The sequence below is a fragment of the Maribacter polysiphoniae genome (genome assembly GCF_003148665.1).
GTDB classification, from domain to species: Bacteria; Bacteroidota; Bacteroidia; order Flavobacteriales; family Flavobacteriaceae; genus Maribacter_A; species Maribacter_A polysiphoniae.
In genome coordinates this window covers 461,371-576,713 of the sequence record NZ_QGGQ01000002.1, presented here as the reverse complement: position 1 = coordinate 576,713, position 115,343 = coordinate 461,371, and the positions used below count along the sequence as shown (strand labels likewise).

The 115,343-nt window shown below is 40.8% G+C and carries 91 protein-coding genes, 1 other RNA gene and 1 pseudogene (2 of these 93 only partly in view); 61 read left to right on the top strand and 32 right to left on the bottom strand.

The genetic code is table 11. The annotated features are described in order from the left end of the window. Positions 1–2,110 carry the 3' portion of a TonB-dependent receptor gene (locus LX92_RS06815; RefSeq protein WP_109649521.1) on the top strand. It extends 1,271 nt beyond the left edge of the window, so 2,110 of the gene's 3,381 nt are visible here — the last part of the coding sequence; its start codon lies beyond the left edge, outside the window; it ends in the stop codon at positions 2,108–2,110. A gap of 21 nt (positions 2,111–2,131) precedes the next feature. Further along, complete coding sequence (locus LX92_RS06810; protein WP_109649671.1) at positions 2,132–3,712, top strand: RagB/SusD family nutrient uptake outer membrane protein; 1,581 nt, start codon at positions 2,132–2,134, stop codon at positions 3,710–3,712. A gap of 70 nt (positions 3,713–3,782) precedes the next feature. On the opposite strand, the gene LX92_RS06805 is transcribed toward LX92_RS06810, so the two are convergent. After that, positions 3,783–3,971 (bottom strand): hypothetical protein, encoded by a 189-nt coding sequence (locus tag LX92_RS06805; RefSeq protein WP_109649520.1) that lies wholly within the window; start codon positions 3,969–3,971, stop codon positions 3,783–3,785. A 142-nt stretch (positions 3,972–4,113) separates the two neighbouring features. On the opposite strand from LX92_RS06805, the gene LX92_RS06800 reads away from it, so the two are divergent. The 4 genes from LX92_RS06800 to LX92_RS06785 all read left to right on the top strand — a co-directional run bounded on the left by LX92_RS06800 (position 4,114) and on the right by LX92_RS06785 (position 7,644). Beyond that, positions 4,114–5,844, top strand: coding sequence for an alpha/beta hydrolase-fold protein (locus LX92_RS06800; protein ID WP_109649519.1), 1,731 nt, complete (start codon positions 4,114–4,116; stop codon positions 5,842–5,844). Positions 5,845–5,847: 3 nt separating this feature from the next. Continuing rightward, complete coding sequence (locus tag LX92_RS06795; RefSeq protein ID WP_109649518.1) at positions 5,848–6,471, top strand: DUF2306 domain-containing protein; 624 nt, start codon at positions 5,848–5,850, stop codon at positions 6,469–6,471. Positions 6,472–6,675: 204 nt separating this feature from the next. Continuing rightward, positions 6,676–7,446 (top strand): alpha/beta hydrolase, encoded by a 771-nt coding sequence (locus LX92_RS06790; RefSeq protein WP_109649670.1) that lies wholly within the window; start codon positions 6,676–6,678, stop codon positions 7,444–7,446. Positions 7,447–7,455: 9 nt separating this feature from the next. After that, the gene (locus LX92_RS06785) at positions 7,456–7,644 is read left to right on the top strand and encodes a hypothetical protein (protein WP_109649517.1); all 189 of its coding nucleotides are present in this window, start codon (positions 7,456–7,458) and stop codon (positions 7,642–7,644) included. A gap of 68 nt (positions 7,645–7,712) precedes the next feature. Here the strand turns inward: LX92_RS06785 and LX92_RS06780 are convergent, their stop codons facing one another. The 4 genes from LX92_RS06780 to LX92_RS06765 all read right to left on the bottom strand — a co-directional run bounded on the left by LX92_RS06780 (position 7,713) and on the right by LX92_RS06765 (position 11,161). Next, positions 7,713–8,135: a VOC family protein gene (locus tag LX92_RS06780; RefSeq protein ID WP_109649516.1), complete on the bottom strand. Its 423-nt coding sequence runs from the start codon at positions 8,133–8,135 to the stop codon at positions 7,713–7,715. Between the two features lie 68 nt (positions 8,136–8,203). Further along, positions 8,204–9,043, bottom strand: coding sequence for an alpha/beta fold hydrolase (locus LX92_RS06775; RefSeq protein ID WP_109649515.1), 840 nt, complete (start codon positions 9,041–9,043; stop codon positions 8,204–8,206). Between the two features lie 54 nt (positions 9,044–9,097). Then, positions 9,098–9,652 (bottom strand): hypothetical protein, encoded by a 555-nt coding sequence (locus tag LX92_RS06770; RefSeq protein ID WP_109649514.1) that lies wholly within the window; start codon positions 9,650–9,652, stop codon positions 9,098–9,100. 3 nt (positions 9,653–9,655) lie between these two features. Beyond that, complete coding sequence (locus LX92_RS06765; RefSeq protein ID WP_109649669.1) at positions 9,656–11,161, bottom strand: helicase HerA-like domain-containing protein; 1,506 nt, start codon at positions 11,159–11,161, stop codon at positions 9,656–9,658. A gap of 74 nt (positions 11,162–11,235) precedes the next feature. Here LX92_RS06765 and LX92_RS06760 point away from each other — a divergent pair, with 74 nt between their 5' ends. Then, entirely contained in the window at positions 11,236–11,868 is a 633-nt protein-coding gene (locus LX92_RS06760) for a 7-carboxy-7-deazaguanine synthase QueE (protein ID WP_109649513.1), read from the top strand. A gap of 344 nt (positions 11,869–12,212) precedes the next feature. Here LX92_RS06760 and LX92_RS06755 read toward each other — a convergent pair whose 3' ends face one another. Both LX92_RS06755 and LX92_RS06750 read right to left on the bottom strand, forming a co-directional pair. Next, the gene (locus tag LX92_RS06755; protein ID WP_109649512.1) at positions 12,213–13,034 is read right to left on the bottom strand and encodes a hypothetical protein; all 822 of its coding nucleotides are present in this window, start codon (positions 13,032–13,034) and stop codon (positions 12,213–12,215) included. 43 nt (positions 13,035–13,077) lie between these two features. Further along, on the bottom strand, positions 13,078–13,815 hold the full coding sequence (locus LX92_RS06750) for a class I SAM-dependent methyltransferase (RefSeq protein WP_109649511.1): 738 nt from the start codon (positions 13,813–13,815) through the stop codon (positions 13,078–13,080). 57 nt (positions 13,816–13,872) lie between these two features. Between LX92_RS06750 and LX92_RS06745 the strand changes: the two genes are divergently transcribed. Then, positions 13,873–14,394 carry a DUF2059 domain-containing protein gene (locus tag LX92_RS06745; protein ID WP_109649510.1) on the top strand — a complete coding sequence of 174 codons (522 nt, stop codon included), beginning with the start codon at positions 13,873–13,875 and terminating at the stop codon, positions 14,392–14,394. Next, positions 14,387–14,878, top strand: coding sequence for a YkgJ family cysteine cluster protein (locus tag LX92_RS06740; RefSeq protein WP_109649509.1), 492 nt, complete (start codon positions 14,387–14,389; stop codon positions 14,876–14,878). The genes LX92_RS06745 and LX92_RS06740 overlap by 8 nt, the downstream gene beginning before the upstream one ends. Before the next feature lie 155 nt (positions 14,879–15,033). Here LX92_RS06740 and LX92_RS06735 read toward each other — a convergent pair whose 3' ends face one another. Together LX92_RS06735 and LX92_RS06730 are read right to left on the bottom strand one after the other, a co-directional pair. Continuing rightward, complete coding sequence (locus LX92_RS06735) at positions 15,034–16,164, bottom strand: hypothetical protein (protein WP_109649508.1); 1,131 nt, start codon at positions 16,162–16,164, stop codon at positions 15,034–15,036. Between the two features lie 142 nt (positions 16,165–16,306). Continuing rightward, entirely contained in the window at positions 16,307–17,545 is a 1,239-nt protein-coding gene (locus tag LX92_RS06730; protein WP_109649507.1) for an exo-beta-N-acetylmuramidase NamZ family protein, read from the bottom strand. Positions 17,546–17,548: 3 nt separating this feature from the next. On the opposite strand from LX92_RS06730, the gene LX92_RS06725 reads away from it, so the two are divergent. The 10 genes from LX92_RS06725 to LX92_RS22890 all read left to right on the top strand — a co-directional run bounded on the left by LX92_RS06725 (position 17,549) and on the right by LX92_RS22890 (position 26,771). Beyond that, positions 17,549–18,787, top strand: coding sequence for an ABC transporter permease (locus LX92_RS06725; RefSeq protein ID WP_109649506.1), 1,239 nt, complete (start codon positions 17,549–17,551; stop codon positions 18,785–18,787). Between the two features lie 42 nt (positions 18,788–18,829). Continuing rightward, entirely contained in the window at positions 18,830–19,003 is a 174-nt protein-coding gene (locus LX92_RS22380) for a hypothetical protein (RefSeq protein WP_170117799.1), read from the top strand. A 10-nt stretch (positions 19,004–19,013) separates the two neighbouring features. After that, positions 19,014–19,793, top strand: coding sequence for an aldose 1-epimerase (locus LX92_RS06715; protein ID WP_109649504.1), 780 nt, complete (start codon positions 19,014–19,016; stop codon positions 19,791–19,793). Between the two features lie 10 nt (positions 19,794–19,803). After that, positions 19,804–20,394: a DinB family protein gene (locus LX92_RS06710; RefSeq protein ID WP_109649503.1), complete on the top strand. Its 591-nt coding sequence runs from the start codon at positions 19,804–19,806 to the stop codon at positions 20,392–20,394. Positions 20,395–20,401: 7 nt separating this feature from the next. Continuing rightward, the gene (locus LX92_RS06705) at positions 20,402–20,860 is read left to right on the top strand and encodes a GNAT family N-acetyltransferase (RefSeq protein ID WP_109649502.1); all 459 of its coding nucleotides are present in this window, start codon (positions 20,402–20,404) and stop codon (positions 20,858–20,860) included. 122 nt (positions 20,861–20,982) lie between these two features. Next, positions 20,983–22,797 (top strand): hypothetical protein, encoded by a 1,815-nt coding sequence (locus LX92_RS06700; protein WP_223308268.1) that lies wholly within the window; start codon positions 20,983–20,985, stop codon positions 22,795–22,797. Between the two features lie 219 nt (positions 22,798–23,016). Continuing rightward, positions 23,017–24,741 (top strand): SulP family inorganic anion transporter, encoded by a 1,725-nt coding sequence (locus tag LX92_RS06695; protein WP_109649501.1) that lies wholly within the window; start codon positions 23,017–23,019, stop codon positions 24,739–24,741. A gap of 63 nt (positions 24,742–24,804) precedes the next feature. Continuing rightward, complete coding sequence (locus LX92_RS06690; RefSeq protein WP_109649500.1) at positions 24,805–26,214, top strand: MBL fold metallo-hydrolase; 1,410 nt, start codon at positions 24,805–24,807, stop codon at positions 26,212–26,214. Positions 26,215–26,324: 110 nt separating this feature from the next. Further along, positions 26,325–26,531, top strand: a complete 207-nt coding sequence (locus LX92_RS06685; protein ID WP_109649499.1) for a YgaP family membrane protein — start codon at positions 26,325–26,327, stop codon at positions 26,529–26,531. 108 nt (positions 26,532–26,639) lie between these two features. Beyond that, on the top strand, positions 26,640–26,771 hold the full coding sequence (locus tag LX92_RS22890; RefSeq protein WP_262509837.1) for a hypothetical protein: 132 nt from the start codon (positions 26,640–26,642) through the stop codon (positions 26,769–26,771). Between the two features lie 452 nt (positions 26,772–27,223). Here LX92_RS22890 and LX92_RS06675 read toward each other — a convergent pair whose 3' ends face one another. Next, positions 27,224–28,597, bottom strand: a complete 1,374-nt coding sequence (locus LX92_RS06675; RefSeq protein WP_109649497.1) for an exonuclease domain-containing protein — start codon at positions 28,595–28,597, stop codon at positions 27,224–27,226. A gap of 250 nt (positions 28,598–28,847) precedes the next feature. On the opposite strand from LX92_RS06675, the gene LX92_RS06670 reads away from it, so the two are divergent. The 12 genes from LX92_RS06670 (at position 28,848) to LX92_RS06610 (ending at position 44,870) form a co-directional block, all read left to right on the top strand. Continuing rightward, entirely contained in the window at positions 28,848–30,938 is a 2,091-nt protein-coding gene (locus tag LX92_RS06670) for an alpha-L-fucosidase (RefSeq protein WP_109649496.1), read from the top strand. A 370-nt stretch (positions 30,939–31,308) separates the two neighbouring features. Beyond that, positions 31,309–32,904, top strand: a complete 1,596-nt coding sequence (locus LX92_RS06660) for a fibronectin type III domain-containing protein (RefSeq protein WP_223308267.1) — start codon at positions 31,309–31,311, stop codon at positions 32,902–32,904. Further along, positions 32,901–33,986, top strand: coding sequence for an alkaline phosphatase family protein (locus LX92_RS06655; RefSeq protein ID WP_109649494.1), 1,086 nt, complete (start codon positions 32,901–32,903; stop codon positions 33,984–33,986). Before LX92_RS06660 ends, LX92_RS06655 begins: the two co-directional genes overlap by 4 nt. 495 nt (positions 33,987–34,481) lie before the next feature. Further along, a complete protein-coding gene (locus LX92_RS06650; RefSeq protein ID WP_109649493.1) occupies positions 34,482–34,892 on the top strand; it encodes a response regulator in 411 nt (136 codons plus the stop codon). Positions 34,893–35,158: 266 nt separating this feature from the next. Next, positions 35,159–37,039 (top strand): tetratricopeptide repeat-containing sensor histidine kinase, encoded by a 1,881-nt coding sequence (locus tag LX92_RS06645; protein ID WP_109649492.1) that lies wholly within the window; start codon positions 35,159–35,161, stop codon positions 37,037–37,039. 2 nt (positions 37,040–37,041) lie between these two features. Continuing rightward, the gene (locus LX92_RS06640) at positions 37,042–37,662 is read left to right on the top strand and encodes a response regulator transcription factor (protein WP_109649491.1); all 621 of its coding nucleotides are present in this window, start codon (positions 37,042–37,044) and stop codon (positions 37,660–37,662) included. A gap of 139 nt (positions 37,663–37,801) precedes the next feature. Next, positions 37,802–39,607 (top strand): hypothetical protein, encoded by a 1,806-nt coding sequence (locus LX92_RS06635; RefSeq protein ID WP_109649490.1) that lies wholly within the window; start codon positions 37,802–37,804, stop codon positions 39,605–39,607. Between the two features lie 33 nt (positions 39,608–39,640). Then, entirely contained in the window at positions 39,641–40,270 is a 630-nt protein-coding gene (locus tag LX92_RS06630) for a hypothetical protein (protein WP_109649489.1), read from the top strand. 27 nt (positions 40,271–40,297) lie between these two features. Beyond that, on the top strand, positions 40,298–40,861 hold the full coding sequence (locus tag LX92_RS06625; RefSeq protein ID WP_109649488.1) for an NADPH-dependent FMN reductase: 564 nt from the start codon (positions 40,298–40,300) through the stop codon (positions 40,859–40,861). Positions 40,862–40,956: 95 nt separating this feature from the next. Next, positions 40,957–41,628 (top strand): outer membrane beta-barrel protein, encoded by a 672-nt coding sequence (locus LX92_RS06620; RefSeq protein ID WP_109649487.1) that lies wholly within the window; start codon positions 40,957–40,959, stop codon positions 41,626–41,628. 4 nt (positions 41,629–41,632) lie between these two features. Beyond that, positions 41,633–43,579 carry a hypothetical protein gene (locus LX92_RS06615; protein WP_109649486.1) on the top strand — a complete coding sequence of 649 codons (1,947 nt, stop codon included), beginning with the start codon at positions 41,633–41,635 and terminating at the stop codon, positions 43,577–43,579. 100 nt (positions 43,580–43,679) lie between these two features. Further along, positions 43,680–44,870 (top strand): leucine-rich repeat domain-containing protein, encoded by a 1,191-nt coding sequence (locus LX92_RS06610; protein ID WP_109649485.1) that lies wholly within the window; start codon positions 43,680–43,682, stop codon positions 44,868–44,870. Positions 44,871–45,374: 504 nt separating this feature from the next. Here LX92_RS06610 and ssrA read toward each other — a convergent pair. Further along, positions 45,375–45,773, bottom strand: a transfer-messenger RNA (tmRNA) gene (ssrA, locus tag LX92_RS06605). A 504-nt stretch (positions 45,774–46,277) separates the two neighbouring features. Here ssrA and LX92_RS06595 point away from each other — a divergent pair. Next, the gene (locus LX92_RS06595; RefSeq protein ID WP_109649483.1) at positions 46,278–47,483 is read left to right on the top strand and encodes an NAD(P)-dependent oxidoreductase; all 1,206 of its coding nucleotides are present in this window, start codon (positions 46,278–46,280) and stop codon (positions 47,481–47,483) included. Between the two features lie 66 nt (positions 47,484–47,549). On the opposite strand, the pseudogene LX92_RS06590 reads toward LX92_RS06595, so the two are convergent. Continuing rightward, positions 47,550–47,642 (bottom strand): annotated as a pseudogene (locus LX92_RS06590) (inner membrane CreD family protein); the annotation flags it as partial. Between the two features lie 217 nt (positions 47,643–47,859). Between LX92_RS06590 and LX92_RS06585 the strand changes: the two are divergent. Then, entirely contained in the window at positions 47,860–48,327 is a 468-nt protein-coding gene (locus LX92_RS06585; protein WP_109649482.1) for a hypothetical protein, read from the top strand. Between the two features lie 202 nt (positions 48,328–48,529). Here the strand turns inward: LX92_RS06585 and LX92_RS06580 are convergent, their stop codons facing one another. From LX92_RS06580 to kdsA, 3 genes are all read right to left on the bottom strand, one after another. After that, the gene (locus tag LX92_RS06580) at positions 48,530–50,491 is read right to left on the bottom strand and encodes a DUF3857 domain-containing protein (RefSeq protein WP_109649481.1); all 1,962 of its coding nucleotides are present in this window, start codon (positions 50,489–50,491) and stop codon (positions 48,530–48,532) included. A 194-nt stretch (positions 50,492–50,685) separates the two neighbouring features. After that, positions 50,686–52,296, bottom strand: coding sequence for a sulfatase family protein (locus tag LX92_RS06575; RefSeq protein ID WP_109649480.1), 1,611 nt, complete (start codon positions 52,294–52,296; stop codon positions 50,686–50,688). Between the two features lie 39 nt (positions 52,297–52,335). Next, positions 52,336–53,157 carry a 3-deoxy-8-phosphooctulonate synthase gene (gene kdsA / locus LX92_RS06570; RefSeq protein WP_109649479.1) on the bottom strand — a complete coding sequence of 274 codons (822 nt, stop codon included), beginning with the start codon at positions 53,155–53,157 and terminating at the stop codon, positions 52,336–52,338. Between the two features lie 165 nt (positions 53,158–53,322). On the opposite strand from kdsA, the gene typA reads away from it, so the two are divergent. After that, on the top strand, positions 53,323–55,119 hold the full coding sequence (typA, locus tag LX92_RS06565; RefSeq protein WP_109649478.1) for a translational GTPase TypA: 1,797 nt from the start codon (positions 53,323–53,325) through the stop codon (positions 55,117–55,119). 122 nt (positions 55,120–55,241) lie between these two features. Further along, positions 55,242–56,147, top strand: coding sequence for a LolA-like protein (locus LX92_RS06560; RefSeq protein WP_109649666.1), 906 nt, complete (start codon positions 55,242–55,244; stop codon positions 56,145–56,147). A 33-nt stretch (positions 56,148–56,180) separates the two neighbouring features. On the opposite strand, the gene ppgK is transcribed toward LX92_RS06560, so the two are convergent. Both ppgK and LX92_RS06550 read right to left on the bottom strand, forming a co-directional pair. Continuing rightward, positions 56,181–56,942: a polyphosphate--glucose phosphotransferase gene (ppgK, locus tag LX92_RS06555; RefSeq protein ID WP_109649477.1), complete on the bottom strand. Its 762-nt coding sequence runs from the start codon at positions 56,940–56,942 to the stop codon at positions 56,181–56,183. A gap of 134 nt (positions 56,943–57,076) precedes the next feature. After that, positions 57,077–57,385 carry a hypothetical protein gene (locus LX92_RS06550; protein ID WP_109649476.1) on the bottom strand — a complete coding sequence of 103 codons (309 nt, stop codon included), beginning with the start codon at positions 57,383–57,385 and terminating at the stop codon, positions 57,077–57,079. A 467-nt stretch (positions 57,386–57,852) separates the two neighbouring features. Between LX92_RS06550 and LX92_RS06545 the strand changes: the two genes are divergently transcribed. Both LX92_RS06545 and LX92_RS06540 read left to right on the top strand, forming a co-directional pair. Continuing rightward, positions 57,853–60,768 carry a PEP/pyruvate-binding domain-containing protein gene (locus LX92_RS06545; protein ID WP_109649475.1) on the top strand — a complete coding sequence of 972 codons (2,916 nt, stop codon included), beginning with the start codon at positions 57,853–57,855 and terminating at the stop codon, positions 60,766–60,768. After that, positions 60,765–62,027: a serine hydrolase gene (locus LX92_RS06540; protein ID WP_109649474.1), complete on the top strand. Its 1,263-nt coding sequence runs from the start codon at positions 60,765–60,767 to the stop codon at positions 62,025–62,027. Before LX92_RS06545 ends, LX92_RS06540 begins: the two co-directional genes overlap by 4 nt. On the opposite strand, the gene LX92_RS06535 is transcribed toward LX92_RS06540, so the two are convergent. Next, positions 62,024–64,840 (bottom strand): MFS transporter, encoded by a 2,817-nt coding sequence (locus tag LX92_RS06535; protein WP_109649473.1) that lies wholly within the window; start codon positions 64,838–64,840, stop codon positions 62,024–62,026. The genes LX92_RS06540 and LX92_RS06535 overlap by 4 nt on opposite strands. A gap of 19 nt (positions 64,841–64,859) precedes the next feature. Continuing rightward, the gene (locus tag LX92_RS06530) at positions 64,860–65,777 is read right to left on the bottom strand and encodes a serine hydrolase (RefSeq protein ID WP_109649472.1); all 918 of its coding nucleotides are present in this window, start codon (positions 65,775–65,777) and stop codon (positions 64,860–64,862) included. 265 nt (positions 65,778–66,042) lie between these two features. Between LX92_RS06530 and LX92_RS06525 the strand changes: the two genes are divergently transcribed. The 5 genes from LX92_RS06525 to LX92_RS06505 are packed head-to-tail and all read left to right on the top strand — an operon-like array spanning position 66,043 to position 71,550. Next, positions 66,043–67,104 carry a pyridoxal-phosphate dependent enzyme gene (locus LX92_RS06525; RefSeq protein WP_109649471.1) on the top strand — a complete coding sequence of 354 codons (1,062 nt, stop codon included), beginning with the start codon at positions 66,043–66,045 and terminating at the stop codon, positions 67,102–67,104. A gap of 6 nt (positions 67,105–67,110) precedes the next feature. Next, positions 67,111–68,184 carry a DUF1611 domain-containing protein gene (locus tag LX92_RS06520; protein WP_109649470.1) on the top strand — a complete coding sequence of 358 codons (1,074 nt, stop codon included), beginning with the start codon at positions 67,111–67,113 and terminating at the stop codon, positions 68,182–68,184. Further along, positions 68,181–69,686 (top strand): hypothetical protein, encoded by a 1,506-nt coding sequence (locus LX92_RS06515; protein ID WP_109649469.1) that lies wholly within the window; start codon positions 68,181–68,183, stop codon positions 69,684–69,686. Before LX92_RS06520 ends, LX92_RS06515 begins: the two co-directional genes overlap by 4 nt. 2 nt (positions 69,687–69,688) lie before the next feature. Further along, a complete protein-coding gene (locus LX92_RS06510) occupies positions 69,689–70,489 on the top strand; it encodes a creatininase family protein (RefSeq protein WP_109649468.1) in 801 nt (266 codons plus the stop codon). Continuing rightward, a complete protein-coding gene (locus LX92_RS06505) occupies positions 70,489–71,550 on the top strand; it encodes a mandelate racemase/muconate lactonizing enzyme family protein (protein ID WP_109649467.1) in 1,062 nt (353 codons plus the stop codon). The genes LX92_RS06510 and LX92_RS06505 overlap by 1 nt, the downstream gene beginning before the upstream one ends. Positions 71,551–71,560: 10 nt before the next feature. Here the strand turns inward: LX92_RS06505 and LX92_RS06500 are convergent, their stop codons facing one another. Together LX92_RS06500 and LX92_RS06495 are read right to left on the bottom strand one after the other, a co-directional pair. Beyond that, positions 71,561–71,983, bottom strand: coding sequence for a hypothetical protein (locus LX92_RS06500; protein ID WP_190263520.1), 423 nt, complete (start codon positions 71,981–71,983; stop codon positions 71,561–71,563). 5 nt (positions 71,984–71,988) lie between these two features. Continuing rightward, the gene (locus tag LX92_RS06495; RefSeq protein ID WP_109649466.1) at positions 71,989–73,494 is read right to left on the bottom strand and encodes a ComEC/Rec2 family competence protein; all 1,506 of its coding nucleotides are present in this window, start codon (positions 73,492–73,494) and stop codon (positions 71,989–71,991) included. Between the two features lie 368 nt (positions 73,495–73,862). Between LX92_RS06495 and LX92_RS06490 the strand changes: the two genes are divergently transcribed. Continuing rightward, positions 73,863–75,050 carry an exo-beta-N-acetylmuramidase NamZ family protein gene (locus LX92_RS06490; RefSeq protein WP_109649665.1) on the top strand — a complete coding sequence of 396 codons (1,188 nt, stop codon included), beginning with the start codon at positions 73,863–73,865 and terminating at the stop codon, positions 75,048–75,050. Positions 75,051–75,091: 41 nt separating this feature from the next. On the opposite strand, the gene LX92_RS06485 is transcribed toward LX92_RS06490, so the two are convergent. Continuing rightward, a complete protein-coding gene (locus LX92_RS06485) occupies positions 75,092–75,775 on the bottom strand; it encodes a cell division ATP-binding protein FtsE (protein WP_109649465.1) in 684 nt (227 codons plus the stop codon). 235 nt (positions 75,776–76,010) lie between these two features. On the opposite strand from LX92_RS06485, the gene LX92_RS06480 reads away from it, so the two are divergent. From LX92_RS06480 to LX92_RS06415, 14 genes are all read left to right on the top strand, one after another. Beyond that, complete coding sequence (locus LX92_RS06480; RefSeq protein ID WP_109649464.1) at positions 76,011–79,034, top strand: tetratricopeptide repeat protein; 3,024 nt, start codon at positions 76,011–76,013, stop codon at positions 79,032–79,034. Positions 79,035–79,055: 21 nt separating this feature from the next. Then, positions 79,056–80,804: a TonB-dependent receptor gene (locus LX92_RS06475; protein ID WP_109649463.1), complete on the top strand. Its 1,749-nt coding sequence runs from the start codon at positions 79,056–79,058 to the stop codon at positions 80,802–80,804. A gap of 232 nt (positions 80,805–81,036) precedes the next feature. After that, positions 81,037–82,122, top strand: coding sequence for an OmpA family protein (locus tag LX92_RS06470; RefSeq protein ID WP_244915924.1), 1,086 nt, complete (start codon positions 81,037–81,039; stop codon positions 82,120–82,122). Positions 82,123–82,282: 160 nt separating this feature from the next. Beyond that, the gene (locus LX92_RS06465) at positions 82,283–83,839 is read left to right on the top strand and encodes a tetratricopeptide repeat protein (RefSeq protein ID WP_146197810.1); all 1,557 of its coding nucleotides are present in this window, start codon (positions 82,283–82,285) and stop codon (positions 83,837–83,839) included. 140 nt (positions 83,840–83,979) lie between these two features. Then, positions 83,980–85,665, top strand: a complete 1,686-nt coding sequence (locus LX92_RS06460; RefSeq protein ID WP_109649460.1) for an OmpA family protein — start codon at positions 83,980–83,982, stop codon at positions 85,663–85,665. 4 nt (positions 85,666–85,669) lie between these two features. Next, entirely contained in the window at positions 85,670–86,884 is a 1,215-nt protein-coding gene (locus LX92_RS06455) for a hypothetical protein (RefSeq protein ID WP_109649459.1), read from the top strand. A gap of 16 nt (positions 86,885–86,900) precedes the next feature. Further along, positions 86,901–87,782, top strand: coding sequence for a hypothetical protein (locus LX92_RS06450; protein ID WP_109649458.1), 882 nt, complete (start codon positions 86,901–86,903; stop codon positions 87,780–87,782). 224 nt (positions 87,783–88,006) lie between these two features. Further along, positions 88,007–89,311 carry an MFS transporter gene (locus LX92_RS06445; protein WP_109649457.1) on the top strand — a complete coding sequence of 435 codons (1,305 nt, stop codon included), beginning with the start codon at positions 88,007–88,009 and terminating at the stop codon, positions 89,309–89,311. 144 nt (positions 89,312–89,455) lie between these two features. Next, a complete protein-coding gene (locus LX92_RS06440; protein ID WP_109649456.1) occupies positions 89,456–89,647 on the top strand; it encodes a cold-shock protein in 192 nt (63 codons plus the stop codon). Positions 89,648–89,775: 128 nt separating this feature from the next. After that, a complete protein-coding gene (bla, locus tag LX92_RS06435) occupies positions 89,776–90,513 on the top strand; it encodes a subclass B1 metallo-beta-lactamase (RefSeq protein WP_109649455.1) in 738 nt (245 codons plus the stop codon). Next, positions 90,510–91,001: a GyrI-like domain-containing protein gene (locus LX92_RS06430; protein ID WP_223308266.1), complete on the top strand. Its 492-nt coding sequence runs from the start codon at positions 90,510–90,512 to the stop codon at positions 90,999–91,001. The genes bla and LX92_RS06430 overlap by 4 nt, the downstream gene beginning before the upstream one ends. 20 nt (positions 91,002–91,021) lie before the next feature. Continuing rightward, positions 91,022–94,285, top strand: a complete 3,264-nt coding sequence (locus LX92_RS06425; RefSeq protein ID WP_109649454.1) for a S41 family peptidase — start codon at positions 91,022–91,024, stop codon at positions 94,283–94,285. 13 nt (positions 94,286–94,298) lie between these two features. Next, entirely contained in the window at positions 94,299–95,060 is a 762-nt protein-coding gene (locus LX92_RS06420) for an NYN domain-containing protein (RefSeq protein ID WP_109649453.1), read from the top strand. A 190-nt stretch (positions 95,061–95,250) separates the two neighbouring features. Continuing rightward, positions 95,251–96,870, top strand: coding sequence for an amidohydrolase (locus LX92_RS06415; RefSeq protein ID WP_109649452.1), 1,620 nt, complete (start codon positions 95,251–95,253; stop codon positions 96,868–96,870). Between the two features lie 62 nt (positions 96,871–96,932). On the opposite strand, the gene LX92_RS06410 is transcribed toward LX92_RS06415, so the two are convergent. After that, entirely contained in the window at positions 96,933–97,472 is a 540-nt protein-coding gene (locus tag LX92_RS06410) for a DUF2911 domain-containing protein (RefSeq protein ID WP_109649451.1), read from the bottom strand. Between the two features lie 272 nt (positions 97,473–97,744). Between LX92_RS06410 and asnB the strand changes: the two genes are divergently transcribed. After that, a complete protein-coding gene (asnB, locus tag LX92_RS06405) occupies positions 97,745–99,409 on the top strand; it encodes an asparagine synthase B (RefSeq protein WP_109649450.1) in 1,665 nt (554 codons plus the stop codon). A gap of 332 nt (positions 99,410–99,741) precedes the next feature. On the opposite strand, the gene LX92_RS06400 is transcribed toward asnB, so the two are convergent. From LX92_RS06400 to LX92_RS06365, 8 genes are all read right to left on the bottom strand, one after another. Beyond that, positions 99,742–99,939, bottom strand: a complete 198-nt coding sequence (locus LX92_RS06400) for a hypothetical protein (RefSeq protein ID WP_146197809.1) — start codon at positions 99,937–99,939, stop codon at positions 99,742–99,744. A gap of 125 nt (positions 99,940–100,064) precedes the next feature. Next, positions 100,065–102,101, bottom strand: coding sequence for an IPT/TIG domain-containing protein (locus LX92_RS06395; RefSeq protein WP_109649448.1), 2,037 nt, complete (start codon positions 102,099–102,101; stop codon positions 100,065–100,067). A gap of 137 nt (positions 102,102–102,238) precedes the next feature. Further along, a complete protein-coding gene (locus tag LX92_RS06390; RefSeq protein WP_109649447.1) occupies positions 102,239–102,874 on the bottom strand; it encodes a response regulator in 636 nt (211 codons plus the stop codon). Beyond that, positions 102,871–104,820 carry a tetratricopeptide repeat-containing sensor histidine kinase gene (locus LX92_RS06385; protein WP_109649446.1) on the bottom strand — a complete coding sequence of 650 codons (1,950 nt, stop codon included), beginning with the start codon at positions 104,818–104,820 and terminating at the stop codon, positions 102,871–102,873. Before LX92_RS06385 ends, LX92_RS06390 begins: the two co-directional genes overlap by 4 nt. A gap of 52 nt (positions 104,821–104,872) precedes the next feature. Further along, positions 104,873–105,790, bottom strand: a complete 918-nt coding sequence (locus LX92_RS06380; RefSeq protein WP_109649445.1) for a hypothetical protein — start codon at positions 105,788–105,790, stop codon at positions 104,873–104,875. A gap of 7 nt (positions 105,791–105,797) precedes the next feature. Then, positions 105,798–107,384, bottom strand: coding sequence for a leucine-rich repeat domain-containing protein (locus tag LX92_RS06375; protein ID WP_109649444.1), 1,587 nt, complete (start codon positions 107,382–107,384; stop codon positions 105,798–105,800). A gap of 27 nt (positions 107,385–107,411) precedes the next feature. Continuing rightward, complete coding sequence (locus LX92_RS06370) at positions 107,412–109,340, bottom strand: leucine-rich repeat domain-containing protein (RefSeq protein WP_109649443.1); 1,929 nt, start codon at positions 109,338–109,340, stop codon at positions 107,412–107,414. A gap of 28 nt (positions 109,341–109,368) precedes the next feature. Next, positions 109,369–109,818 (bottom strand): lipocalin family protein, encoded by a 450-nt coding sequence (locus LX92_RS06365; protein WP_170117798.1) that lies wholly within the window; start codon positions 109,816–109,818, stop codon positions 109,369–109,371. A 267-nt stretch (positions 109,819–110,085) separates the two neighbouring features. On the opposite strand from LX92_RS06365, the gene gyrB reads away from it, so the two are divergent. Then, a complete protein-coding gene (gyrB, locus tag LX92_RS06360; RefSeq protein ID WP_109649441.1) occupies positions 110,086–112,026 on the top strand; it encodes a DNA topoisomerase (ATP-hydrolyzing) subunit B in 1,941 nt (646 codons plus the stop codon). Positions 112,027–112,098: 72 nt separating this feature from the next. Then, entirely contained in the window at positions 112,099–113,103 is a 1,005-nt protein-coding gene (locus LX92_RS06355; protein ID WP_109649440.1) for a DUF6588 family protein, read from the top strand. A gap of 720 nt (positions 113,104–113,823) precedes the next feature. On the opposite strand, the gene LX92_RS06350 is transcribed toward LX92_RS06355, so the two are convergent. Next, positions 113,824–114,198 (bottom strand): hypothetical protein, encoded by a 375-nt coding sequence (locus LX92_RS06350; protein WP_109649439.1) that lies wholly within the window; start codon positions 114,196–114,198, stop codon positions 113,824–113,826. Between the two features lie 251 nt (positions 114,199–114,449). Between LX92_RS06350 and mdh the strand changes: the two genes are divergently transcribed. Next, positions 114,450–115,343, top strand: the 5' portion of a protein-coding gene (gene mdh, locus LX92_RS06345) for a malate dehydrogenase (RefSeq protein ID WP_109649438.1). Its footprint extends 33 nt past the window's final position; the window shows 894 of its 927 coding nt (coding positions 1–894); it begins with the start codon at positions 114,450–114,452; its stop codon lies off the right edge, out of view.

Genomic DNA, 115,343 nt, shown 5'->3' with positions numbered 1-115,343 from the left:
TGCAATTTCAAATAACCATCAATTATCCATTCGAAGTGGTTCGGAAAAATCCTCTGTGGGCGCTTTCTTGAATTATTCAAATGTACAGGGAATCATGTTGAACAATGATTTGGAAAGAATTAGCGGAAAAATCGCCTATGATGTAACTCCCAAAGATTGGTTGTCGTTGGGAATAAACCTTTTAGTGAATGATGTAAAGGACACCGAATTTGAAGAAGGCGGTGGAGGTCAGGTGCCAAGACGTACTATGATTGAGATGCCACCCATCTTTCCTGTCAAATTTCCTGATGGGACCTATAGTAATAGTTTTATGATAGACGACGCCTATAACCTTGAGGCGATGGCAAACCCGGTCCATGTATTGGAAACCCAAGAAAGATTTTGGCATCGAAACCAGTTATTTGGTAATGTTTATGCCGAATTCACCATTTTACCTGATTTAAAATTCAGGACACAATTTGGTTTTGATAAACACATCAGGGAGAAAAAGGAATATTCTCCAAGGGATTTGATAAATATATCCGCACCCAATGGTTATGCCAGAATATACAATCAGAAATCAACGTATTGGCAACAAGAGAATTATTTGACCTATACGAAGGAAATGGATGATCATAGGATAAATGCCATGTTGGGGTTAAGCTGGCAAGAACAAGTGAGTGAGGATTCCAATATTTTTTCCCGTGGTTTTAGCGATGATTTCTTTAAATACAATAATATAGGTGCAGGTAGTGATCCAGACTCCCCATCTTCGGGATATAGCAAATGGTCTTTGAATTCCTACTTTTTAAGGGCAGGTTATACCTTTAAGAATAAATATATGGTAACCCTCACAGGTAGGTTGGATGGTTCATCAAGGTTTGGTGAAAACAATAAATATGGTTTTTTCCCATCTGTGGGTGGTGGTTGGATTCTTTCAGAAGAATCATTCCTTTCCGATGTTGAAGACCTTGATAATTTAAAACTAAGGGCAAGTTATGGTGTCACAGGGAATACTGAAATACCTGCATATAGTTCACTGGCCACAGTTTCTTCAGGTACCATATTGTTGAATGGTACTCGGGTGAGTTCAAGTCAAGTAAACCGATTGGCCAATCCTAATCTCGAATGGGAAAAAACAAGCCAGTTCGATATAGGTTTGGATTTAGCCGCTTTTAATCAAGGACTTCGGTTCGAATTTGACTATTACTATAAGAAAACAACAGATCTTTTATTGGACAGACCTGTTCCTTATAGTACAGGATTTGCCGCAGTAAGGGATAATATTGGGGCTGTGTCCAATAAAGGTATAGAGGCCATGGTTACTGCCAATATCTTTAGAAAACCTGACTTTAACTGGGAGACCTCATTCAATATAAACTTCAACAAGAACAAGATTGAAAGTTTGGGTGAAAATGATGAGGATATAGAGCCAGGTCCGTTTTGGGTTTCAGGAAGCCAAACTATTTTAAGGGTTGGTGAATCGTTGAGTTCGTATTGGGGTTATGAACGTCTAGGGACTTGGGGTACTGATGAAGCGGCAGAGGCTGCTTTGGTCGGCGCTGTGCCAGGTGAGGCAAAACGATCTGCCGAAAAGAAAATCCTTGGTAATGGGCTTCCAGATTTTACGGGAAGTTGGATCAATACCTTCCGTTACAAGAATTTTGATTTTACCGCAGACATACAGTTTGTCGGTGGTGTCGATATTCTTCAACAATTCTATCACTCAACGGAAGACCGTTCAGGAATTGCCAATGGCCTTGCCACGATATTGTATGATGGATGGACAGAGCAAAACCAGAATACCATGGTACAGGAAATCAGAAATCAGTCATATGCAGGTCAAAATAGTCAAATCGATAGTCATTGGGTAGTTGACGGTTCCTATATTCGAGGTAACCTCTTTACCTTGGGATATACATTCAACCAAAATGTTTTGGATGATTTAGGGCTCAATAAGCTCCGGGTTTACGCAAGTCTTGAAAACGCTTTTGTTATCGATTCCAAGGATTTTCAGGGTTATGATCCACAAGCCACTTCATGGGAAGGTAATCAATGGGGACAGAATATTTTCTTCTTCCAGTACCCTAAACCAACTACGTTCACCCTAGGTTGCAGCTTTACATTTTAAACTAACTTAAAGAAAATGATCATGAAAATAAAAATTAGCATTTTAGTTGTAATAACTGTCGCTTTTTTGGGCAGTTCCTGTTCGGACTTTTTAGATGAGGAGCCACGATCTGAGCTGAGTTCCAGTCAATTCTTCAAGGAGGCCGACCAGGCACGTAGTGCCGTAAATTCCCTGTATAGGACAGGTGCTCCAAGTATGACCGATGGAGGGGTTTATAGTGGGGTACCTACGATGTTGGGCGCTTATATGTCCGGATTCTTTTCCAATGAGTATGCAGGGCAAGAGCTTCATGTCAGCAATACACAACAATTGACCCTTAATGGGGATAATATTGGAGGGTATTTACAAGACCGATGGGGCGATTTATATCGAGGGATTTCCCGAGCAAACAATGCTATCAAATATATTCCGGAGACACCGGGGTTGACTGATTCCGAAAGGAACCAGTTAATGGCAGAGGCAAAGTTTTTTAGGGCCTATGCCTACTATTATTTGGTGCGTTTGTTTGGTCCCGTTCCATTAACTACAGAGCCCTATGATTCTTTAGAGGATCTATACCTGGAAAGGAGTTCCGTCGCTGAGGTATATGCGCAGATTGAAGCGGATTTAAGCGATGCCCTGTATAATGGGGAATTGCCCAATGTTGGTATGGTAGACAATGGAAAAAGGATTTCTTCAGGTACGGTAGCGACATTATTGGCAGAAGTTTACCTTACCATGAGTGGTAATCCGTTGAATGTGGACAGATATGGTGATGCCGCAAGTTTGGCCCAAAAAATTGTAAACGGTGACTATGGTAGTTTTAGTTTGGTACAACATGATATGATTGATGGTGAAGTGGATTTGGAAAATTCGGCCTACAATAAGATTCGTAGAAGTGATGCATCTGCCCAAGAGCATATTTATATCAAGGAATATGATCCTGCCATTTCTACTTCAGGCTTTCCTAGATATTCATATCCTACCGGACTTTCCCAAGACGTTTTGTATGATATCGTTAATGGTGCTTATCAACCTTCATCAACCTTTATGGATCTATATGACCCTGTGAATGATCTAAGGGCACAGGAAAAACAATATTTCCATACAGCACTTGAAGGTTCTGATAAAACATTTGAACCTACTCCATATATGTGGCATGATGATGAGGCTATTTTTGAAACAGCCAATTCTGGTAAGGACCAAGCCATGTTAACCTTTGCCGACGTGCTTTTGATCGGGGCAGAGGCAATAGCCCAATCCTCAGGTGTTACCGCGGAAGCCGTTGATTATTTGGCTCAAGTAAGGGCAAGGGCTTATTGGCAGAGCGATATTTCAACCATTGAGACGTCACTTTCAGGTCTTGGTGTAAATGAATTTGTGGAAGAAGTTTGGAAAGAAAGACATAGGGAACTTGTTTTCGAGTTTCAGAATTGGAATGATATTGTTCGTACAAGAAAATTTCCAGTAGCCAACACACCGGGTGAAATAACCTTTGTAGACGCAGTAGGTTTTGTTACCAGTCAAGACAAACAAATTGAACAAAAACATATGTTGTTGCCTTTGCCAGGTCCAGAACTTCAAAGGAATCCAAGTTTAGGAACCGATAATAACGGATATTGAAATCTGTCATTATATTCGATTATGTCCTAGTCTGCGATTGGGATTGACGTTAGTTTGAGTTAGTTTAGTTTTAGTTGTGAAAAGCGCTTTGGGTACCGACCGAAGCGCTTTTTTTTATGGTTTTTGGGGAATGGCCAAGTTGTGCCTGTATGCTATCATTTGGCGTAAGTACATCAAGGTCATTACTGTCATCATAGTCGCAACTGTTCATTGCAATGATGCCTGAAAGGATGAGTCCCACAAGTAAAATCTTTTTCATAAGGAGTAATTTTAGTAGGTATAATTACAAAGTTTGTGTTATTGCATAACGTAAGAATTGGCGAATTGTTACCCGTCTACGGTATGTAGGTTTGATTGATTGACGGTAAATCAGTACCTTTTGTTGAAAATCAACCTGAAACATGAAAAACCCGATTCCTTTATCCTTTCTTCTCCTCTTTTGCGTAATGGGATGTGAAAACGATCCTAAGAACAACTATCAAATTGCCGTTTCCTTTGATGAAGCCTTAAATGACCAAAAATTGGATGGTCGTTTGTTATTGATGCTTTCCAATAACGATGAAAAAGAGCCCCGTTTCCAAATCAATGACGGACTCGATACCCAATTGATTTTTGGAATGAACGTGGAAGGAATGTCAGCAGGGGAGAACATGGTTTTTGACGATGCTGTTTTTGGGTATCCTTATCCGAGTTTGGCTGAGGTGCCCCCTGGGGAGTACAATGTTCAGGCCCTGTTGCATGTGTATGAAACCTTTGATCTTTCGACGGGGCATACCGTTAAATTACCTATGGATAATGGTGAAGGCCAACAATGGAATAAGTCTCCCGGTAATCTGTATAGCAAGCCTTTTAAGATTACGGTGACGGAAAAAGGCATTCAGGATGTACGTGTAGTCATGGATGAGGTTATTCAGCCTATTGAGGAACCCGCTGATACCGAATGGGTCAAGCATATCAAGGTGAAATCGGAAAAACTATCTGAATTTTGGGGCAGGGATGTGTATTTGGGCGCCCATGTGTTGTTGCCCAAAGGTTTTGACGAACATTCAGAGGCCAAATATCCCTTAATGGTTTTCCATGGGCATTTCCCCTCCGATTTTGGTGGATTCAGTACCACACCACCCGATCCCAATATGAAGCCTGAATATTCAGCACGCTTTGATATGGAAGGTTATAATATAGTACAGGCCCAGGAATCCTATGATTTTTATAAACGATGGAACGAACCGGATTTTCCACGCTTTTTGATTGTTGAGATACAGCATCCGACACCCTATTATGATGATTCCTATGCCGTTAATTCGGCAAGTCAGGGTCCTTATGGTGATGCGATTACCTATGAGTTGATTCCGGAGATCGAAAGGCAATTCCGTGGAATGGGGGAAGGTTGGTCCCGTTTTTTATATGGAGGCTCTACGGGAGGTTGGGAAGCCTTGGCGGTACAGGTCAAATATCCGGACGAATATAATGGTTGTTTTGCGGCATGTCCCGACCCAATCGATTTTAGGGCCTATTGCCTAACCAATATCTATGAGGATGAAAACGCATACTATTACGACAGTGAGCACAAACAATTGGAAGTGCCATCACATCGCAACTACCTCGGACAAATTCAATCAACCTTGCGCCAAGGAAATCACTTGGAATTGGTCTTGGGGGATAAATCCAGATCGGGACAACAGTGGGATATATGGGAAGCTACCTATTCACCCCAAGGGGAAGACGGCTATCCGGTTCGCCTGTGGGATAAAATGTCTGGGACCATTGATCATAAGGTAGCGGAATATTGGAAAGAGAATTATGACCTGCGGCATATTTTGGAACGGGATTGGGATAAATTGGGCGAGCACCTCAAGGGGAAGATCCATATTTATTGTGGTGACATGGATAATTATTACCTCAATAATGCAGTGTATCTGATGGAGGATTTTTTGGAAAGTACTACGGAACCTTATTATGGGGGTGAAGTGGCCTATGGGGACAAGGCCGAACATTGCTGGAATGGTGACCCTGAACAGCCCAACGCCATAAGTCGCATGCGGTATAACACCATGTATGTCCCGAAAATAATGAAACGCATCGCTGAAAGCGCTCCCAAAGGTGCTGATTTGACTAGTTGGCGTTATAAATAGAAGATGAAAAATAAAACAAATATAGTCGCATGGGGAGTTTTCGTGGTTTTGGCCGTGAGTATTGGGTTGTATCCCATACTCTATTTTGTGGAAGGTAGGGAGTTTGGACTTTTGCCTTCCAAAGGTGATCGATTATTGAACAATGTTTTTTGGAATATCGGATTCTATGGGCATATAGTTTTCGGAGGGGTGGCACTGCTTATCGGATGGATGCAGTTTAGTGAAAAGATTAGGACAACCTATATAAGGTTGCACAGGAGTGTTGGAAAGCTCTATGTTATCTCCGTTTTGGTCAGTGGGGTATGTGGTGGTTACATTGCACTCCATGCAACGGGAGGCTGGATAAGTACCTTGGGTTTTATGGGGTTGGCAATTATTTGGTTGCTTACGACCTTAAATGCATATCGTGCCGTTCGAAATAAGGATATGGACCTGCACAAAGGGCTTATGATCTATAGTTATGCAGCGACCTTTGCTGCTGTTACCCTTCGCATTTGGTTGCCTCTTTTACATATTATTTTTGATGATTTTGTAGTAGCCTATCGGTTGGTGGCCTGGTTGTGTTGGGTGCCCAATATGGTATTCGCTTATTTTTGGATAAGAAGGCGCGGCTTGATTATCGGTTGAATGGCTTGATCAATTGGTTGTTTTGCGAATTGTTGGTCGTGTTTTTGACCTGCAATTTGACGACATTTCCTTACCTTGTATGCTCTTATTTTAAACATCAATACCATGTTAGGAATCAAAAAAATGCTAATGGCACCCTTTTTTATTTTGGTGGGTATCCTCTGTAGTAACGCGCAATCGGGGAAGGTATACGACAACCTTACCATGAACAGTAAAATCTTAAAAAGTGAACGTAAATATGCCGTTTATTTACCTCCAGACTATCAAACCTCGGAACGCAGTTATCCGGTGTTGTACTTATTGCATGGAGCTGGTGACGATCAAACGGGCTGGGTGCAGTTCGGGGAGGTATTGCGTATTGCCGATAAGGCCATAAAAGACGGTACGGCCACCCCTATGATTATTGTTATGCCCGATGCCAATACCGGTAAAAGGGGGTATTTTAACCAAGGTGCGGATTGGCGTTATGAGGATTTCTTTTTTGAGGAACTCATGCCTTACGTTGAAGGGAAATTTAGGATAAAGGGGGAGAAAAAATATCGTGCCGTGGCCGGACTTTCAATGGGCGGCGGTGGTTCTTTTATGTATGCCCTACATCATCCAGAACTGTTTTCCTCGGCTTGCCCATTGAGTGCTTATGTTGGTCCTTTGACCTTGGAAGATCAAAAAATGCGGTATGCCGCCATCTCAAAAGAATATACCGAAGAGGAAGTAGTGGATTATTACAACAAACATAATGCCTTGAACCTAATAGAACGTGTTTCTGTAGAGGATATGAAGTCAATTCGATGGTATATCGATTGTGGTGATGATGACTTCCTCTACGAAGGAAACAGTTTAATGCATATCGCGATGCGAAAGAAGGGGGTGCCACATGAGTATCGGGTAAGGGAAGGTCAGCATAATTGGACGTATTGGCGGGAATCCTTACCTGCGGTATTGGAGTTTGTGTCACAAGCATTCCATCAATATTAATTCAGCACTATGAACAAGAAAAGATTATTGGCACAAGTATTTGCGGCAATCTTGCTTTATGTGGTTATTTCATTGATTCTGGAAAAGGAATATTCCAACGAAATAATCTTTAGGGAAGTTTTGGAAGGTCTGGTCTTTGGCCTTTTATATGGAGTATTTATTTGGTTTAGGGAGAAATCCAAAAATAAGAAACAATGATTTCTTTGGGTATTTTATCCTAGGATAAATAAGGGGTAAGCGACTCAATTGTAATTGGTAAGACCCGGTTATTTGGCAAATAATTGTCCCATATCCTTAAAGGCCTTGAATTCCAATGCATTTCCGGCTGGATCTAAAAAGAACATGGTGGCCTGTTCCCCGGGAAGTCCCTTAAACCGTATATAGGGCTCAATAACAAATTCCACCCCTTTGGATTTTAATTCCTGGGCAAAGGTTTCAAAAGTATCCCACGGTAAAACCACACCATAATGGGGTACGGGTACATTTTTCCCGTCTACGGCATTCGTGTGTAATACCGCGTCGGATTTAGGTTTATAGTGAATGACCAATTGGTGGCCAAAAAGATTGAAATCGACCCAATGGTCACTACTGCGCCCTTCCTCGCAATTAAGGACCTCGCCATAAAATTTGCGGCATTCGGCTAAATTATGGACGGGGATGGCTATGTGGAAAGGTGTTATTTGTTGCATAAAGAAAAGCTTTGGTTTTAATGGGATTTCCTTTTAAGGATCATCCTAAGATTAAAACTACCTTTTTTCTAGGACTTTAAAAAATCCATGATCCTTAGGTTCACCTTATCCTGATGCATACTATGTCCTAAACCTTGGGTTACATACAGATCACTATTCTTCCATTGGGCATGCACTTTTTCCGAAGCGATGAAAGGTGCGATCGGGTCTTCCTTATCATGGATAACCAGTCCCTTTTTTGATAAATGGCCTTTAAATTTTGAAGTGGAAAAGTCACGGATTCCAAATCCGTAATTATCCTGAAGGTACTCATCCAAACCTTCAAATACCTTATCATTGAACCGCAGAAGTCTTTGATAATGGTTCATTATGTCTTCCAAATCGGAAGGGGCCCCAATGGTAATTAGCTTTTCTGTGATTGTATTTGGGTATTTCTCTTCGTGGTATAAGGTCGTCATGCCCCCCATGGAATGGCCTATGACGAACTTTGGTTTGTATTGGTCGATTACGGCTTGGGTACATTCGGTATACAAGGGTACATTCAATACTTTACCTGTGGAATATCCCTGGGCAGGTGCATCAAATGCAATGATATTATAATCCTCTTTTTTTAAATACGAAATCAGGTTTCTCCAACGAAAGACATTGCTTTCCCATCCATGAATAAGAAGTACGGTATCTTTACTGCCTTTCCATTGGTAGGTTTGCAGTTCAAGATCGTTTGTTTTGATCCTTTTGCCTTTTGCCTCTTCCAAAAAATCCACTTGCTCAGCACGCACCCTGCCTTTTCTGGGACTGCAGAATAAGATGAATGCTTTTTCTGCAGCTTTTCTTTTCGAGAAGTGGGACAGAAGGTTAAAATAGGCTCCAAAATAAATCGGGAGGTATTTATTCAGGGTTTTGCGCATGGGATATCTTGGGTGTTAGAAAAGGTAATCAACAGGGAATGACTGGATGGGAATCTATTCCCATGCAATCATCATATATTTGATTTTGGCTCCATCGGGTACTTGCACCGGGTCTATATTTGGACTCGACACATAACGTAGGCTTTCAGGCAATTGACTCTTGTCTATGGTGAAATAGACATCACTGTCTTTTACGAAAATGATGATATTGTTTAAAGAGGTCACGATTTTTTGAATCGTATATTTTTCCTTGATGTCCTTAAACGTACTGTTCAGGCCTATGCCTTTCTCCGTCTCGAATCGCGGGTCGTTGATCCGTACATTCTGGATTTTGGGAATACTGTCTAAACTTGGGGTTAGTGTCAATAAATGATTACCTCCCTTTTCATAGATTTTGATGCTCCTGGCCCCTAAGCCCGAAGCCAACTTCATGGTGTCCTTGACGATGGAATCCTGGTAGTAGATAAGATCCAAATCACGGATTAAACTAATTCTTTCAAGTTTGCCAACACTGTGGTTGGTAATCAGGAAGCTTGTGTCTTTTTCTTTTTGGCATTGCACAACTACGGCAAGGACACAGATGCCAATTACTATAGATAACTTTTTCATTTATTAACGCATAACCTTTTTCAACACCCCTAAGACTCCACGGATAAAAGTGGCACTGGTCAAAACCTTTATGACAGGGTTCTGTCGTGTGCTCCTTCTTGTGGATGTTCTTCTGCTTGTTGGTTTTTCTCGTTCCTTTTCTGCCTCTTTTTCGGCTTTCTCTATTTTTTCATTCAGTATTTCATAGGCGCTTTCCCGATCGATTTCCTCGTTGTATTTGCCAACCAAGTCCGAATTTTTAATGACCGAATCCAACTCGCTATCGGTAAGTATATCCATTCTACTCATTGGGGCCCGAAGCAATGTGGCGGCCAATGGGGTGGGACGTCCTTTTTCATCCAGGGCAGAAATCAATGCCTCTCCGATTCCGAGTGAGGTTAAGACTTCCTTCGTGTCATAGTAATCGGAAATCGGATAGTTCTCCGCGGTCAGTTTTATGGCCTTTCGGTCTCTGGCCGTAAAAGCACGTAAGGCGTGTTGCACCTTAAGTCCCAATTGTGCCAATACCTCATTGGGGACATCCGTTGGGTTCTGGGTCACAAAGTAAAGACCGATCCCTTTGGAGCGAATTAGTTTTACAATACTTTCAATCTGATCCAATAAGGCTTTTGAGGCTTCTTTAAAAATCAAATGGGCCTCATCGATGAACAGGATAAGTTCAGGTCTATCACTATCGCCCTGTTCAGGAAAGGTGGCATATATCTCCGCCAAGAGGCTCAACATAAAGGTTGAGAACAATTTGGGCCGATCCTGTATATCCGTTAAGCGTAGGATGTTTATATATCCCCTTCCATTTTCATCGATGCGTGTCAGATCATCGACCTCAAAGGATTTTTCCCCAAAGAACAAATCGGCACCTTGTTGTTCCAATTCAATGATCTTACGTAAAATCGTGCCTGTTGAACTTGTTGAAATACGCCCGTAATCCTTGGTAAATTCTTTTTTGCCGGTTCCTGTTGCATATTGAAGCACTTTTTTAAAATCCTTCAAATCCAAAAGGGGCAATTTGTTGTCATCGCAATATTTGAATACTACGGCAACAATACCTTCCTGGGTCTCTGTTAAATCCAATATCCTCGACAGGAGTGTTGGCCCAAATTCAGAAACCGTGGCGCGTAATTTTACCCCATCCTGTTCCGATAACGACAATATTTCCACAGGAAAGCTCTTGGGCTCAAAGGGGATGCCTATTTTGGCATGTCGTTCATCAATCTTAGGATGCCCTGGACTGGGCTGCGCGAGTCCACTAAGGTCACCCTTCAAATCCATAAGTAAAACGGGGATTCCCTTATCCGATAAATTTTCTGCAAGTACCTGGAGCGTTTTTGTCTTTCCTGTTCCTGTTGCCCCTGCAATCAAACCATGACGGTTCAAGGTTTTTAGTGGGATTTTAACGAGGGCGTTGGTGACAGCTTCACCATTGAGCATTGCAGCACCCATGGTAATTGAATCGCCTTTGGTCGTATATCCTTTTTCGATATGTGCAAAGAAATCGTCTTTGGTGCTCATAAGGTCAAATTTTTGATAAAAATAGGGCATTTTTAGGCAACAATAAAACGATTGGTAAGTAGTATCTTTGCCCAATGATGAAAGATGAGGTTTTAGAATTGGTCAACAAGGGTTTGATGCTTCCATTGATGGAGGAATTTTATACCATACAAGGAGAAGGATTCCACAAAGGAACGGCTGCTTATTTTATTCGTGTAGGTGGTTGTGATGTGGGTTGTCATTGGTGTGATGTGAAAGAAAGTTGGAATGCCGAAACGCATCCGCCAACAGATATAACAAGCATTGTTGAAAAAGCGGTAGCGCATTCCGATACGATAGTTGTGACAGGCGGGGAGCCTTTGACATGGGATATGGGACCATTGACCAAAGCGCTAAAGGCAAAACATGTAAAGACCCATATCGAGACTTCCGGGGCCCATCCGCTTAGTGGAACTTGGGATTGGATCTGTCTGTCCCCAAAAAAGAATAAATTACCTACTGGGATTATTTACGAAAAGGCGCATGAGTTGAAGGTCATCGTTTTTAATAAGCACGATTTCATTTTTGCCGAGGAACAGGCAGCGAAGGTCAATAAGGATTGCATATTGTACCTACAACCGGAATGGAGTGTACGGGACAGGATGATGCCTATGATCGTCGATTTTGTCATGAAAAACCCAAAATGGAAGGTGTCCTTGCAGACCCATAAATATTTGAATATTCCGTAAGTCGGTTTTCGGTTTTCGGTTGGCAGTTGGCAGTTAGCAGTGAACAGTTGGCAGTTGGCAGTTGGCAGTGAACAGTTTTTCAGTGGGCAATTAGCAATGAACAATTAGCAATAGGTAGTTAAGCCATCAGCGATAGGCGATAAGCGCTCTGCGGAAAGCTATGTGCAATTAACAATGAACAATTAGCAATGAACAATTGACAGTAAGCAATGATCAGTGAGCAGTGGGTAATTAGCAATTAGTAGTGAACATTAGCAATAGGAGTTAAGCCATTAGCGATAGGCGATAGGCGAAAAGCGCTCTGCGAAAAGCAGTTGTCAATAATCGGAACAAATTCCTGGTTTCTATCTGCCGCCATTGGTCTGAAGGTCCAAAAGACATTCTGTTCCCAAATCGGGAATAGCGACCAGCCCTTTAGCGGTTCTTTTTTCCAACATTTTTTTCATACTGGGGCCAAACTGTAGTTCTGCCCGCATAAGACATCCTTCTTCCGTACAGTGATTATCACCTATTTCGTTGTCGTCGTCATCCGTAGTTGTTCCTTCATGGTCATTGACCGGTTCGGTGCCTAAATTTACAAGCCCCATGAGGTGGCCAAATTCATGGTTTAAGGTTGCCGTTTCCACATCATCGATATCCACTGCAAAGTTTTTATTGGCCAAGGTCCTTATGGTTTCTTCGTAGATGACCATAGAGGTGTTCCAATATACGGCACCTAAGGTGACCAGATCTTCTTCCTCTACATCATCTTCAGAGGGGGCATCGGCAAAATAGATGTAAATGCCAAGGGTCTTGCCATCGTTAAAGGTGGTTCTGTTTTCCTTTTCCAAGTCGTCGATTTCCTCCAAGGTCAATTTTTCCTCATCGGGCGAGGCTAGTTCGGTATACACCAATTCAATATCGTCTTTGTACGTATATTTCTTAAGGAAAGCAACAAAGTCGGTCATGGCATTTGCCGTGGGCCTGTAACCGGAAACATAGGCGATTTCTATACGAAGTTTGTCAAAGGTATTGTTCGATAGGATGTCATTGGCAGAGGATCCAGAGGTTTTGTAGTTGGCCGAATTATCAATTTTATTTTGATCGGTAGAATCATTGGCGTCTTTTGAGCAACCACCCATCAAACCCATAACAAGAACCAGTACTATCCAAAATCGATTGCTCATAACTTATTTTTAATTGATAACGTAAAAAATCACGCATTTGGTATTACATGAAGGTCAAGCGGGCCAAATAGTCGTAATGCTCCCCTTCCTTTATCAATTCACAATGTAATTGACATTCCGATGCGGCATGCTCCAAAGTGGTGTAATCCAAATATAACCATGGAAACGAGTTGCTTGAGGCCCCTTTATAGGTCATGGTGAAATCAACTTCCCCATAATATTCGTTTTCATCAGTGGTCATATCCCCAGAATTGTGGGTTTCGTCCCAATCCTCCTCGGTTTCCTCCTCCTCGAACATATAAATGATATCTGAGGAATCCAACAATATTTGTGCATTTTTCCCCATCAACGTTTTAAAATGTTCTAAATAGGTCTTTAATAGTTCCAATCTGCCCACAATCCCGATACCGTTCATAAGTAGGAGTAGGGTGTCGTATTTTTGGCCTTTATAGTCTAATATGGCACTTCGGACCGTGTTCTTGATTCCTCTTAATCCACAGGCTTCAATGGCGTTAACGGAATGGTCCAAAGCCGTAACTTCCAACCCTTTTTCCTGAAGATATAGGCTATGACTTCCTGCCCCACAACCAATATCCAAGACCTTTCCACGACACAAGTCCAGGGCTTTTTGTTCTATTTTGGGCATTTTAATATAGCCTCTAAAAAGATAGGGAATGGGAATGGTGTCTTCTTCATCCAAGGAAGAGTAGGTGGTGATATCCTCACTATAATCGCCATTGAGATAATCCAATAAGGCCTTGCCGAAAACATCAGTTTCCATATAATTCGTACTTTGCAAGCAAAAGTGGGACTTTTACTCCATTATAAAAAACCGAATATGCAGCAATTTAAAATATTACTTTTTTGTTTTCTTATGGTTCCTATGGGAATCATGGCGCAAGAGACCGAATTTTCCAAGGATGTGAAGGATTACCTGGAGAGCAACGGCACCATGAAACAATATGAATACGCATACGGACAGTTGATGCAAATGATGGAAAGTCGTTATCCCAAGAGTGATGTTAATTTAAAGAGCTGGACATATTTGGAGGAGCATGAGGTTAAGGCCCTGGAGGATATAAAAAGCAGATTGGTGCCTATTTACAAAGCGCATTTTTCCCATGAGGATATCAAACAAATGGCAGCTTTTTATAAAACGGAGGCAGGGGTTTTGTTGAATACGGATCGTTCTAAGATGACCCAAGTGCACAAAGACGAATTGAATTCGTTTTACAATACCATCGTGGGTCAGAAAATCATCAATAATCGAGAGGCGCTTACTAAGGAAATATCCATGGCCTCGGAAGATTGGAGTCGCGAACTGTACGGAATTTCAATGGGTCTTTTGAGTAATGGATGAGATTTTAAGACAGCTGCCCAAAAAGGCCGCTGAAAAACATAAGGAAAACAAAAAGTTTTTTACCAAGTTAAAACGGAAGCCCCCTAAGAATTTGGATTATGTGATGCAGGAATTGCATGAAACCGAATTTGAACGAACGGATTGTTTAACCTGTGCCAATTGTTGTAAGACCACGGGCCCTCTTTTTACCAATATCGATATTGAGCGGATTTCAAAGTTTTTTAGAATGAAACCGCAGAAGTTCATCGCCCAGTTTTTACGGGTTGATGAGGATAATGATTATGTGCTTCAAGAAGTTCCCTGTACTTTTTTGGGTGATGATAATCGCTGTTCCATTTACGATGTTCGGCCCAAGGCTTGCCGTGAGTTTCCACATACCGACCGAAAAAAATTCCAACAAATCAGTAATCTTACCCTTAAGAATGTGGCTATTTGTCCCGCAGCCTTCAATATTGTCGAGGAAATGAAAAAAAGATTGCCTTAGTTTTTATCCTATTCGTTGATGTAATGGGGTGTCCCAAGGTTTTGAATGATTCCAGATCGGGCTGTCAGGCTACCTTGATTTCGGCTTCCGACATACCGGTGTTTATCGGGTGTTGGAATTTTCCGTTCCCTGGTTTTTAAATTAAGAACACAAGGTCACTCAATAATTGAATTCGTAACGGCTATCGGAGTGTCACCATGCATGGAAATGCTGGGGTATACGGGATACCAAGACCCCCCTATATTGTTGGTGATGGTTGAATTGTCGATTTTGATATTGCCCGAATGGTCATTGCTGACAAAAAATATGGATGAACCATAGGCATTTACTTCGTTCTGTTCAATCGTAGTGCCTAAAACCGTTAATGTCATGGTATTCCCATCATTATAAATAGCGCCACCGCTACCCCCACCAGGTGATCCTGATTGGGCAGGGTTGCCCCCATTTCCAATGGCTTTGTTATGGGAAAATAAACTATTGATAATCGTCCATGAGACACCGATACTACTAATGGCCCCGCCATTGGAGCCCGAATTGCCGTAACCTTCCTGTCCGCCAAAGGTGCTGTTTACAATATACACGGGTAAATTGTCGTACTGACTGAAAACGCGGATGGCCCCACCACCAACATCCGGACCAGTGCTTGCGCAAACATTATTGAAAAATCGACAATTCACAGCCTTAAACCGACCCCCTCGTACCCAAATGGCACCCCCGCCATCGTATTCGGTATCGTTTATGGAGTTGCCGTCCGCAAAGGTGATATTTTGAACGGTAAGTCTGGGGTGGTCTTGATTTTGGCAATGATCGGTTGTCCACACCTGATTAGGGTCACAGGTGTTCATATACAATATCCTTGTTGTTCCGTTCCCACTTAAGGTTACCAATCCGCCACCATCTATAATTACATCCCTATTGGCGTTGTTAAATACTTTAGCTGGTTTGTCCATGATGATCGTGACAGGGTCCGGACCACAATCAAAAGTGATTTTACCACCTTTGGCCACAGCATCAACAAAAGCATCGCATGTACAACTTTCAGGTGTGCCATCGCCAATTGATGTGTCTGGATTGGCCACATCCTCAGGCCCTGCTTCAGGTGGGATAGGGGAATCTCCATTGGGATTTCCCGCCGCAGGCCCGTTTTCAGGGTTTTCCAACGGGTTTTGAACAATTATGTTGGGTTCAAAATTACTGTCGTTAGAGCAATTGATAAAAATGAACGTCAAAGTACAGCAAATGGCTAGACTAAGAAGCTTGCTGATTTGGGGATTAGGTACAGGCATTTTTTACAATATTGGTCTATACCATAACGCTTGGGGTTTTGGATAATTGTCCTAAATAATTAGGGATTGTATGTCTTGAATGAAAAGTTCGGTTATCCTTTGTTAGACGTTAAAAATGCTTTTGCCATTCAGGAAGGCAGTCTTACTCATACAAAAGATATTTCTTTCTGATATTTTTGAAATTCCCCAAATCGGACTGCCAGGTAGCTTTGATTTCCGCTTCAGACATACCTCCCTCGATTTGTTGTTGTAATTTTTCTGTTCCGGCATGTTTTGTAAATCCACTGGTATTGAAAAATTTGGACTTGTCCGTCGAATTGGTATAGGCATCGATGATCCATCGTAAGGAAACCTCTTTCATTCTAGGGATTTCGGAAAGATCCGCCCCATAGCATACCTTGTCATTCTCTTTGGGGCTTTTGGATCCAAAATTGGGTTTGGGCCGGTATTTAAAATGGTATTGGGTGCTGTCTAAAAACGAAGCCCCATACCGTTGAAATTGAAATTCGGTGCCCCTGCCGGCATTGATGTTGGTACCTTCGAACAAACCAAGACTGGGGTAAAGGTTGATGGCCGTATCGTTGGGCAGGTTGGGGGAAGGTCGGATAGGAAGGCTGTATTCCAAATCGTGACTGTAGTTTTTTAAAGGAATGATGGTCAGGTCTGCCTTGGCGTTATCTGCTAACCAACCTTCTTCATTGATCATTTTGGCATATTCCCCTATGGTCATTCCATAGACCAATGGAATGGTGGTCATGCCTAAAAAACCGGTATGTTCTTTTTCCATGGTTGGGCCGTCAACATAATGGGCGTTCGGATTGGGTCGGTCTAAGACCAGAACAGGAATGTTGTTCTCTGCGCAGGCTTCCATGACCAATTGTAACGTAGCGATGTAGGTATAAAAGCGAACACCGACATCCTGGATATCGAAGAGGACAACATCGACATCCTTAAGCAATGCTGAAGAAGGTTTGCGATTTTTTCCATAGAGTGAAATTAGGGGTAATCCCGTTTTCGTGTCCAATCCATCCTTTACCTTTTCCCCTGCATCGGCCTGTCCGCGAAATCCGTGTTCAGGAGCAAATACTTTCTTGATATCGATGTCCAAGGCCAATAAGGAATCGACGATATGGGTGTGTCCATTTTTTTTGAAAATCACACTGGTTAGGTTTGCGACCACCCCTACTTTCTTCCCTTGTAACATGCCTATGTATTCATCAATGCTGTTGGCACCAACAATAATCGGCTTATTTTGGGGCGTTTCGATAGGATTGTTTTGCGATACCGTATTGTTTTTAGGTTGTTTTTCAGTGTTTCCACAGGATGACACAATTAAAAACCACAAGAAAACTGTACTTTTGAAACTGGATAAAAATGCCATAATTTGAATTTAGAATATTTTATAGCCAAACGACTCATTAAGGGAAAGGAGCATAAAATTAGCATATCTGCACCAATAATAAAAATAGCGATCGCTGCTATTGCCATTAGTGTATTTATGATGCTGATCGCTATTGCCACGGGGGTCGGACTTAAACACAAAATACGTGAAAAAGTCGCTGCCTTCAACGGGCATATCCAGATATATAATTATGATAACAATACATCGGATGTATCCGTGGTCCCCGTTTCGAAAGAGCAGGATTTTTACCCCAAGTTTACTACGGTAGACGGTATTGAACACATACAGGCCGTTGCGACCAAAGGGGGGATAATCCGTACCGAGGATACTTTTGAAGGCTTTATCGCCAAAGGGGTGGGGGCGGATTACGACTGGGAGGTTCTTAGGGAATACTTGGTCGAGGGTACATTGCCCGATTATTCAGGGGAATTGAATACGGAGGTTTTATTATCACGATTAATGGCCAATCGGCTAAAATTGAAGGTTGGTGATACCTTTTCGGCTTTTTTTCCCAAAGAGGAAGATCCGTTAAAGCCGAACCAAAGACGTTTTCAGGTAGTGGGTATTTACGATAGTGGTTTTGAGGAAATTGATGGTATGTATGTATTTGTCGATATTCGCCATATTCAACGAATGAACAAATGGGATGCCAACCAAGTAGGCAACTTCGAGGTGTTTTTGAATGGTTTTGATGATTTGGAGCAAAAGAATCGAGAGATTTATGGGCAGATATTATCCACCTTGGATACACAGACGATAACCGATAAGTACTACAAGATCTTCGAATGGATCGGGTTGTTCGACTTCAACATTGCCTTGATTATTGGGATAATGATTATCGTTGGGGGCATAAATATGATTACGGCCCTTTTGGTATTGATTTTGGAACGCACCCAAATGATCGGGATTTTAAAGGCTTTGGGTACCGTGAATTGGAGTATACGTAAGATCTTCCTTTACAATGCGGCCTATTTGATTGCCATTGGACTGTTTTGGGGCAATGTGTTGGGATTGGGTTTTATATGGATACAAGGGAAATACCGGTTGCTGAAATTCCCTAATCCCCAAGAATATTATATGGAGTATATACCCGTACATATTGATGTGTTCACTGTGGTATTGCTCAATATCGGTGTGTTGCTTTTATGTTTGTTGATGCTGTTGGTGCCTTCATATATCATAACAAGAATAAGTCCTGTCAAGGCCATTAAATTTGAATGATCATGTTTGCAAATGACCATGGCACGATTAAATCGGATACTTATGTGTACCGGATTGTTGAAGACCATTGATTTAAAAATCATATGGGCGGAATATCCGCTTGCGAAACTAGAAGGAAACGATGAGTGCTGGGGAAAAACACCAAAGGAAACCGTGAGTGCCCTTACGGTCCGGAACGTCAATCAGGCCAACGCACATTTATGTATAGACTATTAATCAGTAGAAGATGGTGGACTTAAAATTAGAGAATCAAACAGTAAAAATCGAAAAAGGCGAACTGGTAAGTTACAATGTTGGTGGTTATGAGTATATCCATCAAAAGGGGAGTCCCGGTTGGAGAAATGCAGACACCGAAATGTTTCCGATAATAGGTCCAACGGCCGATGCCGGTTTTTTAGTCAAAACACCAAAAGGGAATGCCGTTCAAGATCAACATGGATTGCTTCGGGAACTCGACTATAAAGTTATGGATAAGTCCGGGGACACGGTAGTCTTGGTGAAGGAATATAAGGCCAATACCAAGGTGAAGAACGCTAAATTCCCTGATAAATCCACAGCGGCTGAATTATTCTGGCCCTATGATTTTAAATTTCAAAAATCCTTCCAACTTAAAAAAGACGGATTGCATATTGCTTTTGAAATTGAGGGGGAGAATGGAATGCCTTTTATGTTGGGATACCATCCTGCATTTAAGTTACATAGCGAAAATGCACGAATTGAAGCCCATGGAAGTACTATAGGGATACCCGCCATAATCGAGGTGGGTAATAGGGCGATGCCAATTCGCGATTGTAAATCCATCACCTTGAAAGACCAAAAGGATTTAAGGATTACCACGGAAGGGTTTGGCAATTTTATGCTTTGGACCGAAGTCATGAACATGGTTTGTATTGAGCCTGTCACCTTTTATCCATATGCCGTGGAACAGGTAAAGTTACATCATGGTTTTCTTGGGTTGAATGATAAAAATACGATCTTCAAAGTCCATTTGCATCCACTACATTAAAATCAAGCTTATGAAAAGGTATATTGGTCTTCTTGTTTTACTTTTGGTAACTACTTTAAATGCACAAGAAACCATGAAAGAAGAAGTACCCTACGCTTCCATACCCAATACTCCCAAAGCCTATACGGCAGGTACGGTTACGGCTAGAATGGTAGATGGCTTGGGTTTTCGTTATTATTGGGCGACGGAAGGGTTGACCCAGGAAAACCTGGATTTTAGACCCAATTCGGAGGGTAGGAGCATAAGTGAGACCATGGAGCATGTGTACGGACTGTCGGTTCTCATCCTAAACTCCGCCAAGAAAGTCCCCAATGATAAAACAAAGGAGGAAATAAAGCCATCATCCCATGAATTACGGGCAATGACCCTGATAAATCTGAAAACAGCTAGTGATCTATTCAGGATTTCGGAGGATTTATCGGACCATAAAATCATATATAAAAAGGAAAATGGTACGACCGAGTTTCCGTTTTGGTTCCAAATAAACGGCCCTATCGAAGATGCGGTATGGCATGCCGGTCAAATTGCCTTAATGCGTCGTTCTGCAGGTAATCCCTTCAATGCAAAGGCGAGTTTGTTCACAGGAAAATTAAGGGAATAGGTATGCTATGGTACGACTGGTAAGGACAAATTCGGAGAATGTCGATTTCAAGAACCTCGTAAAGCTTCTCGATGCCGATTTGGCCGTTCGTGATGGGGAAGACCATGATTTTTATCACCAATTCAATAAAATAGATGCCCTAAAACACGTTGTAGTGTTGTATGAGGATGAAAGACCATGTGGTTGTGGTGCCATCAAGGAGATGACTCCCGAAGTTATGGAGGTTAAGCGTATGTATACCTTGCCAGCCTGCCGTGGCAAAGGTTTCGCAACCAAGATATTGACAGAACTTGAAAGATGGGCGGCCGGGATGTCTTATGGAAAATGTGTATTGGAAACCGGGAAAAAGCAACCGGAAGCTATCCAATTATACAAAAGAAACGACTATAAGATCATTCCCAACTATGGGCCATATATCGATATTGAGAATAGTGTGTGTTTTGAAAAAGTTTTGCACAAGCCCTGATTGCATGATATTTATCATGTTTTTTTTCATTTTCACTAATTAGATTTGTTTCCTTTTTGGCAATTTTTATGGATGCCATAGACGGGTTTTGATTCCCGTTCAATCTAACAATCAATGAATTTATGAAAAAAGCACATTCTTTCCATATTCCTGTAATGGGCATAGGATTTACAGTGGATACTCCTTTGAAAGTAGCCCAATATGGTATCGATTCGGTTATTTCCATTGTCGATGATGTACTTCTTGAGAAATTGAGGAAAATGTACTGTGAACTACATGAAATACCCTATAAGGAAATTACGGATAAAATAGAGGATTTTAGGGCCAAGCGCATAACCTCTTATCTCAATCTGATCAATAACCTGACAGAGCAGAAATTCGAGGAATTAAAAAATACGACCATTAACAAAGGCAATGAACTGAAACAATACATCAGTATGTTGCCCGATGGGAATTCTTTGAAAAAGGAATTTAAGAACCTTACCGAAAAAATGCATATCAGTGAGGCAGGGAATTGGATCAAGGATCATTTGTCCCTAGGTAGCATCGATGTGAATATCATGACCAAAGTGGATAAGGTGAATTATTGGAATGGCGAAAAATTGCCTTCCGAGTACAATGATGCCCATGCCGCACTAAGGGGGTTTGCGGAAAGTGACCTACAGTCTTCCGTAATTCTTTCCGCGGGTATGAACCCTAGGTTATATGGGTACATGGAGCGTTTTGAGGATTTTTACCCCAATGAAAATGGGGAAATGAAAAAGAAGATCATTTTAAAGGTAAGTGATTTCCGTTCAGCCATGATCCAAGGAAAGTTCTTGGCTAAGAAAGGGCTTTGGGTATCTGAATACCGTATTGAGTCTGGATTGAATTGTGGCGGTCACGCCTTTGCCAGTGATGGGTATTTGCTAGGTCCCATATTACAGGAATTCAAGGAAAAAAGGGATGAACTTATTGCATCGACCCATGAAGTCCTGGTTCAGGCCTTAAAAAATAAGGATCGTATTTTTCCCGAGACGGCCTTACCGCTTAAGGTTACGGCCCAAGGTGGTGTAGGTACGGCAGAGGAGCATCAATTCCTACTTGATACTTATGAGTTGGACTCCGTAGGTTGGGGTACTCCTTTTCTTTTGGTACCCGAGGTCACAACGGTCGACAAGGTTACCTTGGACAAATTGGTACAAGCCAAGGAAGAGGATTTGTATTTGAGTAATATTTCACCTTTAGGGGTTCCTTTCAATAGCCTTAGGGGAAATACCAAGGATTTGGAAAAAGATGCATTGATAGCCAAGGGAAGACCGGGAAGTTCGTGCCCACGCCAATATTTATCCCTAAACCACGAGTTTACCGAAAAGGATATCTGTGTAGCTTCGAGACAGTATCAACGTCTGAAATTGAAGGAATTGGAAGCGCAGGACTTGCCCAAAGAAGCATATCAGGAACAGTTTGATAAGATCGTTGAAAAATCCTGTATCTGTGTAGGTTTGAGTGCATCGGCCTTAATGGTCAACCATATCGATCACAAGGTTGAGGGCGAAGGGGTTTCGGTCTGTCCCGGACCCAATATGGCCTATTTTTCAAAATTGATGAGCCTCAAGGAGATTACGGACCATATTTATGGAAGGGTCAATGTGATTGCCGATGGCGTACGTCCGAATATGTTCGTTAAGGAACTATCGATCTATCTCGATTACCTGAAAGGAAAGATTGATGAGGTCAAAGCGATTGCCAATAAAAAGCAGGAGAATTATTTTACCACTTTTGTCAAGAACCTAAATCAGGGTATAGCGTACTACGAATCAATGTTCAATGCCTCAACAGAAGCCTTTAAGGATTCCAAGGACAAGATTTTGGCTGAATTGGATAATTGTCAAGAGCGCTTACAACTGTTATCACTTGAAATAGGGAAATTGGTGGAAATGAAGGAAATGGCCTAGCGGGTTTAAATACTGCATTTCGGGTTGCATTTGTTTGATTGTTGAATAATTCGAGGTTTCCATAGGGCAATATCGTGATGTACGGCCTAAAGGAACCGGTTTGCCTTTTGGTCATATAGCGGTCTAACGATAGGAGTATTAAGGCGATATTCCCCGATGTGGTTTTTACTGATGGAATAATTTTTCAGTAATGCTGGGCGATTTGTTTAATTTTGGACAATGCAAAAGTTTTTCCCAATTGTAGATTGGATTTTCAACTACAAAAAAAGCTATCTGTTAAAGGATCTGATTGCCGGACTTACGGTGGGTATCATTCTCGTGCCTCAGGGTATGGCCTATGCCATGGTGGCCGGACTCCCTCCTGTATACGGGCTGTATGCATCTGTATTTCCAGTTTTGGTGTACATGTTTTTGGGAACCTCCCGGCAATTGGCCATAGGTCCCGTCGCCATGGATTCCCTCTTGGTGGCTGCCGGTTTGGGTACTTTGGCGATTACCGGGGTTGAGAATTATATCGCCATGGCCATCTTTCTGGCCTTTATGGTAGGGTCAATCCAATTGTTACTGGGTTTTTTGAGAATGGGATTTTTGGTCAATTTTTTGTCCAAGCCCGTAATCAGTGGTTTTACCTCTGGGGCCGCATGTATTATAATCCTTAGTCAATTAAAGCATCTGCTGGGTGTCGATATTGAAAAAAGCAGTAAAATGCATGAGTTGGTCGTATACGCCTTGGAAAAAGTTGGGGATACCAATCCCTATGATTTCGCCATTGGGATCCTCGGGATTTTTATCATTGTACTACTGAAAAAATGGAACAGGAAAATACCGTCCATATTGGTGGTGGTCGTATTGGGTGTCTTGGCCGTTTATGTATTGGGCCTCGAACAATACGGTGTTCGGATTGTGGGGGATATTCCGCAAGGACTGCCTAGTTTCCAATTCCCCGATTTTGATTTAAAAAAGGGTATGGATCTATGGCCCATAGCCTTGACCTTGGCCTTGATCGGGTATCTCGAGACGATATCAATAGGGAAATCCATGGAAGAAAAAATCAAGGAAGACAAGATAGATGCCAATCAGGAACTTGTTGCTTTGGGTACATCCAATATTGTCGGTTCGTTTTTTCAGGCCTATCCCATTACCGCTAGTTTTTCCCGCTCCGCAATCAGTAATGATGCTGGAGGTAAAACCAAGGGTTTTGCCTTGTTCAGTGTTATTATGGTCGTAGTGACCCTCTTGTTTTTGACGCCTTTGTTCTATTATTTGCCCAACGCGGTACTGGCAAGTATCATCATGGTTTCGGTATTTGGCCTGATAGATTTTGAGTATCCCAAAACACTCCTTAAATATCGCAAGGATGAATATATTATTTTGATGCTTACTTTTCTGATCACCCTTTTTGTGGGGATAAAGGAAGGGGTGCTTATCGGGGTGCTCATTTCTTTGCTGTTGATGGTGTACCGTACTTCAAAACCCCATTATGCTGTTTTGGGAAAGGTTCGGGGGTCGGAATATTACAAGAACATAAACCGATTCGGGGAGGATATAGAACAGCGGGACGATCTGCTTATCATACGTTTCGATTCACAACTATATTTCGGGAACAAGAATTTTTTCAAGAAACATCTGTTGGAGGAAGTCAATGCAAAGGGAAAGTCACTAAAAGGTGTTATCTTAAATGCAGAACCAATAAATTACATCGATTCCACTGCTGCGAATATGTTGATCTCGGTAATTGAGGACTTGCACAATAGGGATATACAGTTCTATATTGCAGGTGCCATTGGTCCTACCCGGGATATCATTTTCAATAGTGGCATTGCCGATGTATTGGGTAAGGATTTCCTTTTTGTAAGGACTAAAGAGGCGGTGGCCTGTTTTGATGACCCAGAAAGTATACAGGATACTGATCGTAAAATAGCGCATCAAAGGAAACCCCGATAGTAACCTATGTTACAAAATAGAGAAGGATAAAACCTTATTTTTGAACGTATTTTGAAAGAAAAAATGAAAATAGAACAGATATATACGGGTTGTTTGGCCCAAGGGGCATATTATATAGAAAGTAATGGGGAAGCTGCGATTTTTGATCCATTGCGGGAGGTAGAGCCCTATATACAGCGGGCAAAGGCTGATAATGCGAAAATCAAGTACATTTTCGAGACCCATTTTCATGCCGATTTTGTCAGTGGCCATGTAACCTTGGCCAAGAATACCGGGGCGTCCATTGTTTACGGACCCTTGGCAAACCCTTCCTTTGATGCGATTATAGCCGAGGATAACCAGGAATTCAAAATTGGGGACCTTACTATTAAAGTGCTTCACACCCCTGGGCATACCATGGAGAGTACCACCTATCTTTTAAGGGATAAGGATGGAAAAGATCATGCCATCTTTTCAGGGGATACCCTTTTCTTAGGTGATGTTGGCCGCCCAGATCTAGCACAGAAGGCAGCTGATATGACCCAAGAGGATTTGGCGGGTATTTTGTTCGATAGTCTTAGGACCAAAATAATGACATTGGCAGATGATATTATCGTTTATCCGGCCCACGGTGCGGGTTCGGCCTGTGGTAAGAATATGATGAAGGAAACCGTGGATACCTTGGGCAACCAGAAAAAGATGAACTACGCACTGCGTGCCGATATGACCAAGGCGGAGTTCGTAGAGGAGGTGACAGCAGGACTGATGCCCCCACCAAAGTACTTTCCTTTGAATGTAAAGATGAATAAGGAAGGCTATGAGGATATTGGGGATGTGCTCGAACGTGGAAATACCGCTTTGACCCCTGATGCTTTTGAGTTGGCCGCCAACGGAACCGGTGCACTGGTCTTGGATGTTCGGCATCAAGATGATTTTGTAAAAGGACATATTCCGCGTTCCATTTTCATTGGTTTGAATGGTGATTTTGCACCTTGGGTAGGCGCTTTGATCGCCGATGTGAAACAGCCTATATTGTTGGTTGCCCCTTTAGGTAAGGAAAAGGAGGCCGTAATTCGTTTATCACGGGTAGGTTTTGATGGTACCCTTGGATATTTGAAAGGGGGATTCGAGGCTTGGAAGGATGAAGGCAAGGATTATGATAAGATTACCGCGGTTACGGCACATGAGGTAAGTGAAATGATCAATGCAAATGAAGTACCCGTATTTGATGTACGCAAAGAGAGTGAATACCGATCGGAACATGTGGTAAATGCCATTAATGCCCCGCTGGAGTTATTGAATCAACATTTGGCGGATTTCCCAAAAGACCGTACCTTTTTACTGCATTGTGCAGGGGGTTATCGCTCTGTAATTGCGGGATCGATACTGAAAAGTAGGGGTATCCATAATATAATTGATATAGCTGAAGGTTTTTCGGCTATAAAGGAATCCGGTATTAAAGTCACAAATTATGTGTGTCCAACCACATTGTAAATGAAGGTACCCAAGGGAATCAGGATTTTAATGGCATGTATGTTATGTGTCGCATTGGTATCTGTGGTCGTGTTGGCCATAGAATATGCAGTAACTTTTAATTGAGTAGTATGAAAAAGAATATGGGAGGTATCGACAAGATGGTTCGGGTAATTTTGGCCCTAATAGCAGGACTTTTGGTTTATTTTGGGGTGGTTGATGGTACCATATCCTATATTTTGTTGGCGCTTGCCTCGGTTTTTGTGCTGACAAGCTTGGTGGGCTTCTGTCCATTGTACGGTATTTTCGGCGTAGATACGTGCCATAGAAAAAAGTAATCTTCGGTTTTTTCGGAAGTGTTCCATTTGTATATAGCTGATTTTTGTCATATTTTGTATCGCTATTGACTGTTATATTTACAACATCTTGATTTAAAACAGAAGAGTATGGCATTAATACTACCCTTGGTAAACTGGAGTAACGGAATCATCATGATCGGCGTTTTTGGCGCCGTGGTAATAGGTTTGGTCGTTACACTCTTGATATTCATGAATAGTGGAAAAAAGGACGAAAACTAAGATTTTGTCTGTATTTGTGAATCCTGGATAGCTTTTTCCCCTAAGTGTTTTTTGATGGATGTATAGTGCATCCTGCATCCTTATTTTCTTTGGTTTTAGGTAATTTATATTGCGCTAATATATTTTTATTGGCTATATTGATTGCTGTAATACACTTGTAATGATAAAAAATTTTATTGAGCGCATCGGTGTTATGAACTTCGTAATGCTGCTCGTCGTTCTATCAATAATCATAGTTTCGGAGATAATCTTTCTTACTGGGGATAAGTTGGATGCTATTTTCATTGCTTTTTGGGCTCCAACTATTTTGGGCTTCATGAACTATCTTAAATATAAAAAGTAATGGAGTTCATCCTTATTTACTCTATTATCGTTACTATCTTTTTTGTGATATGGATTCTATTTATCATCCGTATGTACAACAAATTGGACGATTAGATGCTGCAGTACTACTAAGTAGTCGGCAATACCTGTAGTTTTTGTGGATTTCTGGTAAGGTATGATTTAACGATACGTTCGCTTTCCAAGGTGCTTTTTTGGGGAATTAAAAAAGCTTCCAAATCCTCGGTAGTGGCGATTTGGATGTCCTTGTCCACAAATCCATACCCCGCATAAATCCCATTTTTGATCATCACGAAGGCATTTTCATCAAAATTCCGGCCTTTCTCCAAAATAAATAGGCTTTCCTCTGTATTGCGTGCATAGGTTATGGCTTCTTCCACCTTACTATTGTAGTCCTTTACGCTTTCCTCCCCACTACAAATTCCATCGCATTTTTTGATGCGATAGTGGGAACACGTATCCACGTTTTCCTGCAAATGACAGAATTTGGCGCATAGTGAAAAGGTTTTGCATAACTCCTCCAGGTACAAGCGACAGTCCGTTGTGTTGTAAAAAATGGCAATAGGGTTAGGGGCCAGTTTAATTTTGTTGAAAGCCAAATGAAGAATGCCATTGCGATCCTCGTAGGTAAATATGCCATACCGTTGTATATTTCTTTTTTGTGAACGGTTGTAGTCTGGGTAATGGTGTTTTATAGCGGCCGATTCCATCAAAAGGGCAACAAGGTCACTTCCTGCGAGTTCATGGTCAATATCGGCCGTTTCGGTACACATTTGTATTTCTTTGGTTGCCTTATCGTAGAAATGGCTTAAAACCCGTTTTTTAATGTTTATGGCCTTACCGATATAAATGATCTTTCCTTTGGCATTTTTAAAATAATAAATACCCGGTGCATTGGGTAAATCATCATAAATGCTTTTAGGCAGTGCCGGAGGAAGGGTGGTCTCCTGTGATCGGGCATTCAGAAATGTTTTGAAAACGGCTTCCGCCCCATCGGTCCGCAATAATTTTTGAAACAGAAGGGTAGTGGCATGGGCATCACCCCTGGCCCTATGCCTGTCGGTCAAGGGAATATGTAATGCGGAACAAAGTTTGCCAAGACTGTACGAATTGTATCCTGGAATAAGTTTTCGTGATAATCGTACCGTGCATAGCTTTTTGCGCACAAAATCCAGTCCAAGGGAATTGAATTCATTTTTTATCACATTGTAGTCGAATCCCACACTGTGGGCCACGAATATGGTCTCTTCCGTTATTTCTAATATCTTATCGGCAATCTCGACCAATTTAGGTGCATTGCGGACCATATCATTGTCAATGCCCGTTAACCCCGTAATGAAATACGGAATTTCACATTCGGGATTGACCAATGAGGTAAATTCATCCACTATTTTATATCCATCATATTTAAAAATGGAGATTTCCGTGATTTTATTTCCTTTTATACCGTTTCCGGTGGTCTCTATATCGACTATGGTGTACAAGTATTGCTCAAATTATAATGGGACTTTAAAGTTATGGCAAAGTTTTTAATCGGGTAGTGTTCCTTATCGTTTTTGGGATTTCTTTATACACTTAAAGGACACTGGAATTGGATTATGGACTTTTATAAGTGTAAAATTCACATTAATTTATTACATTGAAATCATAATGGTTCCTTCCCTAGGTTTTTGAAAGGTGGATTTGCGTGGGAGAAATACGTAGGGGTGGATTATACATGATATTTAGGGGGATATGGTAAAATTTAGAATATTGGTTTTGTTGCTTATGGTCTGTGTTCAGGCCTGTAATGAAATAGAATCACCTGAACCCATAAGACCTACACCTTCGGAACGGCAATTGGCATGGCATGGCTTGGAATATTATGCCTTTGTTCATTTCAACATGAATACCTTCACGAATATGGAGTGGGGTACTGGGGGGGAATCCCCACAGCAGTTCAATCCAACGGAATTGGATACCCGACAATGGGCCAAAGTGGTAAAGGATGCGGGCATGAAGGGCATCATCCTTACGGCCAAACACCATGATGGTTTTTGTCTTTGGCCAACCAAGACTACCGAGCACTCCGTTAAGAATTCACCTTGGAAAGAAGGTAAGGGCGATGTGCTCAAGGATCTTTCGGAAGCCTGTAAGGAATACGGACTTAAATTTGGGGTATATCTTTCCCCTTGGGATAGAAACCATGCCGCATACGGCCAGTTGGAATATATTGATGTATTCCATGAACAACTTCGGGAACTGTTGACCAATTACGGAGAGGTCTTTGAAGTTTGGTTCGATGGGGCCAATGGGGGGTCAGGATATTATGGCGGCGCCAATGAGACCCGTAAGGTCGACAATAAAACCTATTACGCATGGGATAAGACTGTTGCCATTGTACGTGAATTGCAACCCAATGCGGTAATTTTCAGTGATGGAGGTCCAGATGTGCGCTGGGTGGGCAATGAACAAGGTTGGGCCGAGGAAACCAATTGGAGCATCATGCGCAGGGATGGGATGTACCCGGGTTGGCCCCGCTATATGGAATTGCGTTCTGGCCATGAGGATGGTACACATTGGTTGCCTGCTGAAGCCGATGTTTCCATGCGTCCAGGGTGGTACTATCATCCTGCCGAGGATCATCAGGTAAAGACCTTACCCCAGTTATTGGATATCTATTATAATTCCGTGGGAAGAAACACCTCCCTGCTATTGAACCTACCGGTTGATAAACGTGGATTGGTTCATGAAAGGGAAGTTGAGGTCTTAATGGATTTTCGAAGGCGATTGGACTTGGAATTTGGTACCGAACTTGCCCAAGGGATCAAGGTGACGGCCACCGATGAACGGGGTGATAAAGCCGAGTATAAAGCTGCCAATGTAAATGATGGTGATCCAGAGACCTATTGGGCGACTAATGATGGGGTTACAAGAGCTTCGGTTATTTTGGAATTCGATGCCCCCACCAAAGTGAACCGCATCCTATTGCAAGAGTATATTCCCTTGGGCCAGCGCGTAAAGAATTTTATCGTATCGGCCGAAATCGATGGCAAATGGCACGAAATCGATGGGCAGACGACCATAGGTAACAAACGCATTCTCAGGTTCAAAACCGTTGAGGCGGATAAGATCAAGGTACAGATTATGGATGCAAAAGGGCCAATAGCCCTTTCGAACATTGCATTGTACAGGGCTCCCAATTTATTGACCACCCCGGTTATTAAAAGATCTCGGGAAGGTATGGTGAGTCTTACGGTTCCTGATGAGGAGGTTGAGATTTATTATACCTTGGATGGGAGGGAACCTACAACCTCCTCAAAGAAATACAAAAAACCATTTCGGGTAAGCCAACCCACCCTGGTCAAGTATTTTGCCTATGATGCCAAAACAAATGCCAGGACCGAAGTGTCTATGAAGGAGTACGATATTGCAAAATCGAATTGGAATATCGTATATACGACCACGGGGAATATGTTCGAGGCGGATAAAGCCTTCGATGATGACCCGATTACCTATTGGGCAACGGATGAAGGGGTATCGACCATACAGGAAGTGATTATTGACCTAGGCAGGATTTATGATCTAAAAGGGTTTACCTATTGGCCCATGCAAGAACGTTATCCTTTTGGTATCATTACCAACTTTGAGTTTTATGTGAGTCCCGACAATAGAAGTTGGAAAAGGGTTGTTCGCGGTAAATTCCCGAATATTGTCAACCATCGCGTAGAACAAAAAGTGAAGTTCAAACCTTCCCGGGCAAGATATATCAAATTAAGGGGGATTAAAGTCGCTGGGGAAGACTACCAGACGTCTTTTGCCGAGGTTGGGGTGCTTACAAAGTAGTCTATTCCTTTATTTGGGTTCCGTTCTTTTTCTTCATTTTATGTTCTTTTCGTGGGGTTGATTTTTGTTTGACAAGACAATCCAAATCATTGCGATCATTTCATAGGATTAGCCAGGAACTACATCTCCTACCCAATGGATGTATCCCATTTCGGAATGCAATAATAATACGGTGCATGTAGCTGCCAACCATTGAAATACAGTTTGGGACAGGAAATCATAAGATTCGTGAAATTCCGTGGTGGTTGGAAGAATGATTTTTTTAATTTAGAAGCATAAACAATGGTCGGTCGGGCTAAATTGTCCCAGCCGGCAAACATATACTAAAATTGGGTTCGTTTTGGCCCATGGGATTAATTAAAAGGAAATAATGGGAACAAGAGGTATTTTTAGTTTTATGGGTATAATCACCAGCGTATTTTGTTTGGCACAGGGCAACGATGCTGAATTTTTAGTGCAGCCTTATCTGCAGGATGCTGGCCCCGACAAAATGACGATCATGTGGGAAACCTCCAAAGGAGAGGAAAGTCTGGTGGAATGGGGAGCATCACCCAAGTTGGGTAAAAAGCAAACCGGTATTTCATTCGATGTGAATTTTACCGATGCACGCATCCATGAAGTCAAAATTACCGGCTTAAAACGATTTACCGAATACTATTATAGGGTGCGTACGGGGAAGTTGGTCTCTGATGTTTTCCAGTTTAAGACCCCGCCCTTTGCCAGTGACCATCAATCCTTTAATATGTTGGCCATGAGTGATATGCAAAAAGATCGCCAGAATCCCGATAAATTCAGTGAGATCGTCAATGAGGGTATTATTCCATACTTGAATAAGGAATACGGCAATTCGGTACCTGATAATCTGGCATTGGTAATGATACCAGGTGATTTGGTTGACCGAGGCTCTACCTATGAACAATGGCAGGATGATTTTTTCGGTCCGGCCCAAAAACTGTTAGCGGAAGTACCGGTTTATCCGGTCTTGGGGAATCATGAACGCAATTCCACCTTTTATTTTAAGTATTTCAGCCTTCCAAAGAATGGAACACCGGCCTATGCGGAACATTGGTGGTATAAGGATTATGGCAATACACGTATCATCGGATTGAATTCGAATGATGGTTATCGCGATATAGGGTTGCAATATGAATGGCTTGAAAAAGTGTTGGCGGAAACAGCCCAGAATGAAGATATCGATTTTGTGTTTGCACAGTTGCACCATCCACATAAATCCGAATTATGGATTCCCGGGGAAGAGGAATCCACGGGTAAGGTGGTTAAGATGTTGGAGGATTTCACCACAGCGACAGGAAAGCCCAGTATTCACTTTTTTGGGCATACCCATGGTTACTCCCGTGGTCAATCCAAAGACCATAAACATTTATGGGTCAATGTGGCTTCGGCTGGTGGGGCCATTGATAATTGGGGTGAATTTGAAGGTAGGGACTATGATGAATTTTCTGTGACCCAGGATGAATATGGTTTTGTGATGGTAGAGGTTGATGGCAGCAAGGAACATCCGAAATTTACCCTTAAAAGAATAAGTAGGGGTAACGAAAATGTATTTCGGGAAAATGAACAGACCGATGAGATTACCATCTACGCAAAAGACCATCTGCCGGAAACGCCTACATTGGTCGCTCCCATTGATTTGGAAGTCCCCATCACAGGGGCCTTATTAAAGGCAGGTCCCTTCAAGAGTACGTTTATGGGGGCCTATCATGCCGCTTCGCATTGGCAAGTATCCACTACCGCTGATTTTACGGCCTTGGTTTTCGATAGTTGGAAACAATCTGAAAATTGGTATTATTTGGAAGATCGACAAAAAGGGGATGACCTAACCGATGAGCCTACCAATAGACTGAAACCAAATACGATCTATTTTTGGCGGGTGAGATACCGTGACCAGCATTTGAATTGGAGCAAATGGTCGAAATCGGCAACTTTTAAAACAAATATGAAATGAAGAATAAATTAGTTTTCGCTTATCTATTCCTGCAATTGGGTTTACTGGGGTTACATGCCCAAAAGGATAATACCAAAGTAGTGCTGATCACCTTGGATGGTTTTCGTTGGCAGGAACTGTTTACCGGGGCCGATGCATCATTGATCTCCAATAAAACCTATGTACATGATACCACGGGCTTAAAGACAAAATTCTGGAGGGAAACAGCCGAACAACGCAGGGAGGCATTGCTACCATTTGTATGGACCCAAATCGTTGACCAAGGTCAAATTCATGGGAATAGGGCCTTGGGTAGTAAGGTGGATCTGACCAATACAATGTGGTTTTCCTTTCCGGGGTATAATGAAATATTGACGGGTAAGGCCGATGATATCCGAATAACAAGTAATAAAAAGATCAATAACCCGAATACCACCTTTTTGGAAATCGCCAATAACGATGGGCGATATAAAGGAAAGGTAGCTGCTTTTGGTAGTTGGGATGTGTTTCCGTTCATTATTAATGAAGAGCGGTCGGGTGTACCGGTAAATGCAGGTTTTGAATTGGCCAAAGGGGACGATCTTACCGAAAGGGAACAATTCCTGAATGAATTGCAACCTAGTGTTCCGAGTCCATGGAGTTCTGTTCGCTTAGATGCCTTTACCCATCATTATGCGATGGAGGAAATGAAGAAAAATCATCCTGAACTCTTATACATAGCCTATGGGGAGACCGATGATTTTGCCCACGATGGGGACTATGAAGCCTATTTGAATTCAGCCCATACCACGGATGCCTTTATAAAAAAGGTTTGGGAATTCACACAGCAAGATCCTTTTTATAAGGATAACACATTGTTTATTGTCACGACGGATCATGGGCGTGGCACCATGCCTTTGAAAACCTGGAAAAGCCATGGGGATGAGATTAATGGCTCAGGTAGTGTTTGGATGATTCTTTTTGGGAAGGGTGTTTCCGATAAAGGGGAGGTTGCCCATGAAGAACAATTGTTTAGCAATCAGATAGCCCCTACCATTTTAAAAACATTGGATTTGAAGGTGCCTACAGGGGACATGCCCGGAAAGGTATTGAAATTGAACTAACCTTGACTCTGGTCAATAAAGTATTATGGTATTTGAGGAAACGGAAAAGGAAATAACGTTTGCATGCTCCAAACGTCAAAGGGATAAATCCATTACGAAATAAGCCCTTAAATCGACCTTAGCTAGTATTCTCCGATACTTTAACCAATAAAGACATATCAAAAACGCCACCTTTTGGGGGCGTTTTGTGTTTTTATAGAGGTGTGTAGGGTACGTGGTGGTTGTATTTAGTCAAAAAGCAGGCTTTGTTGTTGGAATTAAAGGGGTTAGCGTAAAAAAATCAGCACTGGTATTTAATTTTATGTTACATTTGCCAAAAAGCGAAATAAATAAGAAAAATACTACAATTTAAAATTATAGACTTACCACAATAGGAACTTCCAAATCTTTTGTAATGCTTAAAAGGATGTTGAAGGTTGAATATTAGCGACCTTCCCCCATCGCCATAATTAGTTCACAATTGATTTGTACGGACCTTTTACACTTTTTAAGGTTATGAAAATTGATACAATATGCATTATAGATGATGATCCCATTTTTGTTTACGGAACAAAGGTTTTATTAAACTACAACTGTAGTTTTTGTACCTCGGTTATTGTACATGAGGATGGGCAAGAGGCCATGGAGAACCTTACATCAATGATCAACAGGGGAGAGAAATTACCCGATGTTATTTTCTTGGATTTGAATATGCCCATTATGGATGGATGGGAATTCTTGGATGAATTTGTGAAATTACCCCTCGAAAATATTCCAAGGATCTATATAGTGAGTTCATCAATAGATAGTCGGGACATTGAAAAGGCACATACCTATGATATTGTAAAGGACTTTATTGTGAAACCCTTGTCAGACGCCGTTCTTAGTGATCTGTTCAAGACCATAGAACAGGAGGACGTTGCCTAACCGCACGACAAATTATTCACTTCCTTTTTCCGAGTTCCAAAGGAAAGCCTATTGGTGCCTTGGAAACTTAAAAGAGGGTTCACGGCATTTATGATGGGATAAAGGCGGGTATGTGATGATCTACCCTGGAGGACAGCCGTCTTTGGTACTTTTTGAAGCCTAAGTTTCTATATGCATTGCTTAGGAAACCCTTATAAAAAATCGAATTTCAAAACAATTTGTATTTTCATGGAAAAATAGTAGTGAATAAACTCTTTAAAATATTAATGCTATTTGCTTTTGTTCTTTTTAGCATTTGTAACGTATGCTCACAAGGGACTGAAATCGATAGTCTAAAGAACTTGTTGAAAAAACAAGGGAAAGATAGTACTAGGGTAAACCTTAACTATCAATTAAGTACGGCATATAGGAATGAGCCGGATTCTTCTTTAGAGTATATTCATAAAGGTATAGATTTAAGTACATATTTAAAATTAGATAAAAAAGAACACCAAGGGCTTAATTTATTAGCCATGTATTGGTTTGATAGAGGGAACACTAAAAAATCCATGGAAGTAATAACAATTGCATTAGACTTTATAGATAAGGCAAGTGATTTAGAAAAAACAAAAACCTTGGACAATTATGGATTGATACTGCATAGTTTATCTCGACATGATGAAGCAGCTGAAGCACATTTAAAAGCATTGGCTGTATCAGAAAAAAACGGAAATAGTTATCGTGCTGTAGTTTCTCTCAGCAACTTAGGGAATATATATAGATACTTGGACGAAAAAAATAAAGCTTTGGAATTTTATAACAAAGCTTTAGCGATTAGCTTAAAGAACAACTATAAAAATTATATAGCTAATAGTTACGGCAATTTGGGTATTGTTTATCGAGCTAATAATGAACCCGAAAAAGCCCTTGAAGTCTATAAAAAATCTATAGAAATGCACCGAGAAATGGGTGAAAAATTTCATGTAGCTATAGGTTTAATGAATCTGGGAATACTTTATGAATCTTTAGAAAAATATGAAGATGCTAAAAAGTGTCAATTGGAATCCAAAAAAATCAGTAGTCAAATAAAAGATGACATTGGAGTTGTACTTACGTTAAATAATTTGGCGGTTCTTGAGGCGAAAACAAACCAATATAAAAAAGCAATATCCCTGTTAGATTCGGCAAAGGCCAGAGCAGAAAAAATTGATTATAAAGATGCTTATAAACATATTTATTTGGCTTATGCCGAAACCTATTCTAGAATGGGAAATTATAAAGCTGCATATGAGAACAGGACATATTTCGAAAAATGGAAGGATAGTATTTCAAATGAAAACTATCTTAAAAATATAAGCGAGTTGGAAGCAAAATACGAAACCGAAAAAAAGGAGAAGGAAATAGCGACCCTTTCAGAGCAAAAATTAAAAAACGAAACCCTTATAAAAGAACAAAGGCAACAGGTGAAATGGCTTGGCGCTACTGCCATGGGGGTCGTTGCTATGTCAGTGCTCGTTTTCTTATTGTTTAAACAGCGTACGAAAAACAAAAGACAAAATGAGCTGATCGATGCGATTTCAGAAACACAGAACATGGAAAGAAAACGTATTGCCCAAGATCTTCACGATAGTATTGGAGGTTCTTTGGCGTTGATAAAAAATAAATTGGAAGTCGCTTCGGACAAAGAGAATATTTCCAAACAGGACCTTTTGGGAACCATTGAAACAGTTTCGAAAACCAGTGATAAGGTAAGGCGTATTTCACATAACCTAATGCCGAGCGAACTTATTAAGTTCGGATTGGTCTCTGGTATTCAATCGATCTTGGACCAAATAGATAAAGATCACATCAACGCCCAATTATACGCCCATAATATGGAGCAAAGAATTGATCCTACCAAAGAAATACAATTATATAGGATTACCCAAGAAGTGATACAGAATGTACTGAAACATGCCCAAGCCAAAAACCTGACCATTTATTTGAACAAGTATGCCAAACATGTAAGCTTAATGTTGGAAGATGATGGTAAGGGTTATGATCATGCCAGTAATGGAGGTATGGGAATCAGTAATATCAAGAATCGTATAGAACAGTTAAAGGGTACGCTTGATATTGATTCCTCACAAGGAAGGGGAACAACGTTTAATATACAAATACCGGTATAACAATGATCAACCTACTTATTGCCGACGACCACAGGATGTTCAGGGAAGGCCTTATTTCCTTGTTGAAGGAAGAAAAGGACATCCACATCATGGGAGAAGCTTCTACGGGTAAGGAAATTTTGGAACTTCTGGATGATCGACTTCCGGATATTCTTTTGTTGGATATAGAAATGCCCGATATGGATGGTTTTGAGGTATTGAGAACCTTGAAAAAACGGGGATTTAATATTAAGGTGTTGGCACTCACCATGCACAAAACGGCTGAATTCATTAAAAATATAATTAAGGCCGGGGCAGATGGTTACTTGCAAAAAGATACGGGCAAGGAAACGCTGATCCAAGCAATTGCCCAGTTGCATGAAAAGGGAAGTTATTATACCCCCGAAGTGGCTACCTTAATGTTGGATGATTTAAGGGGGCTGAACCAGAACTCCAATATATCTCCTCGTGAAAAGGAAGTCGTTCAGCTTATTGTAGCAGGGAACACTACCAAAGAGATTGCCGAAAAACTGTTTTTAAGTAAACATACCATCGAATCGCATCGACAGAATATATTATCAAAATTACATCTTAAAAATAGTGCGGAATTGGTGCGATATGCCATTCAAAAAGGATGGGCTTAGGCGCAAACCTGTAATATTAGTATCCGCTTTTTTCGTTTTAGTAGTTTTCAGCCATTTTTAGGATTGGCTGGTTGTAAGTACAAATAGCCAAGGTTTTTTTTTGAAATTTGTTTCATAACTGTTCCCAAATCAATCTGTTATGAAGAAACAAAAAATCACTATCCTGATAGGTGTATTCATTTTAGCATGGTCATGTTCACATGATGATAGCCCCAATGCACCAAAAAAGAACGATCCAAAGGTCGATCCAATTAATAACGAATGCGAATGCAATGATGGTATAGACAATGACGGTGACGGACTTGTGGATTGGTCCAACGATCTAGGTTGTACCGGAATCGATGATTGTACCGAGGGCGGACTTGCCACAGGAAGTCTCGAAAATGGTTGGACCGTTATAGAACCGGCTTCTGATACCCGTATCTATTATGTTAGCTCCTCGGAAGGGAATGATCAAAATGATGGTGAAAGTCCCGTCACCCCAAAAAAAACAATTGCCTCGGCTATGGCCTTGGCCAGGGACCATTCATCCGATTGGGTCTTGTTGAAAAGAGGGGATGTTTTTAACGAAAGTTTGGTCATAAAATCGGGTGCTTTGATCAATGAACCTTTTGTTGTAGCCAGTTATGGTGATAGTAAAGAAAGGCCGTTGCTTAAAACCGGAGGAAACCCGGGCATACCTCAAGTGCTTAGCTTCCAAAACATCATTGTTTCAGGGATAGCTTTTTATGCCCATACGCGCAATCCGCAAACAAATGAATTTGTTTCTTATTCAGGTAGTCCGGGTTTTTACTTTTTTAGGAAGGCGGATAACCCCGGGAATAATTTGACTATTGAGGATTGCGCTTTTGATTTTTATGAGAACAATATTGTTCAAGGGGAACAACCTCCGCAGAACATTAGCATCCGTAGAAATATAATTACTAATAACTATTCGGATAATGCCCATAGTCAGGGAATTTATATGGCTTTTTGCGAGTCGGTACTGATAGAGGGAAATGTCTTTGATCACAATGGTTGGTTGGTACAGGCCATTCCCCCTTTTAATAATGCAGAAGCAGGGGGGCAGGCCACCTTTTTTAATCATAATTTTTATGGTACTAGTTTGCACAATGCCACTTTTAAGGGGAATTTTTTCTCAAGGGGATCAAGTATTGGAACCAAGTTCACTGCCGATAACGGACCAGGAAGTGCTTCTGCAATCACTTTGGAAGACAATCTGTATGTCGATGGTGAAATAGGGATTAGCATGGGAGGAAATGATCCAATTGCCTCATACCGTTTCAAGGATATTGGTATCGTGAATAATGTCATGCTCAATATAGGAAGATCTAAACCTACCACAAGGGGTTTGGCTTGGTATCTCGACATCGATGATTGGGATACCGGAAATGTACAAAACAACCTGTTCTTGAATCAGCCCGATGCACAGATCGGCAATACCTTCGCTATCCGTGTTTCGGGGGTGTCTAAGGATGTTACTATTCAGGATAATACCATATACAACCTAAGGTCTGGACTACCTTTATTGGGGTCCATTGATAGCAATAGCGATAAATCCAATATTCTTTTCAAAAAGAACACCGTTGTCGCCTCTAACTTCAATGCGGTTTTAATGGGGTTTCCCACAAACGTAAGCAATTATACGTTTTCGCAGAATAGCTATTATAGTTTTTTAACAACGGATAAATGGTTTCAAATAGGTACAACTTATGCAAGTTTAGCCACTTGGGAAAATCTTACCAATGATGGTGCTTCCAGTACACTTCCCGCATTTAATTCCCCAGATAGGACACTTGAGGTATATCAAACTTCGGTGGGGGGATCGGCAAGTATCGACGGGTTTATGACGGCCATAATGAAACAATCAAAATTCAATTGGAATACCGATTATGATGTGCCTACCATAAACACTTGGTTTAGGGAAGGATTCAAAGTAAACTGATTTTAAAATAACACCAAATAAAAACGAAAACAAATGAATACGATTACATTGACCTATTATTGTAAAAGCCCGGGAACCCGAAAAAAAAGAAAGCATTACCCATTCTTTTTGGTAATGGCTTTTGTAACCGGATTTTTCGCTATAGTACTGTTTCTTATGTTGTTGATGTCGGCTACCTCACCAGTACAGGATAACGTATATGTAAACGATGTTCGGGTTCCTCAGAAAACATTGAATCAACTTTCGTCATATTACAATATTAAGGTGGTCAGCGGTAGTTATTGGTACGATAAATATACAGGGGCTTGGGGCCTAAAAGGAGGTCCGGGATTAGGTTTCGTCTTGCCTAATATGCCATTTAATGGCACACTTAAAGCCAATGCCTCAAACGGCAATACAAATGTATTTGTAAACAATAGGGAGCTCCATTGGAAAGACGTTGCCTATTTACAACAATTCTTTAAGGTTATACCAGGGAGATACTGGGTAGATGCACAAGGCAATGGTGGTTACGAAGGGCAATACGCTTCTTTTAATCTTTATCAATTAGCAAAACAATCGGGCACTTCTTTTTATCGGAACAGCTACACAGGCATAGGTAGTGGTAGCAGTGGCGGTACCTCTTATGTTATAGGAAAAGACTTTAGTGTAATTGTTGATTAACCAACATCTAGTTAAACAAAAAGAAAGATGAAAAAACAAAAGGTAAAAGTTTTAGGGATTTCTGGTAGTACAAAATCAATATCTTCAAGTCTATCAATCTTAGAATTTATTAAAGAAAAATATCATGATAGCATCGAATTATGTATTTATGATAAAATAAGCGATTTACCACACTTTAACCCTGAATTAGAAGAACAGCTTCCAAGTTCTGTATGTGAATTGAGGGAACTAATCAAAAAATCAGAGGGTATCCTTTTTTGTACACCCGAATATGTTTTTAGTCTTCCAGGATGTCTAAAAAATGTAATTGAATGGAATGTTTCAACCACACTATTTTCCAGTAAACCTGTAGCAATGATTGTTGCTGCATCATCTGGAGAAAAGGCATTTGAATCTCTAGACCTTGTTTTAACAACAGTAGAAACAATTCTTCCTGAAAATTCGAAATTACTAATTCAAGGAGTGAAAGGAAAAATCAATAAAAATGGAAAACTAACTGACAATGAAATTGTATTAAAATTAGATAAAGTAATAACATCTTTAATAAATACAATAGACGATGAAAACAGAAATCCAACAAAATACAAATAAGTTAAAAAGTCAATCATAAACAAGGCTAGTTCTCACATTGATATTACTGAGTAAATACAAGGACAATCACTAAAAAAAATATTAAAAAAACATAAATGAATACTATAAAAACATTGGGCATGCTACTTTTATTCTCATGTAGCACTTTGCTCCACGCACAATCTATAGAGGTTGCACTCAACCTACAACCAGGTTTATCTCGTGGAGCTATTGATAATGCTGTTTATGATAACACAACAATCCCTGTTTCTTTTGCATTTCGTGGTGGATTGGAAGCGACTTATTTCTTTGACGCTACTTGGGGAGCAAGATTAGGAGTAAATTGGCTAACTACACGTTATCACGAAGTTGGAGTTTTTTCTAATTCGCCAGAAGAAGAAACTGTTGAAACAACCACAGTAAAATACGCTATTCCAATTTATTATTTGTCTGTGCCTGTGCAAGCGGTTTATAAACTGTCTTCAAAAAATATAGGCATTAATCTTATGGCAGGTATGCAATACCATTTCTATTTAGGTAGTAAAGACAATGATTTGTACAAAGCACAGCAATATCCTTGGTATAATAAAGGATATATATCTAGTAACCTAGGTGTGGAATTCAGTAAACCATTTACTGATAAATTAATTGTTTCTGTAGGGTTAACAGCAGATATTCCATTGTCTAACTTCTTGAAAACTAATGATGGTGTCGTACAGCTAAACAATAAAAACCGCTTATGGCAAGTATTTATGCCTTTAAAATTGACCTACCAGTTTAAAAAATAATAATATGAAAAATTTAAAAATATTACTGCTATTTTTTGTGGTCATTTCGTTATTCTCAGCGTGTATACCAACAAACCCTGAATTATTAGAAGTTGAAAACAATTTTGCAGAAAGAAATCGTCAATGGCTAATCAATAACAGCCCCTTTTTTTTAGTGCAGTTTCTTACAGAAGAACCTGATGGAATATTTTCGAAGTACCATGTTGGTCGTGGATACATTACTGGGTCAAATTATACAACACCTGCTTTTCAATGGTTTCCTAATGAAACTAATTTTGCTGATTCTTACACGTTATCCATTTCTTTTTTAGAGGATAATACTTTAGAGTTAAAGGAGTGTAGAGATGATATATTATACACAGAAACTATCCCTTGGAATATGGGTGAAGGCATCGTAAGTCATACTGTATCTAACAATAAAAGATACGATGGCTATTGCATTCCTACAATAGAATTAAACGAAAGTTCTAATTTGTATTTTATACAAAAGGTAATGGAGTATGAAGAAGCAAATATTTTAGAATTAAATGGATTATATGGCTTTATGGTAAGACATCCAGAAGGGGGAACAACACTTAGCAAAAGTAGAGGAAGCAAATATCTTTCTCAACTAGAAGTGAAATATCATTTCGGAGAGCCATTTGCTGTTCCAGTACCTAACAGCTATGAGAATTCAGATATCGAACTTGGTGATTTTCAACGTAAACGTTATAGATTCGGTGTTATTTCTGCAAACAATCCTGTTTTTTTAGATTTACCTCTCGATACCAGAGCAAAATTTACGTATTGTGCAAACATAGACCCTTGCGACACCTTAAACTGCGCAAACGGCACCCAACAAACAGCCGATAATGGAGATTGTTTCTGTAATTGCGAACCTGGTTTTACAGGCTCTAATTGCGACCAACCGGTTTCAAACCTACCCGTAAATATGCAGTTACTCGCTGGTGATGGCACACAAGGCAATGCCAATGGTACCTTTGGGCAGCTTAACTATCCGCAAGCCGTAGCCACTTCAACAGATGGTACCGTAGTATATATTGCCGATAGTGGTTCAAAATCCATACGCATGGTAAATCCAGTAAATAAAGAAGTTACCACGCTTTTAGGAGGCAATGCCGAAGGCTATCAAGATGGTGCGTATGCTACTGCTCGCTTTAGTAGTTTTGGAGATATTGCTTTAGATGATGCAGGAAATATTTACATTTCAGATTCAGGCAACCACATCATACGTAAAATTGCCGACGGACAAGTAACTACCTATGCAGGTATAGGCGGTTCAGGAGGATTTATTGATGGTGATGCAAGTGTTGCGCAATTTAGGTATCCTACAGGTTTGCTTATCCGTAATAATATAATGTATGTTGCAGATACGGAAAATGGTAGTATTCGTGCCATTGCTATGAATGATGACCCTAGTTTACGAACCGTGAGTACCTATGCAGGTAACGGAACTATCAACTTTGTGGATGGAGCTAATGCTAGTGCTTCTTTTTTAGGACCAAGAGACATAGCTTACGACCCAACTAACGACCGATTATTAATAACAGATACTAATCCCGCTGGTACTGGTTTTGTTCGTGCTGTAACAAGCACACAAACAACTACATTAACGGTTGATTTACCCGGTTCTCAAGTTTTAAATTACTCAGCAGGAATAGCTGTAGATGACCTAGCAAACGATGGTAGCTTTTACCTAACCGACAGAAGTAACCATGTTTTATATCATCTTTCAGATGTTGGAGGCGTTTTTGCAGGTTCACTGGTAACGGCAGGTCAATATCAGACTACTGGGAATATTGGTGGCGCACCAGGAGAGTCCCGTTTAAATTTCCCTAATCTTTTACATATTGGTAAATCTTTAAATAGTAATAATCAGATAGAAACACGCCTGTATATTACCAATGTATTAGGGCAAAGTGTTTGGTATATTACTATTCGCGTAGAATAATAAATAATCACTGATTTATAATAGCCCTGCCAAGTTATTTAAGTAAGCTTTTGATTGTGTCAACACCTTGCAGGTTTTTGTATAATCGAGAATAATAAAAATGAGAAATATATACTTGACAAATTATATTACACCTAAACATGTCTTCAGATTACTGTGCTTAATAGTGGTTTTAGTTAGCTTTGGTTGCAGTAAAGGGGATGACCCAATACCCGAAAAAAGTTCTGAAAAGAAAATTACCAGCTTTGTGTTTCTATTGACCAATAACCCAATCGATGTCAATGTGGTTGCAACTATAGATGAAGTAAGTAAAACCATTTCAGCAACCATGCCACGAGGGACTAATATTAAAGGTCTGTTGCCAGAAATAAAAATATCTAAACAAGCGACCATTGATTTTGATACGGCACGGGATTTTACAGATCCGGTAGATTATACGATTACAGCCGAAGATGGTAGTAAGGCCGTATATACGGTGAATATATCTGCACCTTTAAGTCAAAAACAGGTTTTGCAGGCTATTTTAGATGCCAACCCCGGGAATACCTTAGGTTGGGATATGGATAATGCTGTTGATTTAGGTAACCTGGATGGGGTTAGTACAGATAATGGGAGTGTGGTAGAGCTTTATATCCATTCAAAAAATATCAGTGTTTTGCCCAAGGAAATCGGGGAGTTGGTAAGTCTCGATCTTTTGGTAATTAAAGGAAACCAACTTTCTACTTTACCGCCAGAAATAGGAAAGTTGGTTAATTTGAGCAATTTGAACCTTTCTTCCAATCAAATAGCTTCGCTCCCAACAGAAATAGGGCAGTTGGAGAATCTTGAATACTTGAACTTGTTTGGTAACGAACTTACCAATCTTCCTACTGCAATAGGTCGGTTAAAACGTTTGAGTCAATTGGATTTGAGAGAAAATGAACTGGATACAATATTATCTGTACTTGGGCAATTGAATAATCTTGAATTATTATTTGCCGATGGAAATCGACTTATTACACTACCGCCGGAAATAGGACAAATGAGCAACATGGTATCAATGAGCTTCGACAGTAATAATATTGTTTCCGTGCCACCCGAAATCGGGCAATTAACAAACCTTGAGTCCTTATCTTTAGAGGATAATGCCATACTTGAAATCCCCAAGGAAATGGGGTTGATGACTAATTTACTTTATTTGAACCTATGGAATAATCCATTGTGGAATGTACCACAGAGTGTTTGTGATCTACAATCGGGAAATGGGGGTGTTCTATTCTTAAGGACAAATATTGGTGTTGGGTGCAATTAATACCCTACTTCGTTTAACGAAATACTGGAATAAAGACTATTCGAAGCCAAGGCGCGGGCTGGTGCGCTGGCTTTCGACGACCGCAGGCGTAATGAAACCGACGTTAGGAGGTTCACGAATACCGATAAATAATCAATACAAAGAATAATGAGTAAAAAAAGCTACCCATAAGGTAGCTTTTTAGAGTGGAGCCGGAGACGGCCGAGTGTAAAGAAAAGGTCTAGTAGACCTTTTTAACGAAGGAGCGAGCTGGTGTGCAGGCGTTCGACGACCGTAGGCGTAATGAAACCGACGTTAGGAGGTTCACGAATACCGATAAGAAATCAATACAAAGAATAATGAGTAAAAAAAACCACCCATAAGGTAGCTTTTTAGAGTGGAGCCGGAGACGGCCGAGTGTAAAGAAAAGGTCTAGTAGACCTTTTTAACGAAGGCGCGAGCTGGCGCATTGGCCTTCGACTCCCGTAGGCGTAACGCAAAAAACCACCCATAAGGTGGTTTTTGGAGTGGAGCCGGAGGGAGTCGAACCCTCGTCCAAACAAGCAATTACAAAGCTTTCTACATGTTTAGTTTCCAATTGGTTTTCGATATGTACCTGACCGGAAACAGCCTAATACATACTTAGCTTCTTAAGATTTTGGTGATGGTACCAAAGCGAATACCACCCTTATATCGACATTTATGGTGCTCCGGATTGAATCGCCGTCGACAGAGGCTATTCAGGAACATCTCGCTTCCCTACCTAGTAGGGACGAGGCTAATCCTACTATAATTCAGATTAAGCGGCAAGAGCGTAATTATTTTCGCCAATTAAAAGTGTGGAAAATGAGATTAACGAGCTGTATCCCAGCGCTCGACATGCTTACATTGCCATTGGTCTCGCTGTCAAAACCAGTCGGCCCCTTCAATGAGATAGGCTCGCTTTGCGGGCCGTTATCGAATTGAATCCTGACTGAGCCTTTAGGCGAACGTCAGGATCAAATACATTCCTGAAATAACGTCAGGATTGGATTTTCTCATCTTTTTTTTCAATGAACTTATTTCTGTTCCCTTTTCAAGGAACTTTTCTGTTTCCTTTTCAAGAAACCTTTTTCGGTTCCCTTTTCAAGGAATCTTTTTCTGTCCCCTTTCAAGGAACCTTTTTCGGTTCCCCCTTCAAGGAACTTAAACAGCTTTGAGTACCTCGTTTTCAAATGGTGAATCGAGATTATCTGGGCGTTCCCTTCAATACCTACAAGGTTTTGAAAACCTTGCAGGTATTCAGGTCGGGCTTTCGGGAGTACACGGTACTCACCTCAATCCCTAACGCGGCCTGCAAAGATAACATTTATCTGGCAATGCCCGAAAAATTTGCGTACCCATACTATTCCGCTTAATTTAGAACAAAATTTATACCAATTACGATATATGAGAATAGGAATCATTCGAGAACGTAAAAATCCACCAGATAGGCGCGTAGTACTGTCGCCAGAGGCCTGTCAAAAAGTCCTTTCCCGCTATCGGGAGGCGCAAATCGTGGTAGAACCTTCCCCTATTCGGGTCTTTACCGATGCCGAATATCTGGATGCCGGTATTCAAGTAGCTTCCAAAATGGAAGATTGTGACGTTCTTTTGGGGGTAAAGGAAGTGCCTATTAAAAATCTTATCGCAAATAAGAAGTATTTTTTCTTTTCCCATACCATTAAAAAGCAGCCATACAACAGAAACTTGTTACGGGCCATACTTGACAAGAATATTGAAATGTACGACCATGAGGTCATTACCAATAATAAGGGAGTACGCTTGGTTGCCTTTGGAAGGTATGCAGGAATTGTAGGGGCCTATAATGGTTTTCGTGCCTATGGTTTAAGAAACAACTTGTATAAGATGCCGAAAGCCGATCAGCTGAAAGACCAGAAGGCCTTGATCGATGAACTGGGCAAATTGTCCTTACCCAATATAAAGGTGTTGCTCACCGGTAGGGGTAGGGTTGGTAACGGGGCCCGGGAAATGCTCGATGGTATGGGCTTGCGAAAAGTCAATGTCCATGAATATTTGGAGGAGGATTTTAAGGAACCGGTATATTGTCAAATTGATGCATCGGAATACAATAAGCGCAAAGATGGTGTACGGGGTAATAAAGCCGATTTTTTTACAAATCCCGGAGAGTATAGATCGAATTTCTTTCGCTTCGCTAAAGTAACCGATTTTTATATTGCCGGTCATTTTCACGGACAGGGGGCTCCTTATCTTTTTACAAGGGATGATGCCAAACAACCGGAGTTCAAGATAAACACGGTGGCTGATATCAGTTGTGATATTGATGGACCGGTAGCTAGTACCCTGCGGGCTTCCACGATTGAAGACCCTATTTATGGTTATGACCCCCAATCGGAATCGGAAACCGATTTCAGGAATGGAAATGCCATAGCGGTTATGGCAGTGGACAACCTGCCTGCTGAACTCCCGAGGGACGCTAGTGGTGGTTTTGGGGAGGCCTTTGTAAGACACGTGATTCCCGCCCTTTTCAATAAGGATAAGGATGGGGTTCTCGAACGTGCCCGAATGACTCAAAACGGAAAATTGACCGAACGATATGCCTATTTACAGGACTATGTTGATGGGAAGGAGTGATTTGTTGTTATACAATAAAAAAAACCGCTAATACGTATGGATTAGCGGTTTTTTTATGGGATGGGATCATTGATTGGACCAATCAATTTTCTTAGAGGAGAACATGACGATTCCCAAGATGATGAACAGGCCTATGCTTCCTACCAAGAGGGCGTAATTTATTCAAATACAACAAACAACAATTTATCTATCGCTGATTACCGTGAACGTTTTATACTCCCGCCCATGGATGGCACCTGTTGTATATTGAAGTTTCGTATAGGGGCATATTACAGAATGAAGGGGGTACATGTAGGGTTGTGAAATACGGAAATCAAGAACATCCATACTTTTAGATGGGGTTTTACGTTAATTACAAAATGTTAAATCCTTGATCATGAAAAAAATAGTATTGCTTTTACTGTTAACTGCGGTTACCCTAGGTTGTTCCAAAGACAATGATAATGACTCGGAGGGCATTAAGGATGAAGTATTGACGGGTACTGTACAGGGAAAGCCATTTACCTTCAAAGGAGGGAAAGCCTTTAATACGACTACTTTTGATGATGAACCTGGCATTAGTCTCAATATTACGAATGTCATAGCCGATTGTGATGATTCGATTTTTGATTTTGAATTAAGAATAAGCGCAGTTGTCCCCAATAGGGTAGGTGTTTTCAAGGATATAAATATCGTTGACCAAGATGGGGATGACATACCTTTCAATAATATCGATAATACTGTGGAAATTATTGCATTGAGTGCCACGGAAGTCAAAGGAAAAATGAAATTGAACCGGGCAGCAAGCTCCATTGCGGAAGAAAGTGTTTTTGAGGGCTCTTTTACACTGCCCATCTGTGAATAGGGGCTATGGAAAGCGAAAATTCAGATAAATCGTCTTTTACCGTTTATTTCCATTTAATGTGAACAGGGTACAGTGGCTATTTTTTTCAGTGGCCGGCAACTAATTTATCCAACCTTCATCCTTCTACAATTGGAGGAAACCATGGTCCAGTGAGTCAGAATCCTTGTATTTTTTTCGGAAGGAATCCAAACAATACCAAGCACTATATTTTTTTAAATATCAATAGTGAATTGTTCTGGACATCGGTAACATATTTGAAGACCTCTTTTAAACCGTCATAATTCTCTGCAGGGATATGTGTGTCGTTTAATGCTAGTTCAAAGGTTATGAGTACATTCTTCTCCGTGCCTTTACTTTGGAATTTCATCTCTACGATTTCATCGCCCATTTGTATAACTTGTGGTTTGGGTAGTTCATGCACGACATAGCCTTCGGGCACATCAACAATCATGAAAAATTTATATTTCCTAGGATATCCAAAATCTACAGGGTAGGTGCGCTTTTCCAGTGTGAAAGGATTTTCTTTGAAAAAACGGATCAGAAACGGATTGAGGTAAACCATATCCCCGTTCAAGGCATTTTGTATCTCAAATTCAAAACGTTCGATTGTTTTTGTGTCTTCTTGAAGTTCTTTTTTTCTTTGGTACGATAATATTGAAAAATCACCTTCTATGTTTTCCTCAAAATGGGCAAGATAATCTTCATCACTTTGGGAGTTTATTTCTTCCCTGACATTAATTGCGTTATATCCTAAATTGGTAATGTCCAACATACCGGATGCATTGTTGTTTTCAAGGTTGAATTGCAGATGCATGCGCACTTGGTGCAAATTGTTTTTTTCGGGCTCAATATCATACCAGTAACTCTCGTTCTTGAAATCCATTACCCTTCCGTAATAATTTAGTGCCCTATAGGGTAACATGCCAAAAGCGACATATTTATCGGTGGCATCCAATAGGTAAGTCTTTCCGTTTACATCTAGTTTCCCAATACAGTAGTTAAAATCACTCATTACGGGGTGCGTTTTTTTGGGAAGTCCGATTTCACGGGTAGATAGCAACATTAAATTGGTCTTTAGGCCAGCCGCATTCAAAAGATTGATGAGGGACATGTTTATTTCTGATACGTTTCCCTTACCTTCCTCAAAGGCCTCTTTGACACGGGATTTTCCGTAAATCCCGAACTTTTCGTTCCAAGTGAAATGGTCTTGAACAAAGGCAAAAATGTTCTTTGCACGAACCAATTCATTTTCTTCGGTCAATAAAGATTCGGGTACATGGTTCTCGAAAAAGCCTTTTTTAGTCAGTTGCCTGCCTATATTTTTGTCTGACCTAAATTCTTTGTCAACATCTTCCCAGCTTTTAGTGTATTTATCGGTGGTGCCATCCAAACCTCTATATTCGGAGAGTTCAAAATCAATACGTGAAATATAGTTCGATGAAGCCAACATATATTCCTCCGCAATCTTAAAGGCGGGAATATCTTTCATCGCATATTTTACGATTTCACAATCGGCACTACTGTATCCATCAATATGGAAACAGTTTTTTTTGACCTTGGAATCGTTGGTGTCCAGTTTTAAGTTTCCCGTCAAGGCTCGATTATAGAGGTAATTGCCAGGTATTTTAGCATTGAATTCGCTGTATATTTTCGGTATGTCCGATTGAAAATCCCAACCCTTGAAATTATAGATAAAGGGAGATATTAATTTGTATCGATATTCTAAAATGCTCCCTTTTTTCAGTTTAGGGAAAGTAAAGCTGCATTCGCTCTTGAACTCATGCACATCCTTGGTGTAAATATGACTGGATTGTAATCTTGTTTGACTGAGTCCATTGTGGGTAATCGCCTTCAGTTCTTCGAGTTTTTCTGAAGATTTTTCCGTTCTTCTTAACGGAATGGAAATATCTGCTTGGTCATAACCTTTTTCATTGAGGATTTTGATTTTCACATGGTACTCCTTTACCACTTTTATTGAACGGTTAATGACTTCAAAATAATTGTCACCCCGCTCATAAAGGACTACAGCATTGGCCGTAGGGTCTTTTGGGTAGGTGGTCATCGCGATTTCTTCCGGAGTGACTTTTCCGAAAGTATCGGGCTGTTGGGATTGGAGAAGGGCTATTGAAAATAAAAATAGTAGTAAGGTGTACCGAATTTGCATATCGATGGTTTTGCTATAATCGATAACTATATTTGGCCTCGATTATTGTAAATTTTGGTCAATTATCGAAAACTTTGCCATCAGTTTACGCAGTATGTTACCCTATGGTTCTAGGATGAGGTATCCCCGTAGTGGTGCTTTTCCATATTGAAAGGGTTTGGAGGTATTGGTTTTACTAAAACCATCCACACAATCTAAGGTTCAATCCAACCTTCATCCTTGTACAATTGTAGGTAGCCATTGCTAAGTGAATCAGAATCCTTGTATTTTTCTCGGATGGCATCCAATTTCAATTTCATGTCCGTTTGGATCTTTGAATACCCAGGTTGGTCATAGACATTATGGGTTTCATTGGGGTCTTTTTCGCGATCGTACAATTCCCATTCATCCACATCATAATAAAAATGAATCAACTTGTACTTTTTTGTGGCAATACCGTAATGTCTTTTTACGGCATGTTCGGCCGGGTATTCATAGTAATGGTAGTACACGGCATCACGGTCCCATTTTTCCTTTTGGCCCATTAGTAAAGGAACGAGGCTTTCACCTTGCATATCGCTGGGGGGTATTACGCCCGCAATCTCCAGAAAGGTCTGGGCAAAATCCAAATTTTGTACCATTTCATCCGAGGTGGTCCCTGGGGTGATTTCATTGGGCCACCGGATCAACAAAGGCGTTTTGAATGATTCGTCGTACATAAAACGTTTGTCGAACCATCCGTGCTCCCCCAAATAAAAACCTTGGTCCGAAGTATAAACGACAATGGTATTGTCAGAAAGTTTTTCTTCATCAAGGTAATCCAATAAACGACCGACATTTTCATCAACGGCTGCAATGGTTCCTAGATAATCCTGCATGTAGCGTTGGTATTTCCAAACCATAAGGGTCGAATCGTTCATGGTCGGATAAGTATTTTTGAATTCCTCGTTTATCGGGTTGTATATGGCATCCCAGGCGGCTTTCTGGGTGGGGTTCATTCTTTCCAAGGGGTCGTGCAATTTGCGGTCTTCAATCTGTAATTCCTCTATAACCTCGGGGAGTACTTTGTTGTCGTAATTCAAGACCATATGGTTCAGGATATTCATCTCGGCCGTTTTGGCTGCCTCACCACGTGTTTTATAATCATCGAACAAGGTTTCGGGCAAAGGAAAGGTCTTTTGGGTGAATTCCTTGTAATGTCGCTCAGCCGGCAACCATGATCTATGGGGGGCTTTGTGCAAGTACATCAATAGAAAAGGTTGGTCAGGGTTTCTTCGTTTCTTTAGCCAGTCCAAGGTCAAGTCGGTAATGATATCGGTAACATACCCCGTAATCGTCGTGTCGCCTTTTGAAGTGATGAATTTTGGGTTGTAGTAATCTCCCTGCCCGGGAAGTATCTTGAATTCATCAAATCCTTTTGGGTTATTGCCAAAATGAAGTTTCCCGAACATGGCGGTCTGGTAGCCCGATTTTTGGAGAATTTGTGGAAAGGTGACATTGGTGGTGTCAAAAGGGGAGCGATTGTCGATTTTCCCATTCATATGCGAATGTTTTCCTGTCAGGATTACGGCACGTGATGGAGCGCAAATGGAGTTGGTGACGCAGGCATTGCCGAATAGCATTCCCTCATCGGCAATCCGATCGATGTTCGGTGTTTGTATAAGTTGGTCGTTATAGGCGCTTATTGCCTGGTAGGCATGATCATCGGACATGATAAACACAATATTGGGTCTGTCTGTCTTGGGTAGATCCGTTTTTGGTTGTGCGCAGGCATTGGCCAGAAAAAGGAAAAGAATAAAAATTGAATAGGCACAAAAGCGTTTCATGGGCTGGTTTATTAGATGCCTCAATGTACGCAATTTGTATTATTTTAGAGCATTAACGGTCTTCCGAAGTGCCATTAAATTGGTCAATAATTTTTCCAAATGGTCTAAATGTAGCATATTGGCCCCATCGCTTTTGGCATTGGCAGGATCAAAATGCGTTTCTAGAAAGAGTCCGTCTACCCCCGTGGCAATACCTGCCCGGGCAATGGTCTCTATCATATTGGGTCTGCCTCCTGTAACCCCGGAAGATTGGTTGGGTTGTTGCAAGGAGTGTGTTACATCCAAGACTACGGGGGCGTATTGTTTCATGGTGGGGATTCCCCGAAAATCAACGATCATATCCTGATAACCAAACATGGTTCCCCGATCGGTAAGCATAACCTGTTCATTCCCCGAATCCGTAACTTTCTTAACAGCGTGTTGCATGCTTTCCGGACTCATGAACTGTCCCTTTTTCAAGTTCACCACCTTACCTGTTTGGGCTGCTGCCACTACCAAATCGGTCTGGCGAACCAAAAAAGCGGGAATCTGTAAGACATCAACATATTCGGCCGCCATTTGGGCGTCTGATATTTCGTGGATGTCGGTTACCGTAGGCACTTTGAAAGTCTCTGATACCTTTCGCAAAATCTTTAGCGCTTTTTCATCGCCTATTCCGGTAAAGGAATCCACTCGACTGCGGTTTGCCTTTTTGAAACTTCCTTTGAAAACATAAGGGATTTCCAGTTTATCGGTTATCGTAACGACCTTTTCGGCTATGCGCAAGGCCATATCCTCACCCTCAATTGCACAGGGACCGGCAAGTAGAAAGAAATTGTTGTTTGTGGTATATTTTAATTGTGGAATTGCGTCAAGTTTCATGGCATACAAATTATCGGTCCAAAGATACGGGTTTTTGGTACTAAATATTCTTGATTGAACTCACTCAGAATCAATTAAATAAGAATTAAGGTTCTTTTGTGATGAACTATAAAAAATAGCAGTATCTTTGCGCGCTGAAAATAGCCAAGCTATTAAATAAAAGTTATGTCAACAAAGAATATCGCGATAATCGCACACGTAGACCACGGTAAGACCACCTTGGTGGATAAAATTATGCATCATTGTCACCTGTTTAGGGACAATCAGGACACAGGAGACCTGATTTTGGACAATAATGATTTGGAACGTGAACGTGGAATAACCATTGTTTCAAAAAATGTTTCTGTAGTCTATAAAGGTTCCAAGATCAATATTATCGATACCCCTGGTCACGCCGATTTTGGTGGTGAGGTAGAGCGTGTATTGAACATGGCCGACGGTGTGTTGTTATTGGTTGATGCTTTTGAAGGGCCTATGCCACAAACGCGATTTGTATTGCAAAAGGCTATCGACCTTGGTTTGAAACCTTGTGTGGTGATCAACAAGGTAGATAAGGAAAACTGTACCCCTGAGGAAGTGCATGAAAAGGTATTTGATTTGATGTACGAATTGGGTGCCGAGGAATGGCAATTGGATTTTCCAACAGTGTATGGTTCAGCCAAGAATAACTGGATGAGCGATGATTGGAGAAATGAAACAGATTCCATTGAGCCGTTATTGGATATGGTGGTAGAACATATACCCACATTTGAACCAAAAGAAGGGAATACCCAGTTGTTGATTACCTCATTGGACTTTTCTTCCTTTACGGGTAGGATCGCGATCGGTAGGTTACAACGGGGAAGCCTAAAGGAAGGGCAACAGATTTCTTTGGTAAAACGTGATGGTAGTATCGTAAAATCAAGAATAAAGGAATTATTCACTTTTGAAGGCCTTGGAAGATTAAAGGTTAAGGAAGTAATAACCGGTGATATCTGTGCGATTGTTGGTCTTGAAGGTTTTGAAATTGGGGATACCATTGCCGATTTTGAAAATCCTGAAGCTTTAAAAACAATTGCTATTGATGAGCCTACCATGAGTATGCTTTTCACTATAAACGATAGTCCGTTTTTCGGGAAGGATGGTAAATTTGTGACTTCAAGACATATCAAGGAGCGTCTGGAAAGGGAATTGGAAAAGAATTTGGCGCTTCGTGTTGAAGAAACCGATAGTGCTGATAAGTTCATGGTATTCGGCCGTGGGGTATTGCACCTTTCGGTATTGATTGAAACCATGAGAAGGGAAGGTTATGAATTACAGATTGGACAACCCCAAGTGATCATAAAGGAAATCGATGGTGTTAAATGTGAGCCCGTTGAGCGTTTGACCATTGATCTACCAGACGAAGTTTCGGGTAGGGCTGTTGAAATGGTATCCATCCGTAAAGGGGAAATGACCAGTATGGAAGCTAGAGGCAACCGTATGCATTGTGAGTTCATTATTCCATCAAGGGGTATCATCGGACTGCGTAACCAGTTATTGACCGCCACAGCAGGTGAGGCGATCATGGCGCACAGGTTTTTCGAATACCAACCGATGAAAGGTGATGTGCCTCAGCGACAAAATGGTTCTTTGGTCTCTATGGAGACCGGAAAGGCCATTCCTTACTCTATTGATAAATTACAGGATAGGGGTAAGTTTTTTGTGGATCCGGGAGAAGATATCTATGAAGGACAGGTTATTGGTGAAAATTCACGTGGTGATGATATGACCATCAATATCACCAAGACCAAAAAATTATCCAACGTACGTTCCTCAGGAGCTGATGATAAGGCCAAAATTGTGCCTGCCATTAAATTCTCTTTGGAAGAGGCCTTGGAATATATTCAGAAGGATGAATATGTTGAGGTGACCCCAAAATTCTTGAGATTACGTAAAATATATTTGACAGAAGTGGATCGTAAGCGGAATAAGACCGCTTAGAGCTACTTGGTGTTATACCATAAAAAAGGCCCTGATGATACCGTCAGGGCCTTTTTATTGCCATAATTTGAAAGCTAATAGGATTGGATACGACTGAATCCTTTAAATAATAAATGATTTTTATGAAAGTAATGATAATGGGCGTGTTGGCCATGGTAGTTTTACTGTCTTCATGTAAGGAACAATCCAAAGAAGAAAAGCGGGCGGTACAGGAAACAAATCAAGTAATGGTCCAAGATTATACGATTCCTGAATCGTGGGTTAAGAACCGTGTTTCAAAAGCGAAAGTAAAACTGGGAAAATCCGAGGCGGGAAAAATCGTTTGGGCAGCGATGGAAGCACATGGCGGATTGGATAATTGGTATGGTAATGGGGCGTTATCCTTTCGTTTCAATTATCAGCCTTTAGGGGGTAATACGCCCCGAGATAGTTATCAGGTCCTGGATGTATGGCGTAATAAGGCTGTTCATACGAGTGTTACCGACAGTACGGCCAAATATGGTTGGGATGGCAAAACCGCTTGGGTAGTGGCGAAAGATTCCACGGCCTTTGCATACGATACCAAGTTTTGGGCATTGACACCACTTTATTTAATGGGCCACCCTTTTGTTTTGGATGGGGAAGGTGTGAATTTGGAATTGTTGCCCGAAGTGACCTATAAGAACAAGACCAATGATGTCGTAAAGGTAACTTTCGAAGCAGGTACGGGAGATGCCCCGGATGATTATTATATTTTGCAATTTGATAAGGAAACACATTTATTGACAGCAAACAGGTATATTGTTTCCTATCCTGAATATTTTAAAAATGGTGGTCACAATCCTGAAAAATTCATGGAAGTAGGGGAATTGGCGGATGTAAGTGGAGTACTATTGCCAAAAGAATTGAAAACCCATTGGACGACAAAAGATGGTATGCCAGGTGAGTACGTTACTCAAATTGATATAACCGATATCCATTTTGTGAAAGATATAGACGATGCTTTCTTTGCGGTTCCTGAAAACGCAATTATAAAGAAAGGCCTTTAAAAAAAGCCTTTCTTTTATGGATTGATTTGTTTTTTATTCCTTGATGAAGTGTTTCGGGGCATGGTGCATGGCAGCTGCTGCTGCACCTATAATGCCCGCTTCATTGCGCAGTTCAGCAGGAATTACAGGAGTGCCGATAGTGATGCACTGTTTAAATTGATTGAATTTCTTTGAAGTGCCACCACCTAAAATGATCAGGTCAGGGGAGACAAGTAATTCTACAAGTCCCAAGAAGGTATTAAAGCGTTTCCCCCATTTTTCATAGCTGAGTTCTTCACGTTCCTTAGCGGCAGCGCTTGCCCATGACTCGATTTTTTTAAACTTTTTATAGGGTATTTGGCCGAGTTCAAAATTGGGGATAAGTTCTCCGTCCAAGAAGGCCCCACTGCCCAATCCGGTACCAATGGTAATCATGATTACCAGGCCTAATTTTCCTTTGCCAATACCATAGTTCATGGTGGCATATCCCGCGGCATCGGCATCATTGATGACCGTTACGGGTAGGCCGGTAGCCTCGGCAAACAATTCCTGAACATTTATGTCCAGCCATTTCTTATGGAGATTCCCGGGTGATTTACAGTAGCCATTTTTTATCACTGTAGGGAAGCCTACGCCTATCGGCCCTTTGTGATTGAAATGTTGAACAAGTTCATTGACCACGATGGCCATTTCCTTGGGTTTTCTAGAAGGTGGGGTCGGTATACGATACCTTTCTGTCAGCATTTCACCCGTAAGTGAATCAACCAATGCACCTTTCATTCCAGAACCTCCAATATCAATACCAAGAACTACCATTTTTATTTTTTACGTTTCATTCGCAAAGTAATAAAAAGAATCGGGGATAGGAAAAGAGGTTTGTTGGAAATTGATTTGAATGGGGATTTTAGAAAAATATGGATAAAAAATAAGGGGCTCAAGGCCCCTTATGATTATTGTTTCAATTTTAATCCAGTAATGGTGTTCACACTGATTTCCTCATCAAGGTCATCAGTTTCAGTCTCGGATATATAGGTAATGATAAAGGTTTGCCCTTTGTATTTGGCATCAGAGAGGTCAAAACTGTTAAGGGCATCTTCACTAATATGCTGAAATTCATTTGAAAATCCGTCAGCATCGGTGAAATAGTAGATTCCGTCTTCAATGCCATCAAAAGTGGCGGTCATTTTTTCTGTTTCTTGAAGGGTTGCACCACCAAGGTTGGAGACGATTAAAAACAAGGTTATAAAAAGTGTTTTCATAATAATGGGTATTACATAATGAATGATTAATAAAAAGAGAATAGGATCCTATTGAAAGTTAAACCTCATTCCGGAAGTCCAACCCAACTAAGGAAATTTACCTCACTTGGGAATTAGAAAGGAAGGGAATGTGATATATCAAATCCGTTAAAACGGAAGTGGCCGGCATCCTGTTTTCTTGAATAAAACCGGACGACAGTGAAGTGCGAATCGAACTACCTAATGATAGGTGTGGCCCAATGGTTTTCATACTGTGACGAAAGCAAAATTAGTGTTGCTTTTGTACCACAAATGAAATACAATTTTTTGAATTATTACTTTTTTTTATGATTTTTTTGTGTGCAAAGATTAGTCTTTAAATTATTGTTTTTCAATAAGATATATCACTATTTTTGGGTGTTGTGTCTTTTGGTTGGTTTTTGCCCTTAAATAGACATTACTTTTAGGCTGAATTAAAAGGAAACCTTATGGCATCAAAATATTTTTGTCTTTTTATCTATACTTTTTTTGGTGTCTTTTCCCTCTTTTCCCAAGAGTCGGGCACCAGGAATAAACTTGCCGGGCAGGTAGCATTATACAAGTCTGATTTGAGAGGACCTTATAAGGACATTCGTTGGTTTTGTACCGATGGCAGTATACGTGCCCCAAAGGATCCCTGCCCAGACAATATAGGTCCTGGAGTACAACATGCCCGATATAAGGACGAGGTGATTGCTCTGGGTAAGGAACACCACATTTATTTGGGTCAAATTTTGGCGTATACCGATGTTGATGTGTTTTGGGACACCGATGTTAACCACTCTCGATTAAAACAGTACCAGCTTGATAAATATCTCAGGTCTGTCGATGATGGTTGGATACTCCGAAAGGGACAATTTTACCGCGGTGCCATACAAGTAGAGGATGAGGAAGCTTGGGGTATAGCCTTTTATGAATGGTTGTTGGCAAAAGACGATGTCTTGAAATCGGAATATTTTTTAATACGGCAATCCTTGAAGGATATTCCCCATAGTGGGGACAATGATCTTGCCCAAAAAATGCGTAGCCAGTCCAAAGTCATCTCGGACGAGTTGAATGGGTTTATGGATTTACGGGTGAAGATCCATGGGCAACCTGAAGTAACCGATATTGATAAGGTAAAAACGTTTCGACAAAAGAATAGCGCAAAAATCACCCCAGCTTTGAATGCAAAGTTTGATGGACTCTTGGCCACGATGACCACCTTCTTCAAACCCGTTGATTTTGCGAAGCTTCAACAAAAGGTACCGCTGCTTAAAGGTACGCTATTGGGAAATTCCTTGGATGAATTTGTGGCCAACACTTTAACAGAAACAACCCCCTCAATTATGGTATCGGAAGCTTCCCAGTTAATCCTTGATATCCGTGAGGGAATTCTGAACGAGAAACGGCCATTGGCCCGACTACAGTTGTTGGATGTTTCCTTGAAGTTGGAAGAACTGATCTTTAAAAACGCCCAACAATGGCAGCCTAAGGATGTAAAGGAGCAACTGGAAAAAATATGTTACCTCGGAACGGCATCAACTGGAGCGGGTTATTTGGAACTTTGGGAATGGACGCAGATACAGGGGGCACTAAGCCAGTCGGAAAAGGCATCAATGTCGCTTGCCGAATTGACCACTGTTTTGGAAACTGCCCGTGGTGCGGTTGAATGGAGTGCGGCCATGGTAAAGGCAAATTATCAGCAAGTAGTGGATACCTATGCGTCCTTTGAACCTTTGACATATGGTTTTATTGATGATCGTATCCGCGGGTCCATTGCATTGCATTTGGGAAAAAGTGTTGGTGAATTGGGCGATTTTATTGCAAATGCGTCTGCCCTGGCCAATAAGGTTATGGATATCCCCAATCAAAGTGCCATAAGGGGGCTTAATCCAGGTTATGCTTTCGGGGAGTTGGTCGTGGTGACCGGATCGCCCGAAGAGGTCGAGGTATCCTCGGATAAAATTTACATTTTTCAAAGGTCTCCCTCCGATTTGAAACCGGTGGCGGGGATTGCCACCGTGGCAGAAGGGAATATGGTCTCCCATGTACAATTACTGGCACGAAACTTAGGGATACCCAATGCGGCCTTGTCCGGTGAAAATTTACAAAGCCTGAAGCAGTACAATGGACAGATGGTTTTTTACGCCGTTTCCAATAAGGGAAATGTAATCGTGAAGCCAGAATCACAAATGACACAGGAAGAACATGGACTTTTTACAAAAAAAGAGCGAAGCAGTGAAAAGATTGAGGTTCCCATTGGTCAAATCCGTTTGGATCAAACCGAAATTTTGAACCTTAGGAGTGTTGATGCCCATGATTCGGGTAAACTGTGTGGGCCGAAAGCGGCTAATTTAGGGCAGTTGAAAAAAATGTTTCCAGATAAGGTCGTAGAAGGTCTGGTTATTCCATTTGGGATTTTTAGGGAACACATGGATCAGGAAATGCCAGGACAATCTGTTTCCTATTGGAAGTTCTTAAATCAGATGTTTGCCGATGCGGAAAGATTGCTTGGGAACCACATGTCCGAGGTCGAGGTCGAAAAATATCAATTGGAACAATTGGAAATCTTGAGGGAGGCCATTAAAAAGATGACTCTAAAGCCTGGATTTTTGACTCAATTGGATACGGATTTCCATGCGGTTTTCGGACAGTCCTTGGGTGAAATCCCCGTGTTTCTTAGAAGTGACACCAATATGGAGGATTTAAAGGATTTTACTGGGGCAGGGTTGAATCTGACATTGTTCAATGTCCTGGATCGGGATAGGATTTTAAATGGCATCAAGGAAGTATGGGCTTCCCCCTATACAGAACGCAGTTTCAAATGGCGTCAAAAATATTTGTTGAACCCGGAGAATGTTTTTCCGTCAATTCTGGTGATACCTTCTGTGGATGTTGATTATTCAGGCGTATTGATTACCAAAGGAATTAATTCGGGGGACGAACAGGACCTTACCATCGCTTTTAGCCGAGGGGCCGGCGGGGCGGTAGATGGACAGTCTGCCGAAACTTATACCATTTTCCATGATGGGGGCTACCGACTTTTGGCACCGGCGCGGGAAACCTATTTCAACAGGTTGCCGAAAACCGGGGGCACAGGAAAGAAAACCGCAACCTTTGACAAGGCCGTCGTCAATGAACAGAATATCGATGACATTCGAAAATTGTCCCAGATTATCCGTAAAACCCTTCCAGAGGAAACAAAATCGGATTACAATGGGGCCTATGACGTAGAATTGGGTTTTCAGAACAACAAATTATGGCTGTTCCAGATTCGGCCATTTGTTGAGAATAAAAAAGCATTGGGTTCTGGGTATTTGGAGTCCATTACCCCAAAAATCGATGCGACCAAAGAAATTTCACTCTCAAAAAACCTCAAATGACCAAACCCTTTATTTACATCGTTCTTTTTGTTGTCTGTTCCGCATTCACAACCTTGCATTATTACCCCATTGATGGTTACGGGCAGACCGGGATAAAACGTTTAAAACGTTTGGAACTCATCAAAAGTGGTGAGATAAAGAATGCCACCCCATTGCCCGCGGGGGCTATGAAGGCATACAGTGAGATTGAATTGAACCTCCTTTCGAGAAATCAGGATAGTGCTACGGCCTTAATGACCATAGACGCTGATTTCCAAAAGGAAATAAACAACTTATTCCGGGGGTTGGATAAAAGCTATTCCTTGACCGTAGTCGATATCTCTGATGTGGAGCACCTTAGGTATGCCCAACGAAATGAAACTTCGGGCTATCAACCTGGGAGCGTTGGTAAATTGGCCGTATTGAACGGACTCTTTGTACAACTGGCCAAAATATATCCGGATTCCTGGGATAAACGCACCGAGCTGTTACGGAACAAATCGGTACAAGCTGGGGTTTGGGGACTTACCGACGAACATACCATTCCAATTTACAATATAGAAAAGAATACACTGGTAAAAAGACAGGTGATAGCCAGTGATGTTTTTTCCCTCTATGAATGGACAGACCATATGCTATCGGTCAGTAATAACGCTGCGGCAAGCATTGTGTGGCGCGAAGTATTGCTAATGGCCGCTTTTGGGGAGAAGTATCCCGACCTGACCCAGGAGGAAAGCGATGCCTATTTTAAGGACACCCCCAGAAAGGAATTGACCGATCTAGGTAATGATGTCGTAAACCTCCCATTACGTGATTTAGGGATTACCGCCGATGAATGGCGATTGGGAAGTTTTTTTACCCGTGGGGCCAACACCTATGTGGGTGATAAGGGGGGAAGTATAGGAACCCCTTTCGGATTGATGAAATTCTTGATCCAATTGGAACAGGGTAAGGTAGTGGATGAACAAAGTAGTTTGGAAATGAAACGATTGCTGTATATGACCGATCGTCGAATACGATACGCACAGGCACCCGCCTTAAAAGAGGCTGCCGTATATTTCAAATCGGGTAGTCTTTATAAATGCGATCGAAGCAAGGGGGAGGCCTGCGGTAAATATATGGGGAATGTCACGAACTTCATGAACTCGGTGGCCATAGTGGAACAACCTGACAATTGCAATTATATGGTGGTACTGATGACCAACGTACTACGGAAAAATTCCGCTTCTGACCATATGTATTTGGCAGGGAACATCGATAAGTTGATACGAATGAACTAGGACGGGTATTGAAGCGCCTCAATGGCATCCTGGGCAAACGTCCGTAATTTGAAATCATCACTTTTAACTTCCTTTTCGACCATGGGAAGGTATTTTTTGTCTTTTTGATGCTTGATCAAAAAGAGAACGGCCAGTTTTATTTTTTGATCGTTTCCCTGTAGAAGAAATTGAAAACACTCCATTTCCGTGGGAATTTTATGTTTTATTTTTTGTAGTTCCTCCTCGGAAGATATTTCCAATGCTGAATCCTCGATGATGGGCAATAATTTTCGTTTCAAATCCCCGGTTAGTAGATTGTCCAAGAATTCAATGGCATTGGTTTGGGCCTCCTGTTTATCACTGCGTAATCCCTCGTACGCAATTTCAACATCCTTTTGTTGGTAGCGCAACCCTAAAAGTTTAAAGATACGTTCGAGTCCGGCATCCAACCGACGTTCCAGGAGTTCCAATAGACTGGTACGGGCATCGCGCTCCTTGTCACTGATCTCTTTTCGGGATTTTTTACGGTTCCTATACGAGATGATGATTTGGGTATGCATGGCAGCTAGGGTCTGGTGATATAGTTTGCATTCCTCGAAAATTTGGGTAACCACCTGGTGTCGGTTGAATTGAAGTTCTGGATTGGTTTTTCGAATATCACTTAAGGCCCGAATCGTTTCCAACCGTATGCCCAAATCGGTATCGTTCAAAAGTAGCAATAAGGTGCGTACGGATTCCTGTGTTTTGAACGATTTGATCACAAGGGGGATAAACCGGCAGGTATTCAAAGGTGTTGTTCGTTCTTTCAATATGTCGAGAAGTACCCCGATGACATTTGAACCATAATTATGTAGGGAAACAATTGCTGGGGTGCGTAATGATTTATTGGGTAAGAAATCGATTAGGACGGGGATAAATGAAGGGTGCATGGTCTTTCCCAAAGCTTCAATCGCCGTTTGGACAATGGTAATGTCATGATGCTTCAAATAGGATAGGATAAAAGGGTAAAAACCCGGAATATTTGCAATTCCAATGGTTTGCAAGAGCATGCCCAGGGAAGCGGTTTGGTCCGAGGCCGTTTCAAGACGTTCTATTCTTCGTTGGATACGCTCTTCTAGTTTGTACGATATTCTCAAGGGATGGTTGTCACGTGCCTCACGTGCAAGGCAATAGAGTGCGGCAGCGGCAATCTTTTCATTGGGGTGATCCAAATACCGGTCGTAGACCAATCGGCTATCTTTTTCGGCATGTAACAAAAGGTATTCCAAACTTGCCAATGTCAATGCCTCATCATCGGTATTTAGAAGGTCCGAAATATTGGTGGCCATTGTGGAATTATTTAAAAAATAAAGGTTTTGTATGGCCGCTGTGCGTACTTTGGTTGAAGGGTGTGCAAGAAGCTCGAGGACATCATTTTCAAATCTCCTGTCATTGATTTCCATTAATTTTTCGAGCATGAATAGGATTTGCCCTTCGGTACCATTCTTAAAAACCGTGCGCATGCCGGTTATAACTGAAGTTCTTTTGATACGCTTATTGGTTTTGCCTGTCCGTTCAGTAATCAGTTCCAAATTGTCGCGAAAGGTTTTGTAGTATTCCTTTCGTACCTGAAGAATAAAGAAAAGCCATAGTCCCACCAGTAAAATAATGAGTACCGCAATATAGAAGGAAGGCAGATCAAGACCACGGACTACAAAAATCAGGAGAAAACCGGCAATTCCCGTTGCAATACTATCAACCACAACGTCTATAAACGATTTGGTCTTGTTCTTCAATTCAAAGGGCAACGGCAGGGCCAAAAGTTCGGTGGCACTTTTGTTGACGGATTGTTTTAAGATACCATCCATTGCCTTTATCACCACTACGGCGGAAAGCTCTGGAAGAATCAGGAAAAGCAGTGATCCACCAAAAATACCCAGGGGTAATAAAAGAAGGGAGAAACCAACCCCCCAAACCCCAACAATCCTATGGGTGAAAAATAACTGTATCGCCAATGAGAGTAAATTGAATGTGGAAAACCAAAACGCAAAGAACGATGTCAATTCATCCGCATCTATAATCGCTGCGGCCGCAAAATCGCTAAAGAGGTAATCCACCAGTTTGGCCACCAGCACGCTAATAGCGACAATCAGTGCTATGTAGGTAAGATGTCTTGATTGCCGAATACGTCTTAAAGGCCTTTCAGGGCTAGTCGCCGTTCGCTTCTTTTCCTTGAATTTCCCCAGTTTTTTCACCCGTGATTTCCAGATACGGCCCAGAAGGGGAATGCAGGATAAAAGTAGAAAGGCAGCCAAGAAAATCAGATTTTCATTACCGATAATTGGGGCAAGGATAGAAGTAAGGTATCCTCCGAAAATCCCCCCTAAAATGGCTCCAGAGCCTATAAAACCGAATAATCGTTTGGCTTCCCTGACATTGTAAACCAAATTGGCCAGAACCCAGAATTGGGAGGCGGATAAAACCGCATAAATAGCTACCCAGACATAAAAGAAATACAAGAGCCATCCGCTCACGATCCCTAATTTCAAAAGAACACCCAAGCCAATTAAAACCACTACCGAGGTGATCAGGGTGATCTTCACTATTTTATGAAGGGAAAATCGGGCCAAGGCCTTTGAATAGAAAAAAGAGCTAATTACCGCGGCAATCGAGACCCATAAAAAGGCATAAGGCAATTGTTCTACCCCAAGCTCAGAAAGAAACAGTGCATTAACGGTTGGCTTAATGATCAGTAAAACGGCTATAATCAAGAAAATATAGGACAACATCAGAAGTGAAACCTTGAATTCCCCTTCCCGTACATCAAATACTTTCTTGATTATATTTTGGAGCATGCTTCTTTTGGCCCTTGAGCTAGTTTTTGGCTAAAGATATGCGCTTTATAAGAACTTTTTCGACCGGTTTTACCAAATCACGGATTATCTGTTCCCCATTGGGGTCATCGATAAGCGCTACCAATATATACCGCCTGTTTGGGTTTTCTCCCCAGACCAATATCGAATCGGAATGAAAGGTTTTCCAGGAACCCGATTTGCGGAACAATCGTGCATTGGGTGCGATTTTATCCAACGTATTTACGAATTTATGGTGTAATTCGGGGTTCTCCATGATCGCCAACATCTGCTTAGAACGGTTTTCATTGACTAACTTTCCATTGGCCAAAAGGTAATAGTAGCGACAGACTTGGGTTACGGTTGCGGCATGACTGAGATTTTTCAAAGGCTCCCTGTGGGTGTCACCACCCCCACCATATCGTTTGCCGACCCAGAGTCCACCACCTTTGTTTCCATCATAGAATTCATATTTCGGGTCGGTCATTACCGCTTCTATTTTTTCATAACCTACACGGTCTATCATTCGCGTCGATGCGGCGTTGTTCGATTTACTTATCATAAGGCGCATGTCTTTCCGAATTTCGGGGGTTTCTTTCAATTCCCCCTTTTCAATAGCATCCATCGCGGATAAAAGAATCGCGATTTTAGGCAAACTGGCAGCATACATCATATGGTTTCCATTCACTCGGGCAAACCTTACATTCTCAGGGTCACGAAGGTCTACAATACCAACCGCCATTTTCTTTTGTGAGATCAATTGGCTCCATTGGGTGTTTGTCATTAATTCCCGTTCCAAATCGGCTTGCAAGGAGCTTTCCAACAAACTAGGTAAAGGTTTTATTTTGGCATCATCTATTTGAATGGGTAATTTACTCTGGGCATTAAGGGCCATTGAGACTACCATTAAAAAAGTAAAAAATGATACGGTATTTTTCATTGTTGCTTTATGTATTTAAAATGTAGCCAAAAGTATACAAACGACTGATCCGTAATGTGTTAAAATTTCATTGGTGCAAAATAACGACAATCATAATAAAATGGCTTCATTGCCCTGTATTTAAAAAAAGGTGTGTTAAAATTTAAATGGGAATGTATAAATATACTACCTATGTACCCTATTTGGTCTTATATTTTAGATTTAAATATACAAGGCCCCGCTTGAAAATTTTACATACCTTAAAGAGGTAAACCAATAATGCCAAATGAATCTTAAAGACGGAGTGAAAACCTCGGAAAATAATGTGTCCGAGGAAGCAAGAGAGTTGAGTGCTTTTGTCAAGGATAAGAGCAAATCGATGGTCGATCGCCTCGAGTCGTTCGAAGACATCATCAATTTGGAAGTCGGTGACACGGGACTGAACCGTGCCAAGACCATGGAGCGCGAATTCGGTATACGGCAATTGTACATTAAGTATGAAGGGGATAACCCTACTGGTACCCAAAAAGACCGTATTGCCTTTGCCCAGATTTATGATGCCTTGCGTAGGGATTATCGGGTTGTTTCTTTGGCAACCTGTGGCAATTATGGGGTGGCAGTGGCTTTGGCGGCCAATTTAGCGGGAATAAGATGTAAGATTTATATACCGGAAAGTTATCATACGGATCGTATTGCTGAAATGGAGGCACTTGGATCCGAGATTATAAGGCTTCCGGGCAATTATGAAGACGTAGTTATGCAGAGTAGCGAATTAGCGCTTGAAAATGATTGGTACGATGCCAACCCGGGAGGGTCCAATACCCCCCTACAGATTTCAGCCTATTCGCAAATTGCAAATGAAATATATGAGGATTTGGGGGATGCCCCCAATTATTGTGCGGTTCCGGTTTCAAACGGAACGTTGTTCGCTGGAATCTACAGGGGGTTTGTTAGTCTTTATAAGCGAGGTAAAACCTCAAGGATTCCCAAAATGATAGCAGCTTCCTCGAGTCGCAAAAATCCGATCGTACAGTCCTTTATTTTGGGACTGGATTACTGTAGGGATTTAAAACCGGATGCCATTAAAGAGACCAAATACAACGAACCATTGATCAACTGGCATAGTTTTGATGGGGAGGAGGCTTTGTATGCCTTGAAAGAATCACAAGGGGAAGCATTTAACATCAGTGATCGGAAAATGAGGGAAATGACTTCCTTGTTGGCAAAAAAAGAAGGATTTACAATTTTACCGGCAGCGACAGCCGGACTTATTGCCCTTTTGGAAATGGACGAAAAATTGAATTTTGAACCTGGTAGGTTTGTGGCGGTATTGACCGCTAAAAAATAAACGGATATGAAAAAAACAATAGACGGTAAGGCATTGGTATACTGTGAAGGGGCATTCAATACCCCAAATGGTAAGACAGCCCATGGATTGGTACGTTTTACCGAGCGTTATGAGGTGGTTGGTGTGTTGGATACAAAATATGCAGGAAATGATGCCGGTCTTGTATTGGATGGGAAAGCGAACGATATTCCCATTTTCGGGAATATGGATGAGGCTGTTGCCGGACTACCCAAGGCAAATACCCCGAAAACCCTAGTTATCGGTTTGGCCCCCGATGGGGGACGTTTGCCTTTTGAGGCAAAGGGCACCATTATAAAGGCACTGCAAAAGGGATGGAACATAGATAGTGGATTGCACGATTTTTTGACCAATGACCCCGAAATGGTAGCATTGGCCAAGGAGAAAAACTGTAGGATCCGTGATGTACGAAAAACCCCGGATAGGGATAAGCTTCATTTTTTTACAGGGGATATTGAAAAGGTCGATTGCCTAAAACTGGCCATCTTGGGTACCGATTCCGCATTGGGCAAGCGTACCACGGCCTGGATCATTGTCCATGCTTTCCGCAATGCAGGCCTCAAGGCTGAAATGGTCGGTACGGGGCAAACGGCATGGATGCAAGGCGCTAAGTACAGTATGGTCATGGACAGTTGTATCAACGATTTTGTTTCTGGGGAAATAGAACACGCTGTTGTAAGTGCCTATGAAAACGAAAATCCGGATGTGATTGTGATCGAAGGGCAGGGGAGTCTTATGAATCCCGCATATCCTGGCGGATTCGAGATATTGGCTGCCGGGCGTCCCGACTTTGTGATTATGCAACACGCCCCTAAAAGAGTGGAGTATGATGGTTTTCCGGGCTACAAATTGCATTCCCTTAAAGAACAGATCAATGCCGTGGAAGTCATTTCCGGTAAAAAGGTAATTGCTGTAACGGTGAACCACGAGTTGATGGAAAGTGATGAAGAAATTCTGGAAGCCTGCAAGAACATTACCTTGGAGACCAAGTTGCCGGCCTTTGATGTATTACGATTCAGCGCGGAACCCCTTATTGCAATTTTAAAGGAACATTTGAAATGACATCGATAAGATCTCTTGTTGTTTTTCCCAAGCTTACGGTTCACCAGATTACTGTTGAACCCAAAAGGGTGAAAGCGGTTTATACTGTTGGTAAAGAGGATGGTTCCCATGTTTCGAATGAGTTGATTTATTCCTATGACCAAGTGTATTTTGATAGGAAGAATGCCGAGGATGTTAACTTGGCCTCCATGATGTTGGCACAGGTCGCGTTGAATTATGGACTCTTTTTTGAAACCATCCAATTTGATGGTTTGTTCGACGAGATTGATAAAAGCTTTCTGAGGGATATGATGGAGAATACCTCTCGGGAAATTGTGGTCAATAAATTCTTCCATAAAAATGAATTTTTAAAGCCGCCCTTTGATAGTTTGAAAGTCGAGAAATTAAAGCAGTATACCGCTGCTAAAATCGAATTTATAAATACCGAATATGCCCATTTGAAGGTTGAAGGGAAAATCAATGAAACGGATAAAAACAAATATGCGATTCTAAGTAGTGGGGGCAAGGACAGCCTTTTGACCTATGGAATCATAAAGGAAATCGGTGAGGCCCATCCGGTATTTATCAACGAATCAGGTAGGCATTGGTTTACGGCGATCAATTCGCATAAATACTATAAGGAAATTGAACCGAATACGGCAAAACCCTGGTGCAATAGCGACCGTATCTTTAATTGGATGGTGAAACAGATGCCCTTCATCAAAGAGAACTTTCAGAACATCAGGGCCGATATCTATCCCATTCGTTTATGGACCGTGGCGGTTTTTCTTTTTGGAACACTCCCGATCGTGCGAAAGCGAAATATTGGTAATGTACTCATCGGGAACGAGTATGATACTACGGTAAAGGGAAACCATGAGGGGATATCCCACTATAATTCCTTGTACGATCAGAGTAAATATTTTGACAACGCACTTACGAGATATTATAAAAGGAAGGGTTGGGACCTGTATCAATACTCAATATTAAGAAGTACTTCTGAACTATTGATATTGAAAATCTTGGTAAAACGTTATCCCGAATTGCAGACCCATCAAGTGTCTTGCCATGCTGCCCATGAGGAAAATGGTAGAATGATGCCCTGTGGCAATTGTGAAAAGTGTAGACGTATCGTGGGTATGTTGAAAGCATTGGATGAGGATCCCAAACGATGTGGGTACACCGAGGAGCAGATTGAAAAAGGGTTGAAGGCATTGTCGGCCCGTAGTATAAAACAAATCGGTAGCGATGCATCCCACTTGTATTACCTATTGATGGAAAAAGGGTTGATCGATAAAACCGACCACACCTTGAAATTGGCCAAGGAACATCCAGAGATCGTAAAGTTACGCTTTGATAATGAGCGAAGTATGATGCGTGATCTACCCATGCATGTTCGAAAACCGCTTTTTGGAATTTTAGCAAAATATTCCGATGGGTCAGTAAAGTTACGTGACCGAAAATGGCATACCTTCACCTTGCAAAATGAGGATTACGAAACCCCTTATTTTCTAACAAAATAACAATGAACACAAATAATAAAAAGGCTGGTTTTCTTTGGGAAGAATTTACCTGGCCAGAAATTGAGGCTTATTTAAAAACCGTTGATACGGTTATCCTACCCTGTGGGGCCATAGAACAACATGGGCCACATTTACCATTGGATGTGGATTACTTTGATGCCAAATATATGGCCTATAAGGTAGCTGAGGCCTGTGAAGATCCCAAACCCTTGGTATTACCGCCCATACCCTTTGGAGTATCTTACCATCATGATGGTTTTAAGGGGACGTTGAGTGTAACCAATGATGCCTTGTCCAAATTTGTTTATGATTTGGGAATGAGCTTGGCAAAGAACGGTGTAAAGAAGATAATTATTCTTAACGGCCATGGGGATAATGCCCCAACATTGAGTTATGCGGCCCAAATGATCAACCGCGATGCAAAGATCTTTGTGGGTGTGGATACCGGTGAGACCAGTGATGTGGATTTGGCGGGTATGGTCGAGACCCCTAACGATGCCCATGCAGGTGAAATAGAGACGAGTACCACCTTGGCGATTCGCCCGGATATGGTACAAATGGATAAGGCCCAGGAATCGACCCTTAAATTTGGTAGTGATTACCTTGATTTTGATGATGACCGTAGTATTAGCTGGTATGTACGTACCGATAAGATCTCTGAAAGTGGAATTATGGGGGATGCCACAAAAGGGACTAAGGAGAAAGGAGAGAAAATGTGGGAGGTTATGATCAAGAATATGGTACGTTTCGTTGAGTCGATCAAGAATACACCTTTGGACGAATTGTATCAAAAAAGATATTGATGAGAATCACGGCAGTTACATACGAACGTTTGGATATTGATTTATCCGTGCCTTATACCATCGCTTACGAGACCATTAGCAAGACGACCAATTTTATCCTGAAATTGGAGACCGATGGCAAATGGCTGGGCTATGGTTGTGCTGCACCCGATTTGGTGGTGACAGGTGAGAATCCTAAGGATGTTGAGCATGCCATTACCACCATAATAGCTCCATATTTAGTTGGTAAGGATCCTTTTTCCTATGCCTTTGTGTTGATGGAGTTGAAGCAATTGCTGGGAAAGCGATCCTCTGCATTGGCCATGGTCGATATGGCGTTGTACGATTTGATTTCCAAAAAGGCCGAAGTGCCTCTGTATAAATTTTTGGGAGGATATCGAAATAGTATCGCCACCAGCATTACCATTGGTATTTTGCCTGTGGAAGAGACCTTAAGGCATACACAGGAATATGTACGGCAAGGTTTTTCCATTTTAAAGATAAAGGGAGGGGATAACCTTCAGGATGATATTGATAAAATGACCAAAATCCATGAGAAATTTCCGCAGATAACCCTGCGTTTTGATGGGAATCAAGGGTATTCGGTCAAGGATTCGGTCGCTTTTGTAAAGGCTACAAAGGATATTGGGATAGAGATCTTTGAACAACCTACCAAGCAGGAAGTGGAAGAGCGTTTGGGACAGGTTACAGATCAGGTGCATATTCCTGTGATGGCTGACGAAAGCTTAAAGACTTTGACCGACGCTTTTCGTTTGGCACAGAATGAACGGGTGGATATGGTGAACATAAAACTGCAGAAAGTAGGTGGTATTATGGTCGGTACCCACATTGATTCCGTTGCCAAGGCGGCACGGTTGGAGGCCATGGTCGGTTGTATCGATGAATGTGGACTCGGGATAGCGGCAGGCTTACATTTTGCTTTGTCGAGACAAAATGTGAAGTATGCGGATCTTGACGGACATTTAGAGTTGGTTTCTGATCCTTACAAGGATATATTTCGCCTTGAGAAAGGGGTGTTGTACCCCTCTGAGCGGCCAGGTTTAGGTGTGCTGGATTTTTGATGCCATCGTCTTAATGGTTGGGTTCTACGTAATAATCTATGGAATTCAAGGAATGATTGGGGTCGATGATATCCAGGATTTTATCGATGGCCTTTCCAAAACCGGTCAATGTGGCATTCTGTTTGTTCTTGCCGAGTACACTGGAAATGGTTTCATCCCGATTGCCAAATCGATAACCTTCTTTTTTGATCCAGAGTTGGTTCAGTAAATGCTGCATCATTACATTGCCCAATTGATCTATGGATATGGCGATTTTCAATAAAAACTCCCCAATACCGGAAAATCCCTTTGTGAACAAAGAATGGAGAATACCATAGATAAAGCCCAAAGGACCTGTAATCACTAATAGGAGGATTGATATACAGAATAGTAAAAGTCCTATAAACGGACTGGTTTTTTGATCGGGTCGGTTGTCTTTTTCTTTTTTTATCATACTATTTAAGGAACGTATTTGAAACGTCCTATATTGTTTTTTTCCAATTTATAAATATCCCAAACCTTGCTTCCACCACCTTTTTCCAATTTTTGGGCAATGATACACCGTTCCCCATCGGTACGTAGGTTTATTGAGCCATAGACCGTGACATTCCGTTCCTTAAGCTTTTCGTTCTTTTCTTGGATTTGATTGATGAGTTGTAGGCGTCGGGTATTGGTTGTCGCCTTTGCCAATTTAATTTCAAGTTCATTGATCTCAGCCAAGGTCTTTCTTTCATCTTCCCGATGCGAGCGGGCCAATTCCGTACTGAAGATCAAAGGTCTATCCCCTCGTCCGTTTACGCCTATTGCGCCTAAAGTGTCGGGTCTGGGGTGGGAATGTTGTTCTTCGTCCCCACTGGATATGACCGTAGCCACCGAGTTTAGGCATCTCAGGAATAAGCTGGTGAAATCCGCACTACCATGATGGCACGCTTTGGCAATGTCGGATTCAAAGAACTGTCGGGCATTTTCAATGAATTCGTTTTCCTCGGTAGCAGAGTTGAAATCCAATTTCATGTCCGTATGTTTTGCCATGAGGAATTCCTCGGCCTTGATGTTCAGGTCACCACCCAGGAAGATATTGATGTCCTTATAATTCAGTTTAAAGACAATGGAATGCCCGTTTTTGGTTTTGCCTTTGTTGCCTAAGGAACGCAATGCTTTTTTTCCGTTGACCGTTTCAGTGACCGGCCCAAGGATTTGTATGTTAAGCGGTTTGTTCTGTTCAAACCCATCGAGATATTTATCGACTTCACTGAGCATGCGTATCTCCCCATTGATTTTATTGTTGTCGAGCATACGTTTTAATAGCTTGGCATAATTCTTATCCCATTGTTCATTGCCCGAAGGGTGCTTCCAATTGGGTTCGTGGGCCAAATAATCAATGATTTTTTGTTTGCTGTCGAATAGGTCGGTATAGTACGTGCGGTCTGTTTTTACCGTTTCCCCGAAATAGGACGGTTTTATGTTTTTTTGGTATTCCAGCAATCCATTATGTAAGAATTCATTGAAAAACACATTGGGTTCTCCCGCCAAATAATGATAGCCCCCGTAATGGTCCTGGTCAGGGTGACTAGCTATGGCGTATTTGAAGACCCATTCGGTTTTAAATTCATTATACCTCCATTTTAGGTAACGCCACATATTGTCCCCCAATCCGGCATCGATTATGATATGCTCATCATCTGGGGTTACGACCAAGGCCCCATCGCCTTGTCCAACATCCAGGAAAACAACTTCAAGAACACGTTCGTCCCGAAGGGCATCCTTGTGCATCCAACCATTTTCCCCACGTACCCGAACGAACAAATAGTCCCCGTCTGTCTTTTTGGGCTTCAAAACCCCTACCCAATCCCCAAAGATGATTTGATGTATTTTTTTATCCCCTTTTTGGCCGTTTTCATCCTTGTATAAATATGCAAAGGGGTATTCGGCATATTTGAAACCAATATATTCGAATCGTGGCATAACCTGTATTGTTTACTAACAAGTTAGTATATGTTGGAAAGGAATTGGACTTAAAATGTAGGAAGTTCCCTAAATCCTGTAAGCTTGGTTTGATTTTGCCTATCCTTGGTGTTTTTTGTTCGAAGAATTATGGGGAAATTGGGGTCAACCGTTTCACACTCATGGGATTAAAGTGAAAACCATTCCAATAGATGAATTGTTCTTGCCATAAACGGTTGTATTAATTGTAATTTTATAGGGGAAATTTGGATGTTGTTCGCAGTCCATAGCGTCTTGGATACCCCTGTAGGGCCATAGTGGGTGAAGCACATGCTATTGACCGAAATTTGGGGGCTAACGGGGGCAAGACTTTTTTAATTATTGTAATTATGATGAAGACCGCTACAGGTTTGGATGTTTTGGTGAGCGATCCGAACCTTCAAAAAGAGTTCAAGGGCAATGTTGCCTTACTTTGTAATAACGCATCCATCGATGGGGAATATGAACATGCGGCCTTAAAATTCAAATCCCTTTTTGGTCCTAGGTTCGTAAAACTTTTTGGTCCCCAACACGGATTTTCAACCGATGCCCAGGACAATATGATCGAAACGGCCCATTGTGAACATCCTTTCTTTAAAATCCCAGTGTATTCCCTGTATTCTGAAACGCGTGTGCCCACGGATGAGATGCTACAGGGAATAGATCATTTTTTCGTGGATCTTCAAGATGTGGGGTGTCGTATGTATACCTACATCTATTCGCTGACACTTTTGTTGGAAAAATGTATGGATAAGGATATTGAGGTGATTGTGCTGGATCGTCCTAATCCCCTGAACGGAATAACGTTGGAAGGCAATGTTTTGGAACCTGGATTCGCTTCCTTCATCGGCCGCCATCCTATTCCTGTTAGACATGGTATGACCATTGGGGAAGTTGGTCTGATGCACCAAAGATATTGGGCTGCCAAGCAAATACCATATAGGGTGATAAAAATGCGGAACTGGGAACGGGGCATGTTTTTTGAAGAGACCCGATTGCCGTGGTTGTTGCCTTCGCCAAATTTGGCCAGACATGAAAGTGCCTTAACCTTTCCCGGAACGGTCTTGTTTGAAGGGACCCGGTTTAGCGAAGGTCGGGGAACTACCCAACCCTTGGAGATTGTGGGGCACCCAAAAATTGAACCCTTTGGTTTGTATGAGGGACACCTAAAACAAGCCTTGAAAACAACAAAATTGAAGGGGGTGGCCATTCGACCCATAGTTTTTATGCCTACTTTCCAAAAACACGCCGATACGGCATGTGGGGGATTTCAAATTCATGTGACCGATCATACGGTTTTTCAACCCTGGCGGGTTGGGCAATGGCTTATGAGGGAGTTGTACCACCTGATGGGGGAGGATTTCCAATGGTTGGATCCCCCTTATGAATATGATTATACGAACGTGCCTTTGGATATCATCAACGGATCGGATAAATTAAGGCATTGGGTAGCACAGCGGGAAAGCATGGAAATACTTGAAACTTTTGAAGATTATAAGGATTACAGGCCTAGGTTTGAATCTATTCAAATCTATTAGGTGTAAAGAATATGATAAGGGATGTTTATATCGTAGGTTGCTTAAACGGCATTTTGTACGACCTCAAACACCTTGCTGCCATCACATTTCAGGGTTTTTGAAGGGTATTTTAAAATCAGGGCGTAGTCATGGGTAGCCATCAGTATAGTCCTTCCTGATTTGTTGATATCCTGAAGTACTTTCATCACCTCTACACTGGTTTGGGGGTCAAGGTTCCCTGTGGGTTCATCGGCCAAGATGAGTTCCGGGTCGTTCAGAAGTGCTCGGGCAATGGCAATACGTTGTTGTTCCCCACCTGAAAGTTCGTGTGGAAACTTGAATCCCTTGGTTTTCATGCCAACCTTATCCAGAACATCTTCGATTTGCCCATTCATCTTGGCTTGGTCTTTCCATCCGGTGGCCTTAAGGACAAATTGTAGGTTGTTGTTGATGTTGCGGTCGGGCAATAATTTAAAATCTTGGAACACAATGCCCAATTTTCGACGTAGATACGGAATATCTTTCTCCTTTAGCGTCTTTAAGTCGAACCCCACGATGCTGCCTTCGCCTTGGCGTAAGGGTAAGTCACCATAAAGGGTTTTCATAAAACTACTCTTACCGCTTCCGGTCTTTCCTATCAGGTAAACGAATTCCCCTTTCTTAATGTCTAAACTTACTTCGTTCAACACCATATTCTCCTTTTGGAAAACACCGACATCCTTCAATGCTAAAATAGATTCTGACATATTTATATTGTTGATATAAAAGTAATAAGTTCTACATGAAATCAAAGGCCGCCCGGTTAAAAATATTTTACTTTGTTCTTGTTACAATTATGTTAAGGTTATACTTAGGTATAATATTTGTCGTTATTGTTTTTAACCGTTAAGGTATCACTGAAAAGTTATTTCCGCCAAGGCGGAATTTTGTTTAAGGAGTTTTTAAATTCCACTACGGAATTTTTATAATAGTTAGAACACTATGCTAAAAAGAATCACCGTTTTTATTCCCATTTTTATGGGAATGTTTTGTCTAGGCACTGCCCAGGAGACCAAAATCTACACCCACGAACAGAAGGATTACCAAGATGCACTGGCATTGTACAACAATGAACAATACCAGGCTGCACAAACTATTTTCGAGAAGGTAAGGCTGTCGACCAAAGATTATGAGACCGAGGCAAATAGTGCCTATTATGCGGCCAATGCCGCCGTACGCCTGAACCAATTGGGAGCGGATCGCCTCATGGAGGATTTCGTGGAAAAATACCCGACGTCAACCAAACGCAACTCGGCGTATTCCGATGTGGCCGATTACTATTTTGAAACGGGAAAATATCCCTATGCCTTAAAATGGTACAATAAGGTAGATCAAAGTGCGATGTCCCGTAAGGAGATGGACAAGTTCAATTTCAATTATGGATATTCATTGTTTTCCTCAGGAAAGGGGAAACAGGCCGAAAGATATCTGAACAAGGTGGTCAGTTCACCGGTTTATGGTTCACAGGCTAAATATTACCTTGGGTATATCGCTTATCAACAAGATGATTATGAGGCGGCCAATGAGCGTTTCGACCAAATTACGGACCCGGAATTGTTGGATGAAAAACTGTCGTATTATCAGGCCGACATGAATTTTAAGTTGGGGAAATTCGAAGAGGCCATTGCCGTGGCCAAGAAACAATTGCCCAAATCGGACAGGAATGAGGTTTCCGAACTCAATAAAATCATCGGGGAGAGCTATTTCAACCTCGGACAATACGCAAATGCCATTCCCTACTTGGAGGCGTATAAAGGAAAAAGGGGAAAATGGAACAATACCGATTATTACTTGTTGGGATATTGTTTTTATAAACAGGGTGATTTCGCGAATGCCATACAGCAATTCAATAAAATCATTGGGGGAACGAACAGTGTTTCCCAAAATGCCTATTACCATTTGGCGGAGTGTTATTTGAAATTGGACAAAAAACAGGAAGCTTTGAATGCGTTCCGTAATGCATCCCAAATGGATTTCTCCCAAGAGATTCAAAAAGATGCTTATTTGAACTATGCGCGCTTAAGCTATGAGATCGGGAATGCGTATGAGCCCGTTCCCCAGGTAATTTCAAGCTATCTGGAAAAATATCCCAATGATGGCCATGCACAGGAAATGCAAGGGTTGTTGGTAGATTCCTATATTACCTCAAAGAATTTTGAGGGGGCCATGGAGCTACTCGAAAAAAACCGCAATTATGCAAGTAAGTCCACCTATCAGAAAGTGGCCTTTTACCGTGGGGTGGAACTGTTTATCGATGGGGATTATGCCCGTGCCCATGAGAATTTCACAAAGTCCTTATCCAGTGCCGAGGATGCGCTTTTTAAGGCAAGGGCAAATTATTGGAATGCAGAGGCCTTATATACCTTGAACCGTTTTGAGGAGGCTTTGGCCAATTATATCGATTTTAAACAAAACCCAAGTGCCCAGCGTACGGAAGAGGCTAAGGAGGTGGATTATAATATGGGGTATACCTATTTTAAACTGAAGGACTATGCCAATGCCATCAGTTATTTTGATAGCTTTTCCAAATCAGGGGTCACTGATCAAGCAAAATTGAATGATGCTTATCTGCGATTGGGTGATAGCTATTTTGTGACCAGTAAATATTGGCCAGCCATTGAAACGTATAACAAGTCCTTGGCGTTGACAGGACCCGAAAAGGATTACGCCGCATTTCAAAAGGCCTTGAGCTATGGTTTTGTGGGTAAAAGTGATTCGAAAATCGAGGAGTTGGACAAGTTTGTTTCCAGATATCCAAAATCGACCCTAAAGGATGATGCCCTTTTTGAGTTGGGTAATTCGTACATCTCCGCGGGTCAGGAAAATAAAGGATTGGTCACCTATGACCATCTTATCGAAGGCTATAAGGGAAGTTCATTGGTGCCCCAAGCTATTATGCGACAGGGTTTGGTCCATTATAATGCCAATAGGAATGAAAAAGCCTTGGAGGAATTCAAGCAGGTAGTTCGTGATTTTCCCAATACACAGGAAGCCATTCAAGCCGTGGCCACTGCCAAATTGGTATATGTGGATCTGGGACGTGTAGATGAGTATGCGGCATGGGTACGCGATTTGGATTTCGTTGAGGTCACCGATACCGAATTGGATAATGCCAGTTTCGAATCCGCTGATAAACAACATATGGAGGGCAATACGAATGCCGCCATTAGAGGGTACGAGAGTTATCTGAAGCAATTCCCGAATGGGATGCATGCAGTTAGCGCGAATTTTAAATTGGCGCAATTGTATTTTGCAAAAGACCAAAAGGAAAAGGCCTTGCCCTACTTTAGGAAAGTAGCCGACTTGGGAGGAAGCGAGTATACCGAACAAGCATTGACAAGGGTTTGCGAAATCTATCTTGGAAATAAAGATTACAATACCGCATTACCGTACTTGGAACGTTTGGAGGATCAGGCCGATATTCAACAGAACAGGACCTTTGCCCAATCGAATTTAATGAAGGGGTATTACGAACAAGGTAACTACGGACAAACCTTGGCGTATGCCGAAAAAGTTTTGGGAACCTCCAGTATTGATGACCGTATTAAAAGTGATGCCCATATCATGATTGCCCGATCGGCCATTCAGACCAACGATATGGGAAGGGCAGAGGCAGCGTACGCAGAAGTGTTGAAAATTGCCAGTGGGGAAACCGCGGCAGAGGCACTGTATTACGATGCTTATTTTAAAAACCAATCAGGGCAATACGAGGCATCAAATACGTCGGTACAAAAATTGGCCAAGGACTATTCGAGTTATAAGGAATGGGGTGGTAAAGGCTTGGTGCTTATGGCAAAGAACTTTTACGCCCTGGATGATGCCTATCAAGCGACGTATATATTGGAAAGTATCAGTACCAATTTCAGTCAATATCCTGAAATCGTGGCTGAGGCGAAGGGTGAATTGGCCATCATCAAGTCCAAGGAGGCCCAGCGTAACTCATCGGTTGATCCCAACGGAAATTAATATCCCTATAAAGAACACATTATGTTGAAGCATCTATATCTTCTTATTGCAATTTTAGGAATTTCCCAACTGGTACAGGCCCAGGAAGAGGAAGATTCCATTGGTACGGAAACGGTAACGGTTACCAAGGCCTATTCGCCTACGATTTCCGATGCCTTCAAGCTTAAATCGATTCCCAACCTGAACGATTCGATTGTTTTGCAGAAAAAACAGATTGAATACAATATTTTTTCAGTCCCTGTGGCTTCCACCTTTACACCGGCTAAGGGCAAGGCTTCTGCAGTGAAGAAATTACCGCCACCGGAGTTGTATAATTCCTATGCTTCTGCCGGATTGGGAAACCCGGGTAATCTAATGGCGAAGTTTTATACCAGCAGGGTGATCAACAGGGATGAACGCTTGGATCTTGGTTTTGATCATTATTCATCATTGGCCAATATCGATGGCGTTGCCTTGGATAGCAAGTATGCCAATACCGAAATTGACGCCTCTTACTCCAAAAGGGACCGCGATATAAACTGGGGGGCTGATGTTGGTTTACAACATCAATTGTACAATTGGTACGGACTGCCCGAGGATACTTATGATGCGGAAACCATTAACGGTATCGATGCAAAACAAAATTACTTTATGGGTGAGGTGGGTGCCTATGTCAATGTTGAGGATGCTTATTTTAAGAATGCCAATATTCAATACCGACGGTTTTGGGATGCTGTTGAGTCTGGGGAGAATAGGGTCGTTTTGGGTGCCGGATTGGAATTGCCCGTTGGGGATGAGTCTTTAGGTGTCAATGTAAAGCTCGATTATGTTGGGGGTAGTTTTGCCAATGCCGATGTAAATAGTCCGACCAATGACCAGGGTATCGACTATAGTAATTTTCAGGTAGGGATAAACCCGAATTTGCGCATGTTGAGGGATGATCTTACGGTAGACCTAGGCCTGAACCTTGTCTACGGTATGGATATGGAAGAAAGTGAAAGTAATTTTTATATTTATCCGGCTATTGCGGCTTCTTATCGTTTGTTGGACGAGAACGTAATTGCCTATGGCGGGGTAAAGGGGGAGTTGAGACAGAATTCGTATTACGGTTTTGTGGAGGAAAATCCCTATGTGTCACCTACCTTGGCCATTCAGCCTACAGATGCACAGTATGATGCCTATATCGGATTTAAAGGCCAGTTGCTGCCGAATTTAAGTTACAATATTAAAGGATCGTATACTGCCGAAAACCGTAGACCATTGTTCCACCTAAATCCAGAAAACAGTTTTAGGGACGATGATAAGGGATATTATTATGGGAACTCCTTTCAGGTGTTCTATGATGATATAAAAACATTGGGATTGTTCGCAGAGTTGAATGTGGATGTAAATCGCAATTTTACCTTGGGCATTAATGCCGAAGTGTATGACTATGATACCGAAACCGACAACCCGGCTTGGAATCTACCCGATATTAAAGGGTCTTTGTTTATGGATTATCAGATTGATGAACAATGGTACATGGGGGTAAATCTATTTTTTGTGGGTGAGCGGGAGGATTTTTCAGCGACTGTTGTTGAAACCCCGACACCTGGCATAGCCAATGCAACCTTGTTGACCCTCGATAGCTATTTTGATGCCAATGCCCATGTGGGCTATCGTGTAAACGATCAGCTGTCCTTTTTTGTTAAAGGGGCGAATTTATCCAATAACGATTATCAGAAATGGGCGAACTTCCCGGTTCAAGGCTTTCAGATATTGGGTGGGGCCACTTATAAATTTGATTTTTAAGGATAGGGAAAAGCAATTTGGGACTTGGCCTTCAAAGGTTTCTGTCGGATTCCGGGGTGGTGACACCTTTTTTTATAAACCGTACAGTATACTTGCTCGCTCGGGTTTAATCGGAAATACCCGATAAAGCCGTTGGTCAAAGGGTGATAATAAATAGGAAATGATTACTTTAGGGTAGTCGTAAGTAGCCTTGGTTCTATTGAATTCCCTTCAAAAACATATCAGTTTGGTTGTGCTCATCTTTAGCATGGCCCTAGGTGTGTCACAAAACCTCATTGTAAATCCGAGTTTCGAGATATACAATGCTTGCCCGAATACCTTGGGCAGTTTTAATGAAGATGTTGAAAGCTGGTCTACACCAACAATTGGTTCTACGGATTATTTCAATGGTTGTAGTACGGCCATGGGAACCCCGGAAAATTTCAACGGGTCCCAGCCTGCGGATTTTGGTGTGGGGTATGCCGGATTATATCTCTATGCCCCCGGGGATTATCGGGAATATATTCAAGCTGAATTATTGGAACCCCTGAAGAAAGGGAAGAAGTATAAGATCTCGTTTTATGTTAGCCTTGCTGAGCGATCGGATTTTGCCATTAAGGAATTTGGGCTGCTGTTTTCAAAGAATAAGTTGGATTTTTCCATCCGGAAAGAGCTTTCCAAAATGCATTTGTACAAAGACACTGAAAATGAATACCACCATATGGAAATCGGGTATTCCAATTTTTTTGATGACACCAAGGATTGGATTTTAGTGCATACACAATTTGAGGCAAAGGGTACGGAACGGTTCCTAACCTTCGGTAACTTTAAGAATAATAAAAGGACTCGGCTGTTCAAGACCAAACGAAATGCGAAACAAGGGGCGTATTATTATTTGGATATGATGTTGTTGGAGTCGGCTGAACCCAATGATTTTGTGGAAGAACCCAAGGTTGTTTCCAGTGATTTGGCAGGTGGTGATATTGCTTTGGATAAAAAACATATTTTTAAAAATGTGTTTTTTGATTTTGACCAATCCGAGGTGTTGCAGGAATCCCAGGAGGAGATACAAAGTATTTTTAAGGTGTTGAAAAAAGACACTGCCTTGAAAATCGAGATTCACGGCCATACCGATTCCATAGGGTCCGAGGCCTATAATCGACAGTTGTCAGAATCGCGGGCAAAGGCGGTTGCGGAATATTTTATGGCTCTGGGCCTATCTAAGGAGCGGATTTTTTGGCAGGGCCATGGAGGAGCCAAACCTATTGTCAGTAATGCCTCTGAAGACGGTAGAAAACAGAATAGAAGGGTAGAGTTCATAATTACCGAAAGTAAGTGAAAAGGCAGTGTTTGGAAATCGGTTTTATTTCTGTGAAATCGTTAAAGAAATCTTAAAGAAACAACGGTTAATTCATTAGCTTTGGTAAAGCATAAAATGTAGTTTCCCTTTGTTGTTGATTCGTTTTAAATATCGGCTTTCTTTTTTAGTGTTCTTGGTTTTGCTTTTAGGTAAATCATACAGCCAGAATAGCAAATCCCTTGTTGATATTTCTAGCGAATTCAGTAATTTGAAAAGTCAGGTCAATGACACCTTGAAGGTCGAGAAATTAATCGATCTATATAGAACTTCCATCTATCAAGGCCCTATCCGAAAAGATATATTGGACGAAGCCCTACTCATATCCGAATCCATTTTTTACATAAATGGAATAGGTAAATGTTACAATAGAATGGGGATCACCGCACGGTATGAGCACGATTACATTCAGTCGGTAACGTATCACAAACGGGCATTGAGCTATTTTGAGAAGAGCACGGATACCTTGTCAAAAATAAAATGTCTGAACAGTATTGGGGTGTCTTATCGAAAGTTGAATCTGGAGAGTGAGGCATACAACAATTATATAAACGCTTTACGGCTTTCCGAGGCAACAAATGATAATAAAAGTATTGCAATAGCACTTAGTGGCATAGGCAATGTTTTTTTGGATACCGAAGAATACGACCAAGCGCTACCTATTTTTAGAAGGGCCTTGGTCATTGAAAGGGAAAACAAGAATCTTAGGGGGCAGGAGTATGCGTATGCCAATATAGGGGAGGTGTATCTTAATACCAAGAAATTCGATTCTGCCCAGGTTTATTTCAATAGGGCCATGAAGCTTGCTGTTGACCACCCGAGGAAGGAAGGAGTGGCATTGATTTACAATTTTCTGGGTCTGTTATCCCAAAGGGAAGGAAACTTTAAGGAATCCACTAGAACTTATGAGAAGGCGATTCCGTTATTGATGGAATTCAATAACACACGATATTTAAGTAACACCCAGATCAATATCGGTATAAATAAAACGTACACAGGGGAATATCCGGAAGCATTGGCTTCTATTAATGCCGGATTACAAAATGCCTTAAAAATACAATCGCGGCAGAATATTGAGTTGGGTTATGACGCGTTGGCGACTTACCATACGAAAACCAATAATTACAAAGAGGCTTTGCAGGCTTATAAAAAAGCCACCAAATACCATGATAGCATTGTCAATGTTATATCAAAAAAGAATATGATCGCTGCGCAAATACAATATGAAAGCGCAAAGAAGGATGCTCAAATCAAAAATTTGGCAGAAGCGAATATATTGAGTTTAGAAAAGACCAGGAAAAGATCACTTTCATTATGGATAGGTGCTATCGTCAGTGTCTTGATTATATCACTCTTATTGGTGTTCATTAATTTATTGCATAAAAATCGTGCTTTGGATTTAGAAAGGAAGAATATTGAGCTCAAGAAATATATGGGGCAAATAAACGATCTACGTGCGGAAATGCAATCTAAAAGTGCCGAGGATGAAAATGAATGGATATCCAACTTGGACCAATTCGATCTTTCCAAAAGAGAGATAGACGTACTTCAATTGATTTCAGATGGTTTTAATAATGATGAAATAGCGGAGCAATTATTTGTATCCAAAAATACGGTTAAAACACATATTCAACATATCTATTCCAAGTTGGATGTAAAAAACAGGGTTCAGGCCATGAAAAAGGTCGCTATTGTGTAATTATTTTCTGTAGGCCCTTATTTTCTTGATGTTTACATCCTTAAATCACCCCTTCGGGTGATATGAATCACACTTTTTGATGACAATCCATAGTATAGGGTAAGGTAGTTTTGACCTTGAACAAATAGAAAACCTAAACTATGAAATTACTCTTGAGATTATCTGTCCTATTGACCCTTTTCTTGTTTGCACCGCAAGTTACCCATGGTCAATTTTTAAAAAAACTAACGAACAAGGCCAAGGCAAAAATAGAGCGTGAGGCTGAAAACCGTTCAGAAAGACGGGTCAATAAAAAAATCGATGAGGAATTCGATAAGGCCGAGGATGCCATCGATGGAAAAGAAGAAGAAAACACGACGGGGACTACTAAACAAAATGGGACGCAGTCAGGTTCCTCGGAAAATGATGCAGAAGATGTAGGTCTTCAAGAATCTAAAGGTCCTAACGTGGTTTGGAATAAGTTCGATTATGTACCAGGAGATACGGTACTTTTTGAAGACGGTCCAAGTACCGACGAAGAAAATGGTGAGTTTCCAAGCCGTTGGGATTTATATAAAGGTAATGCTGAAATTGGGAATGTTGATGGCGAAAATGTGATTATGTTTCTTAGTCACCAATCTTACATTATACCCTACCTTAAAAATTCTAATGAAGATTATTTACCCGATGTTTTTACTGTAGAATTAGATGTATGGTTTGCAAAAGGATATACCACTGCTAATAGATTATGGATTTATTTATCTGACCAAAAAAACAATAGACAAAAGACAGAACGATTGGTTGTAATGCCTCACGCTTTATCGTTTATGGATTCAGAAAAGTCTTATCCAGGAACTGAAAATATAGGATGGTCAAATGAAAAGAGAGGGTCGTGGAAACACATTTCTATTGCTTATACCAAAGGAAAATTCAAAGCCTATTTTAATGATACACGTTTAATAAATGTTCCCCATTTAGAAATTAATCCTTCTGGAATTACTATTGAAGCAGGTAATGACAATATGTATATCAAAAACGTACGCATTGCCAAAGGTGGTGTAAAATATTATGATCGGGTTCTTTCAGATGGAAAAATTGTAGTAAACGGAATCAAGTTCGATACCAATAAAGCAACCCTAAAACCTGAAAGTATGGGACCTATTAATGAAATTTATCAATTATTGGTTGACAATCCTACAATTAATTTTAGTGTTGAAGGCCATACGGATAGTGATGGAGGAGACGATACCAATATGGCATTATCTAAAGCAAGAGGTAAAACGGTGATGAATAAACTAGTCGCCATGGGAATTGCTTCAAACAGATTGAAATCTACTGGTTTTGGCGAGTCTAAACCCATTGATAATAACAGTACACCTGAAGGAAAAGCAAATAATAGACGTGTAGAGTTTGTAAAATTTTCTGGAAACTCAAATAACACCAGTAACAGTAGCAATAATTCAACATTTGATCAGCTAGATAAAAAAACAATTGGAGCAAAGTTGGAATCACTACCGGATAGTTTCAATATTCCTATGTCAAATAATTCCGGAATTGTAAATGGGCCAGGTACTGTTATCATTTATGCAACTACAGATGGCAATATGGGTAAAATGCAGATTTTGGATATTGATAAAAACGACAATAATAAGCTTATCATTAAATATGTTACCTACAACTACAATGGATCCGTTCACAGTCAATCCGATAATTTGGAAATCCGAGGAACTTTTACTTGTGATTTAGACTCGGGAAATGAGGGTGTAGAACGCGACAAAGCGGATTTTAGAAATGGTGGCGAGATTCTTTACCCGTATGAAACCACAATTTTAAAAGTTTTAAAATAATAGCATGAAAAAATATTTGATAATACTAGTGATGGTATGTACCACTGCGGCTTATTCCCAAAAAGGGAAAATCGTTGGAAGTTGGTTAGTGACCAAGGTTGAAGTTAAAGGGGAAGTTGAAAATCCTTATAAGGTGACCGATTATAATGAAGATGGAAGAATGGTGATGATGGGAATCGATGTAGGTGCATGGAATTACAATAAAAAAAGTAAGAGCATTGTAATGAAGTCCGATTTTGATAAGGATTTTAATGGGGAAGGTAAGATTCTAAAATTGACCGATAAGGAATTGGTGGTTCTAAAAGACGGGATAAAGGTTTTTTATAAAAAACTGGATCTTGATAAAATCGCAAAAGCCAATAAGGACTCGGGTCTTTTGGGGTCATGGCAATTCGAAAAAACGGCAAATGCTTCAATCCAAAATAGTATCGATTTTAAAGAACCGGATGGGTTTACCATGATTCAAAAGCAAGAAGGTATGATGGCGAGGATGGGAGGGACATGGGTTTTTGACAAGGACAATATGACCCTTTTAATGATAGGGCTACGTGGGGAAGACACTTTTAAGGGTGAGAATAAAGTGCTCTACCTTAATGAAGAAACATTGGAGTTGGAAAATAATCATGAACTTTTTAAAGCGACTAGAAAAGTAGAAAGCACCGCTGAGGAAGAACGTATCCATGAAGTGGAACACCTCACCTTCTATTTCGAAGATTTTTTTAACGAGGATTGGGAGTATATCTACGGAGCGGACAAAGAGAAATTGCCATGGAATAATTGGGAGGCGATGAAGAAGGATTTATTAAACGTAAAACAATTGGTATATCGTTATGACTTCAAGAATGATGGGGAAGAAGCTTTTAAACATGAAATATTGATAGCCAATGTAACTGCAAATATAGAATATGAAGGCTTCACGATTGAGAATATTTTTACTGGCTACGACACCACGGGAAATGGAGAGCCCAGATCCAACACGGATTATTATATGCCCTTATATCCTTTGGAAGACAATGTTTTTAGACTAGCCGGAAGCGAACAGATCACAACCCCGGCCGGCATTTTTGATTGTACGGTAATTGAACTTTCAAATGGCTATGACATGAAAAAAAAGCTATGGATGATCAATGATAAAGTGGGTATTTACGCAAAAATTATAGATGAGAATACCTCTGAGTATTCTTATTATCACGTATACGAATTACAAGAAATAAAATAATCCAAAAATAGAAACGATGGGAAAATTAACAACACTTTTTTTGTTATGCTTGGTTACGATAAGCTGTAAAGGAAAGGATGAAGCTACTTTAGATAGTACATTGAATGGCATCCAGGATAAACAATTAAAACGATATGAAATAGAATCGGGTAGTATACAGTATAAGTCCGTCATATCGGGAAATGTGATGGGTGCCACAATTTCGGGCACAGGTTCTGAAAGCCTTTTTTTTAAGGATTGGGGGGCAGTGGAATTGAAGGAGGAAGAGACTTCGCAAACAACCACGGCATCTGTCTTTGGTCACAAATCGACAGAGGTTTCCGAATCCCATACGATGTACAAATTGGATAATGGCAAAAGTTATGCGGTCGATTTTAAACGTAAAGAAATTCGCCAAAGGGACGATATGGCCATGGGAATGACCAAAATGTTCCAAAAAGACGCAGATGCCGGCAAAGTGGGTAAAGAGCTTTTTGAAAGTATGGGAGGTAAACTGATCGGGACTGAAGTCGTTTTAGGCTATGAATGCGAAATATGGGATCTTATGGGGATAAAACAATGGTTGTACAAAGGGGTTTTGTTGAAATCCGAAGGAACCTTGATGGGAATCACTACCATGAAAGAAGCTGTAAATGCAAAGTTCAATCAGAGTCTTCCCGACGCTGATTTTGAGTTGCCCGACTTCCCCGTTATCGAAGAGGAAAGTTTTATCGACAATGAATCTTTTGACGTTGATATGGATGAAATGAAAGCGGATATGGATCGCATGAAGAACATGTCTTATGACGATTGGAAAAAAATGGCAACAGCCAATGATCCAGAGATGCAGGAGATGAGCGAGGAAGAGTTGAGACAAACCTATGATATGATGCAAAAGGTGATACGAATGGGGCAATAGTTTGGGAAACCGGTCTTAGGGGTTTAAGTATGATAGGAAACCTGGCGATTTCGCCAGGTTTTTTTTAGTGTTGAACTAAGGTGGGTTGATAAGGACGATCAAAATGATGCATTTGAAAAGAATAACTTTCCGTTCGTTATCAGGTGTCGGTAGCGGTTATTTAAAACAGTTTCAATCCTGTTGTTTAATACAAAACACGTAATTTCGCCCTTTGAAATTTCGCTATGGATAGAGTCAATCGTTTTTCACTTATAAATCCTGCCAAAAGTCCAATTTTTTACGGTTATATTATCCTCATTGTAGGCTCATTGGGAATATACTTCAGTATACCCGGACAGACTATTGGGGTTTCTATTTTTACCGATCCCGTAAAAGATGCCTTGGGGCTCTCGAGAAACCAATTCAGCAATGCCTATATGATCGGTACCGTATTAAGTTCATTGTGTATCGGACGGGCCGGTATATGGTTTGATCGGTATGGGGCACGTTATACGGCCTTTTTTGCCGCACTGACATTGGCTGTTGCCTTATTGTTGTCTTCTTGGTCCCTTACGATGAGTAATCTGGTAAAACATGCATTCGATATCGATTCTTGGATGGTTCCTTTTACCGTAATGACCTTGTTGTTTTTTTTGATCCGTTTTTCAGGTCAAGGGGTTTTGACAATGGCCTCCAGGAATATGATCATGATCTGGTTCGATAAAAACAGGGGTAAGGTAAATGCTTTTAGTGGTATTGCCATTTCCTTTGGTTTTTCGTCCTCACCCCTATGGGTCAATTTTCTGATCGAGGAATATCGTTGGGATGGGGCGTGGCGTATATTGGCCCTGGCACTTTTGGTTTTTAGTATCCTCATTCTGCAGTTTTATAAGAACAGACCGGAAGAACATGGTCTTTTGCCCGATGGGGCGGATGCTCCGGACAATACACAAACCGAGGTTAAGGAAGTAAGGAAACAATATACCTTGCAGCAAGCAAAAGCTACACGTGCTTTTTGGATGTATGGGTTAATGTTGGCCTTCAATAGTTTTTTTATCACCGGACTAACCTTTCATGTGGTCTCGATTTTCGCGAACGAAGGGTATCCTAAATCAGAAGCTATTTCGATTTTCTTACCTGCGTCGGTGGTGGCGGTTACTATTTCGAGCATATTCAATTACCTAAGCGATTACCTTTCGTTAAAACTGTATTTGTATTTAATGCTTTTTGGGGGTATAATGGCTTCCTTGGGATTGTTGTTGTTGTCTTCCCCTGTAGGTATATATTTCTTGATTGCCGGAATTGGGATCTTGGGTGGTTTTTTTGCAGTGTTGAATGCCATCGCTTGGCCCCGGTTTTATGGGCGGGATCATTTAGGGTCCATAACCGGGAAGATCATGGGGTTGATTGTATTCGCCAGTGCTTTGGCTCCCTCTGTCTTTAGTTTGTGCTTTTCAACCTTTGATTCGTATGGGTTATTGGGGTATTTGGCTCTTGCTTTCTTGCTTTTTTTGGTCGTGGGTTCTATAAAAGCAGATAATCCACAATAATTTTCAAAAAAAATCTTTCGCCCTTAGGTCAATAAAATCAGTATAAATTATTTATTTATAGCGCTTTACGGTTAAAAAAGTGCCCAATTACATTTATTGGGGCTATCTTTGTCTTAAGAAAAGTAATTAATTAAAATTTTAACAATGGGTAAAGGAACAGTAAAGTTCTTCAATAATGCCAAAGGATTTGGTTTTATAACTGAAGAAGGCGTTGACAAAGATCATTTTGTACACGTATCTGGATTAGTAGACGAAATTCGTGAAGGCGATGAAGTTGAATTTGATCTACAAGAAGGTAATAAAGGATTAAATGCGGTAAACGTAAAAGTAGTTTAATATATACTATTTAATTTTTTAAGACAGGAGCCTATCAATATTGATAGGCTTTTTTTGTAGGCTTTTTTTAAATAATTCTCTAAATTGCTTTACGTGGGTTTTGTTTTAAAATTGCCATTGCGTCGTATATGAAAGTCAAAGAAATTCTTTTCCCGATATTCCTCATTTTTTTTATTGGGGCCAGGTCCCAAAACAGCACCCATACCAATTACGAATCAGAGCATCTCAAAATCCAAAAATTGACAGGGCATACCTATGTGCATATTTCTTATTTGGAAACCCAGGATTACGGTAAGGTACCTTGTAACGGTATGATCGTAATCGACGGTGGGCAAGCTTTGGTCGTTGATACCCCGACGAATGATGTTGCATCGGCTGAATTGATCAATTGGCTTGGGAATCAGAAAGGAGTTGCCGTCAAAGCGGTTGTCGCTACGCATTTTCATGATGATTGCTTGGGCGGGTTGCATGTATTCCATAAACGCGGCATTCCTTCCTACGCATACCAGAAGACCATCGATTTGGCAAAACAAGCGGATCTTGCAGTGCCCCAAAACGCATTTGATTCGGATGTTGCCCTAACAGTGGGGCAGAAGGAATTGAAATGCGGATTTATTGGGGAGGGGCATACAAAGGATAATATTGTGTGCTATTACCCCAATGAGAAAGTCCTGTTCGGGGGATGTTTGATTAAGTCCGAAGGTGCCGGTAAAGGATATCTTGGTGATGCCAACCTGCATGAGTGGTCAAATACCGTAGAAAGCTTAAAACATAAATATCCCGATGTGGAAGTGGTGATACCCGGTCACGGAAATACAGGGGGAATGGGGTTGTTGGACTATACCATCCAAATGTTCAAAGAATGAGTGAGCCTATGTTGAAACCAAGGATTGAAGCTTTGCAAGAAAAAAGATTGGTAGGTAAACACCTTGGAATGTCGTTGGCCCAAAACAGGACAGGGGAACTATGGGGTTCATTCGCGCCAATGATCAAAGCGATTTCCAACACCATTTCAGATAATAAATTTTCACTACAGGTATATCCAAAAGACTATTTTGATAATTTTGATCCCACCATCGAATTCGAGAAGTGGGCCATGGTTGAGGTGGCTGATTTCATTGACGTTCCCGATCAATGTGGTACTTTTGTCTTACAGGCAGGCTTATATGCTGTTTTTGACTACAAAGGTTCGAGTACCGATAGTCGGATATTTGAGTATATCTTTTCCGCTTGGTTGCCCAGCTCGGACTATATTCTGGATAATCGTCCTCATTTTGAGGTGTTGGGGAAAAAGTACAAGAACAACCACCCGGAATCCGAAGAGCAGATTTGGATTCCGATACAACATAAATAAAAAGATTAAAAACAAGGTATATGATATCTAAATATGGAATTCTTGGGCCATTAAGCATCTTTGCAGTGTTGTGGTGCATGGTCAGTCAAACTATTTACGCCCAAGGTTTCGAAGGGTATTACCAATTTCCCGATGTACATGGGAACACCGTGGTGTTTTCTGCGGAGGGTGATATTTGGACGGTTCCTTTAACCGGAGGGTTGGCCCGTAAGTTGACGACCCATGCCGAGGAGGAACAATATCCTGCAATATCCCCCGACGGAAAGACCATTGCCTTCTCAGCAAGTTACGAAGGCCCTACCGAAATATACACCATGCCAATAACCGGAGGGCTTCCGGTTCGTTGGACGTATGAAAGTGATTTTTCGATAACCAATGGTTGGACTCCAGACGGGAAGATCGTATATGATACCCGTGCCTATGCCACGTTGCCAGATCGTCAATTGGTGACCATAGATTTGGATACCAAAATCAAGGAACGAATTCCCTTGAGTCAAGCCAGTGAGGCTTCCTTTGATGCTTCTGGAAACACTGTTTTTTTTGTGAGACCATCCTATCATGGCAATGTGACCAAACGATACAAAGGGGGTACGGCCAGACAAATCTGGAAATTTACCCAAGGTAGTCCAGAGGCCATTCAGTTGACCAAAGGATATGCAGGTGAAAGCCATCATCCCATGTGGTATAACGGAAGGGTCTATTTCATCACCGATCGCGATGGGATCATGAATATTTGGTCTATGGACCGGGATGGCAATGATTTAAAACAGCACACCGATCATACCGGTTTTGATGTACGATATGCCAACCTTTCTGAAGGGAATATTGTTTACCAAATCGGAGCGGACATCTGGCATTATTCCATAACGGATGGGACCAAGAAAAAAATAGACATTCGCTTGGCATCGGACTTAGATCAATTACGTGAAAAATGGGTGGAGGATCCATCGGAATATATTACAGCAGTCACCCCGGATGCCCAAGGGGAACGGATAGTGATTACGGCCAGGGGTAGGGCTTTTGTAGTGCCCGTGAAGTCTGGTCGATGGGTCGCATTTACCGATAAGAAGAATGTGAGGCTAAGGGATGCTGTTTTCTCCCCGGATGGGAAAAGGATTTATGTGCTTTCCGATGAAAGTGGTGAATTCGAATTTGTAAGTATGCCCAGTGATGGTGTGGGGGCGCAAAAACCAATCACCAAGAATGGGGAAATCCTACGATATGCCGGAAAACCCTCGCCAGATGGTAAATGGCTGGCTTATGATGATTTAGGAGGGCATCTGTACCTACTCGATATTGCCACGGGCGTAAGTAAAAAAATATCGACCAATGAAGAAGGTATTTACGCTTTCTCATGGTCACCGGACAGTAAATGGATTGCCTTTACACAAGCAGCGGATAATACCATGGTACGGGTACATGTATACGGTGTGGTATCTGGCAACTCCTTTCCGATAACCACCGATAGGGCGAATAGTAATTATCCGGCATGGAGTCCCGATGGCAAGTTTATCTATTTTCTTTCCGATAGAAGTTTTACGACCCTAGTGGGAAGTCCGTGGGGACCAAGACAACCGGAACCATATTTTGATGCCAGTGAGAAACTGTATCATATTGCCTTACAAAAAGGAACAAGATCTCCTTTTCGACCTGATGATGAATTGGCACCCAAGTCCAAAAAGGATGATGAAAAGGAGAAAGGGAAGGAGAATGGGAAGGAAAAAGTCAATGTGATTGTTGATCAGGAAGGAATTGTAGCGCGAATTCAGGAAGTGCCGTTGAAGCCCGGTAATTATAGTGGATTGGCCGTGACCAAAGAGGCCATCTACACCTTGGCCAGCGAAACCGGTGTTGATGCGAAGACGCATTTAGGGGTTTTGAAAATCGATAATGAGGAGGTGAAACTGAAAACCATGGTTGAGGATGTCCGTAGTTTTAATTTAACCGCTGATGGCAAGAAATTATTGGTTCGGCAAAAGAACAATTTTTTTATGGTCGATGCGGGTACCGATAAGGTCAGCGGTTTAAGTGATCATAAAATAGATCTTTCCGGATGGAAATTTGCAATAACCCCCCAAGAGGATTGGAAGCAGATATTTACCGATGCTTGGCGTATGGAACGCGATTATTTTTATGATAAGAATATGCATGGGGTAAACTGGAAGGCCATGTATGATAAATATTATCCTTTAACCGATCGTATAACCACAAGAAGTGAATTGTCCGACCTCATAGGGCGGTTTGTGGGTGAGTTATCCGCTTTGCATACAAGTGTAAGGGGAGGTGATATTAGGGATGATGACACGAATATTCCTGTTGCCGACCTAGGGGCAAGATTGGTTAGGGATGAAGACCAAGGTGGTTTCCGTATTGATTATATTTATAAAGCGGACCCGGATTACCCCGATGAAAAATCACCCCTGGATGACCCATACCTGGATGTCAAGCCAGGTGACGTCATAACCAATGTCAATGGTAGGCCGGCCTTATCCGCTTTGGATATGGGTGAATTGATTCGGAACCAGGAAGACAAACAGGTAAGGTTGACGGTAAAACGGGGAGCCATTAAAAAGGATATCATTGTAAAACCCAAGGGGAATATCTACAATTTACGATATCGTGATTGGGAGTATTCCAGACGTTTGGCCGTGGAGGAGGCCACTGAGGGAAAAGTGGGATACCTACACTTACAGGCCATGGGCAGCCGCGATTTAAACCAATGGTATAGGGAGTTTTATCCTATTTTTAATAGACCGGGACTGATCATTGATGTACGGCACAACAGAGGTGGCAATATTGAAAGTTTTATTCTCGAAAAATTGATTCGTAAAGCTTGGATGTATTGGAAATCAAGATCAGGAAAGCCGTATTGGAATATGCAGTACGCCTTTCGGGGGCATATCGTTATCCTTGTCGATGGTAATACGGCCTCCGATGGTGAGGCATTTGCGGATGGTTTTAAAAAATTGGGATTAGGTACGGCCATAGGCACACGTACCTGGGGTGGCGAAATTTGGTTGAGCGGTGAGAATCGGTTGAGCGATGGCGGACTGGCAAGAGCACCGATGATGGGGGTTTATGGCGAAAATGGGGAATGGCTTATCGAAGGTCATGGTTTTGAACCCGATATTGTTGTCGATAACCTGCCGCATGCAACCTTCAAAGGGGAAGATGCACAATTGAAGGCGGCTATTGCACATCTTGAAAAATTAATAAAGGAAGACCCGAGGGAAGTGCCACAACCACCCGCATATCCAGATAAATCGTTCAATAATAAAGAATAAAACAAAATACAAAATGGATTTAAATATAGCAGTACTTATAGATGGGGATAATATTCCCTCAGCTTACGTCAAGGAGATGATGGCGGAAATAGCCAAATACGGAAACCCGACGATCAAACGTATTTATGGGGATTGGACCAATCCGCGTTTGGGTAAATGGAAGAACGTTCTCTTGGAAAATGCCATTACCCCAATACAACAATACGGGTATACCTCGGGTAAGAATGCTACGGATTCAGCAATGATCATCGATGCTATGGATATATTATATTCCGGCAAGGTCAATGGGTTCTGTATCGTAAGTAGTGATAGCGATTTTACGCGTCTGGCCACAAGATTGCGGGAAGCAGGTATGCAAGTGATTGGAATGGGCGAGAAGAAAACCCCCAAACCATTTATTGTGGCATGTGACCGGTTTATCTATATCGAGATTCTTAAAGCCCAATCAGAGGAAGCGTTGGGAACGAACCAAAGTGAGAATGTCCCGGAAAGTAATGTAGATAAGATCACTCCAAAGGATATTCGACTTATAGCTTCGACTATCGATGATGTGGCCGATGATGATGGCTGGGCCTTCTTGGGCGATGTAGGTAGCTTGCTTCAAAAAAGACATCCGAATTTCGACTCCCGTAATTATGGTTTTCAGAAGTTGACGCCTTTAATGTCGGCTATTAAGAATTTTGAATTGGACCGTCGAGAGGATTCCCGTGGTCGTAATAAGTTGGTGTATGTAAAGGTGAAAGAAAAAAAATCATCACACTCCCGAAAAAAATAGAGGTATAGGGCACCCGACCATAAAAAGAAAGGGAGCTTGGATAGCTGTACCTAGAAAACCCAAAAAGGATGTAAAGTCGTCTTTTTTGGGTTTTTCTTTGCCTATTCCTGCAAGGAAAAGATTTATTCAAGATTATGTACATTTGGCAATCACGTAATTCACACGACTTTACAAACCAATCTTTTTGCTTATGAAATATTTTTTGCTGCTCTTTTCGATTTTATTGGTGGCTTGTGGCCAAAAAAAGGAAAATGTTGAATTGATTGTAATCAATTCAAATACCTATACCGTAGATGGGGATTTTTCCAAGGTCGAGGCTTTTGCCGTGAATGATGGTAAGTTTGTAGCCATAGGTACATCGGATGAAATCCAAGCAAAATATATTTCCGATACTATCGTGGACGCCCAAGGTAAAACCATAACTCCCGGACTAATCGATGCCCATTGCCATTTTTACGGATTGGGTCAAAAACAACAAGTAGTCGATTTGATGGGTACCAAGAGTTTTGATGAGGTACTTGAAAAAGTCAAGGCGTTTCAGGAACGTCATCCGAAGGACTTTATTCTAGGGGATGGATGGGATCAAAATGATTGGGAGGTAAAGGAATTTCCCACCAAAGATAAATTGGATGTCTTGTTTCCAGATACACCGGTAGCTTTAAGCCGAATCGATGGGCACGCGCTCTTGGTCAATCAAAAGGCGTTGGATATAGCTGGTATTGATATGGATACCAAGGTCGATGGTGGTGAAATCGTTAAGAAAGAGGGAAAGTTAACCGGTGTTTTGATCGATAATCCCATGGATATGGTCTATGCGGTAATTCCTCCCATGGATAGGGAGGCCCAAATCCAAGCTTTAAAGGATGCCGAAAGCATTTGTTTGGATTATGGACTTACAACGGTCAACGATGCGGGGCTTGGTCGTTCAACCATAGCGTTGATCGATAGCCTTCACCAAACTGGGGATCTATCCATTCGGATATATGCGATGATAAGCGCTTCTCAAAGTAATTTGGATTATTATTTGAAACGCAAACCCTTTAAAACCGAACACCTGAATGTGCGTTCCGTCAAGGTTTATGCCGATGGGGCCTTGGGTTCAAGAGGGGCGGCCATGCGCGAACCTTATTCTGACAAACCGGGACATTATGGGGCCATGGTTACCCCTATAGCCCAAATAGAGCGTTTGGCGGATAGCATTGCAGCAACTGAATACCAGATGAATACACATGCCATAGGCGATTCTGCCAATGCTGTTGTTTTAAGGGCTTATAAAAGAGCTTTGGAAGGTAAAAAAGATAGACGTTGGAAAGTTGAGCACGCACAGATCATTTCTCCAGCGTATTTTGATTATTTCAAGAATGGGATTATCCCTTCCGTACAACCAACCCATGCGACCAGTGATATGTATTGGGCAGGGGATAGGATTGGGAAAGAACGGGAAAAAGGGGCCTATGCCTATAAAGCTTTATTGGAGAAATCGGGTACCATTGCCTTGGGGACTGATTTTCCTGTAGAAAAGGTGAGTCCGTTCCTAACATTCTACGCCGCTGTGGCCAGGAAGGATTTGGATAATTATCCCGAAGGGGGCTATGGTATGAAGGATGCCCTGACAAGTGAGGAAGCGTTGAGGGGGATGACCATATGGGCGGCATATTCCAATTTTGAGGAAGAGGAGAAGGGTAGTATAGAAGTGGGGAAATTTGCCGATTTTACGGTGTATAGCGATGATTTAATGGAAACCCCTATGGAAAATGTACCGAAAATAGAGGCTGAACAGACTTATATTGCTGGGAAACGGGTTCATTAAGTATAAAAAAACCGAAGCAAATTGCTTCGGTTTGATATTCTTGATCATTTGGATCGACCGTCCTAGAACATGATAGGTAGGTTAACCCTAACGGTTCCCCATCCCATTACCAAATGTGTACCACCTTCTACTTCCTTGAAGACCATTGAGAATGCGTCCAAAGACTCACTGTCCGTACTGGTCGCAGCCTTTACCCTTGCAACATCCGCTTTTTTGTCATAAGAATACGCACCCCATTGGTTGAGGTTGCTGTTTAGGATAACTGTCCATTCCCCTTTACCAGGAATAGTGAATAAGGAATAGGTACCTGCTTTTACATCGGTACCGCCTACATTGGCATCTTTGTAAAAAGTAATTTCAACAGCTTCGTTGGCACCGGTTCTCCACACTTCACCGGCAGGGGCAAGTTCAGAAACAGAACGACCTTTTAATTGGGGTCTGCTATAGGTAACCCGAACAGCTTTGTCGGCTACTTTGTAACTGGAAGGGAATGATGTCATGTCCATGGGACTTTTATCCAATCCACTGAATTTCTGGGCTGATAAATTGTTCGTGCATACCAAGGCAAGCATAATAAGTGATAGTGTTGCTAGTTTTTTCATAATTATATTAGTCTTTGTTTTTTGTCCTGAATTCGTTTCAGGTTTAGTTTTTCCAAAACTAAATAGTTCTCTATTTAATGGAATATAAAAAGTCGTTAAAATTATCCCAACTTACATAATGGGCGGTTATTTTTATTTTTCCGAATAAATGGTATCAATATGTAGTTTTATTTGTGTTTAAGGCAATAAAATGTAATCATTATGTGATGTTAAGTTTTTTAAATGAAAGTTTAAATCGATATTTGCCTATAAATTGATATAAATATTAAAATATGTGTGGAATTGTTTGTGCCTTTGACGTAAAGGAAAGTACAGAAGTTTTAAGGCCTCAATTGTTGGAAATGTCCAAGAAAATCAGGCATAGGGGACCAGATTGGAGCGGTATTTATGCGGATGAGAAAGCTATTTTGGCTCATGAAAGGTTGTCTATTGTCGATCCAGCCTCTGGAAAACAACCGTTGTTCAGTCCTGATAAGAAGTTGGTGCTTGCCGCCAATGGGGAAATATATAACCATAGGGAGCTACGAAAGCAGTTTGAAGGTAAATATGATTTTCAGACAGAATCCGATTGTGAAGTGATTCTGGCTTTGTACCAAGCGAAGGGAGTTGATTTTATCGATGAGATGAACGGGATATTCGGTTTTGCCATTTATGATGCTGAAAAAGACGAATATTTTGTAGCCCGTGACCATATGGGGATTATTCCTTTGTATATGGGGTGGGACCAAAATGGTACTTTTTATGTGGCTTCTGAGCTAAAGGCTTTGGAAGGTACCTGTACCAAAATTGAATTGTTCCCTCCCGGTCATTACTTACATAGTAGTGATGGGGAATTGAAGCAATGGTATACCCGTGATTGGATGGAGTACGATGCCGTTAAAGATAATGAAACCAGTATTCAAGAGATAAAAGAAGCATTGGAAGCAGCGGTTCATAGACAGTTAATGTCTGATGTGCCCTATGGTGTGTTGCTTTCTGGAGGACTTGATTCGTCGGTAACTTCAGCCGTAGCGAAAAAATACGCACAGAAACGTATTGAGTCCGGTGATACTGCCGATGCCTGGTGGCCGCAACTGCATTCCTTTTCAGTAGGTTTGGAGGGTTCGCCGGATTTAGCCGCAGCCCGGAAAGTTGCCGATCATATAGGAACGGTGCACCACGAAATAAAATTTACCATCCAAGAAGGTCTTGATGCCATCAAGGATGTGGTGTACAACCTAGAAACCTATGACATCACCACCATTAGGGCTTCCACCCCAATGTATTTGATGGCACGTGTTATTAAATCAATGGGAATAAAAATGGTGCTTTCAGGAGAAGGAGCCGATGAATTGTTCGGAGGCTATCTGTATTTCCACAAAGCACCGAACGCTCAGGAATTTCATGAAGAAACCGTACGTAAGTTGAGCAAACTACATATGTATGACTGCCTTCGTGCGAACAAAAGTTTGGCTGCTTGGGGAATTGAAGGGCGTGTTCCCTTTTTGGATAAGGAATTCATGGATGTGGCCATGCGCATCAACCCACAGGATAAGATGATCAACGGGGAACGTATGGAAAAATGGGTGGTTCGTAAGGCTTTTGAGGAAATGTTGCCGGAAAGTGTGGCATGGAGACAGAAAGAGCAATTCTCTGACGGTGTTGGCTATAGTTGGATCGATACTTTGAAAGAAGTTGTGGCAACGGAAGTTACCGATGAGCAATTGGCGAATGCTAAATTCCGTTTTCCATTGCAAACACCTACAACGAAAGAGGAGTTCTATTATCGAACTATTTTCGAATCACATTTCCCATCCGATGCCGCTGCATTATGTGTCCCCCAAGAACCTTCCGTGGCTTGTAGTACAAAGATAGCCTTGGAGTGGGATGAAGCATTCAAGAACATGAACGATCCATCAGGAAGGGCGGTTGCCAATGTTCATGATGATGCCTATTAAAAGTAAGCGATTTTAAAGCAAATAGAAAAATCCGATAGCCTTCCTAGGGAGGTGAATAGTTTCGGATTTTAGTTGAATTAGTCAAAAAAGAAGTGTCATTCATTTGATGCTTCTTTTCTTTTTATGGACTATGGACGGAAAACCCTGGTTTTCCGTCGGATGTGGGATTTGTTTTTATATAGATACTTAGAATTTAAGCCACTGTTAACGTCATAAAGGAAGGTTCCTGGGTTTTAATTCAGAACCTCTACCAACCATAGTGATACAGTGCTCTAATTTGTGGTCACTCGTTTTTTTAAGGGGGAACTTCAGGTGTGTAAACCAAGGTTTAATTAGTTTGATTTGAATGTTTGATTTTCATAAAAACCATTGATCGCCCAATCCTTTGTTGTTATCCAAGACAACCTTTCCATTATCAAGTTGTTCAATTTCCTATTCTTGATGCTTTCCAAGAATTTCAACAACAGCAGGTAATCGGTTCTAAGTTTGTGCCCCACTGTTATTTCCTCCTTCATTACCACTATCGGCATCAATTCCTTTACTACCGCTTTTACATTACGTAATATCTTGATGCAAACAAAAAACAGCTGTTCTTGTTATAGTTTTAATATTTGTTTTCATTTTATATTTTTTTATACTATTTAAAAGTGATTTACTACTCTTGCGTTATCTTACGTATTCTATGTTTTAGTTGATCTGTTACATATAAATCCCCCAAAGCATCAATGGTAATACCGTTTGGGAAATTAAAATCTGTGGTGGTTCCATCTCCAGCTATTGTAGTTACATTACCATCGGATGATAATTTACGTATGCTATGATTATTTTTATCAACGATATAGATATCACCTTGTTTATCAACTACAATTCCAGTAGGAAAATTGAATTGTGCGGTTGTACTTTGCCCATCAGTAAAACCTTTTATGCTTCCTGCAATAGTACTCACATCAGCATTGGGTGTTATTTTGCGTATTAAATGAGTTCCACCATCCGTTACATACAAATTATCGGCTGCATCAACTGCAATTCCTTGTGGAAAGTTGAATCTAGCAGCTGTACCATTACCGTTAGTAGTACCAGGCTGGGAGTCTCCCGCATAAAGACTTACCTCTCCGCTGGTACTTATTTTACGTATGGCGTGTGCGTTTCTTTCTACAATATATGCATTGCCTTTGCTGTCTATTGCGATACCCGAAATGCCCTTAAATGTTGCACTTAAGGCAGGGCCGTTGCTAGAACCATTTATACCAGTACCTGCAAAAGTGGTGACAACGCCGCCCGTGGTTACCTTTTTTATTTTATGATTGTTTGCATCGCACACTAGCATATCACCGCTTTTGGTAAAGGCTATGGCGTTAACTGCATTGAATCTCGCCTCTGCACCTGTTCCATCTATATCTCCGAATTGTCTACCCACTCCGGCCAAAGTTGAAACTTCTCCAACTGGAGTAATTTTTCGCAAAACATAATTATCTCTATCTGCTACATAAATATTACTAAGGTCATCTATGGCAATCGCTATGGGTGATCGAAATTGAGCAGCGGTACCTAATCCATCCGAAAATCCGATACTGCCGCTTCCTGCAAAAGTAGAAACTTCAATTTCTGATACGATATAATTAAAAACGGGCCCTACATATTCATCGTCCTTAATAATCACTTTTACATTTCCAGAAAAGGCTTTAGCGGGCACTATTACTTTGATTTCGTCATCAAGTACACTGGTTATTTGAGCTTCTTTATCATTAATAAAAACAGCAATGCGATCCATACCTGCTAACGTTATAAATGAACTTCCGTTTATGGTAACTTCCGTTCCTTTAATACCACTTTCCGGCTCAATACCGGTAATGGCGGCTTCCAGTACAAATTCATTTCCAATAAGCTCGGTACCATCAACGATTATTGATATTATTCCTGAGATTGATTCATTGGGAATATCTACTTTTATTTCGGTGTCACTTATAGATTTTATCTCAAGCTCAAGTTCTTCATCCAAAAACACCTGTACTTTAGTGGTATCGGTTCCAAATAAACTTCCAGTAATAGTTACTTCAGTTCCAACGGGTCCGCTTTCGGGAGTGAAACCTACTAAAGTGGGGGTCAAAAATGTAAATTCAGGGCCTGTTAATTCGGTTCCATCCACAATTAACTTAACAACACCCGATGTTGCATTATCCGGTGCTAACGCAACTACTTGAGTATCTGTAACAGATTCGACTACTGCCTCAATATCATTAAAAAATACCTGCACCTTACTGGCGTCTGTTCCAAAAGTACTTCCTGTGAAGGTCACTTGAGTCGCTTTTGGACCACTTTCAGGATCAACACTACTTAAAGTAGGTTGCAGATACGTGAATATTGGTCCTGAAACAGAAACACCATCAACAGAAACCTTTATTGCACCCGTACTACCATTGATTGGGGTCAGTACTTTGATTTGTGTATTGGTTACTGACTGTATGACGGCTTCCGTAGTATTAAAAAGCACCTTCACCTTTGTTTTATCCGTTCCAAAATTGATTCCACTTATGGTGACCGCTGTTTCCTTGATTCCCTGATTGGGACTAATGGAACTAAGTGTGGTTTTTGGAATGGGCTGCGGTTCCTGTTCATCTTCATCTTTGGAACATGCAAAGAATAAAAAAGCGGTTAAAACAGATAAAAGGATAATTTTGGAAATTGTTTTCATCAGATTTTTTATTTAATAATTAACAGTTGTAAGTTGCTGTTAATACCCGAGAAATACATCAGGTAAAATCTGTGTTTTTAAAAGTCAGGGTAAACCCTAGTATGGTGTTAGTCAATTCGCTGGGGAGCTATTTTATACTAGCCAAGCAATCCTTTTTCAAGAGCTACTCTTATAAGTCCGGCTGTATTCCGAACGCCCAATTTCTGAATGAGGTTGTTACGGTGACTTTCTACGGTTTTGGTACTGATAAAAAGTAAATCTGCAATTTCTAGATTCGTATGCTCTTTTGCAACCAAATGAAGTACTTCGGTTTCCCTTCGCGTAAGTTTGGGTATAAAGGTTATTTGAGAAGGGTTTCCAATGCTTTCATTCAACAAAATATCCTGAATATTTCTTGGAAGGTAGGTTTCTCCTTTATGTACTGTGGTAATGGCCAGTATTAACTCTTGCTTATCCGTGTTTTTGAGTAAATATCCTTTTGCACCATTTCGAAGCATATTTTTAATAAATCCGGTTTCACTATAGTTAGACAATCCAATAATTGCTAATTCGGGATGCTTTTTAGTAAGTTCTTTGCATAATTCAATGCCATTGCCATCGGGCAAATTAATGTCTAATAAGAGCACATTTGGAAGGTTCTTGTCAATTTCCGCAATGAGTTGTTTTCCAAAATTATAGGTTGCACAAATTGTGATTATATCAGAATCTTCCAACATTGTTTCTATGCCTCTTAGCACCATGGTGTGATCATCACAAATCGCTACTTTAATCATAGTTTATTCTTTTTTAGATCAATTTCAATACAAAAAGTTGTGCCCTTGGTATTGGAATTGATATCTAGATTCGCTTTTAGAAAATTAACCCGCGATTTGATATTTTGTAAACCTATTCCATTCTCAGAAGAATTCGTGTCAAATCCTTGGCCATTATCTTCTACGGTAATAATGAGTTTGTTACCATGATTGTTTAATTGCACTAGGGCTTCAGTAGCATTCGCATGTTTGATTATATTATTGATCAGCTCTTGAATGATGCGATAAATAGCGGTTTCATTTTCTTTTTTCAATATCAATCTATTGCCAAAATATTGAAAACTGATATTTAAGGGATTGGAAGCATTCTGTTTTGAACAGAATTGTTGAATGGCCTCTATCAAATCAAAATTATGTAAGGAAGGAGGGGCAAGGTTATGCGAAATTCTTCGTACTTGTTCTACGGCATTGTCTAACATACTTATGGCTTCATCATAAAAAACCTTTTCCTTTTTCGAAAAATTATCGGGTTCGATGGAGCTTATCTTATACTTAATAACTGCGAGATCTCCATTAATACCGTCATGAAGGTCTTGTGCCAGTCTATTGCGTTCTTTTTCTTCGCCATCTATCAATGCTTCTAGTTTTACAACTTCCTGTTGGCTTTCAAGTGCCAATATTTCATTGTTCTTTATTTTTTGTCGTTGTCTATAAAATAACCACAGTCCTAAACTACCCAACAATAAAAAACCACCTCCACCTAAGGCCATGTTGTATTGATTTTTCTTTTTAAGGATGTCATTTTCTTTTTCTTGTAATTGAAGCTTTTGTGAGGCGATCTCGTTGTCTTTTTTTTCGGTTTCGTATTTTGTTTGAAGTTCTTGAATGTTTTTAAAGTTATTTATTTTAAGAATACTGTCCTTGAATTTTATGAATAACCTATAATTTAATAGCGCTTTTTCATACTTGTTTACCAAAGAATAATAATCACTAATTGCTAAATATGTCTGAGAGATCAAATCCATATTTTCAATTTCCATTGCCATTGTTAAGGCTTCATCAAAGTAGTAATTGGATTTGTTGATTTGGTTTGTTTTGCCATAGGTAAAACCCAAGGCTATTTTTGTTTCCACTAGCTCTATTTTATCTCCTAATTCCTCTCGAAATTTAAGGGCCATTTTAAGATATTCCAATGATTTCCTATCTTGATTTATTGAGGAATAAACCGAGCCTAAAGTTGTGTATGTCCTTGCTAATTCTCTTTTATTGTTATTTTCCATATTAACATTCAAAGATTCATGTAAATAATGGATAGCCGTATCATATTCGTTAAGAAATGAATAATTACCGCCTATGTTATTTAATAAAGTCCCCATTGAGGAAAGCATTGATTCATTCTTTGTTGATTGTGCTAATTCCAGTGCTTTTTTCGAGTATACAATACTGTTTTTATAATCTTTTAATTCCATGTAGAGGTTTCCTATGTTAGCTAATTTTATATATCTCCCATAATCATTTCCATTGACTTCATCCTCTTTAAGGCCTTTGAGATATATAGTTAGGGCTTCTTCGTACTTTCCTTGTCTTTTATATAAAATTCCCATAGAGGAATAAACAGATGATTTGTTAGCCCTTATATCAAAATGCAATGCTTTTTTGAAATGTGTATTAGCAGAATCATACATGTTAGAATATAAAAAAGCATCACCCAGACTTTTATTTGCAAGAGATTTGTATTTATCTGAATTCATTCTTATGGCAAGCTTCTCTAAATTTTTTGAAAAGAGAATCATTGTATCAATAGACTGATAAAGATATTCGTAAGATAAATCATATAAAATTTTTGCTTTGAGTGAATCCTTTTCTTCTTTATTCAACTCAATCTTAAGACTGTCAATTATTCTACTTTGAGAATAAGAATTTACCGTATAAAATAAAAGAATAAAGATTCTAAGATAAAGTTTCATATTGGTTTGGTTCAGATACACTACATATCACATATATATTCATTTGTTTCGATCAGTCACATAAAGGGCTGTATTTGCCAGAATCTTTATAGGTTCTAAAATAGCGGTCGCCATTTAAAAAGGTCTTGTCTTCTTCATCTGTGGTTACAATATACTCATAAACCTCCCCATTATAAAAGTTCAGTTGCAATACATCCTGTCCGTGTGCGTTCAGATATGTTTTCCATTGTCCGGTACCCTTGTTATTGCTCCCATACCCGGCACTGGCACCACCCGTGTCCATTCCCATGCTATTATAGGTGGAGTGGTTGAAATACCCTTGGCCACATAAATCTATTTTGATTTTTTTGCCATAGCCACCCCCTGAGGTGTTGTAAGATTCCATATAGGTTAAGCGGCAGTTTTTTAACAATTCGCCCCATGTAGAAGGATTTTCGTGTGCTGTCATAGCAGTGGTTTGCGTTTGTGGTTCATAAAAATTCACGGATGCCGTTACCCAAAGTCCGGCGTTTTGAAGATCATCGGAATAGGCGCTTGAACCAGCAGCGCATAATAGCGTCAATCCGTAGCCATACGGGTTTGTTATGCCTACAATCAAGGCCTTGGAAGGTTTTGTGTCTATGACACCTTCGTATATGCCGGCAATCGTATTATCGGAAATTTTCTCCACACCATTTATAGGCTTAAGAAGCGTGTTTTTGCCGATTTTAAATCCGTTTTTGGCTTCTATTTCCATTTCTTGGATGCTTTGTACATCATGGGTGATGATCAATAGTACCCCTTTGGTTTTTGAGGAGGTGATGGCAAAGCCCGATGCTACTTTATTTCCAACCCAACCTTCGGGTACGTGAAATGAGATGCCTAGCTCTGGGTAGTTTATTTGGCCTGTTTCTTGTGAGCGCAAATTTTGTGCGCAGAATAATGTCAATAGGGTAATAATCAGATGGTGTATGGGTATGATTTTTTTCATTAGGCTCTTATTGGCATGTGGTCTGATTGTCCAATCTAACATCCGTACCCGTATTGACCAAATCACATATTGCTTGAGAAATGGCAAATAATTCTGGATTTATAGTTAGGTCTAGTGTTTTTAGGTTTGTCAGGTTTTTAATTTCGAGAGGGATAGATCCTAAATCATTATTTTTAAAAGTTAATTCTTCTAAATTGGAAAGTAATCCTATACTACTGCTGATTGAAGCTATATCGTTATTCTCAAGATATAGCTTTTTTAATGCGGTCAATTTTGAAATATTGGAGGGTACGAATCTTATGGAATTATCATTTAAACGTAAATCTTTAAGATTAGTTAATAATTCAATTTGGCTTGATATTGCCGTTAGTTGGTTATTGTCTAAGCGTAAATTGGTGAGACTTGGAATTTGAAAAAGAATAGTAGGAAAACTAGTGAAATTATTATAAGATAGGTCTAGTATTTTTAAAACTGAAACTTGTTTTAACTCATCTGGCAAAGCTGTTAATCGGTTATCATTTAAATATAATGTAGTTAACTGGGAAAGGTTTCCGATTTCTGGAGGCAATGATGAAAGGTTTAAACTACTTAGCGCTAAAATCTTTAGGTTTGAAAGTTGACAAACTTCCTCTGGAACTGATGTAAAATCATTGTTGTTTAAATATAGGACCACTATATTTGATAGTTCTTGAAACTCTTGTGGTACATCAGTAAAGTTATTATTGTTTGCAAATAAAGTTTCTAAATGCGCTAGTTTTCCAATTTCTGGGGGGATGGTAATAAGAAGCCTTGAGGAAATTCCTAAAACAGTCACTCTACCTTCATTATTTAAATCAACTCCAACCCAATTCTCAATTTCTGGGTCATTCAAATCCCAACCAAGTGTATTATTCGGATTGGCATTGTAAATAGCGATTAAAGCATCCCTGTCGGTAAATGTAATTTCTAATGTCACTTGATATTCTGTTGTAGTGCCATCTTCAGCTGTAACGGTATAAGCAACAGGGGTGCTAAAATCTTGAGCTACATCTGGACTAACAGATGCATTTGGAGACACTTCAATACTTGGTACTAATAATGCTGCATTGGCACTATAGGAAACTGTAGCGGTGATGGTTTTGTTTGCATCATCAATGATTGTCGTAATGGTCTCATCACCATACAGTTGATTGTCTTCCTTTCTAAACGCAAAACTTAAGATTTCTTTTGTACTATTAAGCGCGATGCCAACTGTTACTGTATAGGTAGCACTCGTCCCATCCTCAGCAGTAACGACATAGTCTACTGGAGATGAAAAATCTTTTGCTCCAGATTCATTAACAGCAGCTTTGTCGGAAATTAGTATCATAGGTGTTAACGCTTTAATATCAGTACCATTGGCAACAGTAGCACTAATTGTTTTATTGGTTTCGTTTATAACTGCAGTAACATCTTCAGTAATTGCAGCATTATCTTCAGCTCTCAAAACAAAACCGGTAATTTGTTTGGCACTGCTTTTTACTGGTTCTTGAATGGTTTCGCTATCCTCTTTACTGCAGGAAGCCATGGTCATTACCAATATGGTAATCAATAAATAAATATGTTGTTTTTGCATGATTTTATATTTTTTAAAATTTAATTTTCACTGGCAGATAACGCCATCATCAACTTGAACATTTGTACCTGTATTTTCTAAATTGCAAACTGCTTGTGGTAATGTTGTTAGATTGTTTCCGCTTAGGATAAGAGATCTAAGATTTACAAGCTGTCCAATTTCAATAGGAATATCATTTAGCTCGTTGAATTGTAAATTCAAAAACGATAGATTAATCATTTGTCCCATTTCAAAAGGGATGTAGCTAATTTGGTTCCCACTTAATGAGAGGGAAGTTAAATTAGAGAGTTGTTTAATTCCTATCGGGATAAAGGTCAAAGCATTATATCTAAAATCTAATGTTTTTAATTGGTTTAAGCTTGATATGGATTGAGGTATGTGCGTAAAATTATTGTCATAAAGCGATAAGTCAGTAAGATTTGTTAGATGACCAAATTCTGTTGGTAAAGAGCTTAAGTTGGTCTTAGCTAAGTTAAGATGTATAAGATTTGTTAGTTGATTAATTTCTGGGGGTATGGTAGTTAAAAAATGATTTGTATTAAAATCTAAATCTAATAATGAAGTCATGTCAAATATAAAATCAGGGATAGAGGAAAAGTTATTATGAGAAAGATCTAAATTTCTGAGATTAGTTAATTGACTTATTTCTCGAGGAAGAGAAAGAGCATGAAAACCATTTTTTTCTAGTATTAATGATCTTAAATTAGTTAAACTGCCAATTTCTTTTGGCAATAAATTTAATTTATTATCGCGTAAATTCAATATCCTAAGATCTTGTAATTCGGATATTGATTCAGGAATTGTCACTATATCATTTGAAACTAATGTCAGATTCTGCAATTTTTTTAGTTGGCTTATTGCAAAGGGTAGTTTATCTATGGATTTGTTTGATAATCTTAATTCTATTATGTTATTATTTGCATCCAGAGTAACTCCTTCCCAATGGCTAATATCTTGATCGTTTAAGTCCCAATCAATTGTATTACGTGGGTTTGCACTAAGAATGGCGAGTAAAATATTTCTTTGTGAAACAACCCTTGTCGCTTTATAGGTTTCTGTAGACCCATCTTCTGCTGTGACTACATATTCAATAGGGTTACTAAAATCTTGTAGCCCTTCTGGAGATACAGTAGCACCATTACTTATAGTTAAATTGGGCAGTAAAGCACTGACAACGGTTCCGTATGGGACATCAAAGGTTATTGTTTTATCTCCTTCATCAATAGTGCCAATAATATTAGTTGAAATGGGGTTTTCTGTAAATGAAAAACCAAAACTCAAAATTTGTTTTTCGCTATTTGGTGTTACATTTACTTTTGCATCATAGGTTACAACAGATGCATCTTGGGCACTTACCTCATATTTAATTACTGAAGTGAAATTCTGTATACCGGTTGGTGTTATAATGGCTGATTCAGATATGGTTATAAAGGGTGTCAATTCGTTGATATTAGTACCGTAAGGTACTGTAGCATTAATGAGCTTTGTATCTTCATTAATAGTAGCTTCAATATCTTCATTTAAAGCAGCATTATCTTCAACTCTAAAAACAAAGCTTAAAATTTGTTTGGCGTCATTAGGAGTAATTGTAACCGATGTGGTATAAGTGGCTTTTGTACCATCCTCTGCTGTTACAGCATAGTCAACGGGTGAAGAAAAATCTTTTGCTCCACTTTGGTCAACAACAGCTTTGTCAGAAACTATAATGGTGGGGGTTAACGATGTGACATCAGTACCATTGGCAACCGTTGCGCTAATGGTTTTGTTGGTTTCGTTTAGTATTGCAGTCACATCTTCGGTAATCGCATCATTATCAACTGCTTTAAACACAAAACCGGTAATTTGTTTGGCACTACTTTTAACAGGTTCTTTCACCACCTCACCATCATCTTTACTACAAGAAGTCATGGTCATTACCAATACGGTAATCAATAAATAAATATGTTGCTTTTTCATGATTATTATTTTAACGTGTGGAGTTCAATTATTGATTTACCCGTACCAATTCAATGTATTTCTCGCCTTCATCGACTAGCTCAATAATGCGCATGGTACTATTGGCATTGGAGAACACTACTTTATCAGGTATTTGTGAATCGCTTTCACCCAGTTGGGTACTCGAATTAAAATAGGTGAAACTAAATTCATAGCGGCCCGTCCCGAGTTTTACCCAAGTACCATCCAGAATAAAACTTTCATCGGGTACGCAACCTCCACCTTCTTCATCTTCAAACTCCGTATAGGTAAAGTTGCCATTTGTTTCAAAGATAAATCTGCTGGTTTGCTCGCAGGGAGTCTTATCAAATACCTCTGGCGTTCCGTCGTCTGCAAAAACTGCTTCTTTAATTGGTTTCCAGGTGCCAATAATGACATCTTGGGTCAAATTATCAGCATCATCATTTGTGCAAGAAACAGCAATGAGCATGACAACCATGAGGCATATACAATCAAATTTTTTCATCGTATTCGGGTGTTAATATTATATATGCAAGTTGCTAACAATAAACCCCGCATACATCAGGTAAACTATGTGGTTTTATAACTCAGGGTTTTCCCTAAGGCTGTAAAAAGGATGCTTATATTTTCCACAATTATTGTTGATAACTTCAAGGTTAAATAAAAGCCAAAGGCCTATATTCCATAGGGTATTGGTTATATTTGTAAGATTGCAAAAATTATAATGATTACAACAACTTAATTTATGAGTGAAGAAGCAAATAAAAAGAATTATTCAGCCGATAGTATCCAGGCCCTAGAGGGTATGGAGCATGTTCGAATGCGTCCTTCAATGTATATCGGGGACGTTGGTGTTCGAGGGTTGCATCATTTGGTGTATGAGGTTGTGGATAACTCCATTGATGAGGCCATGGGTGGCCATTGTGATACCATCAGTGTGATCATAAACGAAGACAATTCTATTACAACACGGGATAATGGTCGAGGTATTCCGGTTGATATGCATAAGAAAGAAGGGGTATCTGCCTTGGAGGTGGTGATGACCAAAATCGGTGCCGGTGGTAAATTCGATAAGGACTCCTATAAGGTTTCAGGTGGTTTGCACGGGGTAGGTGTTTCCGTTGTAAACGCACTTTCCGATCACCTAAAGGCTACGGTATATCGTGACGGGAAAATCTGGGAGCAGGAATATGAGCGTGGTAAATCCATTTATCCTGTAAAAAGTATAGGGGAAACCACAGAAAGGGGTACGGAAGTAACTTTTCATCCTGACACGGACATTTTCAAACAGACCATAGAGTATAGTTATGAAACCTTGTCCAATAGAATGCGGGAGCTTTCATTTTTGAACAAGGGGGTTACCATAAGCATTACCGATAAAAGACAAAAGGATGAAAAAGGGGAGTACGTGTCAGAAGTCTTTTACTCCGATGAGGGGTTAAAGGAATTCGTCAAGTTCCTTGATGGTAATCGGGAATCCTTGATTCAGAATGTGATCTCCATGGAAAGTGAAAAGAATGATATTCCTGTTGAGGTCGCCATGATATACAATACCTCCTATACAGAGAATCTTCATTCCTATGTAAACAATATCAACACCCATGAAGGGGGTACCCATTTATCTGGATTTAGAAGGGGACTGACAAGTACCTTGAAAAAATATGCGGATGCCTCTGGAATGTTGGACAAGTTGAAGTTTGAGATCCAAGGGGATGATTTTAGGGAAGGTTTGACCGCAATCGTATCGGTTAAGGTTGCCGAACCCCAATTTGAAGGACAGACGAAAACCAAATTGGGTAACCGGGAAGTGTCTTCTGCAGTGAGTCAATCGGTATCCGAGATGTTGACCAATTATTTGGAAGAGCACCCAGATGATGCTAAGATCATTGTTCAAAAAGTAATTTTGGCTGCCCAGGCCAGACATGCCGCTTCGAAAGCACGTGAAATGGTGCAGCGTAAGAATGTCATGTCAGGTGGTGGTCTACCGGGTAAATTATCGGATTGCTCCGACCAAGATCCTGAAAATTGCGAATTGTACCTTGTAGAGGGTGATTCCGCGGGGGGTACGGCCAAAATGGGACGTGATCGGAATTTCCAGGCTATCCTACCGTTAAGGGGTAAGATCTTGAATGTCGAGAAAGCCATGCAGCACAAGGTTTTTGAAAATGAGGAAATCAAGAATATATATACGGCACTTGGGGTTACCATAGGTACCGAAGAGGATAGTAAGGCATTGAACCTCGAAAAGCTTCGTTATCATAAGGTAGTCATCATGTGTGATGCCGATGTTGATGGTAGCCATATCGAGACCCTGATTTTGACTTTCTTCTTTAGGTATATGCGCGAGTTGATAGATGGTGGTCATGTTTACATTGCAACCCCACCTTTATATCTTGTAAAAAAAGGTAGCAAGAAACGTTACGCTTGGTCCGAGGAGGAACGCGATGAAATTGCCGCAAGCTTTAACGGTAGTGTAGGTATACAAAGGTATAAAGGTCTAGGTGAGATGAATGCGGAACAATTGTGGGATACCACAATGAACCCGGAATTCAGGACCTTAAGGCAAATCAATATCGATAACGCCACAGAATCGGATAGGGTCTTCTCTATGTTGATGGGTGATGAGGTACCTCCTAGAAGGGAATTTATTGAGAAGAATGCCGTTTATGCGAACATTGACGCATAAAAAACAGTAGTTACACAACAAAAATCCTGACGATACCGTCGGGATTTTTAGTTTTAGGGAAAATTCAGACAAATGAAACGAATAGTATCCCTAGTAGCAGTGGCCTTTGGTTTACAAGCCTCGGCACAATCCAATATCAATGAAATATTGGCGGCAGGACTCAATGATGCCGAAAGATTCACCACCGATTATCTTGCTCCGGCCTCAGAAGGATTTATGTATAGTCTTTCCAGTGGTTGGTACAATACGGCAGATGCCAAACCTTTAGGGGGTTTTGAGGTATCAATAATCGGAAACATGGCCAACTACAAGAACAAGGATGATAAAAAAGCCTTTGAATTGAATACGGCCGATTATGAGAACCTAAAGTTTTCAGATGGTAGTACCTCAAAATTAGTATCCAGTGCTTTGGGTGATATTGAAGGGGTCAATGTGTATATCGAGGATGAGAATGGCTTGTTGAGGCAAGATATTGAATTGCCTACCGGTTTGGCCTCTGAAAGTATCAATTTTGTGCCTTCCGCTTTTATACAAGCGAGTGTTGGATTGATAAAAGGGACCGAGTTGAAGGCAAGGTTCTTGCCTAAAGTCAGTACTGATGAATATAAAATAGGGATGTATGGTGTAGGTATACAACATGAATTTACCAAGCACCTTCCCGCGGATAAGATTTTACCTGTGGCCATATCAGCGGTAATTGGATACACCCATTTGGATGGGTCTTATGATTTTACCAATTCAAGTATCGTAGATGGTGAGGATCAGAAATTGGAGGTTGATGTTAATACCTGGGTTTTTCAGGCGGTGGTCTCTACAAAGCTTCCCATCATTAATTTTTATGGAGGCTTAGGGTATCTATCCGGGTCGTCGACTACCGATGTACTGGGTACCTATCGGGTGCAGTCAGGGCCTTTTCAACAAACATATGTCGATCCCTTCTCCATTAAAAGGAAAGCTAGCGGTATGACCGCCAACCTTGGTGCGAAATTAAAATTGGGATTCTTTAGGTTGCATGCCGATTATGCCATTGCGGAATTCAATACCTTATCAGTAGGTATGAATTTCGGTTTTAGGTAGTGTTAGGTAACAGAACTATGTTTTAAAGCCTTGGTTGTCCTAACAGACGATCGAGGCTTTTTTATTAGCCTCCTGTTATGGTAATCAATATTTTTTCATAGGCTTGCAGATTAAATCTTTACTCAAAAATTCAAAAGTAGCATTGATATTTAATCTTGTTTTATACAGGTTAAAGTACTTGTAAGTGGGGTTTGTATTGGGGATTGTGTAAAAGTTAATTACGGTTTATCTGATATATTTGCTGTTAATCCGAAAACACATTGCCTTTTAAGTGCATTTCAACCGATAAATTGAACCGTTTATCGAATCTTCATACTAATGGTATGAATATCACGTCTTAAGGTTGTTCGGTAAACATTCGGCATGTGCTACAAAACAAGGAGAAGGGGACCTAATGATCTTGGATGCTGAAAATTTGGAAACTAAATTTATTGGGAATTGTGTTACATCGTTCTCTTGATTCTGTTTAGTGTGTTATTTTGAAATACTGTATGTCTTTGTATAAAGAGTTTCTACAAGGTTCTGTATTGGGGTAAGGATTTTGATCGTTGTAAATAAGATAAACCTAAATAGGAGGTATGAAGGGCTTTTGATTAAGTAGGTTTATTTGATTATTGAAATAAAGAAAAGCCTCGATTTTGGGGATCGTGGCTTTTTTAATTGAGTAAGATGGATTGTGTTCAGTCCAAGAGTCCTTAATCGTATTAAGGATGTAATCTATTATTCCCTTACCGCAATGATGTTTCCTTTTTCATCGATAAGTGAAGCTTGTTCCGGTGTATCCTTCATGGTAACCTTATCGTCTGGCTTGTCTTCCAATCCGGGATAACAGATGGTGTATACACCGTCTACTTCTTTCCAACTAAAATCGGTTTTGGCAACAACAACGCCATTCTCCTTGATGTGGTATCGACCAAGATAGGCGTCATTGAATATCCATTCAAAACGCGTTGATACTTTTCCGGTATCACTTGCGGTAAGTGTGGATAAACTTGTCCATATTCCAATTACGGGATCATTGTTCTCTGGTATTCTGGAGCAATTACTGGCTAATATGATGCCGACAATTGCAAGGAATGAAAATAGTTTTTTCATCAGTAGGTTGTTATAGATTCGGGGTCAATAAAAATATAACGACAAAGGCTGTTCGGGTATTGCTAAAATTCGATGTATGACACTAATTTTACCAAATCTTCGTTGAACAGTACTTTTCTTTAACAAAAGCCGTATTTTAAAGGTGCTTGTAATGGTAGGGAAGAATAATATAAACTGATTTTTGTCATATTTTTTTGCGTACGTTTCAGTACTTTTGTACCGTTAAAATTAACAACTAAAAACAAAATCATATGAAAGTTACCGTAGTAGGTGCAGGTGCTGTTGGCGCAAGTTGTGCCGAGTATATTGCTATTAAGGATTTCGCCTCTGAAGTGGTGATATTGGATATTAAGGAAGGGTATGCCGAAGGTAAGGCCATGGACTTGATGCAAACAGCCTCTTTAAATGGGTTCGACACAAAAATTACAGGAAGCACAAGTGATTACGCCAAAACAGCTGGTAGTGATATCGCTGTGATCACATCCGGTATTCCAAGAAAACCGGGAATGACCAGGGAAGAACTGATCGGTATTAATGCCGGTATAGTCAAAACGGTGGCTATGAGTCTTATTGAGCATTCACCAAATGTAATTTTGATCGTCGTAAGTAACCCTATGGATACCATGACCTACTTGGCACATAAAGTAACAGGATTACCAAAAAATAGGATTATTGGTATGGGTGGCGCTTTGGATAGTGCCCGTTTCAAATATCGTTTGGCAGAAGCCTTGGAAGCCCCAATATCCGATATTGATGGTATGGTAATAGGAGGTCATAGTGATACAGGAATGGTACCATTGGCATCACACGCTACGCGTAATAGTATTAAGGTATCCGAATTTATAAAAGAGGATCGTCTACAACAAGTCGTTGAGGATACGAAAGTTGGTGGGGCCACTTTGACCAAACTATTGGGTACCAGCGCATGGTATGCTCCAGGTGCTGCGGTTTCAGCCTTGGTTCAGGCCATTGCTTGCGATCAGAAGAAAATGTTCCCATGTTCTACCTTCTTGGAAGGTGAATACGGTCTTAATGATATATGTATCGGTGTTCCTGTTATATTGGGTAAAAACGGTATAGAGAAAATCGTTGATATTCCATTGTCCGATGCCGAAAAAGCAAAAATGAAAGAGAGTGCCGAAGGT

What these genes read in the sequence shown, in the direction of transcription:
- LX92_RS06535 (WP_109649473.1), bottom strand. Translation starts at nt 64,840, where the DNA reads ATGCTCCAAAATATAATCAAGAAAGTATTTGATGTACGGGAAGGGGAA.
- LX92_RS06760 (WP_109649513.1), top strand. Translation starts at nt 11,236, where the DNA reads ATGATGAAAGATGAGGTTTTAGAATTGGTCAACAAGGGTTTGATGCTT.
- LX92_RS06545 (WP_109649475.1), top strand. Translation starts at nt 57,853, where the DNA reads ATGGCATCAAAATATTTTTGTCTTTTTATCTATACTTTTTTTGGTGTC.
- kdsA (WP_109649479.1), bottom strand. Translation starts at nt 53,157, where the DNA reads ATGAAACTTGACGCAATTCCACAATTAAAATATACCACAAACAACAAT.
- LX92_RS06705 (WP_109649502.1), top strand. Translation starts at nt 20,402, where the DNA reads ATGGTACGACTGGTAAGGACAAATTCGGAGAATGTCGATTTCAAGAAC.
- LX92_RS06690 (WP_109649500.1), top strand. Translation starts at nt 24,805, where the DNA reads ATGAAAATAGAACAGATATATACGGGTTGTTTGGCCCAAGGGGCATAT.
- LX92_RS06765 (WP_109649669.1), bottom strand. Translation starts at nt 11,161, where the DNA reads ATGAGCACCAAAGACGATTTCTTTGCACATATCGAAAAAGGATATACG.
- LX92_RS06710 (WP_109649503.1), top strand. Translation starts at nt 19,804, where the DNA reads ATGAAAAGGTATATTGGTCTTCTTGTTTTACTTTTGGTAACTACTTTA.
- LX92_RS06385 (WP_109649446.1), bottom strand. Translation starts at nt 104,820, where the DNA reads ATGAAACTTTATCTTAGAATCTTTATTCTTTTATTTTATACGGTAAAT.
- LX92_RS06510 (WP_109649468.1), top strand. Translation starts at nt 69,689, where the DNA reads ATGAACACAAATAATAAAAAGGCTGGTTTTCTTTGGGAAGAATTTACC.
- LX92_RS06380 (WP_109649445.1), bottom strand. Translation starts at nt 105,790, where the DNA reads ATGAAAAAAATCATACCCATACACCATCTGATTATTACCCTATTGACA.
- LX92_RS06550 (WP_109649476.1), bottom strand. Translation starts at nt 57,385, where the DNA reads ATGAAAACACTTTTTATAACCTTGTTTTTAATCGTCTCCAACCTTGGT.
- LX92_RS06660 (WP_223308267.1), top strand. Translation starts at nt 31,309, where the DNA reads ATGGGAACAAGAGGTATTTTTAGTTTTATGGGTATAATCACCAGCGTA.
- LX92_RS06455 (WP_109649459.1), top strand. Translation starts at nt 85,670, where the DNA reads ATGAAAAAATATTTGATAATACTAGTGATGGTATGTACCACTGCGGCT.
- LX92_RS06810 (WP_109649671.1), top strand. Translation starts at nt 2,132, where the DNA reads ATGAAAATAAAAATTAGCATTTTAGTTGTAATAACTGTCGCTTTTTTG.
- LX92_RS06585 (WP_109649482.1), top strand. Translation starts at nt 47,860, where the DNA reads ATGAAAAAAATAGTATTGCTTTTACTGTTAACTGCGGTTACCCTAGGT.
- LX92_RS06655 (WP_109649494.1), top strand. Translation starts at nt 32,901, where the DNA reads ATGAAGAATAAATTAGTTTTCGCTTATCTATTCCTGCAATTGGGTTTA.
- LX92_RS06505 (WP_109649467.1), top strand. Translation starts at nt 70,489, where the DNA reads ATGAGAATCACGGCAGTTACATACGAACGTTTGGATATTGATTTATCC.
- LX92_RS06700 (WP_223308268.1), top strand. Translation starts at nt 20,983, where the DNA reads ATGAAAAAAGCACATTCTTTCCATATTCCTGTAATGGGCATAGGATTT.
- LX92_RS06530 (WP_109649472.1), bottom strand. Translation starts at nt 65,777, where the DNA reads ATGAAAAATACCGTATCATTTTTTACTTTTTTAATGGTAGTCTCAATG.
- LX92_RS06740 (WP_109649509.1), top strand. Translation starts at nt 14,387, where the DNA reads ATGGATGAGATTTTAAGACAGCTGCCCAAAAAGGCCGCTGAAAAACAT.
- LX92_RS06420 (WP_109649453.1), top strand. Translation starts at nt 94,299, where the DNA reads ATGGATTTAAATATAGCAGTACTTATAGATGGGGATAATATTCCCTCA.
- LX92_RS06430 (WP_223308266.1), top strand. Translation starts at nt 90,510, where the DNA reads ATGAGTGAGCCTATGTTGAAACCAAGGATTGAAGCTTTGCAAGAAAAA.
- LX92_RS06480 (WP_109649464.1), top strand. Translation starts at nt 76,011, where the DNA reads ATGCTAAAAAGAATCACCGTTTTTATTCCCATTTTTATGGGAATGTTT.
- LX92_RS06445 (WP_109649457.1), top strand. Translation starts at nt 88,007, where the DNA reads ATGGATAGAGTCAATCGTTTTTCACTTATAAATCCTGCCAAAAGTCCA.
- LX92_RS06625 (WP_109649488.1), top strand. Translation starts at nt 40,298, where the DNA reads ATGAAAAAACAAAAGGTAAAAGTTTTAGGGATTTCTGGTAGTACAAAA.
- LX92_RS06525 (WP_109649471.1), top strand. Translation starts at nt 66,043, where the DNA reads ATGAATCTTAAAGACGGAGTGAAAACCTCGGAAAATAATGTGTCCGAG.
- LX92_RS06755 (WP_109649512.1), bottom strand. Translation starts at nt 13,034, where the DNA reads ATGAGCAATCGATTTTGGATAGTACTGGTTCTTGTTATGGGTTTGATG.
- LX92_RS06805 (WP_109649520.1), bottom strand. Translation starts at nt 3,971, where the DNA reads ATGAAAAAGATTTTACTTGTGGGACTCATCCTTTCAGGCATCATTGCA.
- gyrB (WP_109649441.1), top strand. Translation starts at nt 110,086, where the DNA reads ATGAGTGAAGAAGCAAATAAAAAGAATTATTCAGCCGATAGTATCCAG.
- LX92_RS06780 (WP_109649516.1), bottom strand. Translation starts at nt 8,135, where the DNA reads ATGCAACAAATAACACCTTTCCACATAGCCATCCCCGTCCATAATTTA.
- LX92_RS06800 (WP_109649519.1), top strand. Translation starts at nt 4,114, where the DNA reads ATGAAAAACCCGATTCCTTTATCCTTTCTTCTCCTCTTTTGCGTAATG.
- LX92_RS06730 (WP_109649507.1), bottom strand. Translation starts at nt 17,545, where the DNA reads ATGGCATTTTTATCCAGTTTCAAAAGTACAGTTTTCTTGTGGTTTTTA.
- LX92_RS06745 (WP_109649510.1), top strand. Translation starts at nt 13,873, where the DNA reads ATGCAGCAATTTAAAATATTACTTTTTTGTTTTCTTATGGTTCCTATG.
- LX92_RS06390 (WP_109649447.1), bottom strand. Translation starts at nt 102,874, where the DNA reads ATGATTAAAGTAGCGATTTGTGATGATCACACCATGGTGCTAAGAGGC.
- LX92_RS06400 (WP_146197809.1), bottom strand. Translation starts at nt 99,939, where the DNA reads ATGCCGATAGTGGTAATGAAGGAGGAAATAACAGTGGGGCACAAACTT.
- LX92_RS06630 (WP_109649489.1), top strand. Translation starts at nt 39,641, where the DNA reads ATGAATACGATTACATTGACCTATTATTGTAAAAGCCCGGGAACCCGA.
- LX92_RS06485 (WP_109649465.1), bottom strand. Translation starts at nt 75,775, where the DNA reads ATGTCAGAATCTATTTTAGCATTGAAGGATGTCGGTGTTTTCCAAAAG.
- LX92_RS06650 (WP_109649493.1), top strand. Translation starts at nt 34,482, where the DNA reads ATGAAAATTGATACAATATGCATTATAGATGATGATCCCATTTTTGTT.
- LX92_RS06475 (WP_109649463.1), top strand. Translation starts at nt 79,056, where the DNA reads ATGTTGAAGCATCTATATCTTCTTATTGCAATTTTAGGAATTTCCCAA.
- LX92_RS06365 (WP_170117798.1), bottom strand. Translation starts at nt 109,818, where the DNA reads ATGGTTGTCATGCTCATTGCTGTTTCTTGCACAAATGATGATGCTGAT.
- LX92_RS06635 (WP_109649490.1), top strand. Translation starts at nt 37,802, where the DNA reads ATGAAGAAACAAAAAATCACTATCCTGATAGGTGTATTCATTTTAGCA.
- LX92_RS06580 (WP_109649481.1), bottom strand. Translation starts at nt 50,491, where the DNA reads ATGCAAATTCGGTACACCTTACTACTATTTTTATTTTCAATAGCCCTT.
- LX92_RS06750 (WP_109649511.1), bottom strand. Translation starts at nt 13,815, where the DNA reads ATGGAAACTGATGTTTTCGGCAAGGCCTTATTGGATTATCTCAATGGC.
- LX92_RS06610 (WP_109649485.1), top strand. Translation starts at nt 43,680, where the DNA reads ATGAGAAATATATACTTGACAAATTATATTACACCTAAACATGTCTTC.
- asnB (WP_109649450.1), top strand. Translation starts at nt 97,745, where the DNA reads ATGTGTGGAATTGTTTGTGCCTTTGACGTAAAGGAAAGTACAGAAGTT.
- LX92_RS06495 (WP_109649466.1), bottom strand. Translation starts at nt 73,494, where the DNA reads ATGCCACGATTCGAATATATTGGTTTCAAATATGCCGAATACCCCTTT.
- LX92_RS06575 (WP_109649480.1), bottom strand. Translation starts at nt 52,296, where the DNA reads ATGAAACGCTTTTGTGCCTATTCAATTTTTATTCTTTTCCTTTTTCTG.
- LX92_RS06460 (WP_109649460.1), top strand. Translation starts at nt 83,980, where the DNA reads ATGAAATTACTCTTGAGATTATCTGTCCTATTGACCCTTTTCTTGTTT.
- LX92_RS06790 (WP_109649670.1), top strand. Translation starts at nt 6,676, where the DNA reads ATGAACAGTAAAATCTTAAAAAGTGAACGTAAATATGCCGTTTATTTA.
- bla (WP_109649455.1), top strand. Translation starts at nt 89,776, where the DNA reads ATGAAAGTCAAAGAAATTCTTTTCCCGATATTCCTCATTTTTTTTATT.
- LX92_RS22890 (WP_262509837.1), top strand. Translation starts at nt 26,640, where the DNA reads ATGGCATTAATACTACCCTTGGTAAACTGGAGTAACGGAATCATCATG.
- LX92_RS06540 (WP_109649474.1), top strand. Translation starts at nt 60,765, where the DNA reads ATGACCAAACCCTTTATTTACATCGTTCTTTTTGTTGTCTGTTCCGCA.
- typA (WP_109649478.1), top strand. Translation starts at nt 53,323, where the DNA reads ATGTCAACAAAGAATATCGCGATAATCGCACACGTAGACCACGGTAAG.
- LX92_RS06715 (WP_109649504.1), top strand. Translation starts at nt 19,014, where the DNA reads ATGGTGGACTTAAAATTAGAGAATCAAACAGTAAAAATCGAAAAAGGC.
- LX92_RS06795 (WP_109649518.1), top strand. Translation starts at nt 5,848, where the DNA reads ATGAAAAATAAAACAAATATAGTCGCATGGGGAGTTTTCGTGGTTTTG.
- LX92_RS06395 (WP_109649448.1), bottom strand. Translation starts at nt 102,101, where the DNA reads ATGAAAACAATTTCCAAAATTATCCTTTTATCTGTTTTAACCGCTTTT.
- LX92_RS22380 (WP_170117799.1), top strand. Translation starts at nt 18,830, where the DNA reads ATGTGTACCGGATTGTTGAAGACCATTGATTTAAAAATCATATGGGCG.
- LX92_RS06595 (WP_109649483.1), top strand. Translation starts at nt 46,278, where the DNA reads ATGAGAATAGGAATCATTCGAGAACGTAAAAATCCACCAGATAGGCGC.
- LX92_RS06785 (WP_109649517.1), top strand. Translation starts at nt 7,456, where the DNA reads ATGAACAAGAAAAGATTATTGGCACAAGTATTTGCGGCAATCTTGCTT.
- LX92_RS06775 (WP_109649515.1), bottom strand. Translation starts at nt 9,043, where the DNA reads ATGCGCAAAACCCTGAATAAATACCTCCCGATTTATTTTGGAGCCTAT.
- LX92_RS06520 (WP_109649470.1), top strand. Translation starts at nt 67,111, where the DNA reads ATGAAAAAAACAATAGACGGTAAGGCATTGGTATACTGTGAAGGGGCA.
- LX92_RS06560 (WP_109649666.1), top strand. Translation starts at nt 55,242, where the DNA reads ATGAAAGTAATGATAATGGGCGTGTTGGCCATGGTAGTTTTACTGTCT.
- LX92_RS06770 (WP_109649514.1), bottom strand. Translation starts at nt 9,652, where the DNA reads ATGAAAAAGTTATCTATAGTAATTGGCATCTGTGTCCTTGCCGTAGTT.
- LX92_RS06440 (WP_109649456.1), top strand. Translation starts at nt 89,456, where the DNA reads ATGGGTAAAGGAACAGTAAAGTTCTTCAATAATGCCAAAGGATTTGGT.
- LX92_RS06645 (WP_109649492.1), top strand. Translation starts at nt 35,159, where the DNA reads ATGCTATTTGCTTTTGTTCTTTTTAGCATTTGTAACGTATGCTCACAA.
- LX92_RS06450 (WP_109649458.1), top strand. Translation starts at nt 86,901, where the DNA reads ATGGGAAAATTAACAACACTTTTTTTGTTATGCTTGGTTACGATAAGC.
- LX92_RS06375 (WP_109649444.1), bottom strand. Translation starts at nt 107,384, where the DNA reads ATGCAAAAACAACATATTTATTTATTGATTACCATATTGGTAATGACC.
- LX92_RS06350 (WP_109649439.1), bottom strand. Translation starts at nt 114,198, where the DNA reads ATGAAAAAACTATTTTCATTCCTTGCAATTGTCGGCATCATATTAGCC.
- LX92_RS06735 (WP_109649508.1), bottom strand. Translation starts at nt 16,164, where the DNA reads ATGCCTGTACCTAATCCCCAAATCAGCAAGCTTCTTAGTCTAGCCATT.
- LX92_RS06615 (WP_109649486.1), top strand. Translation starts at nt 41,633, where the DNA reads ATGAAAAATTTAAAAATATTACTGCTATTTTTTGTGGTCATTTCGTTA.
- LX92_RS06640 (WP_109649491.1), top strand. Translation starts at nt 37,042, where the DNA reads ATGATCAACCTACTTATTGCCGACGACCACAGGATGTTCAGGGAAGGC.
- LX92_RS06685 (WP_109649499.1), top strand. Translation starts at nt 26,325, where the DNA reads ATGAAAAAGAATATGGGAGGTATCGACAAGATGGTTCGGGTAATTTTG.
- LX92_RS06415 (WP_109649452.1), top strand. Translation starts at nt 95,251, where the DNA reads ATGAAATATTTTTTGCTGCTCTTTTCGATTTTATTGGTGGCTTGTGGC.
- LX92_RS06670 (WP_109649496.1), top strand. Translation starts at nt 28,848, where the DNA reads ATGGTAAAATTTAGAATATTGGTTTTGTTGCTTATGGTCTGTGTTCAG.
- LX92_RS06515 (WP_109649469.1), top strand. Translation starts at nt 68,181, where the DNA reads ATGACATCGATAAGATCTCTTGTTGTTTTTCCCAAGCTTACGGTTCAC.
- LX92_RS06425 (WP_109649454.1), top strand. Translation starts at nt 91,022, where the DNA reads ATGATATCTAAATATGGAATTCTTGGGCCATTAAGCATCTTTGCAGTG.
- ppgK (WP_109649477.1), bottom strand. Translation starts at nt 56,942, where the DNA reads ATGGTAGTTCTTGGTATTGATATTGGAGGTTCTGGAATGAAAGGTGCA.
- LX92_RS06500 (WP_190263520.1), bottom strand. Translation starts at nt 71,983, where the DNA reads ATGATAAAAAAAGAAAAAGACAACCGACCCGATCAAAAAACCAGTCCG.
- LX92_RS06695 (WP_109649501.1), top strand. Translation starts at nt 23,017, where the DNA reads ATGCAAAAGTTTTTCCCAATTGTAGATTGGATTTTCAACTACAAAAAA.
- LX92_RS06410 (WP_109649451.1), bottom strand. Translation starts at nt 97,472, where the DNA reads ATGAAAAAACTAGCAACACTATCACTTATTATGCTTGCCTTGGTATGC.
- LX92_RS06355 (WP_109649440.1), top strand. Translation starts at nt 112,099, where the DNA reads ATGAAACGAATAGTATCCCTAGTAGCAGTGGCCTTTGGTTTACAAGCC.
- LX92_RS06620 (WP_109649487.1), top strand. Translation starts at nt 40,957, where the DNA reads ATGAATACTATAAAAACATTGGGCATGCTACTTTTATTCTCATGTAGC.
- LX92_RS06370 (WP_109649443.1), bottom strand. Translation starts at nt 109,340, where the DNA reads ATGAAAAAGCAACATATTTATTTATTGATTACCGTATTGGTAATGACC.
- LX92_RS06490 (WP_109649665.1), top strand. Translation starts at nt 73,863, where the DNA reads ATGATGAAGACCGCTACAGGTTTGGATGTTTTGGTGAGCGATCCGAAC.